At 54.8% G+C, this 114,261-nt stretch carries 104 protein-coding genes, 4 tRNA genes, 3 rRNA genes and 4 pseudogenes (1 of these 115 only partly in view); 72 read left to right on the plus strand and 43 right to left on the minus strand.

Going from position 1 to position 114,261, the window contains the following annotated elements:
* Positions 1-1,605: the 5' portion of a glycerol-3-phosphate 1-O-acyltransferase PlsB gene (gene plsB / locus BFV64_RS01370; protein WP_014882135.1), read on the minus strand. Its footprint begins 816 nt before the window's first position; only the first 1,605 of its 2,421 coding nucleotides appear in the window; it begins with the start codon at positions 1,603-1,605; its stop codon lies off the left edge, out of view.
* Between the two features lie 154 nt (positions 1,606-1,759).
* Between plsB and BFV64_RS01375 the strand changes: the two genes are divergently transcribed.
* From BFV64_RS01375 to BFV64_RS01390, 4 genes are all read left to right on the plus strand, one after another.
* On the plus strand, positions 1,760-2,128 hold the full coding sequence (locus BFV64_RS01375; RefSeq protein WP_014882136.1) for a diacylglycerol kinase: 369 nt from the start codon (positions 1,760-1,762) through the stop codon (positions 2,126-2,128).
* Positions 2,129-2,236: 108 nt separating this feature from the next.
* A complete protein-coding gene (gene lexA / locus BFV64_RS01380; RefSeq protein WP_014882137.1) occupies positions 2,237-2,845 on the plus strand; it encodes a transcriptional repressor LexA in 609 nt (202 codons plus the stop codon).
* Positions 2,846-2,908: 63 nt separating this feature from the next.
* The gene (gene dinF, locus BFV64_RS01385) at positions 2,909-4,246 is read left to right on the plus strand and encodes an MATE family efflux transporter DinF (protein WP_014882138.1); all 1,338 of its coding nucleotides are present in this window, start codon (positions 2,909-2,911) and stop codon (positions 4,244-4,246) included.
* A 120-nt stretch (positions 4,247-4,366) separates the two neighbouring features.
* Positions 4,367-4,576: a CsbD family protein gene (locus tag BFV64_RS01390; RefSeq protein WP_014882139.1), complete on the plus strand. Its 210-nt coding sequence runs from the start codon at positions 4,367-4,369 to the stop codon at positions 4,574-4,576.
* A gap of 48 nt (positions 4,577-4,624) precedes the next feature.
* Here the strand turns inward: BFV64_RS01390 and zur are convergent, their stop codons facing one another.
* The gene (zur, locus tag BFV64_RS01395) at positions 4,625-5,137 is read right to left on the minus strand and encodes a zinc uptake transcriptional repressor Zur (RefSeq protein ID WP_014882140.1); all 513 of its coding nucleotides are present in this window, start codon (positions 5,135-5,137) and stop codon (positions 4,625-4,627) included.
* Between the two features lie 115 nt (positions 5,138-5,252).
* Between zur and BFV64_RS01400 the strand changes: the two genes are divergently transcribed.
* From BFV64_RS01400 to pspG, 4 genes are all read left to right on the plus strand, one after another.
* Complete coding sequence (locus BFV64_RS01400) at positions 5,253-5,741, plus strand: cupin domain-containing protein (protein WP_059373128.1); 489 nt, start codon at positions 5,253-5,255, stop codon at positions 5,739-5,741.
* Positions 5,742-5,964: 223 nt separating this feature from the next.
* The gene (locus BFV64_RS01405; protein ID WP_176602214.1) at positions 5,965-7,224 is read left to right on the plus strand and encodes a conjugal transfer protein TraF; all 1,260 of its coding nucleotides are present in this window, start codon (positions 5,965-5,967) and stop codon (positions 7,222-7,224) included.
* Between the two features lie 82 nt (positions 7,225-7,306).
* Positions 7,307-8,302, plus strand: a complete 996-nt coding sequence (gene dusA / locus BFV64_RS01410; protein WP_014882143.1) for a tRNA dihydrouridine(20/20a) synthase DusA — start codon at positions 7,307-7,309, stop codon at positions 8,300-8,302.
* A 136-nt stretch (positions 8,303-8,438) separates the two neighbouring features.
* The gene (gene pspG, locus BFV64_RS01415) at positions 8,439-8,681 is read left to right on the plus strand and encodes an envelope stress response protein PspG (protein ID WP_014882144.1); all 243 of its coding nucleotides are present in this window, start codon (positions 8,439-8,441) and stop codon (positions 8,679-8,681) included.
* A gap of 184 nt (positions 8,682-8,865) precedes the next feature.
* On the opposite strand, the gene BFV64_RS01420 is transcribed toward pspG, so the two are convergent.
* Positions 8,866-9,849, minus strand: coding sequence for a quinone oxidoreductase (locus BFV64_RS01420; protein WP_014882145.1), 984 nt, complete (start codon positions 9,847-9,849; stop codon positions 8,866-8,868).
* Between the two features lie 66 nt (positions 9,850-9,915).
* On the opposite strand from BFV64_RS01420, the gene dnaB reads away from it, so the two are divergent.
* The 6 genes and pseudogenes from dnaB (at position 9,916) to BFV64_RS01450 (ending at position 15,644) form a co-directional block, all read left to right on the plus strand.
* Entirely contained in the window at positions 9,916-11,328 is a 1,413-nt protein-coding gene (gene dnaB, locus BFV64_RS01425; RefSeq protein ID WP_008503375.1) for a replicative DNA helicase, read from the plus strand.
* Positions 11,329-11,344: 16 nt separating this feature from the next.
* The gene (gene alr / locus BFV64_RS01430; RefSeq protein WP_014882146.1) at positions 11,345-12,424 is read left to right on the plus strand and encodes an alanine racemase; all 1,080 of its coding nucleotides are present in this window, start codon (positions 11,345-11,347) and stop codon (positions 12,422-12,424) included.
* A gap of 167 nt (positions 12,425-12,591) precedes the next feature.
* Positions 12,592-13,736: pseudogene (gene tyrB / locus BFV64_RS01435) on the plus strand (aromatic amino acid transaminase).
* Positions 13,737-14,044: 308 nt separating this feature from the next.
* Positions 14,045-14,758, plus strand: a complete 714-nt coding sequence (aphA, locus tag BFV64_RS01440; RefSeq protein ID WP_014882148.1) for an acid phosphatase AphA — start codon at positions 14,045-14,047, stop codon at positions 14,756-14,758.
* 113 nt (positions 14,759-14,871) lie between these two features.
* Entirely contained in the window at positions 14,872-15,288 is a 417-nt protein-coding gene (locus tag BFV64_RS01445; RefSeq protein WP_014882149.1) for a secondary thiamine-phosphate synthase enzyme YjbQ, read from the plus strand.
* Positions 15,289-15,290: 2 nt separating this feature from the next.
* Entirely contained in the window at positions 15,291-15,644 is a 354-nt protein-coding gene (locus BFV64_RS01450) for an MmcQ/YjbR family DNA-binding protein (protein WP_014882150.1), read from the plus strand.
* Positions 15,645-15,646: 2 nt separating this feature from the next.
* On the opposite strand, the gene uvrA is transcribed toward BFV64_RS01450, so the two are convergent.
* Positions 15,647-18,469 carry an excinuclease ABC subunit UvrA gene (uvrA, locus tag BFV64_RS01455; RefSeq protein ID WP_023331804.1) on the minus strand — a complete coding sequence of 941 codons (2,823 nt, stop codon included), beginning with the start codon at positions 18,467-18,469 and terminating at the stop codon, positions 15,647-15,649.
* A gap of 251 nt (positions 18,470-18,720) precedes the next feature.
* Here uvrA and ssb1 point away from each other — a divergent pair, with 251 nt between their 5' ends.
* On the plus strand, positions 18,721-19,248 hold the full coding sequence (gene ssb1 / locus BFV64_RS01460; RefSeq protein WP_014882152.1) for a single-stranded DNA-binding protein SSB1: 528 nt from the start codon (positions 18,721-18,723) through the stop codon (positions 19,246-19,248).
* A gap of 59 nt (positions 19,249-19,307) precedes the next feature.
* Here the strand turns inward: ssb1 and BFV64_RS01465 are convergent, their stop codons facing one another.
* Positions 19,308-19,589 (minus strand): YjcB family protein, encoded by a 282-nt coding sequence (locus tag BFV64_RS01465; RefSeq protein ID WP_014882153.1) that lies wholly within the window; start codon positions 19,587-19,589, stop codon positions 19,308-19,310.
* A 527-nt stretch (positions 19,590-20,116) separates the two neighbouring features.
* Between BFV64_RS01465 and BFV64_RS01470 the strand changes: the two are divergent.
* From BFV64_RS01470 to BFV64_RS01485, 4 genes and pseudogenes are all read left to right on the plus strand, one after another.
* A pseudogene (locus tag BFV64_RS01470) lies at positions 20,117-20,560 on the plus strand (CSS-motif domain-containing protein); the annotation flags it as partial.
* A 48-nt stretch (positions 20,561-20,608) separates the two neighbouring features.
* A protein-coding gene (locus BFV64_RS01475; RefSeq protein ID WP_095033700.1) for an IS1-like element IS1B family transposase occupies positions 20,609-21,306 on the plus strand; the annotation gives its coding sequence in 2 pieces (ribosomal slippage) (positions 20,609-20,858 and positions 20,858-21,306; 699 coding nt in all).
* 9 nt (positions 21,307-21,315) lie between these two features.
* Positions 21,316-23,586, plus strand: a complete 2,271-nt coding sequence (gene crfC / locus BFV64_RS01480; RefSeq protein WP_418251744.1) for a clamp-binding protein CrfC — start codon at positions 21,316-21,318, stop codon at positions 23,584-23,586.
* Positions 23,583-24,458, plus strand: coding sequence for a diguanylate cyclase regulator RdcB family protein (locus BFV64_RS01485; protein WP_032637716.1), 876 nt, complete (start codon positions 23,583-23,585; stop codon positions 24,456-24,458). The genes crfC and BFV64_RS01485 overlap by 4 nt, the downstream gene beginning before the upstream one ends.
* A gap of 62 nt (positions 24,459-24,520) precedes the next feature.
* Here BFV64_RS01485 and kdgT read toward each other — a convergent pair whose 3' ends face one another.
* Complete coding sequence (gene kdgT / locus BFV64_RS01490) at positions 24,521-25,513, minus strand: 2-keto-3-deoxygluconate transporter (protein WP_014882192.1); 993 nt, start codon at positions 25,511-25,513, stop codon at positions 24,521-24,523.
* Between the two features lie 650 nt (positions 25,514-26,163).
* Between kdgT and proP the strand changes: the two genes are divergently transcribed.
* The gene (gene proP, locus BFV64_RS01495; RefSeq protein WP_014882193.1) at positions 26,164-27,666 is read left to right on the plus strand and encodes a glycine betaine/L-proline transporter ProP; all 1,503 of its coding nucleotides are present in this window, start codon (positions 26,164-26,166) and stop codon (positions 27,664-27,666) included.
* 33 nt (positions 27,667-27,699) lie between these two features.
* On the opposite strand, the gene BFV64_RS01500 is transcribed toward proP, so the two are convergent.
* Positions 27,700-28,653, minus strand: coding sequence for a nickel/cobalt transporter (locus BFV64_RS01500; protein ID WP_023338934.1), 954 nt, complete (start codon positions 28,651-28,653; stop codon positions 27,700-27,702).
* A 496-nt stretch (positions 28,654-29,149) separates the two neighbouring features.
* Here BFV64_RS01500 and BFV64_RS01510 point away from each other — a divergent pair.
* From BFV64_RS01510 to rrf, 3 genes are all read left to right on the plus strand, one after another.
* Positions 29,150-30,689, plus strand: a 16S ribosomal RNA gene (locus BFV64_RS01510).
* A gap of 208 nt (positions 30,690-30,897) precedes the next feature.
* Positions 30,898-33,802: ribosomal RNA gene (locus BFV64_RS01515) — 23S ribosomal RNA — on the plus strand.
* A 63-nt stretch (positions 33,803-33,865) separates the two neighbouring features.
* Positions 33,866-33,981 (plus strand): 5S ribosomal RNA (rrf, locus tag BFV64_RS01520).
* The 16S, 23S and 5S rRNA genes sit together here, the layout of an rRNA operon.
* Before the next feature lie 216 nt (positions 33,982-34,197).
* Here rrf and BFV64_RS01525 read toward each other — a convergent pair.
* The 6 genes from BFV64_RS01525 to aspA all read right to left on the minus strand — a co-directional run bounded on the left by BFV64_RS01525 (position 34,198) and on the right by aspA (position 39,995).
* A tRNA-Phe gene (locus BFV64_RS01525) sits at positions 34,198-34,273 on the minus strand.
* A 127-nt stretch (positions 34,274-34,400) separates the two neighbouring features.
* Positions 34,401-34,976, minus strand: a complete 576-nt coding sequence (locus tag BFV64_RS01530) for a transcriptional regulator (RefSeq protein ID WP_014882195.1) — start codon at positions 34,974-34,976, stop codon at positions 34,401-34,403.
* A gap of 49 nt (positions 34,977-35,025) precedes the next feature.
* Entirely contained in the window at positions 35,026-36,729 is a 1,704-nt protein-coding gene (locus tag BFV64_RS01535) for a protein-disulfide reductase DsbD (protein WP_069601624.1), read from the minus strand.
* On the minus strand, positions 36,705-37,028 hold the full coding sequence (gene cutA, locus BFV64_RS01540; RefSeq protein WP_014882197.1) for a divalent cation tolerance protein CutA: 324 nt from the start codon (positions 37,026-37,028) through the stop codon (positions 36,705-36,707). Before cutA ends, BFV64_RS01535 begins: the two co-directional genes overlap by 25 nt.
* Positions 37,029-37,141: 113 nt before the next feature.
* Complete coding sequence (locus tag BFV64_RS01545; RefSeq protein ID WP_023331834.1) at positions 37,142-38,443, minus strand: anaerobic C4-dicarboxylate transporter; 1,302 nt, start codon at positions 38,441-38,443, stop codon at positions 37,142-37,144.
* A gap of 115 nt (positions 38,444-38,558) precedes the next feature.
* Complete coding sequence (aspA, locus tag BFV64_RS01550) at positions 38,559-39,995, minus strand: aspartate ammonia-lyase (RefSeq protein WP_003855923.1); 1,437 nt, start codon at positions 39,993-39,995, stop codon at positions 38,559-38,561.
* 335 nt (positions 39,996-40,330) lie between these two features.
* Here aspA and BFV64_RS01555 point away from each other — a divergent pair, with 335 nt between their 5' ends.
* Complete coding sequence (locus BFV64_RS01555; RefSeq protein WP_014882199.1) at positions 40,331-40,795, plus strand: FxsA family protein; 465 nt, start codon at positions 40,331-40,333, stop codon at positions 40,793-40,795.
* Between the two features lie 24 nt (positions 40,796-40,819).
* On the opposite strand, the gene yjeH is transcribed toward BFV64_RS01555, so the two are convergent.
* Entirely contained in the window at positions 40,820-42,067 is a 1,248-nt protein-coding gene (gene yjeH / locus BFV64_RS01560) for an L-methionine/branched-chain amino acid transporter (protein WP_023331835.1), read from the minus strand.
* A 179-nt stretch (positions 42,068-42,246) separates the two neighbouring features.
* On the opposite strand from yjeH, the gene BFV64_RS01565 reads away from it, so the two are divergent.
* The gene (locus BFV64_RS01565; protein WP_003855929.1) at positions 42,247-42,540 is read left to right on the plus strand and encodes a co-chaperone GroES; all 294 of its coding nucleotides are present in this window, start codon (positions 42,247-42,249) and stop codon (positions 42,538-42,540) included.
* A gap of 31 nt (positions 42,541-42,571) precedes the next feature.
* The gene (groL, locus tag BFV64_RS01570) at positions 42,572-44,215 is read left to right on the plus strand and encodes a chaperonin GroEL (protein WP_014882201.1); all 1,644 of its coding nucleotides are present in this window, start codon (positions 42,572-42,574) and stop codon (positions 44,213-44,215) included.
* A gap of 73 nt (positions 44,216-44,288) precedes the next feature.
* On the opposite strand, the gene iadA is transcribed toward groL, so the two are convergent.
* The 3 genes from iadA to BFV64_RS01585 are packed head-to-tail and all read right to left on the minus strand — an operon-like array spanning position 44,289 to position 46,570.
* Entirely contained in the window at positions 44,289-45,452 is a 1,164-nt protein-coding gene (gene iadA / locus BFV64_RS01575; RefSeq protein WP_045134436.1) for a beta-aspartyl-peptidase, read from the minus strand.
* A 10-nt stretch (positions 45,453-45,462) separates the two neighbouring features.
* Positions 45,463-45,924 carry a YjiG family protein gene (locus BFV64_RS01580; protein ID WP_014882203.1) on the minus strand — a complete coding sequence of 154 codons (462 nt, stop codon included), beginning with the start codon at positions 45,922-45,924 and terminating at the stop codon, positions 45,463-45,465.
* Positions 45,905-46,570: a nucleoside recognition domain-containing protein gene (locus BFV64_RS01585; protein WP_045134435.1), complete on the minus strand. Its 666-nt coding sequence runs from the start codon at positions 46,568-46,570 to the stop codon at positions 45,905-45,907. Before BFV64_RS01585 ends, BFV64_RS01580 begins: the two co-directional genes overlap by 20 nt.
* Positions 46,571-46,802: 232 nt before the next feature.
* Between BFV64_RS01585 and BFV64_RS01590 the strand changes: the two genes are divergently transcribed.
* Positions 46,803-47,156, plus strand: a complete 354-nt coding sequence (locus tag BFV64_RS01590) for a DUF4156 domain-containing protein (RefSeq protein ID WP_014882205.1) — start codon at positions 46,803-46,805, stop codon at positions 47,154-47,156.
* 65 nt (positions 47,157-47,221) lie between these two features.
* On the opposite strand, the gene epmB is transcribed toward BFV64_RS01590, so the two are convergent.
* Positions 47,222-48,250, minus strand: coding sequence for an EF-P beta-lysylation protein EpmB (epmB, locus tag BFV64_RS01595; protein ID WP_023338937.1), 1,029 nt, complete (start codon positions 48,248-48,250; stop codon positions 47,222-47,224).
* 40 nt (positions 48,251-48,290) lie between these two features.
* On the opposite strand from epmB, the gene efp reads away from it, so the two are divergent.
* The 3 genes from efp (at position 48,291) to ecnB (ending at position 49,292) form a co-directional block, all read left to right on the plus strand.
* Complete coding sequence (efp, locus tag BFV64_RS01600) at positions 48,291-48,857, plus strand: elongation factor P (RefSeq protein ID WP_014882207.1); 567 nt, start codon at positions 48,291-48,293, stop codon at positions 48,855-48,857.
* 48 nt (positions 48,858-48,905) lie between these two features.
* Positions 48,906-49,037 carry an entericidin A/B family lipoprotein gene (locus BFV64_RS01605; protein ID WP_013095266.1) on the plus strand — a complete coding sequence of 44 codons (132 nt, stop codon included), beginning with the start codon at positions 48,906-48,908 and terminating at the stop codon, positions 49,035-49,037.
* Positions 49,038-49,145: 108 nt separating this feature from the next.
* Positions 49,146-49,292 carry a lipoprotein toxin entericidin B gene (gene ecnB, locus BFV64_RS01610; protein ID WP_003025482.1) on the plus strand — a complete coding sequence of 49 codons (147 nt, stop codon included), beginning with the start codon at positions 49,146-49,148 and terminating at the stop codon, positions 49,290-49,292.
* Between the two features lie 37 nt (positions 49,293-49,329).
* Here ecnB and BFV64_RS01615 read toward each other — a convergent pair whose 3' ends face one another.
* Positions 49,330-49,929: a response regulator transcription factor gene (locus BFV64_RS01615; RefSeq protein WP_045134434.1), complete on the minus strand. Its 600-nt coding sequence runs from the start codon at positions 49,927-49,929 to the stop codon at positions 49,330-49,332.
* A 258-nt stretch (positions 49,930-50,187) separates the two neighbouring features.
* Here BFV64_RS01615 and sugE point away from each other — a divergent pair, with 258 nt between their 5' ends.
* Positions 50,188-50,505, plus strand: a complete 318-nt coding sequence (gene sugE / locus BFV64_RS01620) for a quaternary ammonium compound efflux SMR transporter SugE (protein WP_045269679.1) — start codon at positions 50,188-50,190, stop codon at positions 50,503-50,505.
* Here sugE and BFV64_RS01625 read toward each other — a convergent pair.
* Together BFV64_RS01625 and BFV64_RS01630 are read right to left on the minus strand one after the other, a co-directional pair.
* Complete coding sequence (locus BFV64_RS01625) at positions 50,502-51,032, minus strand: lipocalin family protein (protein ID WP_014882210.1); 531 nt, start codon at positions 51,030-51,032, stop codon at positions 50,502-50,504. The two genes, sugE and BFV64_RS01625, sit on opposite strands and share 4 nt — an antisense overlap.
* A gap of 98 nt (positions 51,033-51,130) precedes the next feature.
* The gene (locus BFV64_RS01630; protein WP_045282250.1) at positions 51,131-52,276 is read right to left on the minus strand and encodes a cephalosporin-hydrolyzing class C beta-lactamase ACT-143; all 1,146 of its coding nucleotides are present in this window, start codon (positions 52,274-52,276) and stop codon (positions 51,131-51,133) included.
* Positions 52,277-52,408: 132 nt separating this feature from the next.
* Between BFV64_RS01630 and ampR the strand changes: the two genes are divergently transcribed.
* The gene (gene ampR, locus BFV64_RS01635; protein ID WP_069601625.1) at positions 52,409-53,284 is read left to right on the plus strand and encodes a LysR family transcriptional regulator AmpR; all 876 of its coding nucleotides are present in this window, start codon (positions 52,409-52,411) and stop codon (positions 53,282-53,284) included.
* Between the two features lie 29 nt (positions 53,285-53,313).
* Here ampR and frdD read toward each other — a convergent pair whose 3' ends face one another.
* Genes frdD through frdA form a run of 4 tightly spaced genes read right to left on the minus strand, consistent with a single transcriptional unit; the run spans position 53,314 to position 56,607 of the window.
* Positions 53,314-53,673, minus strand: a complete 360-nt coding sequence (frdD, locus tag BFV64_RS01640; RefSeq protein WP_000609653.1) for a fumarate reductase subunit FrdD — start codon at positions 53,671-53,673, stop codon at positions 53,314-53,316.
* Positions 53,674-53,683: 10 nt separating this feature from the next.
* Positions 53,684-54,079, minus strand: coding sequence for a fumarate reductase subunit FrdC (gene frdC / locus BFV64_RS01645; RefSeq protein ID WP_069601626.1), 396 nt, complete (start codon positions 54,077-54,079; stop codon positions 53,684-53,686).
* Positions 54,080-54,089: 10 nt separating this feature from the next.
* Positions 54,090-54,824 carry a fumarate reductase iron-sulfur protein gene (gene frdB / locus BFV64_RS01650; RefSeq protein WP_014882214.1) on the minus strand — a complete coding sequence of 245 codons (735 nt, stop codon included), beginning with the start codon at positions 54,822-54,824 and terminating at the stop codon, positions 54,090-54,092.
* On the minus strand, positions 54,817-56,607 hold the full coding sequence (frdA, locus tag BFV64_RS01655) for a fumarate reductase (quinol) flavoprotein subunit (RefSeq protein WP_014882215.1): 1,791 nt from the start codon (positions 56,605-56,607) through the stop codon (positions 54,817-54,819). The genes frdB and frdA overlap by 8 nt, the downstream gene beginning before the upstream one ends.
* Before the next feature lie 310 nt (positions 56,608-56,917).
* Here frdA and epmA point away from each other — a divergent pair, with 310 nt between their 5' ends.
* Both epmA and yjeM read left to right on the plus strand, forming a co-directional pair.
* Complete coding sequence (gene epmA, locus BFV64_RS01660; protein WP_014882216.1) at positions 56,918-57,895, plus strand: elongation factor P--(R)-beta-lysine ligase; 978 nt, start codon at positions 56,918-56,920, stop codon at positions 57,893-57,895.
* 198 nt (positions 57,896-58,093) lie between these two features.
* Entirely contained in the window at positions 58,094-59,593 is a 1,500-nt protein-coding gene (gene yjeM / locus BFV64_RS01665; RefSeq protein WP_069601627.1) for a glutamate/gamma-aminobutyrate family transporter YjeM, read from the plus strand.
* Positions 59,594-59,629: 36 nt separating this feature from the next.
* Here the strand turns inward: yjeM and mscM are convergent, their stop codons facing one another.
* The 3 genes from mscM to rsgA form a co-directional block, all read right to left on the minus strand.
* Positions 59,630-62,953 carry a miniconductance mechanosensitive channel MscM gene (gene mscM / locus BFV64_RS01670; protein ID WP_045134428.1) on the minus strand — a complete coding sequence of 1,108 codons (3,324 nt, stop codon included), beginning with the start codon at positions 62,951-62,953 and terminating at the stop codon, positions 59,630-59,632.
* A 19-nt stretch (positions 62,954-62,972) separates the two neighbouring features.
* Positions 62,973-63,941 carry an archaetidylserine decarboxylase gene (gene asd, locus BFV64_RS01675; protein WP_023331845.1) on the minus strand — a complete coding sequence of 323 codons (969 nt, stop codon included), beginning with the start codon at positions 63,939-63,941 and terminating at the stop codon, positions 62,973-62,975.
* A 97-nt stretch (positions 63,942-64,038) separates the two neighbouring features.
* Positions 64,039-65,091 (minus strand): small ribosomal subunit biogenesis GTPase RsgA, encoded by a 1,053-nt coding sequence (rsgA, locus tag BFV64_RS01680; RefSeq protein ID WP_014882220.1) that lies wholly within the window; start codon positions 65,089-65,091, stop codon positions 64,039-64,041.
* A 107-nt stretch (positions 65,092-65,198) separates the two neighbouring features.
* On the opposite strand from rsgA, the gene orn reads away from it, so the two are divergent.
* The 4 genes from orn (at position 65,199) to BFV64_RS01700 (ending at position 66,241) form a co-directional block, all read left to right on the plus strand.
* A complete protein-coding gene (gene orn, locus BFV64_RS01685; protein ID WP_045282247.1) occupies positions 65,199-65,744 on the plus strand; it encodes an oligoribonuclease in 546 nt (181 codons plus the stop codon).
* 196 nt (positions 65,745-65,940) lie between these two features.
* Positions 65,941-66,016, plus strand: a tRNA-Gly gene (locus BFV64_RS01690).
* 37 nt (positions 66,017-66,053) lie between these two features.
* Positions 66,054-66,129 (plus strand) — tRNA-Gly (locus BFV64_RS01695).
* Positions 66,130-66,165: 36 nt separating this feature from the next.
* Positions 66,166-66,241, plus strand: a tRNA-Gly gene (locus BFV64_RS01700).
* A gap of 270 nt (positions 66,242-66,511) precedes the next feature.
* Here the strand turns inward: BFV64_RS01700 and queG are convergent.
* Positions 66,512-67,651, minus strand: a complete 1,140-nt coding sequence (queG, locus tag BFV64_RS01705; protein ID WP_014882222.1) for a tRNA epoxyqueuosine(34) reductase QueG — start codon at positions 67,649-67,651, stop codon at positions 66,512-66,514.
* Between queG and nnr the strand changes: the two genes are divergently transcribed.
* From nnr to BFV64_RS01780, 15 genes are all read left to right on the plus strand, one after another.
* On the plus strand, positions 67,650-69,173 hold the full coding sequence (gene nnr / locus BFV64_RS01710; RefSeq protein WP_045282334.1) for a bifunctional ADP-dependent NAD(P)H-hydrate dehydratase/NAD(P)H-hydrate epimerase: 1,524 nt from the start codon (positions 67,650-67,652) through the stop codon (positions 69,171-69,173). The genes queG and nnr overlap by 2 nt on opposite strands.
* Positions 69,166-69,627 (plus strand): tRNA (adenosine(37)-N6)-threonylcarbamoyltransferase complex ATPase subunit type 1 TsaE, encoded by a 462-nt coding sequence (tsaE, locus tag BFV64_RS01715; RefSeq protein ID WP_014882224.1) that lies wholly within the window; start codon positions 69,166-69,168, stop codon positions 69,625-69,627. The genes nnr and tsaE overlap by 8 nt, the downstream gene beginning before the upstream one ends.
* Before the next feature lie 16 nt (positions 69,628-69,643).
* Positions 69,644-70,981, plus strand: a complete 1,338-nt coding sequence (amiB, locus tag BFV64_RS01720; RefSeq protein WP_045282335.1) for an N-acetylmuramoyl-L-alanine amidase AmiB — start codon at positions 69,644-69,646, stop codon at positions 70,979-70,981.
* A 9-nt stretch (positions 70,982-70,990) separates the two neighbouring features.
* A complete protein-coding gene (mutL, locus tag BFV64_RS01725; protein ID WP_059372285.1) occupies positions 70,991-72,835 on the plus strand; it encodes a DNA mismatch repair endonuclease MutL in 1,845 nt (614 codons plus the stop codon).
* Positions 72,828-73,778 carry a tRNA (adenosine(37)-N6)-dimethylallyltransferase MiaA gene (gene miaA / locus BFV64_RS01730; RefSeq protein WP_032629682.1) on the plus strand — a complete coding sequence of 317 codons (951 nt, stop codon included), beginning with the start codon at positions 72,828-72,830 and terminating at the stop codon, positions 73,776-73,778. The genes mutL and miaA overlap by 8 nt, the downstream gene beginning before the upstream one ends.
* An 85-nt stretch (positions 73,779-73,863) precedes the next feature.
* Positions 73,864-74,175: an RNA chaperone Hfq gene (gene hfq / locus BFV64_RS01735; protein ID WP_008502919.1), complete on the plus strand. Its 312-nt coding sequence runs from the start codon at positions 73,864-73,866 to the stop codon at positions 74,173-74,175.
* Between the two features lie 73 nt (positions 74,176-74,248).
* A complete protein-coding gene (gene hflX / locus BFV64_RS01740) occupies positions 74,249-75,529 on the plus strand; it encodes a ribosome rescue GTPase HflX (RefSeq protein WP_023331851.1) in 1,281 nt (426 codons plus the stop codon).
* Between the two features lie 56 nt (positions 75,530-75,585).
* Positions 75,586-76,845, plus strand: coding sequence for an FtsH protease activity modulator HflK (hflK, locus tag BFV64_RS01745; RefSeq protein WP_045282337.1), 1,260 nt, complete (start codon positions 75,586-75,588; stop codon positions 76,843-76,845).
* 2 nt (positions 76,846-76,847) lie between these two features.
* Positions 76,848-77,852, plus strand: a complete 1,005-nt coding sequence (hflC, locus tag BFV64_RS01750) for a protease modulator HflC (RefSeq protein ID WP_013095290.1) — start codon at positions 76,848-76,850, stop codon at positions 77,850-77,852.
* A 71-nt stretch (positions 77,853-77,923) separates the two neighbouring features.
* Positions 77,924-78,121, plus strand: a complete 198-nt coding sequence (locus BFV64_RS01755; protein ID WP_045282338.1) for a DUF2065 domain-containing protein — start codon at positions 77,924-77,926, stop codon at positions 78,119-78,121.
* 104 nt (positions 78,122-78,225) lie between these two features.
* Entirely contained in the window at positions 78,226-79,524 is a 1,299-nt protein-coding gene (locus tag BFV64_RS01760; RefSeq protein ID WP_006178975.1) for an adenylosuccinate synthase, read from the plus strand.
* Positions 79,525-79,716: 192 nt separating this feature from the next.
* Complete coding sequence (gene nsrR / locus BFV64_RS01765; protein ID WP_014882230.1) at positions 79,717-80,142, plus strand: nitric oxide-sensing transcriptional repressor NsrR; 426 nt, start codon at positions 79,717-79,719, stop codon at positions 80,140-80,142.
* 38 nt (positions 80,143-80,180) lie between these two features.
* The gene (rnr, locus tag BFV64_RS01770) at positions 80,181-82,625 is read left to right on the plus strand and encodes a ribonuclease R (protein WP_014882231.1); all 2,445 of its coding nucleotides are present in this window, start codon (positions 80,181-80,183) and stop codon (positions 82,623-82,625) included.
* A 70-nt stretch (positions 82,626-82,695) separates the two neighbouring features.
* Positions 82,696-83,427, plus strand: coding sequence for a 23S rRNA (guanosine(2251)-2'-O)-methyltransferase RlmB (gene rlmB, locus BFV64_RS01775; RefSeq protein ID WP_023331853.1), 732 nt, complete (start codon positions 82,696-82,698; stop codon positions 83,425-83,427).
* Positions 83,428-83,529: 102 nt separating this feature from the next.
* The gene (locus BFV64_RS01780) at positions 83,530-84,687 is read left to right on the plus strand and encodes a DDE-type integrase/transposase/recombinase (RefSeq protein ID WP_045282386.1); all 1,158 of its coding nucleotides are present in this window, start codon (positions 83,530-83,532) and stop codon (positions 84,685-84,687) included.
* A 119-nt stretch (positions 84,688-84,806) separates the two neighbouring features.
* On the opposite strand, the gene BFV64_RS01785 is transcribed toward BFV64_RS01780, so the two are convergent.
* Positions 84,807-86,081: an MFS transporter gene (locus BFV64_RS01785; protein ID WP_045281964.1), complete on the minus strand. Its 1,275-nt coding sequence runs from the start codon at positions 86,079-86,081 to the stop codon at positions 84,807-84,809.
* 193 nt (positions 86,082-86,274) lie between these two features.
* Here BFV64_RS01785 and BFV64_RS01790 point away from each other — a divergent pair, with 193 nt between their 5' ends.
* Positions 86,275-87,897: an isovaleryl-CoA dehydrogenase gene (locus BFV64_RS01790; protein WP_045134422.1), complete on the plus strand. Its 1,623-nt coding sequence runs from the start codon at positions 86,275-86,277 to the stop codon at positions 87,895-87,897.
* Here BFV64_RS01790 and BFV64_RS01795 read toward each other — a convergent pair.
* The 3 genes from BFV64_RS01795 to bsmA form a co-directional block, all read right to left on the minus strand.
* Positions 87,894-89,825: a methyl-accepting chemotaxis protein gene (locus BFV64_RS01795; RefSeq protein WP_045281965.1), complete on the minus strand. Its 1,932-nt coding sequence runs from the start codon at positions 89,823-89,825 to the stop codon at positions 87,894-87,896. The two genes, BFV64_RS01790 and BFV64_RS01795, sit on opposite strands and share 4 nt — an antisense overlap.
* A 172-nt stretch (positions 89,826-89,997) precedes the next feature.
* Positions 89,998-90,285, minus strand: a complete 288-nt coding sequence (gene yjfN, locus BFV64_RS01800) for a DUF1471 family protease activator YjfN (RefSeq protein ID WP_023331857.1) — start codon at positions 90,283-90,285, stop codon at positions 89,998-90,000.
* A 136-nt stretch (positions 90,286-90,421) separates the two neighbouring features.
* The gene (gene bsmA / locus BFV64_RS01805; RefSeq protein ID WP_014882237.1) at positions 90,422-90,751 is read right to left on the minus strand and encodes a biofilm peroxide resistance protein BsmA; all 330 of its coding nucleotides are present in this window, start codon (positions 90,749-90,751) and stop codon (positions 90,422-90,424) included.
* 137 nt (positions 90,752-90,888) lie between these two features.
* On the opposite strand from bsmA, the gene yjfP reads away from it, so the two are divergent.
* Positions 90,889-91,611: an esterase gene (yjfP, locus tag BFV64_RS01810; RefSeq protein WP_014882238.1), complete on the plus strand. Its 723-nt coding sequence runs from the start codon at positions 90,889-90,891 to the stop codon at positions 91,609-91,611.
* On the opposite strand, the gene ulaR is transcribed toward yjfP, so the two are convergent.
* Positions 91,608-92,363 carry an HTH-type transcriptional regulator UlaR gene (gene ulaR, locus BFV64_RS01815; protein ID WP_014882239.1) on the minus strand — a complete coding sequence of 252 codons (756 nt, stop codon included), beginning with the start codon at positions 92,361-92,363 and terminating at the stop codon, positions 91,608-91,610. The genes yjfP and ulaR overlap by 4 nt on opposite strands.
* A gap of 110 nt (positions 92,364-92,473) precedes the next feature.
* Complete coding sequence (gene ulaG / locus BFV64_RS01820; RefSeq protein WP_069601628.1) at positions 92,474-93,538, minus strand: L-ascorbate 6-phosphate lactonase; 1,065 nt, start codon at positions 93,536-93,538, stop codon at positions 92,474-92,476.
* Positions 93,539-93,897: 359 nt separating this feature from the next.
* On the opposite strand from ulaG, the pseudogene BFV64_RS01825 reads away from it, so the two are divergent.
* The 8 genes and pseudogenes from BFV64_RS01825 to BFV64_RS01860 form a co-directional block, all read left to right on the plus strand.
* Positions 93,898-94,287 (plus strand): annotated as a pseudogene (locus BFV64_RS01825) (PTS transporter subunit IIC); the annotation flags it as partial.
* A 55-nt stretch (positions 94,288-94,342) separates the two neighbouring features.
* Positions 94,343-95,040, plus strand: a protein-coding gene (locus BFV64_RS01830) for an IS1-like element IS1B family transposase (protein ID WP_235611130.1) whose coding sequence is annotated in 2 segments (ribosomal slippage) — positions 94,343-94,592 and positions 94,592-95,040 — 699 coding nt in all. Because the reading frame shifts where the segments join, the coding sequence is not laid out codon by codon here.
* Positions 95,041-95,055: 15 nt separating this feature from the next.
* Positions 95,056-96,075: pseudogene (ulaA, locus tag BFV64_RS01835) on the plus strand (PTS ascorbate transporter subunit IIC); the annotation flags it as partial.
* 12 nt (positions 96,076-96,087) lie between these two features.
* Positions 96,088-96,393 carry a PTS ascorbate transporter subunit IIB gene (gene ulaB / locus BFV64_RS01840; RefSeq protein ID WP_003856022.1) on the plus strand — a complete coding sequence of 102 codons (306 nt, stop codon included), beginning with the start codon at positions 96,088-96,090 and terminating at the stop codon, positions 96,391-96,393.
* 9 nt (positions 96,394-96,402) lie between these two features.
* Positions 96,403-96,870, plus strand: coding sequence for a PTS ascorbate transporter subunit IIA (gene ulaC, locus BFV64_RS01845; protein WP_014882241.1), 468 nt, complete (start codon positions 96,403-96,405; stop codon positions 96,868-96,870).
* Positions 96,871-96,882: 12 nt separating this feature from the next.
* A complete protein-coding gene (ulaD, locus tag BFV64_RS01850; protein WP_014882242.1) occupies positions 96,883-97,533 on the plus strand; it encodes a 3-keto-L-gulonate-6-phosphate decarboxylase UlaD in 651 nt (216 codons plus the stop codon).
* A gap of 9 nt (positions 97,534-97,542) precedes the next feature.
* Positions 97,543-98,403: an L-ribulose-5-phosphate 3-epimerase gene (locus BFV64_RS01855; protein ID WP_023331860.1), complete on the plus strand. Its 861-nt coding sequence runs from the start codon at positions 97,543-97,545 to the stop codon at positions 98,401-98,403.
* Complete coding sequence (locus BFV64_RS01860) at positions 98,396-99,082, plus strand: L-ribulose-5-phosphate 4-epimerase (protein ID WP_023331861.1); 687 nt, start codon at positions 98,396-98,398, stop codon at positions 99,080-99,082. Before BFV64_RS01855 ends, BFV64_RS01860 begins: the two co-directional genes overlap by 8 nt.
* 142 nt (positions 99,083-99,224) lie before the next feature.
* Here the strand turns inward: BFV64_RS01860 and yjfY are convergent, their stop codons facing one another.
* Positions 99,225-99,500 carry a DUF1471 family protein YjfY gene (gene yjfY, locus BFV64_RS01865; RefSeq protein WP_023331862.1) on the minus strand — a complete coding sequence of 92 codons (276 nt, stop codon included), beginning with the start codon at positions 99,498-99,500 and terminating at the stop codon, positions 99,225-99,227.
* A gap of 341 nt (positions 99,501-99,841) precedes the next feature.
* On the opposite strand from yjfY, the gene rpsF reads away from it, so the two are divergent.
* The 4 genes from rpsF to rplI are packed head-to-tail and all read left to right on the plus strand — an operon-like array spanning position 99,842 to position 101,281.
* Complete coding sequence (rpsF, locus tag BFV64_RS01870) at positions 99,842-100,237, plus strand: 30S ribosomal protein S6 (protein ID WP_014068637.1); 396 nt, start codon at positions 99,842-99,844, stop codon at positions 100,235-100,237.
* Positions 100,238-100,243: 6 nt separating this feature from the next.
* Positions 100,244-100,558, plus strand: a complete 315-nt coding sequence (gene priB / locus BFV64_RS01875) for a primosomal replication protein N (RefSeq protein ID WP_008502895.1) — start codon at positions 100,244-100,246, stop codon at positions 100,556-100,558.
* Positions 100,559-100,562: 4 nt separating this feature from the next.
* Positions 100,563-100,790: a 30S ribosomal protein S18 gene (rpsR, locus tag BFV64_RS01880; RefSeq protein WP_000135199.1), complete on the plus strand. Its 228-nt coding sequence runs from the start codon at positions 100,563-100,565 to the stop codon at positions 100,788-100,790.
* Between the two features lie 41 nt (positions 100,791-100,831).
* A complete protein-coding gene (gene rplI / locus BFV64_RS01885) occupies positions 100,832-101,281 on the plus strand; it encodes a 50S ribosomal protein L9 (RefSeq protein ID WP_006810372.1) in 450 nt (149 codons plus the stop codon).
* Positions 101,282-101,349: 68 nt separating this feature from the next.
* Here the strand turns inward: rplI and BFV64_RS01890 are convergent, their stop codons facing one another.
* Positions 101,350-101,988 (minus strand): OapA family protein, encoded by a 639-nt coding sequence (locus BFV64_RS01890; protein ID WP_032637673.1) that lies wholly within the window; start codon positions 101,986-101,988, stop codon positions 101,350-101,352.
* Between the two features lie 233 nt (positions 101,989-102,221).
* On the opposite strand from BFV64_RS01890, the gene fklB reads away from it, so the two are divergent.
* Complete coding sequence (gene fklB / locus BFV64_RS01895) at positions 102,222-102,842, plus strand: BamJ family beta-barrel-assembly machinery protein (protein ID WP_008502892.1); 621 nt, start codon at positions 102,222-102,224, stop codon at positions 102,840-102,842.
* A 311-nt stretch (positions 102,843-103,153) separates the two neighbouring features.
* Positions 103,154-104,563 (plus strand): D-serine/D-alanine/glycine transporter, encoded by a 1,410-nt coding sequence (cycA, locus tag BFV64_RS01900; protein ID WP_014882247.1) that lies wholly within the window; start codon positions 103,154-103,156, stop codon positions 104,561-104,563.
* A gap of 84 nt (positions 104,564-104,647) precedes the next feature.
* On the opposite strand, the gene ytfE is transcribed toward cycA, so the two are convergent.
* Entirely contained in the window at positions 104,648-105,310 is a 663-nt protein-coding gene (gene ytfE, locus BFV64_RS01905) for an iron-sulfur cluster repair protein YtfE (RefSeq protein ID WP_045134413.1), read from the minus strand.
* 245 nt (positions 105,311-105,555) lie between these two features.
* On the opposite strand from ytfE, the gene BFV64_RS01910 reads away from it, so the two are divergent.
* On the plus strand, positions 105,556-107,205 hold the full coding sequence (locus BFV64_RS01910) for a methyl-accepting chemotaxis protein (RefSeq protein WP_045281967.1): 1,650 nt from the start codon (positions 105,556-105,558) through the stop codon (positions 107,203-107,205).
* An 87-nt stretch (positions 107,206-107,292) separates the two neighbouring features.
* On the opposite strand, the gene BFV64_RS01915 is transcribed toward BFV64_RS01910, so the two are convergent.
* The 3 genes from BFV64_RS01915 to BFV64_RS01925 form a co-directional block, all read right to left on the minus strand.
* Entirely contained in the window at positions 107,293-108,258 is a 966-nt protein-coding gene (locus BFV64_RS01915; protein WP_045281968.1) for a DMT family transporter, read from the minus strand.
* A 75-nt stretch (positions 108,259-108,333) separates the two neighbouring features.
* A complete protein-coding gene (locus BFV64_RS01920) occupies positions 108,334-109,158 on the minus strand; it encodes an AraC family transcriptional regulator (RefSeq protein WP_023331867.1) in 825 nt (274 codons plus the stop codon).
* 80 nt (positions 109,159-109,238) lie between these two features.
* On the minus strand, positions 109,239-110,087 hold the full coding sequence (locus tag BFV64_RS01925; protein ID WP_069601630.1) for an SDR family oxidoreductase: 849 nt from the start codon (positions 110,085-110,087) through the stop codon (positions 109,239-109,241).
* A gap of 84 nt (positions 110,088-110,171) precedes the next feature.
* Here BFV64_RS01925 and BFV64_RS01930 point away from each other — a divergent pair, with 84 nt between their 5' ends.
* A complete protein-coding gene (locus tag BFV64_RS01930; RefSeq protein WP_023331869.1) occupies positions 110,172-110,558 on the plus strand; it encodes a winged helix-turn-helix transcriptional regulator in 387 nt (128 codons plus the stop codon).
* Between the two features lie 77 nt (positions 110,559-110,635).
* On the opposite strand, the gene BFV64_RS01935 is transcribed toward BFV64_RS01930, so the two are convergent.
* On the minus strand, positions 110,636-112,585 hold the full coding sequence (locus BFV64_RS01935; RefSeq protein WP_069601631.1) for a bifunctional 2',3'-cyclic-nucleotide 2'-phosphodiesterase/3'-nucleotidase: 1,950 nt from the start codon (positions 112,583-112,585) through the stop codon (positions 110,636-110,638).
* 190 nt (positions 112,586-112,775) lie between these two features.
* Between BFV64_RS01935 and cysQ the strand changes: the two genes are divergently transcribed.
* The gene (cysQ, locus tag BFV64_RS01940; RefSeq protein WP_014882255.1) at positions 112,776-113,516 is read left to right on the plus strand and encodes a 3'(2'),5'-bisphosphate nucleotidase CysQ; all 741 of its coding nucleotides are present in this window, start codon (positions 112,776-112,778) and stop codon (positions 113,514-113,516) included.
* Here the strand turns inward: cysQ and BFV64_RS01945 are convergent.
* A complete protein-coding gene (locus BFV64_RS01945; protein ID WP_014882256.1) occupies positions 113,510-114,067 on the minus strand; it encodes a YtfJ family protein in 558 nt (185 codons plus the stop codon). The genes cysQ and BFV64_RS01945 overlap by 7 nt on opposite strands.
* Positions 114,068-114,261: the final 194 nt, after the last annotated feature.

Raw genomic sequence — 114,261 nt, forward strand, 5'->3', positions numbered from 1 at the left:
AGAAGCCAGTAGCGCGGTACAGCACAGGTTCATGGCGTTAGCCGCCCCCGCGTTGTTAATACGCACCATCAGCTCGGATGCAATGCCGTTAACCGTTGGTGTCAGCCAGGCAGGACGAACCGCTTCGATAGGATCGATGGATTCGCGCCACTCCGGAACGTGATGGTTCAGGTACGTCATCAGCGGCATTGGCTCGCCAAAGTTCACGTAGCCCTGACCCAGGTTGCGTAACTTGCTCAGGCCGCGCAACATCTGCGGCAGGCTCTCTTTCTCTTTGGTTGCGCCACGCAGTTCTTTGGCATACGTACCCACTTCCATGACGTGCTCATAACCAATGTAGATAGGCACCAGCGTGATCGGACGGGTTCCGCCGCGCAGCATCGCCTGAATGGTCATCGACAGCGTGCCGGTCTTCGGATCAAGCAGACGTCCGGTACGGGAGCGACCACCCTCTACGAAGTACTCCACGGAATAGCCGCGGCTGAACAGTTCGCCCAGATACTCGCGGAACACGGTGGAGTAGAGCTTATTGCCCTTGAAGGTACGACGGATAAAGAAGGCGCCCAGGCGGCGGAAGATCGGGCCCGCTGGCCAGAAATTCAGGTTAATACCGGCCGCGATGTGCGGTGGTACCAGCCCCTGGTGATAGAGCACGTAGGAGAGAAGCAGGTAGTCCATGTGGCTGCGGTGGCAGGGGACATAGACAATTTCATGGCCATCATGCGCCAGCTGGCGTACACGCTCGGCGTTATGAACGTTGATGCCCTGATACAGGCGGTTCCAGGTAAAGCCGAGAATACGATCGGAAAGGCGAATCATCTCGTAAGAGAAGTTCGCGGCAATCTCTTCCATCAGCGCAATGGCGTTCTGCTGGGCTTTCTCATGCGAAATCTTCTTGCTACGCGCTTCGTCTTCAACGGCGCGGGCGATCGCTTTGGAGGCCAACAGTTTGTTGAACAGGTCCTGACGCGCCGGGAGTCGTGGCCCGACGGCCGCGAGGCGCTGACGGGCGAAGTGCATACGTGCTACGCGCGCCAGCTTCTGCGCGATGATCTTGTCGGTACCGTGCTCATCTGCCATTCGGCGCAGTGAAACGGAAGGGGAGAAGCGCACAAAGCTGTCGCGTCCCAGCCAGGAGACCGCGAAGAACTTCTGGATGCCGTTAAGCATACGCAGCGGCGGATTCTCTTCGCCTTTTTCACGGCCCGGACGGCGGCCAAACATCACCGATACCGGCACCATCTGCACATCCAAATCGGGATTGCTGCGGTGCAGGTCGAGATAGTCGTGGAACAGCTTAATGGACTCTTCTTTTGGCGTGTAATAGGTAAATACACGCGGCCCGCCATGAATGAACACGTAGCGCGGCAGCAACGTGCCGTCGACTTCCAGCGGTTCAAGCGGGTCAGGTAAGTCATGCGCCAGACATTGGGCGCGAAGGGTCAGTAAGTCTGCCTTCGAGTTATAAGGCAAAACGTACATAATAGGACGCGACGTATCGAGCCCCAATTCCAGCGCGGGTTCTGCTGGGATAGACTTGCTTTTTACCAGGATGCTTAATGGTAAATTAAGTAATTTGTAGTAAATTCGTGGCCAGCCGGACATAAACGATGTAAAGCCTCTGGTTAATAATGCAATTGCGGCGCAAGGATAACAGAAAGCGCGCAAAATTTCTGTTGTTACCCGTCATACTTCAGGCTGTAGCGAAACGCGCTACAGTTCCTGTTACTGACGCTTTTTTTCATAAAAGGTTCTTTTAATGGCCAATAATACCACTGGGTTAACGCGTATCATCAAAGCCGCCGGCTATTCATGGAAAGGTTTCCGTGCCGCGTGGATCAACGAAGCCGCCTTTCGTCAGGAAGGTGTCGCCGCTATCATCGCGGTCATCATCGCCTGTTTCCTTGATGTCGATGCTATTACCCGCGTACTTCTCATCGGTTCCGTGCTTCTGGTGATGATAGTGGAAATTCTCAATAGCGCTATTGAGGCCGTTGTTGACCGTATTGGCTCAGAGTTCCACGAGCTCTCCGGTCGCGCGAAAGACATGGGTTCTGCCGCTGTGCTGCTGGCGATTATCACTGCAGTCATTACCTGGGTCACGCTGCTTTGGTCACATTTCCGATGAGCCTCGAGGAATAATTAAGTCCCTGGTTTTTTGTGCAGTTTTTGGTTCCAAAATCACCTTTGACTGTATATACTCACAGCATAACTGTATATACACCCAGGGGGCGGAATGAAAGCATTAACGACCAGGCAGCAAGAGGTGTTTGATCTCATTCGGGATCATATCGGCCAGACGGGTATGCCACCCACGCGTGCGGAAATCGCTCAGCGTCTGGGCTTCCGTTCTCCGAATGCTGCCGAAGAACACCTGAAAGCGCTGGCACGTAAGGGCGTGATTGAAATTGTTTCAGGCGCGTCACGCGGTATCCGCCTGCTGGTGGAAGAAGAGACGGGCATTCCGCTGATAGGCCGTGTTGCTGCGGGTGAGCCGCTACTGGCACAGCAGCATATCGAAGGCCACTACCAGGTTGATCCTGGTATGTTCAAGCCGAGCGCAGATTTTCTGCTGCGCGTAAGCGGCATGTCGATGAAAGATATCGGCATTCTCGACGGCGATCTGCTGGCGGTACACAAAACGCAGGATGTGCGGAACGGCCAGGTGGTGGTCGCGCGCATTGATGACGAAGTGACCGTTAAGCGTCTGAAAAAGCAGGGTAACACCGTTCAGTTGCTGCCCGAAAACAGCGAGTTCTCTCCCATTGTGGTCGATCTCCGCGAACAGAGCTTCTCTATCGAAGGTCTGGCGGTCGGTGTGATTCGCAACGGTGAATGGCTGTAATCTCTTCCTGACAGGCTACGGTTCCGCTGTAGCCTGCTTTATTGACCACTCCCGGTGTTTCTCATGTCACTGCTGACGGCATCCGATAAGGCATTGTGGCGTCTTGCACTGCCGATGATTTTCTCCAATATCACCGTGCCCTTGCTGGGTCTGGTCGACACGGCCGTTATTGGGCATCTCGATTCCCCTGTCTATCTTGGCGGCGTGGCGATTGGCGCGACGGCAACCAGCTTCCTCTTTATGCTGCTGCTCTTTTTGCGCATGAGCACCACCGGACTCACGGCACAGGCGTATGGTGCAAAAGATCCGTTACGTCTGGCGCGGGCGCTGGTGCAGCCGCTGATTCTTGCGCTGGGCGCGGGCGCGTTAATCGTTTTACTCCGCGATCCCCTGATTGACCTTGCGCTTCATATCGTTGGCGGCAGTGAGGCGGTACTGGAGCAGGCGCGACGTTTTCTCGAAATCCGCTGGCTCAGTGCGCCCGCTTCGCTGGCAAATCTGGTTCTGCTGGGTTGGTTACTGGGCGTTCAGTATGCTCGTGCGCCAGTGATTCTGCTGGTCGTGGGAAACCTGCTCAACATCGTGCTGGATCTCTGGCTGGTGATGGGCCTCCATATGAACGTGCGGGGCGCGGCACTGGCGACGGCGATTGCTGAATACGGGACCTTTGTGATGGGGCTGTGGATGGTCTGGCGCGTGCTGGCGATGCGCGGGATCTCCCTCGCGCTGCTGAAAACCGCATGGCGCGGCAATATCCGTAAGCTGCTGGCGCTTAACCGTGACATCATGCTGCGCTCGCTGCTTCTGCAACTCTGCTTCGGCGCGCTGACGGTCTTCGGTGCACGGCTGGGGCCTGAAATCGTCGCGGTCAACGCGGTATTGATGACGCTGCTGACGTTTACCGCCTATGCGCTGGACGGCTTTGCCTACGCGGTTGAAGCACATTCGGGGCAGGCGTATGGAGCGCGTGAAAGCGGGCAGCTTCATGATGTCTGGCGGGCAGCCTGCCGTCAGTCAGGACTGGTAGCGCTGGTGTTTGCCGTGGTCTATGCCTGCTTCGGCGAACAGATTGTTGCTTTACTGACCTCTCTCCCTGCGCTGCGCGAACTGGCGAGCCACTATCTCATCTGGCAAGTCATCTTACCGGTGGTGGGTGTCTGGTGTTATCTGCTGGACGGCATGTTTATTGGTGCGACGCGCGGGGCGGAAATGCGTAACAGTATGGCCGTTGCGGCGGCGGGATTTGGCCTGACGCTGCTGACGCTTCCCTGGCTGGGTAATCACGGTTTGTGGTTGGCGCTTGCGGTCTTTCTCTCTCTGCGTGGCCTGTCGCTGGCTTTTATATGGCGCCGCCACTGGCAAAACAATACCTGGTTTCCTTCGCGTCACGATATATCGTGATGGTTAAAGATTCCGAATATGAAATCAACCGCCGAATCCTTAACTACAATAATTATCACGTCCAGCAGAAAAGAACGTAACGGACGTTACGACCCGACGCTTAACTAAGAGGACACGATGATGAATAAAGACGAAATCGGCGGCAACTGGAAGCAGTTCAAAGGTAAAGCGAAAGAACAGTGGGGTAAGCTGACAGATGACGATATGACCGTCATTGAAGGTAAGCGCGATCAGCTTGTCGGTAAAATTCAGGAACGTTACGGCTACGCGAAAGATCAGGCGGAAAACGAAGTCAAAGACTGGGAAACCCGCAATGATTACCGCTGGTAACGCTGAATAACCTACTGGGGCGGCTTCAGGCCGCCTTTTCTTTTGCTGCTAACGCGGCTTTTTTTTCACCAGAATAGAGTGGTCATGCTGACACTCATCCTGATGTCGACACGCTTCCACCTCGACACACGCTGAACACAGCCCGTGTGCTTCAATCACATTATGACGCAGGGCAAACCCCATTCTTGCCGCCAGCGTATGCATAATGTCTTCCACGCCTTCCGCAGCTTCTTCTTTCACTACGCCACAACGGTCGCAGATAAACATGGCCGACGTGTGGGTGGGCTGATCGAAAAGATGGCACAGTACATAGCTGTTTGTGGATTCCACTTTATGAACAAATCCTTGTTCCAGCAGGAAATCCAGCGCGCGATACACTGTTGGCGGTTTAGCCTGCGGCTCGCTTTCGCGGAGCAGGTCGAGCAGGTCATAGGCGCTGATGGCACCCTGTTGCAGGCTCATCAGACGTAAGACTTCAAGGCGCTGCGGAGTCAGGCGCACATTGCGTTGCGCGCACAGCTTTTCGGCCTGCGCTAACAGCTCTTTTGTGGACTTATCCATTGAGCACCTCGGATGTTCTGGGACGTAAAACCCTCACTTTATCATGTTCTGGTAAAAACACCGATATCCGTCAGGCTGTGCTATACCTGACGCATCGCAAATCGGGAATTTCATCATGAAAAAACCAGACTGTATTAAGCACTGGCGCAACATAGAAGGGCCGGATGACGCCACCTACCCCGACAGTAATGAGCTCTTTTCTATCGGTGCACCGCTGGCCCGCAGCCTTGGCCTCCGACGTATCGGCATTCATCATGAGCGTTTATTGCCCGGGCGTCGGACATCCTATCCCCATGCAGAGAGTGACGAAGAAGAGTTTATCTACGTGCTTGAGGGCTATCCTGAAGCCTGGATTAATGGCTATTTGTGGAAACTTGAACCCGGCGACAGCGTGGGCTTTCCTGCCGGAACCGGCGTCTGCCATACCTTTATCAACAACACGGATGAAGAGGTTCGGTTACTGGTGGTGGGCGAGGCCAACAAGAAGCACAACCGCATCTACTATCCGCTCAATCCGGTCTATGCTGCCACGCGGGAGGATCGCTGGGTTGACCATCCTCCGCAGTTTTTTGGCCCGCATGATGGAAAACCTGTGAAAAAATAATTTCCTCTTCTATAAATATTGAAGGCCGTCACAAATTACAACAGGCCGTAAGGGAATTTCACTTAGGGAAAGAAATAGCGGGTCTTTTGCTTCTTATTCACAGCAATAGTTCGTTCCTGTTTGGGTGATAACAGACAGGAGTTATCTAATAACAAACTATTACGGGCATACTGTGAAAAAACATTTTAAATTTTCGGTGGTTAGCATTGCTGTTTCCCTGTTTATGGCAAATCAGGCGGGAGCAGCCAATACCTGGACAGAATCACGTAGCGACGCCATGGGCGGGACGGGCGTAGCCGCTGGCAGTTATGGCAGCGGAGCGTTAATCAACCCCGCGCTGCTGGCAAAGGCAAAACCGGACGATGATGTGACGGTCATTTTGCCATCCGTTGGGGTGCAGGTGACGGATGAAGACAATCTTCAGGATGAGATTGATACCATCAACGACAAAATCAATCACTATAAGGATGTGGTTGATAACCTTACGCCTATTGAAGTCATCACCAATCCGTTAGGTTCGATCAACCAGTTCCAGGGCGCGGCCAAAGATCTTGCCGATGAACTGGACTATCTCAAGGGTAAAACTGCACGTGCAACGGCAGGGGCAGGACTTGCCGTGAGTATCCCTAACGATGTGCTTTCCGTGGCCTTTATGGCCAAAGGTTATGCTCATGGTCGGGTTAGCTCATCTATCGACCAGCAAGATATTGATTATCTGCGCAGTATTCAACGAAGCGATGTGGTTGCTGCCGGTGTTGCCCTGGATGCAGCGCTGAATGGCACGGATCAGATTACCAAAAACCTCAACTCAACGGCGTCTGGTCGGGCGGCGATTGTGTCCGACTACGGTATTGCGGTTGCCCGTCAGTTCGATCTCGGGGGCATCCCGGTTTCCGTTGGCGTCACGCCAAAACTGCAAAAAACCTGGATCTATAACTACACCACTTCCATCTACGATTACGACAGTAATAAGTGGAACGATAGCCGCTACCGTACAGACGATACGGGCTTTAACGTTGATGCTGGTATTGCCGCTGATTTTGGCGAAAACTGGACGGTCGGCCTGAGCGGGCAAAACCTGATGTCACGCGATATCGACAGCAAGGATATCCGCATCCGCAACGGGCGTACGGGAGAAGTGGTGAGCTATAAAGACACCTACCAGATCCGTCCGCTGGTCACCGCGGGCGCCGCCTGGCACAACGATCTGGTCACGCTGACTGCTGATGGCGATCTGACCGAAACCAAAGGTTTCAAGAGCGAAGATACGTCGCAGTATGTTGGGGTAGGTGCTGAAGTGACCCCGCTGAGCTGGCTGGCGGTACGCGCAGGTTATCGCGCTGACGTGAAGGGTAACGACAGCAACGTCTTTACCGGTGGTGTCGGCTTCGCGCCGTTCAACACCGTGCATGTTGACCTGATGGGCCTCTACGGTGAAGACGAAACCTGGGGCGCAGGGGCACAGCTAAGCATGACGTTCTAAAGTGCACCGGAGGCGCTGCGCCTCCGGCTTTTCTTTGTGCTATAGTAGCGCCCCTTTTCCACCAGATGCTTAAAACTTCGCCATGTTGTCAGAATACCAGACCGCTTTCCCAGCACACCGTTTCTCCATTGCGCCAATGCTCGACTGGACGGACAGACACTGCCGCTTCTTCCTGCGTCAGCTCTCCCGCCATACGCTGCTGTACACCGAAATGGTGACCACCGGTGCAATCATTCACGGCAAGGGCGACTATCTGGCATACAGTGAAGAAGAGCATCCGGTTGCCTTGCAGCTGGGTGGCAGCGATCCGGCCGCGCTGGCGCAGTGTGCGAAGCTGGCGGAAGCGCGCGGCTATGACGAGATTAACCTCAACGTTGGCTGTCCTTCAGACCGTGTGCAAAACGGTATGTTCGGTGCGTGTCTGATGGGGAACGCGCAGCTGGTTGCCGACTGTATCAAGGCGATGCGTGATGTGGTCTCCATTCCCGTGACGGTCAAAACCCGTATCGGCATTGACGACCAGGACAGCTACGAATTCCTGTGCGATTTCATCAACACGGTGTCCGGCAAAGGCGAATGCGAGATGTTTATCATCCACGCCCGTAAAGCCTGGCTCTCCGGCCTGAGCCCGAAAGAGAACCGTGAGATCCCACCGCTGGACTATCCGCGCGTATATCAGCTTAAACGTGATTTCCCGCATCTGACGATGTCGATCAACGGCGGTATTAAGTCGCTTGAAGAAGCCAAAGCGCACCTTGAACATATGGACGGCGTGATGGTCGGACGCGAGGCGTATCAGAACCCGGGCATTCTGGCGACGGTCGACCGTGAAATCTTTGGCGTTGACGGCGCCGATACCGATCCGGTTGCCGTCGTGCGCGCCATGTATCCTTACATTGAGCGCGAGCTGAGCAACGGCACGTATCTCGGCCACATTACCCGCCATATGTTGGGCCTGTTCCAGGGCATACCGGGGGCGCGGCAGTGGCGTCGTTACCTCAGTGAGAACGCACATAAAGCCGGTGCGGATATCGAGGTGCTGGAACATGCGCTGCGACTGGTCGCAGATAAGCGATAATTTTCGCTAAAAGATCGTCAAATTCACCACGCCCTGCATATCATTGCGGGGCGTTTTTCTTTAAGAACAATGATTTAGTTTTGGCATGATTCTTGTAATACAAACTGTATTACTCGGGAACTCGTGGGAGAGCACCATGCTGGAACTACTTTTTGTCATTGGCTTTTTTGTCATGCTGTTAGCCACGGGCGTTTCGCTGCTTGGCATTCTCGCTGCGCTCGTCGTGGCGACGGTGGTGATGTTTATCGGCGGACTGTTTGCCCTGACCATCAAGCTGCTGCCGTGGTTATTACTGGCCATTGCGGTGGTGTGGGCGATACGGGCGATTAAATCACCAAAACTGCCGACTTATCAGCGCAATAACCGCTTCCGTTACTAAGGTATTGAGGGGTTCGTCACATACTTGTAACTTTCCCGGCAGCATTACTTAGAACAGAATAGGATTTACTTATCGAATCTGTCACTATGGCTGCCGCTACAGAATTCATCGAGCTGTACCCTACATACAGCCGAACTAAAAAAAGAAAGGGCTTCCCACGGGAAGCCCAATTTCTTTTTGGAGCTCAGGGAATGAGTAAACTTGAACCCTGTGTCGCCCGGCTTTCCAGCACCTCATGCGCACGCTGCGCATCGGTCAGCGGATATTTCTGCGCATCCGCCACGTCCACCTTAATCACGCCGCTGGCGATCAGCGAGAACAGCTCGTTGCTGGCTTCCTCCAGTTCTTCCCGGTTGGTGATATAGCCCTGCAGGGAAGGGCGGGTCACGTAGAGCGAGCCTTTCTGATTCAGGATGCCAAGATTGACGCCAGTGACAGCGCCTGACGCATTCCCAAAGCTCACCATCAGCCCGCGACGTTGCAGGCAGTCCAGCGACGCCTCCCAGGTGTCTTTGCCCACCGAGTCATACACCACGCGCACTTTTTTACCGCCAGTAATCTCTTTCAGGCGCTCGACGATGCTCTCTTCGCGATAGTTGATCACCTGCCACGCCCCCGCGTCCAGCGCACGCTGCGCTTTTTGGGCATTGCCCACGGTACCGATGAGTTTCGCGCCTAAGGCTTTCGCCCACTGGCAGGCAATCAGCCCCACGCCACCCGCTGCGGCATGAAAAAGAAACTGCTCGTCGGGTTTAATTTCATAGGTTTTGCGCAGCAGATAGTAAACCGTTAACCCCTTCAGGAACGAAGCTGCCGCCTGCTCGAAGGAGATAGCGCCAGGCAGCAGAGCGGCTTTATCCGCCGGAACGTTGTGGACGGAGCTGTAAGCGCCCAGCGCAGATTGCGCATACACCACGCGGTCGCCCTCTTTAATATGCTTAACCGCGCTGCCCACTTTAATGACGACACCGGCCGCCTCGGTGCCCAGACCACTCGGCATTGACGGAGGCGGGTAGAGACCGCCGCGAATATAGGTATCGATGTAGTTAATGCCGATAGCTTTGTTTTCAACCTGGATTTCGTTCTCGCCAGGCGCTGCGGGGGTAAACTCCACCGCTTTCAGTACGTCCGGACCGCCGTGTTTCTGGAACTCAATGCGCGTTGCCATGCTCCCTCCGTAAGAAAAATATGGTAATCTTTCGACCCACTCTTTATCTCGGTAACTCCATTCACTATGGCAGGAAACAAACCCTTCAACAAACAGACTGAACCTCGCGAGCGTGATTTCCAGGTCGCAGGGTTAAAAGTCCCGCCGCACTCGATTGAAGCGGAACAGTCGGTGTTGGGCGGTTTAATGCTGGATAACGAACGCTGGGACGACGTCGCTGAGCGCGTGGTGTCTGAGGATTTCTACACCCGTCCGCACCGTCATATCTTTACCGAAATGGCGCGCCTGCAGGAGTCGGGCAGCCCGATTGACCTGATTACGCTCGCGGAATCGCTTGAGCGTCAGGGTCAGCTGGACAGCGTCGGCGGGTTTGCCTACCTGGCAGAACTGTCAAAAAACACGCCAAGTGCGGCGAACATCAGCGCTTATGCTGATATCGTGCGGGAACGTGCCGTCGTCCGTGAGATGATATCGGTGGCGAACGAGATCGCCGAAGCCGGTTTTGATCCGCAGGGGCGCACCAGCGAAGACCTGCTCGACCTGGCGGAGTCCCGCGTCTTTAAAATCGCCGAAAGCCGTGCGAACAAAGACGAAGGGCCTAAAAACATTGCCGATGTGCTCGACGCGACCGTGGCGCGTATCGAGCAGTTGTTCCAGCAACCGCACGATGGTGTCACCGGGGTCAACACCGGTTATGACGACCTCAACAAAAAGACCGCCGGCCTGCAGCCGTCGGATCTGATTATCGTTGCGGCGCGTCCGTCGATGGGTAAAACGACATTTGCGATGAATCTCGTCGAAAACGCCGCAATGTTGCAGGATAAACCTGTTCTCATCTTCAGTCTTGAGATGCCCTCCGAGCAGATTATGATGCGTTCTCTGGCATCGCTGTCGCGCGTGGACCAGACCCGTATCCGTACCGGCCAGCTCGATGATGAAGACTGGGCGCGTATCTCCGGCACGATGGGCATTCTGCTGGAAAAACGTAACATCTATATCGATGACTCCTCCGGCCTGACGCCAACGGAAGTGCGCTCCCGCGCGCGCCGCATCGCCCGCGAACACGGCGGCATCGGCCTCATCATGATCGACTACCTCCAGCTGATGCGCGTGCCGTCGCTCTCCGACAACCGTACGCTGGAAATTGCAGAGATTTCCCGCTCGCTCAAGGCGTTAGCCAAAGAGCTGCACGTGCCGGTGGTGGCGCTGTCGCAGCTGAACCGCTCCCTGGAACAACGTGCCGATAAACGCCCGGTCAACTCCGACCTGCGTGAATCCGGCTCCATCGAGCAGGATGCCGACTTAATCATGTTCATCTACCGTGATGAGGTTTATCACGAGAACAGCGACCTGAAAGGGATCGCCGAAATTATTATTGGTAAACAACGTAACGGCCCGATCGGGACGGTGCGTCTGACCTTTAACGGACAGTGGTCGCGTTTCGACAACTACGCCGGTCCTCAATATGATGATGAGTAATTTCTAAGGAATTCAAATGCAAGCGGCAACTGTAGTCATTAACCGCCGCGCTCTGCGACACAACCTGCAACGTTTGCGTGAACTGGCGCCCGCCAGCAAGCTCGTTGCAGTCGTGAAAGCGAACGCTTACGGACACGGTCTTCTTGAGACCGCGCGAACGCTCCCCGATGCCGACGCCTTTGGCGTCGCCCGTCTTGAAGAAGCTCTCCGCCTGCGTGCGGGGGGGATCACGCAACCCATTTTGCTGCTGGAAGGCTTTTTCGAAGCCACAGACTTGCCTACGATTGCTGACCAGCATCTGCACACGGCGGTACATAACGAAGAACAGCTGTCCGCGCTGGAAAACGCCGAGCTGAGTGAACCCGTTACCGTCTGGATGAAGCTCGACACGGGCATGCACCGTCTAGGCGTTCGCCCGGAAAATGCGGAGGCGTTTTATCAGCGTTTGTGCCGGTGCAAAAATGTGCGCCAGCCCGTGAACATCGTCAGCCATTTTGCGCGTGCCGATGAGCCTGAATGTGGGGCAACCGAGCAGCAGCTCGATATCTTTAACACCTTCTGCGAAGGCAAGCCGGGAATGCGATCGATTGCGGCTTCCGGCGGGATCCTGCTGTGGCCGCAGTCGCACTTTGACTGGGCGCGCCCGGGCATTATTCTTTATGGCGTGTCGCCTCTGGAGAGCAAACCCTGGGGGCCGGACTTTGGCTTTAAGCCAGTGATGTCGCTGGTCTCGAATCTGATTGCCGTGCGTGAGCACAAAGCGGGCGAGCCGGTGGGCTATGGCGGAACCTGGATTAGCGAGCGCGACACGCGCCTTGGCGTGGTGGCGATGGGCTACGGAGATGGCTATCCGCGTGCTGCACCGACAGGTACACCGGTGCTGGTCAACGGTCGCGAGGTCAACATTGTCGGTCGCGTCGCGATGGACATGATTTGCGTGGACCTTGGACCCGACGCCCAGGATAAAGCAGGTGATGATGTGGTGATGTGGGGTGAGGGCCTGCCCGTTGAGCGCATTGCTGAAATCACGAAAGTGAGTGCTTACGAACTTATTACTCGCCTGACCTCCCGGGTGGCGATGAAATACCTTGACTGAACCGTCTGTGAAGTGAGGTTATTAACCTCACTTCAACTTTATTAACATCCTCTCGACCTTCTCACACTTCCGGTTTATTGTTGAAACTCCTGCCTCATCGAATTCCGGAGAACCATCGCGTGTTTCAGAACGTTGACGCCTATGCCGGCGACCCTATTCTCTCCTTAATGGAGCGTTTCAAAGAAGATCCTCGCAGCGATAAAGTGAACCTCAGCATCGGTTTGTATTACAACGAAGAGGGTATTATTCCTCAGTTACAAGCCGTTGCCGAAGCCGAAGCGCGTCTGAATGCGGTCCCGCATGGAGCGTCGCTCTATCTGCCGATGGAAGGGCTCAATGCGTACCGCAATACCATTGCACCGCTGCTGTTTGGGGCCGATCATCCGGTACTTGCGCAAAAACGTGTGGCGACCATCCAGACGCTGGGTGGATCGGGCGCGCTGAAAGTCGGTGCTGATTTCCTGAAAAAATACTTCCCGGATTCCGGCGTGTGGGTCAGTGACCCGACGTGGGAAAACCACGTCGCAATTTTTGAGGGCGCAGGCTTTAACGTCGAGACTTATCCGTGGTTTGACAGCGAAACCAACGGCGTGCGCGTTGAAGCCCTGCTGGAAAAACTGAAAACGTTGCCGGCGCGCAGCATTGTGCTGCTGCATCCGTGCTGCCACAACCCAACGGGTGCGGACCTCACCAATGACCAGTGGGATGCCGTCATTGAGGTGCTCAAGGCTCGCAACCTGATTCCATTCCTCGACATCGCCTATCAGGGCTTTGGCGCCGGGATGGAAGACGATGCCTATGCTATCCGCGCCGTTGCGAGTGCCGGCCTGCCTGTGCTGGTGAGCAACTCTTTCTCGAAAATCTTCTCCCTGTATGGCGAACGCGTCGGCGGGCTGTCCGTGGTCTGCGAAGATGCCGAAGCTGCCAGCCGCGTGCTGGGCCAGCTTAAAGCTACGGTGCGCCGTATCTACTCCAGCCCCCGAACTTTGGTGCGCAGGTTGTGGCGACGGTACTCGGCGACGAACAGCTGAAAGCTAGCTGGCTTGCCGAAGTGGAATCCATGCGTAAGCGCATTCTGTCGATGCGTCAGGAGCTGGTCAACGTGCTGAAAGAGGCGGTACCGGGGCATAACTTTGATTATCTGATCAGGCAGCGCGGGATGTTCAGCTACACCGGTTTGAGCGCCGCGCAGGTCGACCGTCTGCGCGACGAGTTCGGCGTCTACCTGATTGCCAGCGGCCGCATGTGCGTCGCGGGTCTCAATGCCAGCAACGTTCATCGCGTGGCACAGGCATTTGCTGCGGTAATGTAAGTACTCACTACTGTATTCTCCCTCTCCCTGTGGGAGAGGACATCAGGCCGCCGTGCAGTCTTATCGCCCGGTGGCGCTCCGCTTACCGGGCCTACGGGCTGGGTGTTCTCCCTCTCCCTGTGGGAGAGGGCCGGGGTGAGGGCATCAGGCTACTCAGGTCGATGTCTCGCTTTGTGATCGTCTTCTTTTTATTCAGAGTGATAATCAAAAACTCCTTTTCTTCACCTGCCGCTGGGGTTATGGTCGGATAGTTTTTTGACCATTCACTCAAAATAAAACGATAACGAACTGAATATTCAGGGGAAAATATGCGCAAGATCACCCTGGCGCTCAGCGCCGCCTGCTTATTGTTCTCACTTAATAGTGCCGTCGTCGCGCGCGCTTCTGCGCCAACGCCGCTTTACACCGGCACTACCGCTGCCATTCTTGCCGAACAGGCTCCTATTCACTGGGTATCCGTGGCCCAAATCGAAAACAGTCTGATGGGCCGCCCGCCCATGGCCGTTGGCTTTGATATTGACGACACCGTTCTGTTCTCCAGCCCGGGATTCTGGCGCGGCAAAAAAATGTATTCGCCGGACAGCGAAGCGTATCTGAAGAACCCGGCGTTCTGGGAAAAAATGAATAACGGCTGGGACGATTACAGTATCCCGAAAGAGGTCGCCCGGGCGGTCATTGCCATGCATGTGAAGCGCGGCGACAGCATTTACTTTGTCACCGGTCGTAGTCAGACCAAAACAGAAACCGTCTCCAGAACCCTGCAGGATGATTTCCAGATCCCGGCTGCCAACATGAACCCCGTCATTTTTGCGGGTGACAAAGAAGGGCAAAACACCAAAACCCAGTGGCTGGAGAAGAAAAACATCAAAGTGTTCTATGGTGATTCGGATAACGACATTACCGCGGCGCAGGATACAGGAGCCAGAGCGATCAGGGTGTTACGCGCCTCTAACTCGACCTATCGACCGCTGCCGATGGCCGGAAAATTTGGCGAAGAGGTGATTGTTAACTCGGAGTATTAAGCGTCTGGCCGCGAGTTTGATTCTTTTTTAATCAAATCTCGCTGCGGCGGGTTTTACCTTTCGACTTCTTGCTGCACACTTAGAAAGATTCATCTTTCTAAACGGAGCAGCACATGTGGTATCAACAGACCCTGACCTTAAGCGCTAAACCCCGCGGATTTCACCTGGTGACGGAGGAAGTCATCGGGCAAATCCGCGATTTGTCGCGCGTCAGAACGGGTTTACTGCATCTGCTGCTTCAACACACGTCAGCCTCCCTCACGCTTAATGAAAATTGCGATCCCACTGTCCGGTCTGATATGGAAAACCATTTTCTGAAGAGTGTCCCGGACAACGCCCCCTATGAGCACGATTATGAGGGCGCAGATGACATGCCTTCGCATATCAAATCTTCTCTGCTCGGGGTATCGCTGATGCTGCCGGTACACAACGGGCGGCTACTGCTGGGAACGTGGCAAGGGATCTGGCTGGGAGAACATCGCATTCACGGTGGTTCGCGTAAAATTATCGCAACGCTACAAGGGGAATAATGATGACAATTTCGGAGCTACTTCAGTACTGCATGAGTAAACCTGGCGCGGAGCAGAGCGTGCATAGCGACTGGAAAGCCACGCAGATAAAAGTGGGAGATGTGCTGTTTGCGATGGTGAAAGAGGTCGAAGGCCGCCCGGCCGCGTCGCTGAAAACCAGCCCGGAGCTGGCGGATTTGCTACGTCAGCAGCATGATGATGTGAGGCCGAGCAAACACCTGAATAAGGCGCACTGGAGCACGGTTTATCTGGATGGCTCCCTGCCCGGCTCGCAAATTTACTATCTGGTGGATGCGTCTTATAAACAGGCAGTAGAGCTGCTGCCGGAAGCGACCCGACAACAACTCTCCGTCTGACATTACAGCAACGGTTTAAGGAAGCGCGCGGTGTGCGAGGCTTCGCACTCTGCAACGGTCTCTGGCGTACCGGAGACGAGGATTTCACCGCCGCCGCTGCCGCCTTCCGGGCCGAGATCGACAATCCAGTCCGCGGTTTTAATCACGTCCAGATTATGTTCGATGACCACAATCGTGTTGCCCTGATCGCGCAGCTGATGCAGCACGTCGAGCAACTGCTGGATATCCGCAAAGTGCAGACCGGTAGTCGGCTCATCCAGAATATACAGCGTCTGACCGGTGCCGCGTTTGGAGAGCTCACGCGCCAGCTTCACGCGCTGGGCTTCACCGCCCGACAGCGTAGTGGCGGACTGCCCCAGACGAATGTAGGTCAGACCGACGTCCATCAGGGTCTGCAGCTTACGCGCCAGCGCAGGGACGGCGTCAAAGAACTCGCGCGCCTCTTCGATGGTCATGTCCAGCACTTCGTGGATGGTCTTGCCTTTGTACTTAATTTCCAGCGTTTCGCGGTTATAGCGTTTACCTTTGCACTGGTCGCACGGGACGTAGATATCCGGCAGGAAGTGCATCTCAACTTTAATGACGCCATCGCCCTGGCATGCTTCACAGCGGCCGCCGCGCACGTTAAAGCTGAACCGTCCCGGCGTGTACCCGCGTGAACGCGCTTCCGGCACGCCGGCGAACAGTTCACGTACGGGCGTGAAGACGCCGGTATAGGTCGCCGGGTTCGAGCGAGGGGTTCGGCCAATCGGGCTCTGGTCAATGTCGATAACCTTATCGAAATGTTCCAGCCCCTGAATGTCTCGATACGGCGCGGGCTCGGCCAGCGTCGCACCGTTCAGGGCCGTCTGCGCAATCGGGAACAGGGTATCGTTAATCAGCGTCGATTTACCGGAACCGGACACGCCAGTGATGCAGGTAAACAGGCCAACCGGTAGCGTCAGCGTCACATCTTTCAGGTTGTTGCCGCGCGCGCCGGTCAGCTTCAGCACTTTTTCCGGATCTGCCGCTACGCGCTGTTTTGGCACCTCAATCTTACGCTTGCCGCTCATGTACTGGCCGGTCAGCGACTCGGGTACCGCCATAATGTCTTTCAGCGTCCCTTCCGCGACCACCTGACCGCCGTGTACGCCCGCGCCAGGACCAATGTCGATCACGTGATCCGCAGCGCGAATCGCGTCTTCGTCGTGCTCCACCACAATCACCGTGTTACCGAGGTTGCGCAGGTGGACCAACGTGCCGAGCAGACGTTCGTTGTCGCGCTGGTGCAGGCCGATTGACGGCTCATCCAGCACGTACATCACGCCCACCAGGCCTGCGCCAATCTGGCTGGCCAGGCGGATACGCTGGGCCTCACCGCCGGACAGCGTTTCTGCCGAGCGGGAAAGCGTCAGGTAGTTCAGACCCACGTTCACCAGGAACTTGAGACGATCGCCAATCTCCTTCAGCACTTTTTCAGCGATTTTCGCGCGCTGACCGGAGAGCTTCAGGTTGTTGAAGAAGTCCATCGCGTGGCCGATGCTCATGTCTGAGATGGTCGGCAGCGCCGTGTTTTCGACAAAGACATGACGCGCTTCGCGACGCAGACGCGTGCCTTCACAGGTGGCACAGGAGCGGTTGCTGATGAACTTAGCCAGCTCCTCGCGTACCGCGCTGGATTCGGTCTCTTTGTAGCGGCGCTCCATATTGTGCAGCACCCCTTCGAACGGGTGGCGACGCACGGAGGTATCACCGCGATCGTTCATGTATTTGAACTCAATGTTCTCTTTACCGGAACCGAACAGGATCACTTTGTGCACGTTCGGGCTCAGGCTGGCCCACGGCGCTTCCACGTCGAACTTATAGTGCTCCGCCAGCGATTTCAGCATCTGGAAGTAGTAAAAGTTACGCTTATCCCAGCCGCGAATGGCGCCGCCTGCCAGCGACAGCTCAGGGTTCTGGATCACGCGGTCCGGGTCGAAATACTGCTGTACGCCCAGACCGTCACAGGTTGGGCATGCGCCTGCCGGGTTGTTGAACGAGAACAGACGCGGTTCCAGCTCGCGCATGCTGTAGCCGCAAATCGGGCAGGCAAAGTTGGCGGAGAAGAGCAGCTCTTCCGCTTTCGGGTCGTCCATATCGGAAACAACGGCGGTACCACCGGAGAGTTCCAGCGCCGTTTCGAACGATTCCGCAAGACGCGTCGCGAGGTCTTCACGCACCTTAAAGCGATCGATCACCACCTCAATGGTGTGCTTTTTCTGCAGCTCCAGTTTTGGCGGATCCGACAGGTCGCACACTTCGCCGTCAATACGGGCGCGGATATAGCCCTGGCTTGCCAGGTTCTCCAGCGTTTTGGTGTGTTCGCCTTTACGCTCTTTAATAATTGGCGCCAGCAGCATCAGGCGTTTGCCTTCCGGCTGCGACAGCACGTTATCCACCATCTGGCTCACGGTCTGCGCCGCCAGCGGGACGTCGTGGTCCGGGCAGCGCGGCTCACCCACGCGCGCATACAGCAGACGCAGGTAGTCGTGAATTTCAGTAATGGTACCGACCGTTGAACGCGGGTTATGCGAAGTCGACTTCTGCTCGATGGAGATCGCAGGCGATAACCCTTCAATATGATCGACATCCGGTTTTTCCATCAGCGACAGGAACTGACGCGCGTACGCGGAGAGAGATTCAACGTAACGACGCTGTCCTTCGGCATACAAGGTGTCGAAAGCCAGTGAGGATTTGCCAGACCCCGAAAGCCCGGTCACGACGATGAGTTTGTCGCGAGGGATTATGAGGTTGATATTTTTGAGATTGTGGGTGCGGGCGCCCCGAACTTCGATCTTATCCATTCACCTTTCCCGGTTGAAACACGGATTGCCTGGTTTGTTTGAAGGACAAACGGCTGTCAGAAACGGCTAATTATGACACAATTTAACCTGTTTGAATATACAGTATTGGAATGCATTTTCTGATTCGCTGTGTAACAATGTTCAGTTCGCGCGCGAACTCTGGAAGATACTACGCAACTATCAAAGTGGCGTCTGGAAATGGTACACTCGCGCGTTTACACTATTAAGAAACGTATTCAGGAGACACGAACATGGCCAGCAGAGGCGTAAACAAGGTGATTCTCGTCGGTAATCTGGGCCAGGACCCGGAAGTACGCTACATGCCGAGTGGTGGCGCAGTTGCCAACATTACGCTGGCTACTTCCGAATCCTGGCGTGATAAAGCGACCGGTGAGATGAAAGAGCAGACTGAATGGCACCGCGTGGTGCTGTTTGGCAAACTGGCAGAAGTTGCCGGTGAGTATCTGCGTAAAGGTTCTCAGGTCTATATCGAAGGCCAGTTGCGTACCCGCAAATGGACCGATCAGTCCGGCGCTGAGAAGTACACCACCGAAGTTGTGGTAAACGTTGGCGGTACCATGCAGATGCTGGGCGGCCGTCAGGGCGGTGGCGCGCCAGCAGGTGGCGGTCAGCAGCAGCAGGGCGGTTGGGGTCAGCCTCAGCAGCCACAGGGCGGCAACCAGTTCAGCGGCGGCGCGCAGTCTCGTCCGCAGCAGCAGTCTGCTCCGGCACCGTCTAACGAGCCACCAATGGACTTCGACGACGACATCCCGTTCTGATCAACGGATGCTCAAACAAAAAACCCAGACATCGTCTGGGTTTTTTGTTTATACAGGAATCAGGTAATCACCATTGGCCAGTCTGGTGGCTGGTGGCTCATTGCCTCTACCATCACGACTTTAATATTTTCCCAGACAGCGGCAATATCCAGCAGGGTGATGCCCAACAGGCCCGTTGCGAACCAGCAAGCCGCGCCAAGTCCCAGCAGAGTGCTGATGACCGCAAGACCCGCGTAGTCAGATTTACGAAACTGAATGTTCAGCGTGCTGGCTAAAAACATCAGTACCGCGCTCAACAAAGGCCAGCGCAGGAGAACCATGCTGGTAGTAATGGTTGCCATAGAACCCATCCTCTACAAAACAGACGAACTGAATGAAACGGTGTTTCTCGTTACAGAATATGTGTGAACTATATCACATTTGTTGATTTATTCGCCAGCGTCTGAGCGTTCAAAATGGGGATTTTATTACGCAAAAAAGGCGATGGTGCCGGGTACCTGGGTCCCGATACCTGGCTGAGCGGACACACGATGGGCCAGCCACGTTGTTTTTATAAGTGGCACGTTATTTTTTGCTCATCCTGAAAATAATGTGGTAATAGCCGGGCATTTATAAAACATCGATTCTCTGTTGTGTTATCTTCAAACCCCACATGTGCGCTGGATAATTATTTCCCTTAATTGAAACGGAACGAATACTTACAGTTTAGCTTACGGGAAAATATTATCGTCATAACGAAATTTAAGATTTTTAATACTAAAAGTCAGTTGCTAACTTCGCATGATTCATGCAACGTAATCACCTGTTTAACAAAGCATCCGGCCTTCATTACTACAGGCGTACAACATGCAGGGATATAGGGCGGGAAATGAATCGTAGCGCGCGGCGCAAAATGCTCAGGGTAGTAGGGATCATCATGGTAGTTATGCTGCCGGTGATGCTTGCCCTATGGTTTGCCCAGCTAAGAGCCGTGTCGGAAACAAGCGCTCAGCTCCGTACATTTGCTGAACTGGCTTTAGACAAAACAGAACTGGTTATTCAACAAGTTGATCTGGCCCGGGACGAGGCCGAAAAATATCAGGGTAAACTTTGTACACCGGAACATCGCCAATATATGTTGAACGTTGTGCGTGGCCGCCTGTTTGTCGCTGATTTAATTTATGCAGAAGGTCAGAATTTTCTTTGTTCAACCGTTTTTACACCGGACCAACCTTACGCGATCCCGATTGCCAATTACACCCGTAAACCTGACATCGCTATCTATTATTTTCGCGACACGCCATTTTATACTGGCTATAAAATGACGGTGATGCTGCCAACTTACTGATTTAGTGTATGATGGTGTTTTTGAGGTGCTCCAGTGGCTTCTGTTTCTATCAGCTGTCCCTCCTGTTCAGCTACTGACGGGGTGGTGCGTAACGGCAAAAGCACTGCCGGACATCAGCGCTATCTCTGCTCTCACTGCCGTAAAACATGGCAACTGCAGTTCACTTACACCGCTTCTCAACCCGGTACGCACCAGAAAATCATTGATATGGCCATGAATGGCGTTGGATGCCGGGCAACCGCCCGCATTATGGGCGTTGGCCTCAACACGATTTTCCGCCATTTAAAAAACTCAGGCCGCAGTCGGTAACCTCGCGCATACAGCCGGGCAGTGACGTCATCGTCTGCGCGGAAATGGACGAACAGTGGGGATACGTCGGGGCTAAATCGCGCCAGCGCTGGCTGTTTTACGCGTATGACAGGCTCCGGAAGACGGTTGTTGCGCACGTATTCGGTGAACGCACTATGGCGACGCTGGGGCGTCTTATGAGCCTGCTGTCACCCTTTGACGTGGTGATATGGATGACGGATGGCTGGCCGCTGTATGAATCCCGCCTGAAGGGAAAGCTGCACGTAATCAGCAAGCGATATACGCAGCGAATTGAGCGGCATAACCTGAATCTGAGGCAGCACCTGGCACGGCTGGGACGGAAGTCGCTGTCGTTCTCAAAATCGGTGGAGCTGCATGACAAAGTCATCGGGCATTATCTGAACATAAAACACTATCAATAAGTTGGAGTCATTACCCCGACAGCGATGCTGGAGAACACGACGGCCGCTATTACGGGTGAAAAGAACAACGTTCTGCCTTTGCATTTTAGTGCGCGGGGTGTCGAAGCGCAGCAGGCAATGCTGAATAATGAATTACGCAAAATAACACGTCTGGAAATGGTTCTGGCTATCGTTGGTACCATGAAAGCGGGGAAATCGACCACAATTAATGCCATTGTGGGGACCGAAGTGTTGCCTAATCGCAACCGCCCAATGACGGCGCTTCCTACCCTGATTCGTCATACGCCAGGCCAGAAAGAGCCGGTACTCCATTTCTCACATGTCTCGCCTATTGATGATTTGATCCAGCTGCTGCAGAAACAACTCTGCGATTACGATCGCGGGAAGCTGGCTCAGCATCTGGAAATTGATAAAGACATGAATACGCTGCTGGAACGCATTGAAAAAGGTGAAGCCTTTGAAAAGCATCATCTTGGAGCGCAGCCAATATTTCATTGCCTGAAAAGCCTCAATGACCTGGTAAGACTCTCTCAGGCGCTGGGCGTGGCGTTTCCGTTTTCAGAATACGCGGCCATTGAACACATTCCGGTCATTGAAGTGGAGTTCGTGCATCTTGCGGGTCTGGATGCCCACCTCGGGCAACTGACGCTGCTCGATACCCCTGGGCCTAATGAGGCCGGACAGCCGCATCTGCAAAAAATGCTGAGTGAGCAGTTAGCCCGCGCATCGGCGGTGCTGGCGGTAATGGATTATACCCAGCTTAAATCTATATCTGATGAAGAGGTCCGTCAGGCTATTTCGGTGGCGGGGAAATCCGTGCCTCTGTATGCCCTGGTGAATAAATTCGACCAGAAAGATCGCAATAGCGATGATGAAGAGCAGGTCCGGGCGATGATCTCCGGTACCTTAATGAAAGGCAATATTTCGCCTGGCCAGATCTACCCTGTCTCCTCCATGTGGGCGTATCTGGCGAACCGCGCTCGCTACGAGATGAATACCCACGGACAACTGCCGGATCATCAGGAGCAACCCTGGGTGCAGGATTTTGCCGAAGCCGCCCTCGGTCGCCGCTGGCGTACGGCGGACCTGGATGATATTGGCCATATCCGTCACGCCGCCGATTTGCTCTGGGAAGATTCGCTGTTTGAACAACCGATACGCAAACTGATTTACGCCGCCTATGCTAATGCCTCGTTATTTGCGTTGCGCTCGGCGTCCCATAAGCTGCTCAACTACGCACAAAATGCCCGGGAATATCTCGACTTCCGCTATCAGGGGCTGACGGTCGCCTTTGACGCGCTGGAACTGAATATTACGCGTCTTGAAGAGGACATGGCGATGATGCAGACGCGCCAGCGGGTGGTGAGCGATGAGGTGAAACATGAAGTTGAGCAGGCGCTGAATGCCACTGCGGACTTTATGGGGGCCCAAAAAACAGCGCTTCACCAGGCGATTGGTCACGTGTTCAGCGATCGCAATATCCTTGATTTAGCCGGTAACGATCGGTTGAATCCTCGCGGTGACGAGCCGCAAGAACTACAGCAGCTGGTTCTGGATGACGAGGGGCAGGCACAGATTGCCCTGAGTAAAATCCGCTCCTCCTGCGAGCTTATCATGCTGGATGCGCAGACAAAGATCTGCCGGGAGCTGGCGTTACGCTTCGATCAGCTGGAGTCTACGCTGGCGCGTTCCCTGAATGACGCCATGCGTCCCATTGAAACGCGTATTAAAGAGCATCTGAGCCATGCCGGCTTTCGGGCGCGGATTAGCTTCCCGGCTTTTCAGGCTAACCAGCTTAACGTCAATACGCAGGCGCTGTTTAACGATGCCATAGCGCAGGACAACCGCCCTGCAGGACAGCCATCGGGCGCGGGCAGCATGCGTGAGACCGTCTCTCGCTGGCTGAATAATCCGGGCTGGGGCTGGGATGAATATGTGGCGACCCGCACGCGCTATGTTATCGACATTGCGCAGCTACATGACAAATTTAAGCAACATATTGATCAGTTTTGTGAACATATACGTAAAGCTTTGTCCGCCCAGGTCGATGTCTCTGTTACGGCAGGAATGGCGACGTTCTTTGCAGAATTTTCGTTATACCTGACCGGGTTACAGGAAAGCTTGCGTGATAGCCTCGCAGTGCGTCAACAAAATGAGCATTCGACCCGAGCGCTCAGCCAGCTGTTGAAGCAAAGTATCACTACTGCGACGTGGATACAGGAAGATACCCGACTGTTACGCGATGATATTCAAACTCTATTCGCGGCAGAGCAACCATGACAACACAGCTACTGGACGGTCCCGGGCGGACGCTGGAGTGTATTCATCCTAAATTTATGGTCGATCTTGTGCAGGGCGTGGACGTTGCACGTCATCCTCATTTGGGGCCGCAGCAGCTGCAGTTTCGTGAGCGCTTGACTCAGGAGATCATGACGCACACCCGGTTACGACCCTGGGCGATGGCCGGAATGCTGAATGAGAATGCTGCCCTGCGCCTCGGTCTGGCTGAAAAACTCGCCGGGATGCTTGACCCTGGCCATCTTGCGCTGACGCTGATGGCGGATAAATTGAATACACTTCGTCAGCAGGCTCACTTAAGGGCTCAGCCCTCTCCGGGCCTGCTTGAACAGTACGCTGAGCTCTCATCGCATTTTACCCAACGTGCCGTTTATAAAGAAAAGGCGCTAACTCAGCGTGGACTGACCGTCCAGGCGGGTGAGCACAGCGAGCAAATTTTCACTCGCTGGCGAGCCGGTCATTATGATGGCTGGTCGCTGGCCGGGCGTTGTTTCATTGTCCTGGAAGAGTTGCGCTGGGGGGCCTTCGGCGATGCTTGCCGTCTGGCGAAGGACGATGTATCGGCCATGCTCAAGGATAATTTACGCAGTATGGCTGCCAATTATCTTGCTCAGGGTATCAATGCGTCTCCTGCAACGCGCCATTTCTATCATCAGTGGCTGACCACACCCGCTTCGGCGGGTTTAATCGATCATAAAGACATGCTGGGGTGGCTGGGTGACTGGTGTCAGGCGGATAAACACCCGGTGAGCTGGTCAGTTACGCAAAACTGGCAGACCGTTGCGCTGGGTATGCCGAGGCTGTGTTCGGCAAAACGTCTGGTGGAGGCGATGGTGGAGGAGATTTTTGGTTGAACCCCTCACCCTCACTCTGGCCCTCTCCCCAGAGGGGAGAGGGGATGGTTTGGTGCGGTTTGTTAATGTTGAAGCTCTGCTGCCTTCCTTTCTACATCTTTCTCTTGCACGTTTCCGTAGCGTTTCGCGTACAGTGCCGTGATGATCGGCACCAGAATCGCGGTAACAATCACGCTGGCAGCCACCAGTGCCGTTGCAGAAGCGGCTACCGGTTCGAAGGCCGGGTTAATCTGAGCAATAATCACCGGGTTTGCGACCGCAGCACCTGCGGCTGAAGAGGCGGCGACACCCGCCGTGCCGTTTCCGCCGCCAATCACGCGGTCGGCAATAATCAACGGAATACCGGTGATGATGATGACCGCAACCCCCAGCACAATACCCAGCAGGCCCGTATCAAGGATCACGTTCAGGTTGATGGTGTTGCCCAGCGCAAAACCAAAGAACGGGATGAGTACGGGTGTGGCTTTGCTGAAGAAATCGCGCAGATCGTGATCCAGATTCCCGAGGGCGAAACCGATCAGGAAGGGCAGGATCGCGCCAACAAAGTGGTGAGGCTCAAAAGAGGCCAGGCCAGCAGAACCCAGGATCAGCATCGTCATGAGCGGGCCGGACTCCAGAGACATCAGAACAAATGCCCCGGATTCTTCTTTCGTTCCGTACTGGTTCATCAGGCTGGCATACAACCCGCCGTTAGTCATATCCATCGCCGAGACAATTGCCAGGACCGATAAACCCGCGAAGAAACCGGTCTGAATTCCATTCTCTGGAATAAACATCGCGCATATCATGGCGACAACCCAGGCCACCGCTATTTTGGTTATGACCAGCGTGCCGGATTTGCGTAATACGGTGCCTGTTGCACGTAAATTAATGGATGCACCGATACAAAAGAACCAGACTGCCAGGATGGGGACGGTACCTGTAATCATCCCTTTTGTGAAACCGCCAAAATAAGCCCCGGTTTCAGGCGCTAAGGTATTCAGAATAGCACCGAGTACCAGGGGGACCAGCATCATACCACCAGGAATACGTTCTATCGTGGCTTTAATCTTCATATACAACCCTCACAATGTTACCCCTCGTAGCGAGCGGCGGGCGCGAATAAAAAATCAATAAATTCAAAATGATGAAGGGTTTTCTTGATGGCTTGTATTGGATAACCCCGCAACAAAATTCAGTAAGCGCTCTGGTTTTCTCTTGTCAGAAAACACTCATCGCTATGTTTCGGGAATTATCATGCGATCAATGGAATAATGATTCAATGAAAATAAAACAGTGTTTTAGTTATCTGCGTCACATATTGATTGTAAACTTTACGCCGCGTTCTGGCTGGATGGGGTTTATGTAAATCTCTTGTAAAAAAGCGGCTTTTTATGGCGTGATAAAAAGAAAAGGGGACAACATGAAAATGTTTCTCTGGGATGGGTTGAGAAAGTGCTTATTTGCGGAAATTGACAAAGACTGTCTTCACTTTACGCAGCATAAATATATGTGTGAAGTTGATCACAAATATAAACGCTGGTAGGGTAAAAAGGTCATTAACTGCCCTGGCAGGCGTCAACAGGTTCGGTTGTATCGACGATAAACGTCAATGTAAGTAAACCTGCTACGCTTGAATAAGGCGATTCGCATGGAGCGGATCCCAAGGTTCACAGCACCCACACTGGATTGTGAAACAGACAGGGCCGAGTCAACGAGGATAGCTATGCTGAGAAGGAAAAAGATTAAACCCATCACGCTTCGCGACGTCACTATTATTGACGACGCAAAATTGCGTAAGGCCATCACCGCAGCCTCGCTCGGTAATGCGATGGAATGGTTCGATTTTGGTGTCTATGGCTTTGTGGCCTACGCGTTAGGTAAAGTGTTTTTCCCAGGGGCTGATCCCAGCCTGCAGATGATTGCCGCACTGGGGACGTTCTCCGTTCCTTTCCTTATTCGCCCGCTGGGTGGTCTGTTCTTCGGTATGCTCGGTGATAAATACGGTCGCCAGAAGATCCTTGCCATCACTATTGTCATCATGTCGATAAGTACCTTCTGTATCGGCCTGATTCCGTCCTATGCCACGATCGGCATCTGGGCACCGATTCTGCTGCTGCTCTGTAAGATGGCGCAGGGTTTCTCCGTCGGTGGGGAATATACCGGTGCCTCGATCTTCGTCGCGGAGTATTCCCCGGACCGTAAGCGCGGTTTTATGGGGAGCTGGCTGGACTTCGGCTCGATTGCCGGGTTCGTGATGGGGGCGGGTGTCGTGGTGCTGATTTCAACCGTCGTCGGTGAAGAGAACTTCCTCGACTGGGGCTGGCGTATCCCATTCTTCCTCGCGCTGCCGCTGGGAATCATCGGTCTGTATTTGCGTCATGCGCTGGAAGAGACACCGGCGTTCCAGCAGCACGTTGAGAAACTGGAGCAGGGTGACCGCGAAGGGCTGCAGGATGGTCCGAAGGTGTCGTTCAAAGAGATTGCCACTAAGCACTGGCGCAGCCTGCTGACCTGTATTGGTCTGGTGATTTCGACCAACGTGACCTACTACATGCTGCTGACCTACATGCCGAGTTATCTGTCGCATAACCTGCATTACTCGGAAGATCACGGTGTGCTGATTATTATTGCCATCATGGTGGGTATGCTGTTCGTGCAGCCGATTATGGGTCTGCTGAGTGACCGCTTTGGCCGTCGACCATTCATTATTCTGGGAAGCGTGGCGCTGTTTGCCCTGGCAATCCCGGCCTTTATTCTGATCAACAGTAACGTGCTGGGGCTGATTTTTGCGGGTCTGCTGATGCTGGCGGTGATCCTGAACTGCTTCATCGGGGTGATGGCCTCAACGTTGCCTGCGATGTTCCCGACGCATATTCGTTACAGTGCGCTGGCGGCAGCCTTTAACATCTCGGTACTGATTGCCGGTCTGACCCCGACGCTTGCCGCCTCGCTGGTGGAAAGCACGCAGAATCTGATGATGCCTGCTTATTACCTGATGGTGATCGCGGTGATTGGCTTGATTACCGGTATTACGATGAAGGAGACGGCGAACCGTCCACTGAAAGGGGCGACGCCTGCGGCATCGGATATTCAGGAAGCGAAAGAGATCCTGCGTGAGCACTACGATAATGTAGAGCAGAAGATTGAAGACATTGACGCAGAGATTGAAGAACTGCAGAAAAAACGCTCCCGACTGGTGGATCAGCATCCACGCATCAACGAGTAATAAAGAAACCCGCCAACGGCGGGTTTTCTTTTATTAGCATCCGGCAGCGATGTAGTCGCCATTGGCGCTGATGGGGATGACCGTCAGGAAGAGAACGGTCGCGAACAGGATCAGAACTATCCCGCCGGCTATTTTGACGGCTGGCACCAGCCATCTTAACGTGCTATTTCCCCCGAAGCAGGCCACCGTGCGTTCACGGGCATAACGTACCGCCAGCGAGAGCCCCATAATCGAGAGTGCTGTTCCCAGTGACATTGTCATGACGGCAGCCATCCCCCAGGTGACAATGCCCAGCGCATTTGAAAACATCAGAATCATGATTGCCCCACTGCACGGGCGTGCGCCAATCGCCAGAATCACCCCCAGGCGAGTTTTCCAGTCTCCCTGCGTCAGGTCGGCACCCACGCCGTGATGGCCGCAGCCACAGTGTTCATTGTGCTGATGGAGGGGACTGATGGCTGAGATCGTCATTCTGCGCGGACGCAGGCTCTTTAATGCCTGATAAATGACGAACGCGCCGAATACACCAATCAGCACTGCGCTTATCTTCTCTACATACCAGCGGCTGGTACTGATATCCCCTGAGGCGAGGTTAAACCCCACCGCCAGAATAAAGACAAACAGAATGGCGCTCACGCCCTGCATCAGGCTGCCAAGGAAAGGAACGACCCGGGCAGCCCGCTCGCTTTCCTTATTAGTGGTCAGATAGGTCGTCACAATGAATTTCCCGTGCCCCGGCCCGATGGCGTGCAGCACGCCATAAAGGAAGGCGCCTGTTAAGAGCCATAGTCCGCCGCTGTACTGGTGGTTATTCAGCTGCAGCAGATACATCACCAGATAACGGTGCAGGGTAATTTGAGTGGCAAGACACCACTGGATAAAGGCGCTCCAGTGCGTATGCAGGGTAAAACTGGCAAACAGAATAGCCAGCAGCATCACCCCTGCGGTAGGGAGACGCCAGTCGCGGGCGAGGCGTTGTGTGTTCATGAGGGAGTGCTCTGCTAGGAAGAATATTTGCCGCTAGTATAGTTGATCTTCTTGTTCAGTTCGCAGGATCGCATCGGGATCCTGATGATGTTGTGGATAAGTCTGTGTGTAAAAGGGTATAAGGCGGGGTTTTGCTGTGGAATGCAGCAGTCAGTCATTTTTCTGTCATTTAGCGGTTGCGGCCTGCGGAGAACTCCCTATAATGCGCCTCCATCGACACGGCAGATGTGAATCACTTCACAGACAACCCGGTCGGTTGAAGAGAAAAAATCCTGAAATAACGGGTTGACTCTGAAAGAGGAAAGCGTAATATACGCCACCTCGCAACGGTGAGCGAAAGCCGCGTTGCAACTGCTCTTTAACAATTTATCAGACAATCTGTGTGGGCACTCAAAGTGACATGGATTCTTAACGTCGCAAGACGAAAAATGAATACCAAGTCTCTGAGTGAACATACGTAATTCATTACGAAGTTTAATTCACGAGCATCAAACTTAAATTGAAGAGTTTGATCATGGCTCAGATTGAACGCTGGCGGCAGGCCTAACACATGCAAGTCGAACGGTAGCACAGAGAGCTTGCTCTCGGGTGACGAGTGGCGGACGGGTGAGTAATGTCTGGGAAACTGCCTGATGGAGGGGGATAACTACTGGAAACGGTAGCTAATACCGCATAACGTCGCAAGACCAAAGAGGGGGACCTTCGGGCCTCTTGCCATCAGATGTGCCCAGATGGGATTAGCTAGTAGGTGGGGTAACGGCTCACCTAGGCGACGATCCCTAGCTGGTCTGAGAGGATGACCAGCCACACTGGAACTGAGACACGGTCCAGACTCCTACGGGAGGCAGCAGTGGGGAATATTGCACAATGGGCGCAAGCCTGATGCAGCCATGCCGCGTGTATGAAGAAGGCCTTCGGGTTGTAAAGTACTTTCAGCGGGGAGGAAGGTGTTGTGGTTAATAACCGCAGCAATTGACGTTACCCGCAGAAGAAGCACCGGCTAACTCCGTGCCAGCAGCCGCGGTAATACGGAGGGTGCAAGCGTTAATCGGAATTACTGGGCGTAAAGCGCACGCAGGCGGTCTGTCAAGTCGGATGTGAAATCCCCGGGCTCAACCTGGGAACTGCATTCGAAACTGGCAGGCTAGAGTCTTGTAGAGGGGGGTAGAATTCCAGGTGTAGCGGTGAAATGCGTAGAGATCTGGAGGAATACCGGTGGCGAAGGCGGCCCCCTGGACAAAGACTGACGCTCAGGTGCGAAAGCGTGGGGAGCAAACAGGATTAGATACCCTGGTAGTCCACGCCGTAAACGATGTCGACTTGGAGGTTGTGCCCTTGAGGCGTGGCTTCCGGAGCTAACGCGTTAAGTCGACCGCCTGGGGAGTACGGCCGCAAGGTTAAAACTCAAATGAATTGACGGGGGCCCGCACAAGCGGTGGAGCATGTGGTTTAATTCGATGCAACGCGAAGAACCTTACCTACTCTTGACATCCAGAGAACTTTCCAGAGATGGATTGGTGCCTTCGGGAACTCTGAGACAGGTGCTGCATGGCTGTCGTCAGCTCGTGTTGTGAAATGTTGGGTTAAGTCCCGCAACGAGCGCAACCCTTATCCTTTGTTGCCAGCGGTTAGGCCGGGAACTCAAAGGAGACTGCCAGTGATAAACTGGAGGAAGGTGGGGATGACGTCAAGTCATCATGGCCCTTACGAGTAGGGCTACACACGTGCTACAATGGCGCATACAAAGAGAAGCGACCTCGCGAGAGCAAGCGGACCTCATAAAGTGCGTCGTAGTCCGGATTGGAGTCTGCAACTCGACTCCATGAAGTCGGAATCGCTAGTAATCGTAGATCAGAATGCTACGGTGAATACGTTCCCGGGCCTTGTACACACCGCCCGTCACACCATGGGAGTGGGTTGCAAAAGAAGTAGGTAGCTTAACCTTCGGGAGGGCGCTTACCACTTTGTGATTCATGACTGGGGTGAAGTCGTAACAAGGTAACCGTAGGGGAACCTGCGGTTGGATCACCTCCTTACCTTAAAGAACCTGCCTTTGCAGTGCTCACACAGATTGTCTGATGAATGATGAACTTCTGAATGTACTTTTGAGTGCATTAAGAAGTTTTGCTCTTTAAAAATCTGGATCAAGCTGAAAATTGAAACGACACACATGTTATGTGTGTTCGAGTCTCTCAAATTTTCGCAAACCGATGATGAATCGAAAGAAACATCTTCGGGTTGTGAGGTTAAGCGACTAAGCGTACACGGTGGATGCCCTGGCAGTCAGAGGCGATGAAGGACGTGCTAATCTGCGAAAAGCGCCGGCGAGGTGATATGAACCTTTGACCCGGCGATGTCCGAATGGGGAAACCCAGTGTGATTCGTCACACTATCGTTAACTGAATACATAGGTTAACGAGGCGAACCGGGGGAACTGAAACATCTAAGTACCCCGAGGAAAAGAAATCAACCGAGATTCCCCCAGTAGCGGCGAGCGAACGGGGAGCAGCCCGGAGTCTGAATCAGCTTGTGTGTTAGTGGAACGGTCTGGAAAGTCCGACGGTACAGGGTGATAGTCCCGTACACGAAAATGCACAGGTTGTGAACTCGAAGAGTAGGGCGGGACACGTGGTATCCTGTCTGAATATGGGGGGACCATCCTCCAAGGCTAAATACTCCTGACTGACCGATAGTGAACCAGTACCGTGAGGGAAAGGCGAAAAGAACCCCGGCGAGGGGAGTGAAAAAGAACCTGAAACCGTGTACGTACAAGCAGTGGGAGCCTACTTGTTAGGTGACTGCGTACCTTTTGTATAATGGGTCAGCGACTTATATTCTGTAGCAAGGTTAACCGAATAGGGGAGCCGAAGGGAAACCGAGTCTTAACTGGGCGTTAAGTTGCAGGGTATAGACCCGAAACCCGGTGATCTAGCCATGGGCAGGTTGAAGGTTGGGTAACACTAACTGGAGGACCGAACCGACTAATGTTGAAAAATTAGCGGATGACCTGTGGCTGGGGGTGAAAGGCCAATCAAACCGGGAGATAGCTGGTTCTCCCCGAAAGCTATTTAGGTAGCGCCTCGTGAACTCATCTTCGGGGGTAGAGCACTGTTTCGGCTAGGGGGCCATCCCGGCTTACCAACCCGATGCAAACTACGAATACCGAAGAATGTTATCACGGGAGACACACGGCGGGTGCTAACGTCCGTCGTGAAGAGGGAAACAACCCAGACCGCCAGCTAAGGTCCCAAAGTCATGGTTAAGTGGGAAACGATGTGGGAAGGCACAGACAGCCAGGATGTTGGCTTAGAAGCAGCCATCATTTAAAGAAAGCGTAATAGCTCACTGGTCGAGTCGGCCTGCGCGGAAGATGTAACGGGGCTAAACCATGCACCGAAGCTGCGGCAGCGACGCTTATGCGTTGTTGGGTAGGGGAGCGTTCTGTAAGCCGTTGAAGGTGGCCTGTGAGGGTTGCTGGAGGTATCAGAAGTGCGAATGCTGACATAAGTAACGATAAAGCGGGTGAAAAGCCCGCTCGCCGGAAGACCAAGGGTTCCTGTCCAACGTTAATCGGGGCAGGGTGAGTCGACCCCTAAGGCGAGGCCGAAAGGCGTAGTCGATGGGAAACAGGTTAATATTCCTGTACTTGGTGTTACTGCGAAGGGGGGACGGAGAAGGCTATGTTAGCCGGGCGACGGTTGTCCCGGTTTAAGCATGTAGGCGGAGGTTCCAGGTAAATCCGGTACCTTTTAACGCTGAGGTGTGATGACGAGGCACTACGGTGCTGAAGTAACAAATGCCCTGCTTCCAGGAAAAGCCTCTAAGCATCAGGTAACACGAAATCGTACCCCAAACCGACACAGGTGGTCAGGTAGAGAATACCAAGGCGCTTGAGAGAACTCGGGTGAAGGAACTAGGCAAAATGGTGCCGTAACTTCGGGAGAAGGCACGCTGATATGTAGGTGAAGCCCCTGCGGGTGGAGCTGAAATCAGTCGAAGATACCAGCTGGCTGCAACTGTTTATTAAAAACACAGCACTGTGCAAACACGAAAGTGGACGTATACGGTGTGACGCCTGCCCGGTGCCGGAAGGTTAATTGATGGGGTTAGCGGTAACGCGAAGCTCTTGATCGAAGCCCCGGTAAACGGCGGCCGTAACTATAACGGTCCTAAGGTAGCGAAATTCCTTGTCGGGTAAGTTCCGACCTGCACGAATGGCGTAATGATGGCCAGGCTGTCTCCACCCGAGACTCAGTGAAATTGAACTCGCTGTGAAGATGCAGTGTACCCGCGGCAAGACGGAAAGACCCCGTGAACCTTTACTATAGCTTGACACTGAACACTGGTCCTTGATGTGTAGGATAGGTGGGAGGCTTTGAAGCGTGGACGCCAGTCTGCGTGGAGCCGACCTTGAAATACCACCCTTTAATGGCTGGTGTTCTAACGTAGACCCGTAATCCGGGTTGCGGACAGTGTCTGGTGGGTAGTTTGACTGGGGCGGTCTCCTCCCAAAGAGTAACGGAGGAGCACGAAGGTTAGCTAATCCTGGTCGGACATCAGGAGGTTAGTGCAATGGCATAAGCTAGCTTGACTGCGAGAGTGACGGCTCGAGCAGGTGCGAAAGCAGGTCATAGTGATCCGGTGGTTCTGAATGGAAGGGCCATCGCTCAACGGATAAAAGGTACTCCGGGGATAACAGGCTGATACCGCCCAAGAGTTCATATCGACGGCGGTGTTTGGCACCTCGATGTCGGCTCATCACATCCTGGGGCTGAAGTAGGTCCCAAGGGTATGGCTGTTCGCCATTTAAAGTGGTACGCGAGCTGGGTTTAGAACGTCGTGAGACAGTTCGGTCCCTATCTGCCGTGGGCGCTGGAGAATTGAGGGGGGCTGCTCCTAGTACGAGAGGACCGGAGTGGACGCATCACTGGTGTTCGGGTTGTCATGCCAATGGCACTGCCCGGTAGCTAAATGCGGAAGAGATAAGTGCTGAAAGCATCTAAGCACGAAACTTGCCCCGAGATGAGTTCTCCCTGAGACTATAAGTCTCCTGAAGGAACGTTGAAGACGACGACGTTGATAGGTCGGGTGTGTAAGCGCAGCGATGCGTTGAGCTAACCGATACTAATGAACCGTGAGGCTTAACCTTACAACGCCGAAGCTGTTTTGGCGGTGAGAGACGATTTTCAGCTGATACAGATTACAGAATTTGCCTGGCGGCTTTAGCGCGGTGGTCCCACCTGACCCCATGCCGAACTCAGAAGTGAAACGCCGTAGCGCCGATGGTAGTGTGGGGTCTCCCCATGTGAGAGTAGGGAACTGCCAGGCATCAAATAGAAGAACCCCGTACCGTAAGGTGCGGGGTTTTTTGCTTTGGGTTTTATTCCTCTCCTTGAAATTTTCCCGTAGGACGGATAAGGCAAAGCCGCCATCCGGCAAAGCAGATTGCACGATCTCACCGGAAAGAGAAGCAAGAATATAAAAGAAGGGATTTATAAACGCAGAAAAGCAAAAACCCAGCCATAGGCTGGGTTCTTTAAATAGTGGTGCCCGGACTCGGAATCGAACCAAGGACACGGGGATTTTCAATCCCCTGCTCTACCGACTGAGCTATCCGGGCAACGGAGCGCATTAAACCGCAATCGCGCCTTATCGTCAACATTATTTCGGGGAAAGCTGTTCAATTGCTTAACTTTACGGCAATCTGGCGGTTTACGCGCCGAAAAGACCAAATTTCGCTGATTCGCTTACGTCAACGCCCCGCCCATACGACACTGAGCAAAGCGAAGAATATCTTCCGCCAGGCGGTGCGCCGTATCCACATCGGCCTGGCTACGATTCACCAGCATGCGGCTCAGACAACCCTCCAGTACCAGCTCCATTTGCTTAGCGACCATTGCCGGGTCATCCACTTCAAGCGTTGTCAGTAGCTCGTGAGTGAAGTCATGCGCCGCACGCTTTTGCTGATCCGCCAGCTGATGTATTGGATGCCCGGGATCGGGATAAAATGTACAGGCGGCAATAAACAGGCAGCCCGGATAACGATTGTTACTGACACATTCAGTCAGGGCGGTGTAGCGAGCCAACAGCTTTTGCTCAGCCGTCAGTTCTTCATTAAGCATCAGCTGTCTGCGCCAGATATCCACCTGCTGGCTAAGGTAGCGCAGCGCATCATAAAGCAGGGCCTCTTTATCCGGCCAGAAGCGCGTTAACTCATCCAGAGGGTAATCGATACGGTCGGCTACCATCTCAAGCGTGGTGCTGGCGATCCCTTGAATCTCAAGTAATTGCAGGGCTTGTCCCAGTACGTCTTCACGTTGCACGGTTATCTCCTCCGCTATTCCCAACGGTATGTCCCGTCTAAAGTGTTGTTTACGGTTGGCGATTGCGCAAATGCGCGCTGAATGCCGTTGAATCCATAAACCCGGTTACACGCTGTTCTGGCTGCTCTTCCCCTTGTTCATTGAAGAATAAAATGGTTGGCAGCCCGAGTACGTTAAGGTGCTTAAGCAGAGTCTTATCCTGCTCATTGTTGGCCGTGACGTTTGCCTGAAGCAACACCGTCTCTTTCAGGGCGCTTTGTACCTGAGGATCGCTAAAGGTGTATTTTTCAAACTCTTTGCAGGCAACACACCAGTCAGCATAGAGATCGAGCATCACCGGTTTACCTTTTGCCTGAGCCAGGGCGCTATTGAGCTCATCGACATTGTTAATGCGGGTGAAGTCCAGATGCGCCTGCGTCTGACCCACCGGCGTGCCAAATGCCCAGTCCTGCAGCGGACGCACGCTGACCAGTGCAGCCGCCAGCAGCAGGATTTGCACAAGGCGCATCCATGGCTTTTTCGCCCCCAGGCTGACGATAAATGCCCAGGAGAAGAATGCGACGCCAAGCATCGCCCACAGACGCCTTCCCCACTCGTCTCCGATGATGCGCTCCAGCAGGAACACCGGTAGCGCCAGAATGACAAAACCAAACGCGGTTTTCACCGTCTCCATCCACGGTCCGCTTTTCGGCAGCAGACGATTACCAAAGACCATCACAAGAATGAGCGGCAGACCCATCCCCAGCGCATAAAGATACAGCGTTCCGCCACCGAGCCACATATTGCCGCTCTGGGCGATGTACAGCAGGATGGCGCTGAGCGGCGCAGTGGTGCAGGGTGAACAGATTAGCCCGGCAATTGCACCCATTGCGAACACGCCGCCTGCAGCTCCTCCCTGCTGACGATTACTCATCAGCGTTAAGCGGGTTTGCAGCGAAGAGGGCAGTTGCAGAGTGAACAGGCCAAACATCGACAGCGCCAAAAGAATAAAGACAACTGACAGACCAATAAGCACGTAAGGATGCTGAAGCGCTGCCTGGAATTGCAATCCAGCGGCGGCGACCACGAGGCCGAGCGCCGTGTAGGTTAATGCCATGCCCTGGACATAAATAAAAGCCAGCAGCAGCGCCCGGGCGGTGGAAAGCCGTTGCTTACCGCCTAGCACAATCCCGGAGATCAGCGGGTACATGGGCAGTACACACGGCGTAAAGGCAATGCCAATACCAATCAGTAGCGCCCAAAACGCTGAGAAGGGAAGATCTGAAGTGGCTTCGCCTTCTCCCTTCACCCTGGCCCTCTCCCCCGAGGGGAGAGGGGAGGCAGCGGCTTTAACTTCAGTAAGCGGAACGACCTTCGTTTCAGGAGGATAGCAGAAGCCCGCGTCGGCACAGCCCTGATACGTCACGGTCAGCGTGGCGCCTTTATCCGCCTGATTCACCGTGACGGGTACGTTTAAGCGCTGACGATAGATTTCACTCTTACCGTAGAACTCGTCCTCGTGCCACTCGCCCGCGGGCATCCGCAATGCGCCGACGTTAGCCTTTGCGGACGTGATGCTGACCTGTTTGCGGTAAAGGTAGTAACCCTCTTTCACCTGCCAGGTCAGATTGAGATCGTGCTGGTTCTGCTGAAAATCGAAAACAAACGCCTGGTCGGCAGGAATAAAGTTTGAACGGCCGGGTGCGTCAAACAACCCGGCAAATACTGATGTGCTGCACAGCAGCAGGATCAGCGTAAGGAAGCGTTGAGCCATGTGAGATAGTCGTTATCGCCATGGAGCACTGGCAGCACCAGCAGCTCTGGAGTTTGGTAAGGATGATGAGACTTGAGGCAGTCGAGGAGCGCCTGCTGGTTCGCCCGGTTGGTTTTAAGCAACATCTGGACTTCGTACTCCTGCTCCAGCTTGCCTTCCCAGTAATAAAGGGAGGTTGCGCCGGGGAGAAGCGTTACGCAGGCTGCCCATTTTTCGGCCAGCACTTTGGCGGCGAGATCCTGGGCAGAGGCTTCATCAGGGGCGGTACACAGTACGACAACGGCATCAGGCGTGTTCACAAGTCGACCTCCTCATCACGAAAGTCTTCACTATATCACGCAAGACGATTGGTCATTAATGAATCGGGCCGCAGTGCGGCCCGATTTTAACTATTTTTACAACGGCTAAAGGTTTACAGCACAATGCCACCGATGATAAAGCCGAGGATGACGCAAAGCGTAATTGCTACCACGCCCGGGATCAGAAACGCGTGGTTAAACACGTATTTACCGATACGGGTAGAGCCAGTGTCATCCATTTCAACCGCTGCCAGCAGGGTTGGGTAGGTTGGCAGAACGAACAGTGCGGAAACGGCTGCGAAAGAGGCAATCGCCGTCAGCGGCGTTACGCCTAACATGAGTGCCGCAGGCATCAGCGCTTTGGTGGTTGCTGCCTGGGAGTAAAGCAGGGTCGCAGCAAAGAACAGCACGACCGCCAGCAGCCACGGGTAGTTGTGCAGCAGGTCGCCGGCTACGGTCTGGATATCGCTGATATGCGCCTTCACGAAAGTATCGCCGAGCCATGCCACACCCAGTACACACACGCAGGCACTCATACCGGATTTAAAGGTACTGGCGTTCAGCACTTCGCTGGTGTCGATTTTACAGGTGATGCTAATCAGCGTCGCGATAGTCAGCATGAACACCACAATCGCTTCGTTACGCGGCAGAACCGGGTTCTGAATCAGCCCCACGGTGTCACTGATGGCGGTTGCGTAGAACATCACTGCGACGATACCAATCAGGAACAGCAGTACGGAGCGCTTTGCGTGCGGCTTCAGTTCGAAGACCTGGCTACCGCGCAGTCTCACTTCACCTTTTGCCAGACGCTCCTGGTAAACCGGATCGTCTTTCAGTTCGGCACCGAGGAAGTTACACAGCACGGCAGTAATCATGACCGCAATCAGCGTCACCGGAATACAGATCGCCAGCAGCGTCAGGTAGCTCACGCCCATCGGCTCCAGGATACCGGCGAAGAAGACCACGGCGGCAGAGATCGGCGAGGCGGTGATGGCAATCTGAGACGCAACGACGGCAATAGAGAGGGGACGAGACGGGCGAATCCCCTGTTCTTTTGCCACTTCGGTAATCACCGGCAGCGTGGAGAACGCCGTGTGGCCAGTTCCCGCGAGAATGGTCATAAACCAGGTGACCAGCGGGGCAAGGAAGGTAATGTATTTAGGATGGCGGCGCAGCATACGCTCCGCCAGACTCACCAGGTAGTCCATACCGCCTGCCACCTGCATAGCGGCGATAGCGGCAATAACTGCCATGATGATTTCGATAACGTCAAAGGGGATTGCGCCGGGTTTAATCTGAAAGATAAGGGTAAGAACGAGCACCCCGAGACCGCCGGCAAAACCGATGCCGATACCCCCGAGTCTTGCTCCCAAATAAATCGCCAACAAGACGATGACGAGTTCTGCTCCAAACATAAGGACCTGCCTTGCTTATTAACAAGTTGATATTGAATTGTTGTATTTTGGTAACGCCTAAAAAGAAAAAAGGCACGTCACAAGTGACGTGCCTTTAAAAGCCTAGCCTGAACGGTTACTGTTCGCTTTCATCGGTATATCGTTTCGCTTTATATGCCGGGTGCATCAGGTTCTGGGCGGAGAAGATATCGTCCAGCTCAGCCTCGGTCAACAGTCCGCGCTCCAGCACCACTTCACGCACGCTCTTACCGGTTTCGGCACAAATCTTACCGACGATGTCACCGTTATGGTGACCGATGAACGGGTTGAGGTAGGTGACGATCCCGATAGAGTTGTAAACGTAGCCTTCACACACTTCTTTATTTGCGGTAATGCCGTTAATGCATTTTTCCAGCAGGTTGTAGCAGGCGTTAGTCAGGATGTGGATAGATTCGAACATCGCCTGGCCAATCACAGGCTCCATTACGTTCAGCTGCAGCTGACCGGCCTCGGAGGCCATCGTCACGGTAGTGTCGTTACCGATGACTTTGAAGCAAACCTGGTTCACCACTTCTGGCACGACCGGGTTCACCTTAGCTGGCATGATGGACGAACCCGCCTGCAGTTCTGGCAGGTTGATTTCGTTGAGGCCAGCGCGCGGGCCGGAAGAGAGCAGGCGCAGGTCATTACAGATTTTGGACAGTTTCACCGCCAGACGTTTTAGTGCGCTGTGTACCATCACGTACGCGCCGCAGTCGGAGGTGGCTTCAATCAGGTCTTCCGCAGGCACGACTGGCAGGTTGGACACTTCAGCCAGCTTCTGAACCGCCAGCTGCTGATAGCCATCCGGGGTGTTCAGACGCGTACCGATGGCGGTTGCGCCCAGGTTCACTTCCAGCAGCAGCTCAGAGGTGCGCAGCAGGTTTTTGGTCTCTTCATTCAGCAGCACGTTAAATGCGTGGAATTCCTGGCCCAGCGTCATTGGCACTGCGTCCTGTAACTGGGTACGACCCATTTTCAGGATATCCTGGAACTCAACCGCTTTACGCTGGAAGCCATCGCCCAGTTGGTTGATGGCGTCCACCAGTTTCACCACGGAGGCATACACCGCGATACGGAAGCCGGTTGGGTAGGCGTCGTTGGTGGACTGGCATTTGTTAACGTGGTCGTTCGGGTTCAGGTACTGGTATTCACCTTTCTGATGACCCATCAGCTCCAGGCCGATGTTTGCCAGTACTTCGTTGGTATTCATGTTGACGGAGGTACCCGCGCCGCCCTGATAGACGTCAACCGGGAACTGGTCCATGCATTTGCCGTTGTTCAGCACTTCATCGCAGGCAGCGATAATCGCATTTGCCGCGCTTTTAGGAATGGTTTGCAGCTCTTTGTTAGCCAGCGCTGCGGCTTTCTTCACCATCACCATGCCACGGACAAACTCAGGGATGTCGCTGATTTTGCTGTTGCTGATGTAGAAGTTTTCAATCGCTCTCAGAGTGTGAACACCATAGTAGGCATCCGCTGGAACTTCCCTGGTACCCAACAAGTCTTCTTCGATACGAATGTTGTTTAACATGTGAACCTTCTTTTCAAGCTGCCGATGGATTGTACTAAACACACAGTATATATGTGGTTTTGAATATTTTCTGACCGACGATTATTCCCTCAATCAGCCAGATGCTCGAGATCATATGCTGATGATAGCGAATTGCCGTAAGCTGGATCACTTATTATCGAGCCGATTCCATGATAATTATTAATCTGTGAAATGTGTCACCGCTTTAATATTTCCAGAAAAAATATCCGTGCAAACCGATTGAATTTTCGCTAACTGCCACCATTTCATACAAACGCGCGTCGCGAACACATTCAGACAGGGGCCTGACGGCACCTGCCCTACAGGAGATGCCAGTGCGCTGGATACCATTTATTGCTTTCTTTCTCTATGTTTACATTGAGATTTCCATTTTTATCCAGGTTGCCCATGTACTGGGCGTCCTGCTGACGCTGGTTCTGGTGATTTTCACCTCCGTCATCGGCATGTCGCTGGTGCGTAACCAGGGTTTCAAAAATTTCCTGATAATGCAGCAGAAGATGGCTGCAGGCGAAAGCCCGGCAGAAGAGATGATCAAAAGCGTGTCGCTGATTATCGCGGGTCTGCTGCTTATTCTGCCTGGCTTCTTTACCGACTTCCTCGGCCTTTTGCTGCTTCTGCCGCCAGTGCAAAAACACCTGACCATGAAGCTGCTGCCGCATCTGCGTTTTAGCCGTATGCCGGGTGGTGGCTTCAGTACGGGCCCGGGCGATACGTTTGAAGGGGAGTATCAGCGTAAGGATGAACAGCACGACCGTTTAGACCACAAAGACGATCGGTGATTTTTATGCCCGGTGGCGCATCGCTCACCGGGCCTGAGGATTTTGCCGCTTCGGTAAAAACAGCCACAGCCCTGCCAGCATGACGATGGCATACACACTCTTCCATCCCACCATTGCCAGCAACAGCAGGCAAAGCACACCCCCGACGACCGCCAGTGCTTTATAACGGCCTTCCAGCAGACGACAGCCCGCCAGCATGCACAGCAGATAGATCATAATGAAAATGCCGTTGGCGTAGACGATCAGGGCATCCAGATTGATTTTCAGTACGTAAATACCCAGCGTACTCAACACGCAGCAGCCCAGCACGGTATTCAGTGCATTCACCGGAAGTTGACGTTTGGACAACTGCGCAAGACGGCTTTCAGGATTATAAAGCGCCTGCGACCACACCAGACGGGCAAAGCTCTGGATATAAATATTCAGGCTGGCAAAACAGGCGAGATAGCCAATCATACATGCGACCCACAGCGCTTTTACGCCAAACAGGTGTACCACTATGCCCGGCAGTGACGCGGCAGCCGCTTTATCCGCACCGAATGCGTTGAAGTGCAATACCAGCACGGTGCAGGCCCAGTAAACTGTTCCTGCCAGCAGCAGGCCAATCATCAGCGCGCGCGGAAAATCGCGCTCAGGCTGCTTAAATTCAGAGGCCAGATGGGCGAACGCTTCGAGACCCACAAAACACCAGAACATAACGGCAAGGGCTGCGAAAAGCTGTGAATGGTCAATGTTTGTCGCTGCCGGGAAGGGAATGTCCTTAATTGTGATATTGCCCGCCCACCAGACAGCCGCAACGAGCGCAACAATCAGTACCGCAACCAGCGTCTGCAGGTTTGCACTTGAGCTGGCGCCGCGTGAGCCCACCCACCAGACGATGGCCAGCGTACCCAGTTCAGCCAGCAGGAGCTGCTCGTTATGCCAGCCAAACAGCGCCTGTCCAAAGCCGGTTGCAATATGCAATGCCGCAGGAAGACCCACCGGGATCACCGAGAGAAACAGCCAGCCGGTAACACGCTTCAGTCGCGGGCCAAACGCCAGCCCGACAAAGTGCGCCACACCGCCTGCGTCAGGGAAGTGCCGCCCGAGGATGGCAAACACAATGGCTATCGGAAACACCAGCACAATCAGCACCGGCCACGCCCACAGGCTGTTATTGCCTGCTACCAGCGCCGCCAGTGCGGGTACGGCAAATACGCCCGTACCTAACAAGGAGGTTGAGAGCAGGCCAACGCCCTGCGCCAGTCCCAACTCCTGTTTAAGTCCACTCATTGACATCGTCCTGCCAATACCAAAAGAGAGGGGATGGTAACACTTTCGCAAAATTTTTTTTCAACTCCCCCTTGAAGGGGGAAAAAGCTATCCCCATCTCTCAGGGCACTAGTCGGAAAACCGCATGCGGGCCGGCGTCATCCATAACTGATAATGACTTTCTCAAAGGAGAGCTATCAATGAGTATTCGTCCGTTACATGATCGTGTGATCGTCAAACGTAAAGAAGTTGAAACCAAGTCTGCTGGCGGCATCGTTCTGACCGGTTCTGCTGCAGCCAAATCAACGCGTGGCGAAATCATCGCTGTCGGTAAGGGCCGCATCCTAGAAAACGGAACTGTGCAGCCGCTGGACGTTAAAGTTGGTGACATCGTAATTTTCAACGATGGCTACGGCGTGAAATCCGAGAAGATCGACAATGAAGAAGTGTTGATCATGTCCGAGAGCGACATTCTGGCAATTGTTGAAGCGTAATTTACGCACGAGAATTTGAGGAAATAAGAACATGGCAGCTAAAGACGTAAAATTCGGTAACGACGCTCGTGTAAAAATGCTCCGCGGCGTAAACGTACTGGCCGATGCAGTTAAAGTGACCCTGGGCCCGAAAGGCCGTAACGTAGTGCTGGATAAATCCTTCGGCGCGCCAACCATCACCAAAGATGGTGTTTCTGTAGCACGTGAAATCGAACTGGAAGACAAGTTCGAAAACATGGGTGCTCAGATGGTGAAAGAAGTTGCCTCTAAAGCGAACGATGCTGCAGGTGACGGTACCACCACCGCGACCGTACTGGCGCAGGCTATCATCACTGAAGGTCTGAAAGCCGTTGCTGCGGGCATGAACCCAATGGATCTGAAACGTGGTATCGACAAAGCTGTCGCTTCCGCTGTTGAAGAGCTGAAAGCGCTGTCCGTACCGTGCTCTGACTCCAAAGCCATTGCTCAGGTAGGTACCATCTCCGCTAACTCCGACGAAACCGTAGGTAAACTGATCGCTGAAGCGATGGACAAAGTCGGTAAAGAAGGCGTTATCACCGTTGAAGACGGTACCGGTCTGGAAGACGAACTGGACGTGGTTGAAGGTATGCAGTTCGACCGCGGCTACCTGTCCCCATACTTCATCAACAAGCCAGAGACTGGCGCTGTTGAGCTGGAAAGCCCGTTCATCCTGCTGGCTGACAAGAAAATCTCCAACATCCGCGAAATGCTGCCAGTGCTGGAAGCCGTTGCGAAAGCAGGCAAACCGCTGGTTATCATCGCTGAAGACGTTGAAGGCGAAGCGCTGGCGACCCTGGTGGTTAACACCATGCGTGGCATCGTGAAAGTGGCTGCGGTTAAAGCACCTGGCTTCGGCGATCGTCGTAAAGCGATGCTGCAGGATATCGCTACCCTGACTGGCGGTACCGTTATCTCTGAAGAGATCGGTATGGAGCTGGAAAAAGCGACCCTGGAAGACCTGGGCCAGGCAAAACGCGTTGTGATCAACAAAGACACCACCACCATCATCGACGGTGTGGGTGAAGAAGCCGCTATTCAGGGCCGTGTTGGTCAGATCCGTAAGCAGATCGAAGAAGCAACCTCTGATTACGACCGTGAAAAACTGCAGGAGCGCGTAGCGAAACTGGCAGGCGGTGTCGCCGTTATCAAAGTCGGTGCTGCGACCGAAGTTGAAATGAAAGAGAAAAAAGCGCGCGTTGACGATGCCCTGCACGCGACCCGTGCTGCGGTAGAAGAAGGCGTGGTTGCTGGTGGTGGCGTTGCGCTGGTGCGTGTTGCCGCTAAACTGGCTGGCCTGACTGCACAGAACGAAGACCAGAACGTGGGTATCAAAGTTGCGCTGCGCGCAATGGAAGCGCCTCTGCGTCAGATCGTTTCTAACGCCGGTGAAGAGCCATCTGTGGTTGCGAACAACGTGAAAGCGGGCGAAGGTAACTACGGTTACAACGCGGCAACTGAAGAATACGGCAACATGATCGACTTCGGTATTCTGGACCCAACTAAAGTTACCCGTTCTGCTCTGCAGTATGCGGCATCTGTAGCTGGCCTGATGATCACTACCGAGTGCATGGTTACTGATATGCCTAAAGGCGACGCGCCTGACTTAGGTGCTGCTGGTATGGGCGGCATGGGTGGTATGGGCGGCATGATGTAATCATGTTGTTCTGAACCTCTCAGAACGAACCCCGGGCAGCGATGCCCGGGGTTTTTTATTGCCTGTCCAGCTGCTACTCAAAGGTGCCTTTCACGCACACAACACCTTCGCGCACCATCTGGCGGCCTTTCGCCCAGACCTCGTGGATTTTTAGATCGTCCGTCAACACCAGGAAATCGGCATCGCATCCGGGCGCGATCCGTCCTTTATGCTCCAGCCCGAGAAACTCCGCCACATTACGCGTAAATGGCAGAAGCGCCTCCTCCAGCGGCAGGTGATAGCGGCTGACCAACTGCTGTAGGGTTTCCGGAAGGGATTCGAATCCTGCCACGCCAATGCCTACCAGGTTGCCATTTGCGTCAAAATTCGGCTGGCTACCGTTACCGTCCGAGCTGAGCGTGAGACGGTTAAACGGCACCTGCGCTTCGCGGGCTGTCGCAATGGCGGTGGCGGCATCAATGGGTTCGCTGATGCTGGTGGTGATATCGATATAACCCCCTTCGCGAGCATAGTTTAGCGCGGCGAGGAAAAGCGCCTCGCCGCGGTTAACGTGGGTTGGCAGCAGCTTCGTGCGGGGAACGTCGGCGTTATTCAGAATGTTAAGGAGCGGCTCCAGCAGCTTCGGGCTGTTGCCGAGGTGAAAAACGGAGATACCCGCTTTGGCACCCAATAGCCCGCCGACGCGTGACTGGGCGGCCATGCTGGCGAGCCGATCGTCCGCTGGCGCGGAAGAGCGATGATCGGAAATCGCGCATTTCACACCAATGATTTTGTCGATCAGCGCCACATCTTTTTCAATACTGCCGGTAATCGTCGGAGAAGGCAGTCCGTACGCGCCCGTCAGCATCCACGCGCTGATCCCTTCATGCTCAAGCGCTCGTGTTTTTGCCAGCAGTGATTCAGGGTGTCGGGTGACGCCGTCGGTGCCCAGCAGGCCAACCACGGAGGTGATACCTGCTGCTACCAGCGCAGACAGCCGCACCTCCGGCGTGCGGGTGTGGGGCCCCGCTTCACCGCCGCCACCGATGAGATGCACGTGCTGATCGATAAATCCCGGGCAAATCACCGCTCCGGCGAGATCGGTTTCAGGACACGCCATCCGCGTTGTTGCATGCCCCGCTTTTTCGCACGCAACAATTTTTCCCCCAGCGATCAGCAGATCGCAATGTCCCCGATCCTCCGGGGCGTAGAGATGTGCGTTGCGGAAAAGATGGGGTTCCAGCACTGAAAAATCCATTTTTATCTCCTCAGAAGAGTAGCTGCATCACCCACATTGAGAGCAGAGCGTTAATGACGCAAACCGTAATAATGTGCGGGTAATATTTCGGATTCACGCCTGCGGTACCCAGGCAGCGGCCAGTATTTTGCACCGGATTGCCCATCAAATAGATGGCGGGCAGCAGGATGGTGGCATCGTGACCGTTGAGTGAGCCGGCGGCGACCAGACTGGCGCAGACCCCCACGCCGCCGCCCATACTCATCACCGAGGCCAGAAGGACCGTTGCCGCCGCGCCCGGAAGCCCCCAGAGCGCCATGACGGGCTCGCAAACATTGCCCACGATATCCAGCAGGCCCGTCACCTTCAGTGCCTGAATAATGACAAATGCCATGACCACGTTTGGCAGCAGGCTGGTGGTCGCGATGGTAAAGCCGCGACGGGCACCATCAATAAACATGTCCATGATATTTTTACGCGGCTGGGCGATCATTATTTTCCTCCTGAATACGATGATCTTCCATACGGGCGATCCACAGTCGCAGGAAGTTAGCGCCAACAAATTTGAATACCAGAATGACGGCCAGCGGCGCGATCACCGGGACGGTAATAAACGTGAAAAGCGCGGCGCCGGAAGAAAAATAGTTGGTAATAATGGCGCTTCCGCTGGTCTGGAAGGTAGCGAAAATGGCGCGTTCATGGTCGGTAATTGCTCCGTCGTCGGTCAGCTCTTTGGTCATACCTGCCGCCGCATCGGTGTTTTGCAGGTTGGCGATAAGGGCCAGAGAGCAGATCCCCGGCACGCCAAGCAGCGGACGCAAAATAGGCGTCATCAGCTGTTGTGCGGCACGCAGTCCGCCCAGGCCTTCGGTGACGGCAATGATCCCGAGCGATAAAATGACCGAGGGCGCCAGTTCAAGGGCAAATAAAAAACCGTCTTTCGCCCCCGTTCCGCCCGTGCCGCGAAACGTCAGGGCGCCGTTGACCGGTCCAAAGCTACCGTTTAAGACGGTAAAGTCCAGCACGCGCCACCATTCAGTACTTTTGGCGAAAAAACCGGAGAAAAATACGATGGTGAGTACAAACGCCAGATAGCCTACCCATGTCACTTTTTCCTCTCCTGAGGATGATGCACTCATGAAACCCCCTTTTTCATTGCGTACAAAAGTTGTACGTCGCACCACTACATACGATCGAGGGCTAAAACACGATATCCCAAAGGCTATTATCAGAATTCATTTAAGATGTCGGAGGAGTGCCTGGCGGAATCTGGCTCGCAGAAATGCTCGGCATTTTTCTTTTGGTCATCTTTTAGGTATAAGATTTAGACACGGACAACTACTGTCCAGCTTATTGAAAACGAGGAATAACATGCGCGTAAAAGTCTGTGCAGGGATTGTAGGGGCAGCATTGCTGCTGGCGGGTTGTAGCTCCAGCAATGAGCTGTCGGCGGCGGGCCAGGGTGTTCGCTTTGTGGAAGATAAGCCGGGTAGCGAATGCCAGCTGTTAGGCACGGCCACGGGCGAGCAAAGCAACTGGATGTCGGGACAGCATGGTGAAGAGGGCGGCTCTATGCGCGGTGCGGCGAATGCCCTGCGTAACCAGGCTGCGGCGATGGGCGGCAATGTGATTTACGGCGTGAGTAGCCCAACGCAGGGAATGCTCTCCAGCTTCGTGCCAACCGCCAGCCAGATGAGCGGCCAGGTCTACAAGTGCCCGAACTGAGTTAACGCGGTGATGGCGCTGCGCCCGGACCCTGTAGGGCAGGTAAGCGTAGCGCCACCTGCCTTTTAGTGCTGCCGCAGCTGCAAATCCAGCGGCGTCTTACTTGGCTCTCCGCCAATTTCGCGCGCCAGCTTGGGTACCATATAACCTGAAACCAGCGTTAACAGCTCGCGCATAATCTGTCGGGCTTCTTCATCGGTCACCATGAAGTGCGCCGCACCCTGCACGCGGTCCAGCACATGCAGGTAATAGGGCAAGACACCCGCATCAAACAGGGCGTTGCTGAGGTCGGCCAGCACGCGGGCGCTATCATTTACCCCACGCAGCAGCACGCTCTGGTTTAGTAGCGTGACCCCCACTTTACGCAGGCGCGCCATCGCCGCGCGAAATGCATCGTCAATTTCATTCGCGTGGTTAATATGGTTCACCAGCAGCACCTGCAAGCGGGATTGCGCCAGGCGCGACACCAGTCCGTCAGTAATGCGTGCCGGAATGACAATCGGTAAACGGCTGTGAATACGCAGACGTTTGATGTGCGGGATGGCCTCAAGCTGGGTTAATAGCCAGTCCAGCTCATGATCTTTTGCCATCAGCGGGTCACCGCCGGAAAAAATAATCTCATCCAGCTCTGAATGGGCAGCGATATAGTCCAGCGCGACCTGCCAGTTGCGCTTATTTCCCTGGTTTTCGGCGTAAGGGAAGTGCCGACGGAAGCAATAACGGCAATTTACCGCGCAGCCGCCTTTGACCAGCAGCAGGGCGCGGTTGAGATACTTATGCAGTAAACCCGGTACCACACTGTTCTGCTCTTCCAGGGGATCGGTGCTGTACCCCGGTGCAGTAATGAACTCATCCTGCAAGGTAATGGTTTGTTTTAAAAGCGGATCGTCAGGATTGCCTTTCTCCATGCGCGCAACAAACGCGCGTGGAACGCGCAGGGCGAAAAGGCGCTTTGCCTCGCGGCCCGCAAGCAACTCTGGGTGCTGATCGAGGTCTAAAAGACGCAGCAATTCATCAGGACTGGTGATTACATCGGCAAGTTGCGATAACCAATCTTCTCTGGACGGGGTGTTTAGGGTTACAATATGCGCCATTTTGTGGCTTAGCTACCAGTTAACAAATTTAGAGGGCCTTATGGCAACGTACTATAGCAACGATTTTCGTGCTGGTCTTAAAATCATGATGGACGGCGAACCGTACGCGGTTGAAGCCAGCGAATTCGTTAAACCGGGTAAAGGCCAGGCATTCGCACGCGTTAAGCTGCGCCGCCTGCTGACCGGTACCCGCGTTGAGAAAACTTTCAAGTCTACCGACTCCGCTGAAGGCGCAGATGTTGTGGATATGAACCTGACTTACCTGTACAACGACGGTGAGTTCTGGCACTTCATGAACAACGAAACCTTCGAGCAGCTGTCTGCTGACGCAAAAGCAATTGGCGATAGCGAAAAATGGCTGCTGGATCAGGCTGAGTGCATCGTGACCCTGTGGAACGGTCAGCCTATCGCTGTTACTCCACCAAACTTTGTTGAGCTGGAAATCGTTGAAACCGATCCAGGTCTGAAAGGTGACACTGCCGGTACTGGCGGTAAACCAGCGACGCTGTCTACCGGTGCTGTGGTTAAAGTGCCACTGTTCGTACAGACTGGCGAAGTGATCAAAGTGGATACCCGCTCCGGCGAATACGTATCACGCGTGAAGTAATAGTCAGGGCGCAGCGCCCGCTGCGCCTGATTTTTGCAGGCAGGGATGATGAAACGTACCGTTAAAATTCTGCTTCTGTTAGCGCTCTCCAGTGCATTGCTTTCCGGCTGTAACACCACGCGCGGCATGGGGGAAGATATCCAGGATCTTGGGCATATCATTTCTCACGCGGCCAGCTAAGCTCGTCTAATTTTCCGAAAAATGCTTCCTTGTCCGTCAATCGGCGGGATCTTGTCTATTCTTAAGTTGCTATACACAAAACAACTTTGGCTATAAAAGGAAGATATTATGGTTAAGAAGACAATTGCAGCGATCTTTTCAGTCCTGGTACTTTCTTCAGTATTAACTGCCTGTAATACCACGCGTGGCGTTGGTCAGGATATTTCTGAAGGTGGTAGTGCAATCTCTGGTGCGGCAACAAAAGCACAGCAGTAATTAATTAACGGTACGGAACCAGAAGGGTTTCGTACCGTCAGTTTTCTGTACCCTGCGGAGATAAAAACGGGGAAAAGCGCGTGTCCATATGCAGCTTCATGCGGATATTTCGCTTGTAGGTATATACCGTTTTCCCATTGATACTCAGGTGAGCGGCAATTTTTTGATTGCTTGCGCCGTCCATCCACATTGTCAGCACTTTCTCCTCCTGGCGGGTCAGCAACGGCGTGGCCACTGTTGGTCTGTGCGTGTCTGAGCCCGAAATTAACGCGTCATTAATAACCGTGGCGAGTTCCTCAAGACGGGCATTTTTCATGAGTGAAGACCAGACCGGGAAGTTCTCCAGCCAGGCCGTCATGTCTCTGTCCTCTCCCGATTGCAACATAATAAAGGGGAGTTTTTCGCTGGCATTCAGTAAGGAAGAGAATTGCTGAAAATGGGGAGTATCCTGCCTGAAACCATGCAGGTCAGCGATAACCAGTGAGGGTTTCCATTGCAGAATATGCTCTCTGGCGAGGAAAAGATTGTTCAGCCCGGTCACAACGTAATGTCCCGGGAATAAACCGGAATGATTGAGCCATGCTTCAAACCCCGCGCGGGTAAAGTGACAACGGTCAATCAAAAGTATTTTGAACATATTTTATTCGCAGTCGGCTAGTGGTTTGGCTTCCTGCCATCAGAAAGCACATCATCATAGAGAAGTCCGATGAGTAATAAATGCCTGAACTGCGCGCCTTACTGCGGCTATTTCTGGCCTTAAGGGGGTCAGCAGAAAATGATTGAAAAAAAATCGCACGTTAACCAAAATATGAGGCGTTATCTGCCTTGCGGGACGACCCGTAAGCGCTTTCTTCATCGGGGACGGCCCCAACTTATTTAAGTTAAGGAGCCTGAGATGTCCTGGATTATTCTTTTTATTGCCGGCCTGCTCGAAGTGGTATGGGCGATTGGTCTTAAGTACACCCACGGTTTTACCCGCCTGACGCCCAGCGTCATTACCGTTTCTGCGATGATTGTGAGTATTGTTCTGCTCTCATGGGCGATGCGTTCCCTGCCCGTGGGAACAGCCTATGCTGTCTGGACGGGGATTGGTGCCGTGGGGGCTGCAATTACCGGCATTCTGTTGCTGGGTGAGTCAGCGAGCCTGGCGCGTATCGTCAGCCTCGCCCTGATTGTGGCCGGTATCATTGGACTGAAGCTCAGCACCCATTAGTGGGGCTGTTTAACCCAGATGAGTTTCGACACATCAAACCCTTGCCGGGTCGCGACATCCAGCATCTGCTGTTTCATCTCCGACGAAATGGTTGGCGTGCGGGAAAGAATCCACAGATAGTTGCGATCCGGCCCGCAGACCAGTGCGTGACGGTACTCTCTGTCGAGCGCTATCACGTTATAGCCGCCATAGAAGGGGCCAATGAAAGAGACTTTGAGCGCGGCCCGTCGCGGGTCGCCGGTGAAGTATGCTTTCCCGACAGACTGCTGCCACATCTGCCGATCGGGGTTATAGCCCCGGTTGATAACCTGAATACCCCCATCCTCCATCGTGCTGTAATGTGCAGTCACCTTCTCTAAACCCTGTTCAAACCGATGGTCGAGGCGGGCGATTTCATACCATGTTCCGAGAAAGCGTTGTGCGTCAAAAGGCGTGACGACAGTGACACCAGGAGGTGGGGTAGGGGAACTGCAGGCAACCACTAAAAACGCGGCTGTCACCGCGGCGATAACAGGCAGAATGCGCATAGGAGTTTCCTTACTGTTTTTTGTTAAGTGTAGATGACAGCAGGGAAAATGCGGGAATTTTGCAGGCCGGGTGGGCGTTAGCACCACCCGGCAAGGTTTTACTGCAGAGCGCTCAGAATACGGTATGCCGCTTCCACGCGCGCCGGGTTCGGGTAGCTCTTGTTCGCCAGCATAACAATGCCGAGTTCCTTTTCAGGAATAAATGCGACATAGCTGCCGAATCCACCCGTCGAGCCTGTTTTATGTACCCATGATGCTTTTACTGGCGGAGCTGGAGGGTTCACTTCTGCCACCAGTAACGGTGCAAGAGCCACCTTGTTATCGCTGCCCTCCACGACGGTTTTGGCTTCTACCGGCCAGTTGAGCATCTCCCAGCCCAGACCCTGATACATGGCACCCACGCGCCAGTAGCGAGACTGTGCCAGGGCAATACCCTGTTTCAACGTTGAATCCGAAAGGGCGTCAGGGTTCATGTTGGCCTTCAGCCAGCTCGCCATATCCTGGATGTTGGTTTTGACACCATACGCTTCGGCATCCAGCATTCCCGGTGAAACGTGGATTGCTTTACCATCACGGTATCCCCAGGCGTAATGCGCCTCTTCTTCTTTCGGAACGTTAATCCATGTATGGTCCAGTTTGAGTGGCTTGAAGACCCGCTTCGTCATGGCCTGTTCAAAGTTCATACCGGAGGGTTTAACCGCGAGGGCGCCAAAAAGCCCGATGCTGGCGTTCGCATAAAGACGCGTTGTGCCTGGTTTCCACTGCGGTTGCCAGTGTTGATAGAAACGCAGCAGGGAGGTGTTATCCGTGACCTCATCCGGCACCTGTAGCGGCAGGCCACCCGCGGTGTAGGTCGCCAGATCCAACATGCGAATACCCTGCCACTGCTTGCCTGTTAGCTCGGGCCAGTACTTTGTCACGGGGTCGCCCAGCGATATTTCTCCGCGCGCAATCGCATCGCCACCTAATACGCCGGTGAAGGTTTTACTTATAGAGCCCAGCTCAAACAGGGTTTGCGGGGTGACAGGTTTGTTCGCCGTAACATCGGCCTTTCCGAAGGTAAAGTAGTGCGGCTGACCCTGATAAATCACCGCCACCGCCATGCCCGGAATGGCTTGCGCTTTCATCAGGGGGGTAACGGTACGTTCCACCACGTCAGACAGCTGTTTCTCTGACATCGGCGCGGCGAGAACAGAGCAGGAGGTGCTGAGCAGCAGGGCACAGCAAAGGGATTTTGTCTTCATCAGTTATCTTCCGTAATAGCGGTTCAAGGGAGTGTCCGGGCCCGTCAGACCTCAGTAGTCTGTTGGATTTGACTGTGGCTGACAAACGGTTAAATTTAGCATTAGCTGTTAATTTTTCTAACGGATGTAATGATGACCCGCAGCTATCTCCCGCTTAATTCGCTTCGCGCTTTCGAAGCTGCCGCCAGACACCTCAGTTTTACGCATGCTGCGATAGAGCTGAACGTGACCCACTCTGCTATCAGCCAGCACGTTAAAGCGCTGGAGCAGCATCTGAATTGTCAGCTGTTTGTCCGCGTTTCGCGCGGGCTGATGCTGACCACGGAAGGTGAAAACTTGCTGCCGGTGTTGAATGATTCATTCGATCGGATCGCCGGAATGCTGGATCGCTTTGCCTGTCATCGCGCCCAGGAGAAGCTAAAAGTGGGTGTGGTCGGCACCTTTGCTACCGGTGTTTTATTCTCGCAGCTCGCGGACTTTCGTCGCTGCTATCCGCATATCGATCTTCATCTTTCGACCCATAACAACCGCGTCGATCCCGCGGCGGAAGGGCTGGATTATACGATTCGCTACGGTGGCGGGGCGTGGCACGGCACTGAAGCGCAGTTCCTGTGTTCTGCACCGCTGTCCCCGCTTTGCTCACCCGATATTGCTCTCGGGCTCCAGTCTCCGGCCGACATTCTGAAGTTTACCCTGCTGCGCTCCTACCGACGCGACGAATGGTCGGCGTGGATGCAGGCGGCAGGTGAACATCCCCCGTCACCCACGCATCGGGTGATGGTCTTTGATTCGTCCGTGACCATGCTGGAAGCCGCGCAGGCAGGTGTGGGCATCGCCATAGCACCTGTGGATATGTTTACCCATCTGCTCAATAGCGAGCGTATCGTGCAGCCGTTTGCCACCCGGATTGACCTGGGGAGTTACTGGCTCACGCGATTACAGTCGAGGGCTGAAACCCCCGCAATGCATGAGTTTGCTCAATGGCTGGTGGGAAAAATGCAGAAATAAAAGGCCCGCCGGAGGGCGGGCCAGATGTATCAGATAGTGACCACGGCAATCAGCGTCACCACGGTCAGGATGGTCGCCAGACCATAGAATACCCATTTACCGCTTGGTACATGGATTTTCAGGTCATGCATCGCATGGTGAATACGGTGCAGGCCACACCACAGCGGCAGGACGATCATCAGGAAGATGAATACCCGACCAATAAAGCTGCTCGCAAACGCCAGCACGCGTTCGTAGCTCAGCGCATCGCCTGGGAATAACCCCAGCGGCAGCATAATCCCGACCAGCAGAATGATCACCGGCGCGATGATGGCGCTCCACATGCCGCCTGCGCCAAACAGGCCCCAGAAGACCGGCTCGTCTGAACGTTTTGGATTTGGATTAATCACAGTCGTCTCCTTACCAGAACAGTGCGACAAACAGAATGACCACAGTGACCAGGATCGTCACTCCCCATAGCCCTTTAATCACCGGCTCTGGCCCCATTTTCTCGCCTTTTACGATGATGTTTGCCGCTTTTGGCGCCAGTTCAAACCAGGTTTTGGTATGAAGCAGCGCTGCCGCGAGCACGATCAGGTTCAGAATTACGATGATGGGGTTTTGCAGGAAACCGACAAAGTTCGCCCAGGTTTCCGGCCCGTGCTTGAGGGCAAAAACGCCATACATCAGCTCAAGGCTGAACCAGACCGCCGGTACCGCCGTGCCTTCACGCAGCATGTAGAAGCGATAAAACGGCAGGTTATTCCACCAGGTGGACGGCACTGGCCGTACATAGGCTTTGCGTTTAGTCGTCATCATGCACTCCTTAGCGTGGTTTCAGGGTAGCGATAAGAAAGTCTTTCGAGCTTTCCACTTTACCCTGCTGAATTGCGGCGGCCGGGTCGACATGCTTCGGACAAACTTCGGAGCAATAACCCACAAAGGTACAGGTCCAGACGCCGTTCTGGCTGTTAAGCTGCGCCATGCGTTCTTTTTTACCGTGGTCGCGGCTGTCTTCGTTATAGCGGTGCGCCAGGGTAATGGCGGCCGGGCCGATGAACTCAGGGTTCAGGCCAAACTGGGGACAAGCGGCATAGCACAGGCCGCAGTTGATGCAGCCGGAGAACTGATGGTATTTCGCCATCTGCGCTGGTGTCTGGGTATTGGGTCCCTGATCCGGGGTACGCGGGTTGCCAATGATGTACGGCTTAATCGCTTCCAGACTTTCGATAAAGTGCGTCATATCGACCACCAGATCGCGCTCGATTGGGAAATTACCCAATGCTTCAACCTTGATGCCTTTGGTGTAATCGCGCAGGAAGGTTTTGCATGCCAGCTTCGGCACTTTGTTGACCATCATGCCGCAGGAGCCGCAGATTGCCATGCGGCAGGACCAGCGGTAGCTCAGGTCCGGTGCCAGGTTATCTTTGATATAGCCGAGCGCATCCAGCAGGGAGGTTTGCTCGTCATAAGGCACTTCATAGAAAGCGCTGTGGGGGGCGGTATCCACTTCCGGATTGTAGCGCACCACTTCAACTTTCAGTTTTTGCATCTCAGCCATTCGCCTTCTCCTTCTTCTCGGCGGCTTCTGCTTCTGCGCCGTACACGCGTTTAGCCGGCGGCAGCGTGGTGATTTTCACGTCGCTGTAGTCCAGGCGCGTTGTGCCATCCGCATCGCGCCAGGCGAGAGTGTGTTTCAGGAAATTGACGTCGTCACGTTCGGTGCAGCCTTCGTCCAGACGCTGGTGCGCCCCACGCGACTCTTTACGCGCCAGCGCAGAGTGCGCCATACATTCCGCGACGTTCAGGCCGTGGCCCAGCTCAATGGTATAGAGCAGGTCGGTATTGAAGACGCTGGAGGTGTCGGTGATGCGCACGCGCTTGAAGCGCTCCTGCAGCTCCGCCAGCTTGTCGACGGTTTTCTGCATCAGCTCAGGGGTACGGTAGATACCGCAGCCTTCTTCCATCGACAGACCCATTTCATCGCGGATCTTCGACCAGTTCTCGTTACCTTCCTGGTTCACCAGGTCTTTCAGGCGTTTTTCAACGTCTGCGACCTGCGCATCCAGCGCGGCACCGTTAGCTTCGCCTGCGGTTGCGGCACGCTCCATTGCGCGTTCGCCCGCCATGCGGCCAAAGACCACCAGCTCTGCCAGCGAGTTAGATCCCAGACGGTTGGCGCCGTGCAGACCCACAGAGGAACATTCGCCCACCGCAAACAGGCCCTGAATACGGGTTTCGCACTGCTGATCGGTTTCGATACCGCCCATGGTGTAGTGTGCAGTTGGGCGAACCGGAATCGGCTCTTTCACCGGGTCGACGCCCACATAGGCTTTCGCCAGCTCACAGATAAACGGCAGACGTTCCAGCAGTTTCTTCTCGCCCAGGTGACGCAGGTCAAGGTAAACCACGTCGCCGCGCGGCGTTGAGATGGTGTTGCCTTTGCGCCACTCGTGCCAGAAGGCCTGAGAAACTTTGTCGCGCGGGCCGAGTTCCATGTATTTGTTCTTCGGCTCGCCAAGCGGCGTTTCCGGACCCATACCGTAATCCTGCAGATAGCGGTAGCCGTTTTTGTTGACCAGAATACCGCCTTCACCGCGGCAGCCTTCCGTCATCAAAATGCCGGACCCTGGCAGACCGGTTGGGTGATACTGCACAAACTCCATATCACGCAGCGGCACGCCGTGGCTGAGCGCCATGCCCATGCCGTCACCGGTAACGATGCCGCCGTTGGTGTTATAGCGGTACACGCGTCCCGCGCCGCCCGTTGCCATCACCACCGCGTTAGCGCGGATCTGAACGAGCGTGCCTTCCATCATGTTCATTGCCACCAGGCCGCGCGCATGCCCGTCATCAACCAGGATATCGAGGACGAAATGTTCATCAAAGCGCTGAATTTGTGGGAACTGAAGGGAGGTCTGGAACAGGGTATGCAACATGTGGAAGCCGGTCTTATCGGCGGCGAACCAGGTGCGTTCAATCTTCATTCCGCCGAAGCGGCGGACGTTGACGCTGCCGTCCGGACGGCGGCTCCACGGACATCCCCACTGCTCAAGCTGGGTCATCTCCGTTGGACAATGATGGACAAAGTAGTCAACGACATCCTGTTCGCAAAGCCAGTCGCCCCCTGCAACCGTGTCGTGGAAATGGTATTCAAAGCTGTCATGATCCTGCGCAACGGCGGCGGACCCTCCTTCTGCGGCAACAGTGTGGCTGCGCATCGGATAGACTTTTGAAATCAGTGCGATTTTAGCGTTTGGATTAGCCTGCGCTGCAGCAATCGCAGCACGTAATCCAGCCCCGCCAGCGCCAATTACGGCAAGATCGGCTTGAAAAGTTTGCACGACATTCCTCCAGATTTTTGTTATTTCGCAACGCGACAAACTAAAGGTAGTTCACCCGTCCAAAGGGACGATTGCGAAAGCGTTTCCACTGCTCCTTTATGGGTAAAAGAGTATAACCGTGTAGATGTCAGGGAAATTTGACGTGTTCGATTTTTTTGCTGTTCTGTGCGGTGATTTATCATGGTGATTGATGAATTACGTCACGAAATAATCAACCTAAATGAAATGCGCTTTTTTACTGCGCAAAATTTGTCTCTGTCCCTGCTAACGAGTAGACTTCGTGCCCTTGTCTGAAATCGGAGAAAAACTCATGAGCGAAACGGCCACCTGGCAGCCGAGCGCATCCATCCCAAATCTGTTAAAACGCGCTGCAATTATGACGGAGATCCGCCGTTTCTTTGCCGACCGCGGTGTCCTGGAGGTGGAAACCCCGTGCATGAGTCAGGCAACGGTGACGGATATTCATCTGGTCCCGTTTGAAACCCGTTTTGTTGGTCCTGGCCACTCTCAGGGCATGAATCTGTATCTGATGACCAGCCCGGAATACCACATGAAACGCCTGCTGGCGGCGGGGTGTGGTCCGGTGTATCAGCTGTGCCGCAGTTTCCGAAATGAAGAAATGGGTCGTCACCATAACCCGGAATTCACCATGCTGGAGTGGTACCGCCCGCATTATGATATGTACCGCCTGATGAATGAGGTGGACGATCTGCTGCAGCAGGTACTGGAGTGTTCAGAAGCAGAAACGCTCTCTTATCAGCAGGCTTTCCAGCGCCATCTGGAAATCGATCCGCTGTCGGCGGACAAGGCCCAGCTGCGCGAAGTGGCGGCAAAACTGGATCTGAGCAACGTGGCGGATACCGAAGAGGATCGCGACACGTTGCTGCAACTGCTGTTCACTTTTGGCGTTGAACCGCTGATTGGCAAAGATCGCCCGACCTTCGTTTACCATTTCCCGGCAAGCCAGGCGTCACTGGCGCAGATCAGCACCGAAGATCACCGCGTGGCGGAGCGTTTTGAGGTCTATTACAAAGGCATTGAGCTGGCGAACGGTTTCCACGAACTGACCGACGCGCGTGAACAGCAGCAGCGTTTTGAGCAGGATAACCGCAAGCGCGGCGCGCGTGGTCTGCCGCAGCAGCCAATTGATAACAACCTGCTGGAAGCGTTAAAAGCCGGTCTGCCGGACTGCTCAGGCGTAGCGCTGGGTGTTGACCGTCTGGTAATGCTGGCCCTTGGCGCAGAGCAACTGGGCGATGTGATTGCCTTTACGGTCGATCGCGCGTAAAGAATTGCCGGGTGGCGCTATCGCTTACCCGGCCTACGCTTCTGGTGGCAATTATCCTTTCCATTTCGTCATGGCAACATTAAAAACTGCCATTTTCTGTGTACACGGGTCTTTTTCTTAAATTGCCTCGTATAGCCACAATATTTGTCTGGTCATCTGCTACCATCCGCGCAGTTTAATTCCTCTTCGGATGGTTATATGTCCCACTCACTCAAAAAAATGACCCTTACCGGGCTCATACTGATGATTTTTACGTCAGTTTTTGGCTTTGCTAACAGCCCGTCGGCTTTCTATCTGATGGGCTATAGCGCGACGCCGTTTTATATCGTTTCTGCTCTGTTCTTCTTTATCCCGTTTGCGCTGATGATGGCGGAGATGGGCTCGGCTTACCGAAAAGAAGAGGGCGGTATCTATTCGTGGATGAACAACAGTATCGGCCCGCGTTACGCGTTTATCGGGATGTTTATGTGGTTTTCATCCTACGTCGTGTGGATGGTCAGCACGGCGGCCAAAGTCTGGGTGCCGTTCTCCACGTTTCTTTTTGGTACGGATAAAACGCAGGTCTGGTCTCTGGCAGGGCTGAGCTCCACGCAGGTCGTCGGTATTCTGGCGGTCTTCTGGATGGTGATGGTCACGCTGGTGGCGTCGAAAGGTATCAACAAAATTGCCCGTATCACCGCGGTTGGTGGTATTTCAGTGATGTGTCTGAACCTGGTGCTGCTGCTGGTGAGTATCGCTATTCTGTGCCTGAACGGCGGGCATTTTGCGCAGGAGGTCAATTTTGTTTCATCCCCTAATCCGGGTTATCAGTCCGGGCTGGCTATGCTCTCCTTTGTGGTGTTTGCCATCTTCGCTTACGGTGGTATTGAAGCGGTAGGCGGGCTGGTCGACAAGACCGAGAACCCGGAAAAGAACTTCGCCAAAGGGATTATTTTTGCCGCTATCGTGATTTCCATCGGCTATTCACTGGCCATTTTCCTCTGGGGCGTCAGCACCAACTGGCAACAGGTGTTGAGCAATAACACCACTAACCTCGGTAACATTACCTATGTGCTAATGAAAAGCCTGGGGATGACCCTGGGGCAGGCGATGAACCTGAGCCCCGAGGCGGCATCGGTAATGGGAGTCTGGTTTGCGCGTATCACCGGCCTGTCGATGTTCCTCGCCTATACCGGCGCATTCTTCACGCTAATCTACTCGCCGCTGAAAGCGATCATTCAGGGTACGCCTAAAGCGCTGTGGCCAGCACGCATGACGCAGTTGAACACCGCAGGAATGCCAGCTAACGCTATGTGGATGCAGTGTCTGCTGGTCTGCATGTTCATCCTGCTGGTGTCTTTTGGTGGCGATACGGCGTCTGCGTTTTACAACAAGCTGACCCTGATGGCGAACGTGTCGATGACGCTGCCCTACCTGTTCCTGACCCTGGCGTTCCCGTTCTTCAAAGCGAAGCAGGATCTTGAGCGTCCGTTTGTGATCTTCAAAACCCGCGCGGCAACGCTGCTGGCGACCACGGTAGTGGTGCTGGTCGTGGCGTTTGCCAACATCTTTACCGTTATACAGCCCGTGGTTGAGGCGAATGACTGGAACAGCGCGTTGTGGATGGTTGGTGGACCGATCTTCTTCTCGCTGCTGGCGATGGGGATTTACGAGAATTACCGTCGACGCTCGCAGGCGTTCGTCACGGAAGTGGCATAGCGCTAAAATACCCCTCCCGAAAGGGAGGGGAGACAGTTACAAACTTCCTGCCGGGCGGGTTCTTGCCGCCGAGGTTAGGGTTTTACCCATCTTTCGTCCGTCCATACTTTCCAGACGCATCTGGAACGGTGGGAACGGCATATCAATTCCGTGCTCGCGGAAGCCCGCCAGAATCAGCTGGTGGATCTCGTGGCGAAGCGGCATTCGGTGCCCCATTTCGGCGGCGTAGATACGCAGCTCGAAAATCTGGATCCCCTGTTGTAAATCGACTAGGAACACTTCCGGTGCAGGGTTATCGAGCACCAGCGTGCAGCGTTCGGCAGCGGTATAGAGGATCTGCGTGACTTCTTCACTGTTAGCATCCGACGGTGCCGGCACTGTCAACACCACACGCGTGACGGAGTCTGACAACGACCAGTTGATAAACTGCTCGGTGATAAACGCCTTGTTAGGCACGATGATCTCTTTACGGTCCCAGTCACTGATTGTGGTGGCGCGAGTGTTGATCTTCGTTACGCTACCGGTGAGATCGCGAATCGTCACCGTATCGCCTATACGAATCGGTTTTTCAAACAGGATGATCAGGCCGGACACAAAGTTGGCGAAAATCTCCTGCATGCCAAAACCCAGGCCAAACGTCAGCGCGGCGACCAGCCACTGCAGTTTAGACCACTCGATACCAATCATTGAGAAACCGACCATCCCACCAAAAAGCAATATCAGGTATTTGGTGATGGTGGTAATCGCATATCCCGTGCCGGGGGTTAAATCCAGATGCTGCAAGAGCGCCAGCTCGAGCAGTGCCGGGAAGTTACGCACCAGTTGGGTGGTGATGATCAGCACCAGAATGGCAATCAGCACCGCGCCCAGGGTAATTGGCTCCAGGCTTTCCACGCCCTGCACCGTGGACGTCACATCCCACAGAGAGATATTCTCCAGGAAGCCAAATGCGGAATGAATTTCCGACCACAGGAAGATTACCGACAGGAGGGCTACCAGCATCAGGATGGAACGCACCAGCCGCAGGGACTGGGTACTGATGGCATCCAGATCCAGTTCGACCTCGTCCGCGTCTATCGTGCCTTCAGTGCTATTAACATGGTTTGACTCTTCCTCACCTCGCGCACGTTGAGCGAGGATCTCCGCCCGGCGATGCTTGGCGCGGTCGAAGGCCAGACGACGGCGCTGGATCAGCATTCCGCGGCGTATAACGTGATACACCACCAGAAGCAGGAACCAGATCGCCACCGAGGTTTCCAGCCGCGCCAGTAGCGCCTTCGAGGTAGCCAGATATCCCACTGCTGCGGCCAGCATTGCAATCAGAGGGGCACTGAGCAGCAGGTTCCAGAGCAGTCGGTTAAACATGTTGTCGCCGCTACCGGATTTATCCAGATAGAGCGGTATCCCTGCACGTTTCAGGCTGAGCGTGACAATGGCTAGCGCACCGCATATCAGCATAAAGCAGAGGCGGCCCAGCGAGCCTGAGAACTCGCGGTCATCGAGATTATCAAACATGATCAGCGCCATAATCAGCGGCACAATCAGCCCGATGCTCATCAGGTAGTAGCGCATGGCGCGCGCAACGCGGTTACGTGGCCAGCCAAAGTGGGCAATGAAAAGGCCATTTGGCCGCGCGAGGGTGGCGCAGATCATCACGACCCACAGCAGCGGTACCGTGGCGGTCACGCCATCGCCAATGGCAACGGCGAGTGGATAGGGCCAGGCTTCCCGTAGCCCGTACCCGAGCGTCATCCACAGCACCGGCAGCGGAGAGGCGACAAGTATCGACCAAAACACGGTGCGCAGCGTCAGCCAGAAATGGTCCTGAGTGACTTTCCCCACCCGTGCGCTGGAACGCTCCAGGAAACGGGTAAAATGCCTGCGTGAGTAAATGCTGAATCCCACCAGAATCAACGCGCCCAGCAGCGGGAAGATGGTCTCTTTGCTGGTCAGCATCATCACGCTGGCCTGTCCCAGTTGGCTGACGGTGTCCAGCGAAATCAGACGGCGCAAATCCTGCACGATCTCGATCGGCCATGAGAAGGTCATTGGACGCACGTCGGATGTCCAGAAAAGATAACGGTGCGTTGCCTCGTTGACCTCTTTCAGCGCATCTTCCAGCTGGCTGTTGGAAACCTTGAGCTTAGTCAGCTCCAGAATCAGCGTATCGCCGCCCTGCAGCAGGGAGTTCAGCAGTTCACGCTGGGTACGCAGCTGAGCTTCCAGAATCCGGTTTTGCTCGCTGGTCAGGGGCTGGCCATCCGCCTGACGGATTTGGCGAATTTGCGGCTGCTTATTGAGGAGATCCTCAAAATGCAGTCGCTGAACGCGTAGCTGGGCCATCTCGGTATCCAGCTGCTGCGGCTTCGGCATTTCCGGCAGACGCGCAACCTGGGCACGCAGCGCCTCGCCCAGCAGGTTTGATGACCCAAGCCACTGGGACTGTTCGCGCAGGGTGTTGAGCGCCTGACGCACCTGCAGGGTTTGATTGGTCGCCTGACGTTGCTGTGAGGCAACCAGATCCATACGCTGCGCCTGCTGATTCAGTGCGGCAGAAAGCTCACGGTTGACCTTAAACTGATCGACGATGTCCGCTGGCAGGTTGGCACTGTTTTCCGCCAGCAGTTCGGTGCTTTCGAGAGCACGTTCGGCCTCGCGCTGGCGCTGGCTATTAAGCTGATTACGCAGGGCCTGAAGATACGCATCCAGCTGCTCGCTCTGCTTTTGTGCGAGTTCCGAGCGCATCCGCGACAACTCCTGGCGGTTATTGGCGGACAGCTGCGCCAGTTCCAGTTCATCTACCAGGGCTTTCAGACGCGCCGATTCCGCCTGCAGGCCAAGATTTTGTGCCTGCGCCTGCGGCGTGTTGCCAGTTTGCGTACCCACGCGGCGCTCAACTTCATTAAGCTGGCGACGGGCGTCGGTTTGCTGCTGCGGGAGCTGGCTGAGGGAGTCGGCAATTTCACGTGCACGCTCTTGCTCCTGCTGAGCCAGACGGCTCTTCTCCAGAAGCTGGCTGCTGACCTGCAGGATTTCCTGATTCAGGGCGTCCGTGGTCATGTTGGCTGGCACATCGCGCGGCTCATCACGCAGATTCGCCAGCTGCGCGCGCAATGTTTGCGAGAGTTTGGGGAAGTTGTCGATAACTTGCTGATATTGCTGAGCGCGCTCAAGAGAGCCTTTCCGCTCTTCAAGCGCGTTCAGTGCGGACTGAAGCGACTCGACGGTCTCTGGCTGAGCGGGTTTGGCCGCTTTTGCCTGCTCCAGTTCCTGACTTATCTGTTTGGCGTCGGGGGCTGTCGCTGCGTACGCCCCCATGCTGAGGCACCAGGCCATCAGTAGAACGATAATCGGGCGCACGTCAGCGATCCTTCTGTTGTTAGCCTTCGTCTTTTTTGTCGTCAACCAGCGGGCTGGCGTCATGCTCGGCGTTGATCTCTTCTTGTGACAGCGGAGCAGGTTCTGCATCGGGTGTCACAAAAGTTTCGGTGGAGACTGCCAGCGGCTGGCCAAGTTTGGTCACCGACAGGCTTTCAAGCTGTTCAGCTAGCTTCACTTTGCCCGGCGCAAACAGGTTGATAACGGTAGAGCCCAGCTTGAAGCGCCCCATCTCCTGACCTTTCAGCAGGGCGACAGAGCCTTCCGCTTCACCAGCAGGCCACGTCCAGCGTTTGATGATACCTTCACGCGGAGGCGTGATGGTGCCAGCCCAGACGGTTTCAATACTGCCGACAATGGTCGCGCCCACCAGAATTTGCGCCATCGGGCCAAATTCAGTATCGAACAGGCAGATGACGCGTTCGTTACGGGCAAACAGGTTCGGTACGTTCTGCGCGGTCAGGTGGTTCACGGAGAAGAGATCGCCCGGAACGTAGATCATCTCACGCAGGATACCGTTACACGGCATGTGTACGCGGTGATAGTCGCGCGGCGACAGGTAGGTGGTCGCAAACGTACCGTTACGGAACAGGTCCGCCATCAGGTAGTTACCCGCCAGCAGCGCTTCCAGGCTGTAGTTATGGCCTTTCGCCTGCAGGATTTTGTCGTCTTCGATATTACCCAGCTGGCTGATCACGCCGTCAGCGGGCATCACCAGTACGTTAGGGTCGGTGTTCAGCGGACGCACTTCATCGCGTAGCGGGCGTACAAAAAACTCGTTGAAGGTACGGTAGCTGGCGGTGTCTGGCTTCTGTGCCTCTTTCATGTCGACCTTGTAATACTTCACAAAAAGGTCGATGACCAGTTTGGTCAGCCAGCCCGCGCGTTTGCTTGCGCCCCAGCCCGCCAGGCGAGTGAGCCACAGTTTTGGCAGAATGTATTGAAGCGAAAGTTTAAATGCGTTTAACAAGGTAGCCTCCAGGCCATTGTTTTGTCGTTCCTGATCCGGCGGTAAGCCGCCGGAACCTGAAAAAAGGGGACGATTTTAGCGATGCTTAGCTTAGTTGTCAGTTGTCAGAATCAGAAAAGTTTTTACGCGTTTTTACCTGATCCATGCTCTCAAGAATGCGGTGGTAATTCTCGAAGCGGGTCTCCGCAATCTCACCTTTTTCGACCGCTTCACGGATAGCGCAACCTGGGTCGTTATCGTGTTTACAGTCGCGGTACTTGCAAGCGCCTAAATAATCATGGAATTCGACAAATCCGTTGAAGATTTGTTCCGGTTCAAGATGCCACAAACCGAACTCGCGCACGCCCGGGGAGTCGATGACATCGCCCCCGTGCGGGAAGTGATACAGGCGTGATGCGGTGGTGGTGTGCTGGCCAAGACCCGAGACATCAGACACATCATTGGTAAGGATCGCCTGCTGGAGGCCAAGCAAATTGTTCAGCAGACTCGATTTGCCCACGCCGGACTGGCCCGCAAAGATGCTGATGCGATCGGTGAGCGCCTCTTCCAGCGGTTTCAGACCATCTTTGGTATGGCTGGAGACCATCAGGACGCGATAGCCAATATTGCGATAGATATCCATCTGCTCATTGACGAAGGCCATCCCGTCGTCGTCCAGCAGATCGATTTTGTTTAATACAATGATCGGCTCAACCTGCAGCGTTTCGCAGGCGACAAGGTAACGGTCGATAATATTGAGCGAAAGCTCAGGTAAAATAGCCGAAACAATCACGATCTGGTTAATGTTGGCGGCAATCGGCTTCACGCCATCGTAGAAATCCGGGCGGGTGAGCACCGACGTGCGTTCATGCACGGCTTCAACGATACCTTTAACCGTGACCCCTTCAGCCGCCTCTTTACCCGGACGCCAGACCACGCGATCGCCGGTAACCAGTGAACGGATGGTGCGACGGATATTGCAGCGGTGAATATCCCCGTCGGCGGATTCCACATCGGCATGCATACCGAAACGGCTGATGACGACGCCTTCTGTCGCTTCACCAAACAGGTTATCGTCATAATCCGGCTTCTCCGAAGTGGTTTTAAGACGGCGCTGGTGGTTGGCGTTTACGCGGCGCTGCTGCCCTTTGGAGAGTTTATTTTTACTCAATCGCGCTGGCTCCTGGTCGCCCGTAAGGGGCAAAACCTCTATGATACACTCTAATTAATACTAGTTAACCTGCTACTGCCGGTTATGCGAGAAGGGTGGAAAATAACATGAGCGCGGATGAAAACAACCTGATTTGGATCGATCTCGAAATGACCGGGCTGGATCCCGAGCGCGATCGCATTATTGAGATTGCAACTCTGGTGACGGACGCCAACCTGAATATTCTGGCCGAAGGGCCGACGATTGCCGTGCATCAGTCCGACGATCAGCTGGCTTTGATGGATGAATGGAACGTGCGCACCCACACCGGCAGCGGCCTGGTGGATCGCGTGAAGGCCAGCACGTTGGGCGATCGCGAGGCAGAACTGGCGACGCTTGAGTTCCTGAAACAATGGGTTCCGGCAGGTAAATCGCCTATCTGTGGGAATAGCATTGGCCAGGATCGCCGCTTCCTGTTTAAGTACATGCCGGAGCTGGAGTCTTACTTCCACTACCGCTATCTGGATGTCAGTACCCTGAAAGAGCTGGCGCGCCGCTGGAAACCTGAAATCCTTGATGGCTTTAAAAAGCAGGGGACGCACCAGGCGATGGACGATATTCGTGAGTCTGTGGCAGAGCTTGCGTACTACCGCGAAAACTTTATTATGCTGTGATTTTGAGAACCGGCGCCTTGCGTGGCCGGGTTTTTGTCGTTAAATTGTTCAGCTTGCCGATTTAATAAGCATTTGAACTGAATTTCGAAAAAATCGCTTTAAGGGGGGTTGCAGCTAAAAGGATTTCTCGTATAATGCGCCTCCCGTAACGACAGAGAATTACACGTTACGACAGCAACAAAAGCAGTACAGATTTGCGGGAATAGCTCAGTTGGTAGAGCACGACCTTGCCAAGGTCGGGGTCGCGAGTTCGAGTCTCGTTTCCCGCTCCAAAATTTGAAAAGTGCTTTCACAGCACAGACTGCCCAAGCGGGAATAGCTCAGTTGGTAGAGCACGACCTTGCCAAGGTCGGGGTCGCGAGTTCGAGTCTCGTTTCCCGCTCCAAAATTTGAAAGTGCTTTCAGAGCACGGACCACCCAAGCGGGAATAGCTCAGTTGGTAGAGCACGACCTTGCCAAGGTCGGGGTCGCGAGTTCGAGTCTCGTTTCCCGCTCCAAATTCTTCTTCATATCTAAATTATCCACAGCGAAAAGAGTCGTTGGGGACGTTTTCTATTTCTTCTGAAATACTCTTGTGAACAGAGTTATCCACAGATTTCGTCTTTAATCCTGACTGTGCAGAAAGTTAGCAGGGTGAATAATATCCTTTCAAGTGATTGTATAAATTGAAGAAAATTTGATTTCAAAATGTTATTGAGATCACTTGACCTCTTCTCAAGCCCAGATGGCGCTTGAGTTTTTATTTTTATACACAGGCTGTGAATAGTTCACGCATCCCGCGTAAGTCCTTTTTCGATGACCCTGACCAGCCGCTGTTTTTTCGGAAGCTGCACCTCAACCACACAGGCATTACGCTTCTCAATCTGCTGCGCAATCGCCCATTCTATGTGTTCATCAAGAAGTGGGTGCTCACCTCTACGGCTTTCAAGAGCCTGAATGTTCGCTTCATCCCACGGGGCATTACCCAGCGCGACGGCGACATTACGCAGCCAGCGCAGATGACCGATACGACGAATGGCCGAGCCTTCCGTCACTTTCAGGAACCAGGCTTCGCTCCAGGCGAACAGTTCGATGAGTTGTGGCGCATGCAGCGCCTTACGCGGGCTGAAATCCTCTTCATCCGTAAGCTGCGAATAACGGTTCCACGGGCAGATCAGCTGGCAGTCATCGCAGCCGTAGATGCGGTTGCCGATAAGTGGTCGAAACTCCTCCGGAATGGCCCCTTCCAGTTCGATAGTGAGATAGGAGATGCAGCGACGGGCATCAACGGTATAAGGCTCAACGATAGCCCCCGTCGGGCAGATGGTCATGCAGGCCACGCAGCGGCCACAGCCTTCCTCCACCGGGCCGTCTATCGGTAACGGTAAATCAATCAGCAATTCGCCAAGGAAGAAGAACGATCCGGCGTCACGGCTAAGGATAAGTGAGTGCTTACCTGTCCAGCCAAGCCCGGCTTTTTCAGCGATCGGGCGCTCAAGAATAGGCGCGGAATCAACAAAGGGTCTAAAATTCAGCGAAACACAGTGCTGCTGAATAGTTTCCCCGAGTTTTTTTAAACGGTTACGCAGAAGCTTATGGTAATCACGCCCCAGGGCGTACCGGCTAACGTAACCCAGAGAGGGATTTTTTAGCGTGCGCGCAAAAGCTGCGTTGGCAGGCAGATAGTTCATGCGTACGCTGATGACGCGCAAGGTACCTGGTAAAAGCTCGTGTGGGCGGGCACGCATCATGCCGTGACGCGCCATCCACTCCATTTCGCCGTGGTATTGTTTGTCCAGCCAGGCCTGCAGTTTTGGCTCGCTGGCGGAGAGGTCGGTGTCGGTAATACCCACCTTCTGGAAGCCAAGCTCAGCACCCCACTGTTTTATTTTTTGCGCTAACTCATTGAGATCGAGGGGCTGTGACATGACGGACCATACAGTGAAGAAAAACCCCGCAAGTATACCACATTCCATCTGGCATGCGGATGACCTCCGGCGCGCCGAAAAAGAGGCTGCAGACAGCCTCGGGATCACCCTTTATGAACTGATGCAGCGTGCGGGAGAAGCAGCATTTACCGTTGCCCGCAGCGCCTGGCCGCAATCCACCCACTGGCTGATTTTGTGCGGACACGGCAATAACGGCGGGGACGGCTACGTCATTGCCCGTCTTGCGGTAGCTGCCGGTATTCGCGTTACGCTGCTGGCGCTGGAAAGTGATAAGCCCCTGCCAGAAGAGGCCAGCGCAGCGCGGGAGGCATGGCTGAATGCCGGCGGTGTGATTCATGCGCCTGATATCGTCTGGCCGGAGGATGTCGATCTGATTATTGATGGTCTGCTGGGTACCGGGCTGCGCAGTGCTCCCCGCGAGAATATTGCCGCGCTGATTGAACACGCCAACAGACATTGCGCCCCGGTAGTGGCGCTGGATATCCCTTCAGGCCTGAACGCGCAAACCGGCGCGACGCCTGGCGCCGTCATCCAGGCTGCGCACACCGTGACCTTCATTGCTTTGAAGCCGGGTCTGTTAACCGGTAAAGCACGGGATGTGGTCGGCGTATTACACCATAACGCGCTCGGGCTGGAGGGCTGGCTAGCCGGGCAGGAAATGCGCATCGCCCGTTTTGATGCATCGCTGCTGACTGAGTGGTTTCCGCCGCGCCGTCCGACATCCCATAAGGGCGACCACGGCAGGCTGGTGATTATTGGTGGCGATCGCGGTACGGCAGGGGCGATTCGCATGACCGGCGAGGCAGCATTACGCAGCGGTGCTGGTTTAGTGCGAATTCTCACTCGTATTGAGAACATTGCACCGCTAATCACAGCCCGACCGGAGCTGATGGTGCATGAGCTTACGCCCCAGACGCTTGAGGAAAGCCTCGAATGGGCGGATGTCGTGGTCATTGGCCCAGGGCTTGGGCAACAGGAATGGGGTAAACAGGCCCTGCAAAAAGTCGAGAATTTTCGTAAACCGATGCTGTGGGATGCCGACGCGCTTAACCTTCTGGCAATAAACCCGGATAAGCGTCACAATCGCATCCTGACGCCACACCCCGGCGAAGCCGCGCGCCTGCTTAACTGCAGCGTCGCAGAAATTGAAAGCGATCGCTTACTTTCTGCTCAGCGTCTGGTAAAACGTTACGGAGGTGTTGCCGTTTTGAAAGGGGCAGGAACCGTCGTTGCCAGTGACGAGGCGCTGGGCATTATTGATGCCGGAAATGCGGGCATGGCGAGCGGCGGTATGGGCGACGTGCTTTCCGGTATCATCGGCGCATTGCTTGGACAGAAACTTCCCCTTTATGATGCAGCCTGTGCGGGCTGCGTGGCCCACGGTGTCGCGGCAGATAAACTGGCGGCGCGATATGGAACACGCGGTATGCTGGCCACCGATCTTTTTTGCACGCTACGGCGTGTTGTTAACCCGGATGTGATTGACGTAGAAAATGACTAATCGAGCGATTCCTTTACCTGATGAACAAGCCACTTTAGATCTCGGCAAGCGCGTGGCGCAGGCCTGTCAGGGGGCAACCGTCATTTATCTGTATGGTGATTTAGGGGCGGGTAAAACCACTTTCAGCCGGGGTTTTTTGCAGGCGTTAGGGCATAACGGGAATGTGAAAAGCCCAACCTACACGCTCGTCGAGCCGTACACCCTCGACAATCTCATGGTGTACCACTTTGATTTATATCGCCTTGCGGATCCTGAGGAGCTGGAATTTATGGGGATCCGTGATTATTTTGCCAATGATGCCATCTGCCTGGTGGAGTGGCCGCAACAAGGTGCGGGTGTGTTACCTGACCCGGATGTCGAAATTCACATAGATTACCAGGCACAAGGGCGTGAGGCTCGCATCAGTGCGGTTTCCTCATCAGGGTGTTCCTTACTGGCGCGTCTCGCCGGTTAAGCGTAGGGATGACGGGATGAAAAATCGCGTTAAAGGTTGGCTGTTAGCTGCTTCGGTGCTGCTGTGCGCGCAGGCCGGGGCGGCAAGCCTTTCGGATATTCAGGTGTCGAACGGCGAAAGCCAGGCCCGGATCACGTTTAGCTTTATGGGTGACCCTGAATACGCTTTTTCACAACCAGACAGCCACAGCGTGGCGCTGGATATCAAACAGACCGGGGTGATTCAGGGGCTCCCGCTTCGGTTCAGCGGTAACAACCTGGTGAAAAGTATCCGCTCGGGTAACCCGCAGGACAGCCAGTCATTGCGCCTGGTGGTGGATCTCACCGAAAAGGGCAAAACGAAAGCGGTTAAGCAGCAAAACGGCGCGAACTATACGGTAGTTTTTACCATCAATGCCGACGTTCCGCCGCCGCCTCCGCCGCCACCGGTTGTCGCGAAACGCGTGGAGGAGCCTGTGTATACTCCGCGTCCATCGGAACCCGCGCGTAATCCGTTTAAATCGCAGAACGATCGCATTACCGCAGCAACCAGCAGCAATACGGTAACGCGTCCGGCGGCCAGTGCGCGCCGCGCGATCAGCGGTGATAAAGTGATTATCGCCATTGATGCCGGACACGGTGGTCAGGATCCTGGTGCGATTGGCCCGGGAGGCACGCGGGAGAAAAACGTCACAATTGCCATTGCCCGCAAGCTGCGCGCGCTGCTGAATGACGATCCTATGTTTAAAGGCGTGTTGACCCGCGACGGCGACTATTTTATTTCCGTTATGGGTCGCTCGGACGTGGCGCGTAAGCAAAATGCCAATTTCCTGGTCTCTATTCATGCGGATGCTGCGCCAAACCGCAGTGCCACGGGTGCGTCTGTGTGGGTGCTGTCAAACCGCCGGGCAAACAGCGAGATGGCAAACTGGCTGGAAGAGCATGAGAAACAGTCAGAACTGCTGGGCGGTGCGGGTGATGTGCTGGCAAACAGTCAGTCAGACCCGTACCTCAGCCAGGCGGTACTGGATTTACAGTTCGGTCATTCCCAGCGCGTCGGGTATGATGTCGCCACTAACGTGTTGAATCAGCTGCAGGGCATCGGGGCATTGCACAAGCGCCGCCCGGAACATGCGAGCCTGGGCGTGCTGCGTTCGCCGGATATTCCGTCAATTCTGGTGGAGACCGGCTTTATCAGCAACAACGCCGAAGAGCGCCTGCTGGGAAGCGACAGCTATCAGCAGCAAATTGCCAAAGCGATTTATAACGGTCTGCGTAAATACTTTGACGCGCACCCGCTGCAGTCCGCGCCGTCGGGCGGAGCAGGCCAGGTGGCCAACGCTTCACTGCCGGGTGGGATGACCGCGACCAACTAAGGAGACATCATGCCGATTCAGGTTCTACCGCCGCAGCTTGCGAACCAAATCGCCGCCGGTGAGGTGGTGGAACGTCCTGCATCGGTGGTGAAGGAACTGGTGGAAAACAGCCTCGATGCGGGAGCTACCCGCATTGATATTGATATCGAACGCGGCGGGGCGAAACTTATCCGCATTCGCGATAACGGCTGTGGGATAAAAAAAGACGAGCTGGCGCTGGCGCTGGCGCGTCATGCAACCAGTAAAATTGCCTCTCTGGACGATCTTGAAGCAATAATCAGCCTCGGCTTTCGCGGCGAGGCGCTCGCCAGTATTAGTTCGGTTTCCCGCCTGACGTTGACCTCTCGTACCGCTGAACAGCAGGAAGCCTGGCAGGCATACGCCGAAGGACGCGACATGGATGTGACGGTTAAACCCGCGGCGCATCCTGTCGGTACCACGCTGGAAGTGCTGGATCTATTCTACAACACCCCCGCCCGACGCAAGTTTATGCGTACCGAAAAAACCGAATTCGGCCATATCGACGAGATCATTCGTCGTATCGCGCTGGCGCGTTTTGACGTCACCATTAATCTCAGCCATAACGGCAAGGTGATGCGCCAGTATCGCGCGGTGGCGGAAGGCGGGCAGAAAGAGCGCCGTTTAGGGGCTATCTGCGGAACGCCATTTCTGGAACAGGCGCTGGCGATAGAGTGGCAGCATGGCGATCTCGCTTTACGTGGCTGGGTGGCCGACCCGAACGCCAGCAGTGCGGCTTTCTCTGAAATTCAGTATTGCTACGTGAATGGCCGCATGATGCGCGACCGCCTCATTAACCACGCCATTCGTCAGGCCTGTGAAGACAAGCTTGGGGCCGATCAGCAACCGGCTTTTGTGCTTTATCTGGAGATCGACCCGCATCAGGTCGATGTTAACGTCCACCCCGCCAAGCATGAGGTGCGCTTCCATCAGTCGCGTCTGGTGCATGATTTTATCTATCAGGGCGTGCTGAGCGTATTGCAAGAGCAGGTTGAGCCTGCATTGCCGCTGGAAAAAGACGATTCCTCACCGCGTCCCATCCCGGAAAACCGTGTCGCTGCGGGCCGCAACCATTTTGCGCAGCCCGCTGTCGCGCGAGAGCCGGAAACGCCTCGATTCTCAACCGGTGCAAGCACGACGCGTCCGACGGGAGCAAACTATCCGAACGCTCAACCCGGCTATCAAAAGCAGCAGGGGGCGTTGTACCGTAAGTTGCTGGAAACGCCTGCTGTTGAGCGCAAAGATCACGTTGCAGTGGCGACACCGTCCCTTGAAGGGCACGGCCAGAGTTTCGGGCGAGTGCTGACGATTATCGCACCGGATATGGCATTGCTAGAACGCGACGGCAAATTGCAGCTTCTGGCGTTACCGGTTGCCGAACGCTGGCTCAAACAGGCGCAACTGACGCCAGGGGAAAATGCGGCCTGTGCGCAGCCGTTATTGATCCCGGTTCGTCTGAAAATATCCGCTGAAGAAACGCGGGTATTGCAGCGTACAGAGGCCCTACTGGCGCAAATGGGCATTGAAATGGTGCTCGAACCACAACATGTGACAATTCGCGCAGTGCCTTTACCCTTACGCCAACAAAATTTACAAAACTTGATTCCTGAACTGATAGGCTACCTGGCGCAGCAAACATCGTTTGAGGCCGCCAACACCGCGCAGTGGATCGCTCGCCATCTGGCCAGCGAACATACACCGTGGAGTATGGCGCAGGCGATTACCGTGCTGGCGGAGGTCGAACGCCTCTGCCCACAGCTGGTGAAAGCGCCGCCGGGTGGGTTATTACAACCTGTTGATTTGAAAACGGCGATGACCGCCCTGAAACATGACTGACGTAAGTAAGGCAAGCCTGCCAAAGGCAATTTTTTTAATGGGCCCAACGGCCTCCGGCAAAACGGCGTTAGCCATTGAGTTACGCAAAGTTTTGCCTGTAGAGTTGATTAGCGTTGATTCCGCCCTCATCTATCGGGGGATGGACATCGGTACGGCGAAGCCTGGCGCAGAAGAACTGCGTGCGGCACCGCACCGTTTGCTGGATATTCTCGACCCGGCAGAGGCTTACTCCGCAGCGGATTTCCGCCGGGATGCCTTAGCCGAGATGGCCGAGATTACGGCGGCGGGACGTATACCGCTGTTGGTTGGCGGCACCATGCTCTACTTTAAGGCGCTGCTGGAAGGATTATCACCTTTACCTTCCGCAGATCCTGACGTGAGAGCAAAGATTGAGCAACAGGCGGCAGAGCAGGGATGGGACGTGTTGCATAAGCAACTAGCAGAGATTGACCCGGTTGCGGCAGCGCGAATCCATCCAAATGATCCGCAAAGGCTTTCCCGGGCACTGGAAGTTTTTTTCATTTCGGGTAAAACTTTAACGGAACTGACGCAAACGTCAGGAGACGCTCTGCCGTATCAGGTGCATCAGTTCGCCATCGCCCCGGCGAGCCGTGAACTGCTCCATCAACGAATTGAGCAGCGTTTTCATCAGATGTTAGCTTCAGATTTTGAAGCAGAAGTGCGGGCGCTATTTGCCCGTGGAGATTTGCATACGGATATGCCTTCCGTTCGTTGTGTGGGATACCGCCAGATGTGGTCGTATCTTGAAGGTGAGATTTCATACGATGAAATGGTTTATCGAGGTGTTTGCGCCACGAGACAGTTAGCGAAGCGCCAGATCACCTGGTTGCGCGGTTGGGAGGGAGTTCACTGGTTAGACAGTGAAAAACCGCAACAGGCGTTAAACGAGGTGATTGAGGTTGTTGGTGATATCGCCCACTGAATGTGTACAATTGAGACGTATCGTGCGCAATTTTTCAGAATCGCAAGGTTCTAAGTACAAAACAAGCATATAAGGAAAAGATAGAATGGCTAAGGGGCAATCTTTACAAGATCCGTTCCTGAACGCATTGCGTCGGGAACGTGTTCCAGTTTCTATTTATTTGGTGAATGGTATTAAGCTGCAAGGTCAGATTGAGTCTTTCGATCAGTTTGTGATCCTGTTGAAAAACACGGTCAGTCAGATGGTCTACAAGCACGCTATCTCTACTGTTGTTCCGTCCCGTCCAGTCTCTCATCACAGCAATAACGCTGGCGGCGGCACTGGCAGTAACTACCATCATGGCAGCAACGCGCAGGGTTCTTCAACGCCAGCGCAGGACAGCGACGAAACCGAATAAGGTTTCAGCTGTTATCCACACGGGGAGCCAGGGATCCTGCGTTCCCCGCTGATCTTTTTAGAGAGGTTTACGCTTGTTTGACCGTTATGATGCCGGTGAGCAGGCGGTGCTGGTACACATCTATTTTTCGCAAGACAAAGATATGGAAGATCTCCAGGAGTTTGAATCTCTGGTCTCTTCCGCCGGTGTCGAAGCAATGCAGGTGATTACCGGTAGCCGTAAAGCGCCGCACCCAAAGTATTTTGTTGGTGAAGGTAAAGCAGTAGAAATTGCGGATGCCGTAAAAGCAACCGGCGCGTCAGTCGTGTTGTTTGATCATGCGCTGTCTCCAGCCCAGGAGCGCAACCTGGAAGCTCTCTGCGAATGCCGTGTGATCGACCGCACGGGATTGATTTTAGACATTTTTGCTCAGCGTGCACGTACCCATGAAGGGAAATTGCAGGTTGAGCTTGCACAGCTGCGCCATCTGGCGACGCGTCTGGTGCGTGGCTGGACCCACCTTGAAAGACAAAAAGGCGGGATCGGTTTGCGCGGTCCGGGTGAAACCCAGCTCGAAACCGACCGTCGTTTACTGCGTGGCCGTATTACCCAGATCCTCTCGCGTCTGGAACGTGTAGAGAAACAGCGTGAACAGGGGCGTCGGGCGCGAACTAAAGCTGACATCCCGACCGTGTCGCTGGTGGGTTATACCAACGCCGGTAAATCCACCCTGTTTAACCAGATAACCGAGGCCCAGGTTTATGCCGCAGACCAGCTGTTTGCGACCCTGGACCCTACGCTGCGTCGTATTGACGTAGCAGACGTGGGTGAAACGGTGCTGGCGGATACCGTAGGGTTTATCCGCCATTTGCCACACGATCTGGTGGCGGCGTTTAAAGCGACGTTGCAGGAGACGCGACAGGCGACCCTGCTGCTGCACGTGATTGATGCGGCTGACGTACGCGTGCAGGAGAACATCGACGCGGTGAACGTGGTGCTGGAAGAGATTGATGCCCACGAAATTCCCACGCTGTTGGTGATGAACAAGATCGATATGCTGGAGGATTTCGAACCGCGTATCGACCGAGATGAAGAGAACAAACCGATTCGGGTCTGGCTTTCTGCTCAGGCCGGTATTGGTGTGCCACTGCTTTTCCAGGCTTTGACAGAACGTCTTTCCGGTGAGGTAGCGCAGCACACGCTGCGCCTGCCGCCACAGGAAGGCAGGCTGCGCAGCCGGTTTTATCAGCTTCAGGCGATAGAAAAAGAGTGGATGGAGGATGACGGCAGCGTGGGGATGCAGGTGCGTATGCCGATCGTTGACTGGCGTCGCCTCTGTAAACAAGAACCTGCGCTGGCGGACTATATCGTCTGATCAGAAAGGGGAAGCCTGAAAAATTCGCCCTTGCATAACAAATATGGAGCATATACATGGCGTGGAATCAGCCCGGTAATAACGGACAAGACCGCGACCCGTGGGGAAGCAGCAATAATCAAGGCGGCAACTCTGGGGGAAATGGCAATAAAGGTGGTCGCGAGCAGGGGCCGCCGGATCTGGATGATATCTTCCGCAAGCTGAGCAAAAAGCTTGGTGGCCTGGGCGGAGGAAAAGGTTCTGGCTCAGGGGGTAATTCCACTCAGAGTCCGCGCCCGCCAATGGGTGGCCGCGTAGTGGGCATTGTGGCCGCTGCGGTGGTAATCATCTGGGCAGCCAGCGGGTTCTACACCATTAAAGAAGCAGAACGCGGCGTGGTCACCCGTTTCGGTAAGTTTAGCCATCTGGTTGAGCCGGGCCTGAACTGGAAGCCGACCTTCATTGACGACGTGACAGCGGTAAACGTGGAGTCCGTCCGTGAACTGGCCGCCTCTGGCGTGATGCTGACGTCTGATGAGAACGTGGTGCGCGTTGAGATGAACGTCCAGTACCGCGTGACCGATCCTGAACGTTATCTGTTTAGCGTAACCAGCGCCGATGACAGCCTGCGTCAGGCGACTGACAGCGCCCTGCGTGGTGTGATTGGTAAATACACCATGGACCGCATTCTCACCGAAGGTCGTACCGTTATTCGTAGCGATACCCAGCGCGAGCTGGAGGAGACCATTCGTCCGTACAACATGGGTATCACCCTACTGGACGTTAACTTCCAGGCTGCTCGTCCGCCGGAAGAGGTGAAGGCCGCATTTGATGATGCGATTGCTGCCCGTGAAAACGAACAGCAGTACATCCGTGAAGCGGAAGCGTACACCAACGAAGTTCAGCCACGTGCTAACGGTCAGGCGCAGCGTATTCTGGAAGAAGCACGCGCGTATAAGACGCAGACCATCCTGGAAGCACAGGGTGAAGTGGCTCGCTTCGCGAAGATTCTGCCGGAATATAAAGCAGCGCCAGAAATTACCCGTGAGCGTCTCTATATCGAGACCATGGAAAAAGTGCTGAGCCATACCCGCAAAGTGTTGGTTAACGACAGCAAAGGTGGAAACCTGATGGTGCTGCCGCTGGATCAGATGCTGAAAGGCGGTTCTGCACCGGCCGCGAAAAACACCAGCGGAGCAAACAACCTGCTGCGTCTGCCGCCAGCGTCATCGGGCAGCGCCAGCACGAACACAACGCCTTCTTCGAACGATGGTGACATTATGGACCAACGCCGTGCTAACGCGCAGCGTAACGACTACCAGCGTCAGGGGGAATAAGGATGCGTAAGTCAGTTATTGCGATCATCGTCATCGTACTGGTCGTGCTGTATACCTCGATCTTTGTGGTGAAAGAGGGCGAGCGTGGGATCAAGTTCCAGTTCAGCAGCGTCGTGCGTGACAGTGACAAACGTCCGGTGATTTATGAACCGGGCCTGCACTTCAAGGTGCCGTTCATTCAGTCAGTGAAAACGCTGGATGCGCGTATCCAGACTATGGATAACCAGGCTGACCGTTTCGTGACCAAAGAGAAGAAAGACCTGATCGTTGATTCCTACATCAAATGGCGCATCAGCGATTTCAGCCGTTACTTCCTGGCAACCGGGGGTGGCGACGTTTCTCAGGCGGAAGTGCTGCTAAAACGTAAGTTCTCTGACCGTCTGCGTTCTGAAATTGGTCGTCTGGATGTGAAAGACATCGTGACCGACTCCCGCGGTCGTCTGACCCTGGAAGTGCGCGATGCGCTGAATTCCGGTACCGCGGGCACGGAAGACGAAGTGGAAACGCCAGCAGCGGATGACGCGATTGCGAAAGCAGCTGAACGCGTTCAGGCTGAAACCAACGGTAAAGTGCCGGTGATCAACCCGAACAGTATGGCTGCGCTGGGTATCGAAGTGGTTGACGTGCGTATCAAGCAGATCAACCTGCCAGCTGAAGTGTCCGAAGCGATCTATAACCGTATGCGCGCCGAGCGTGAAGCGGTAGCCCGTCGCCACCGTTCACAAGGCCAGGAAGAGGCTGAGAAGCTGCGTGCGGCAGCGGACTACGAAGTTACCAAGACGCTGGCGGAATCTGAACGTCAGGGCCGTATTCTGCGCGGTGAAGGTGATGCGGAAGCGGCGAAGCTGTTCGCAGATGCCTTCAGCCAGGATCCCGACTTCTACGCCTTTATCCGTAGCCTGCGTGCTTACGAGAATAGCTTCCAGAGCAACCAGGATGTGATGGTGCTCAGCCCGGACAGCGATTTCTTCCGTTATATGAAGACGCCGACTAACGCAACACGATAAACTCTGGCACGTTTGAGTATTCAAACCACCGCTCCCTCCGGAGCGGTGGTTTTCTTTTATAAGGAATAAAAATGAATTCAACGATTTGGCTGGCGCTGGCCCTGGTGTTAGTGCTGGAAGGCCTGGGACCGATGCTTTATCCGCGTGCCTGGCGCCGCATGATCGAGACCATGAGCCAACTTCCGGATAATATTTTGCGCCGTTTCGGCGGTGGACTTGTGGTTGCTGGCATCGTGATCTACTACATGTTGAGGAAAACGATTGGCTGATCAAAAAGTGGTCGGATTTGGCGTATTTTGAGGTCAAAAAGTGCTGTATATCTGAAAAAGCGATGGTAGAATCCATTTTTAAGCAAACGGTGATTTTGAAAAAAATGGGTAACAACGTCGTCGTACTGGGCACCCAATGGGGTGACGAAGGTAAAGGGAAGATTGTTGATCTTCTGACTGAACGGGCTAAATATGTTGTACGCTACCAGGGCGGTCACAACGCAGGCCATACTCTCGTAATCAACGGTGAAAAAACCGTCCTCCATCTTATTCCATCAGGCATTCTTCGCGAAAACGTCACCAGCATCATCGGTAACGGCGTTGTGCTGTCTCCCGCTGCGCTGATGAAAGAGATGAAGGGTCTGGAAGACCGTGGTATCCCTGTTCGTGAGCGTCTGCTGCTCTCCGAAGCCTGCCCGCTGATCCTGGATTATCACGTGGCTTTGGACGTCGCGCGTGAGAAAGCACGTGGTGCGAAAGCGATCGGTACGACCGGTCGTGGTATCGGCCCGGCTTATGAAGATAAAGTGGCACGTCGCGGTCTGCGCGTGGGCGATCTCTTCGACAAAGCCACCTTCGCTGAAAAACTGAAAGAAGTGATGGAATATCACAACTTCCAGCTGGTGAACTTCTACAAAGCTGACGCTGTTGACTACCAGAAAGTGCTGGATGACGTCATGGCGATTGCAGACATTCTGACCGGTATGGTTGTTGATGTGTCCGATCTGCTGGACCAGGCGCGCAAGCGTGGCGATTTCGTTATGTTCGAAGGTGCGCAGGGTACGCTGCTGGACATCGACCACGGTACCTATCCGTACGTAACCTCTTCTAACACCACCGCAGGTGGCGTGGCGACCGGCTCTGGCCTGGGTCCACGTTATGTGGATTACGTTCTGGGCATCATCAAAGCTTACTCCACGCGTGTGGGGGCAGGTCCATTCCCGACCGAGCTGTTCGATGAAACCGGCGAGTTCCTCTGCAAGCAGGGTAACGAGTTTGGCGCGACCACCGGTCGTCGTCGTCGTACCGGCTGGCTGGACGCGGTTGCTGTGCGTCGTGCCGTGCAGATCAACTCCCTGTCTGGCTTCTGCCTGACCAAGCTGGACGTGCTGGACGGCCTGAAAGAAGTGAAAATCTGCGTCGGCTACCGTATGCCTGACGGTCGTGAAGTGACCACGACTCCGCTGGCCGCTGATGACTGGGAAGGCATTGAGCCAATTTACGAAACCATGCCGGGCTGGTCTGAGACCACTTTCGGTGTGAAAGAGCGTAGTGGCCTGCCACAGGCGGCGCTGGATTACATCAAGCGTATTGAAGAACTGACCGAAGTGCCGATCGATATTATTTCTACCGGCCCGGATCGTACTGAAACGATGATCCTGCGCGACCCGTTCGACGCATAATCTTCGTGAATGCTGGCCTGCGGGGAAACTCGTAGGCCGGATAAGCGTAGCGCCATCCGGCGACCGCTCCTGGATCTCCGCTTTTTCGCCCCGTCTGTCAAATAAATTAGCCGCTATCTATCTGGCTGGTTTATCATCATTAATGAATATCTCTGCGGTTTGACCGCGTTTTCCCTTTTTCCTGAGGTTGATGTGCAGTTAACAAGTTTCACCGATTACGGCTTACGTGCGCTGATTTACATGGCGTCGTTACCCGATGGGAAGATGACCAGTATCTCTGAAGTGACGGAGGTATACGGCGTATCTCGTAATCATATGGTCAAAATAATCAATCAACTTAGTCGTGCCGGATACGTTGCTGCCGTCCGTGGGAAGAATGGGGGGATCCGTCTCGGTAAACCGGCGCAGAGTATTCGCATCGGGGATGTGGTACGCGAACTGGAGCCCTTGTCTCTGGTGAACTGTAGCAGTGAGTTTTGCCACATTACACCCGCTTGCCGCCTGAAACAGGCGCTTTCTAAGGCTGTGCAAAGTTTTCTCAAGGAACTGGATAACTACACGCTGGCCGATTTGGTTGAAGAGAATCAACCGCTTTATAAATTATTGCTGGTGGAATGAAGAAAATTTCCACCGGAGCTGACAACGGAGGAACCGACATGTCACAAGATCCTTTCCAGGAACGCGAAGCCGAAAAATACGCGAATCCTATCCCCAGCCGCGAGTTCATCATTGAACACTTAACAAAACGCGAAAAACCCGCCAATCGTGAAGAACTTGCCGTTGAATTAAATATTGAAGGTGAAGAGCAAATTGAAGCCCTTCGCCGTCGCCTGCGTGCCATGGAGCGCGACGGGCAACTGGTCTTTACCCGCCGCCAGTGCTACGCGCTGCCTGAACGCCTCGACTTGCTGAAAGGCACCGTGATTGGGCACCGTGATGGCTTTGGCTTCCTGCGCGTGGAAGGCCGCAAAGATGACCTGTATCTGTCATCTGAACAAATGAAAATGTGTATCCACGGCGACCAGATCCTGGCGCAGCCGCTGGGTGCTGACCGTAAAGGTCGCCGGGAAGCGCGCGTGGTGCGCGTACTGGTGCCAAAAACCAGCCAGATTGTTGGCCGTTACTTCACTGATGCGGGTGTGGGCTTTGTGGTGCCGGACGACAGCCGTCTGAGCTTTGACATCCTGATCCCGCCTGAAGAGGTGATGGGCGCACGCATGGGCTTTGTGGTTGTGGTAGAACTCACTCAGCGCCCAACGCGTCGCACCAAAGCGGTTGGTAAAATCGTGGAAGTCCTGGGCGATAACATGGGCACTGGCATGGCCGTTGATATGGCATTGCGCACCCATGAGATCCCCTACATCTGGCCGAAAGCGGTTGAAGATCAGATCGAAAGTCTGCGTGAAGAAGTGCCGGAAGAGTCCAAAGTGGGCCGCGTGGATCTGCGCTCCCTGCCGCTGGTCACCATTGATGGCGAAGATGCCCGCGACTTCGATGATGCCGTTTACTGTGAGAAAAAACGCGGTGGCGGATGGCGTCTGTGGGTGGCGATTGCGGACGTGAGCTACTATGTGCGTCCGCACACCCCGCTGGATAACGAAGCGCGCAGCCGTGGTACCTCGGTGTATTTCCCCTCTCAGGTAATACCGATGCTGCCGGAAGTGCTCTCTAACGGCCTGTGCTCCCTGAACCCGCAGGTTGATCGCCTCTGTATGGTGTGTGAGATGACTATCTCCACCAAAGGGCGCTTAACCGGCTACAAGTTCTATGAAGCGGTCATGAGTTCCCATGCGCGTCTGACCTATACCAAGGTCTGGCATATGCTGCAGGGCGACCAGGATCTGCGCGAACAATACGCGCCGCTGGTCAAACATATTGAAGAACTGCATAACCTCTACAAAACGCTGGATCAGGCACGCGAAGAGCGCGGCGGGATCTCGTTCGAGAGCGAAGAAGCGAAGTTTATCTTCAACGCAGAGCGTCGCATTGAGCGTATCGAGCAGACCCAGCGTAATGATGCGCACAAGCTGATCGAAGAGTGTATGATCCTGGCGAACATCTCGGCAGCGCGTTTCGTTGAGAAAGCCAAAGAGCCAGCGCTGTTCCGTATTCACGATAAGCCGTCAACGGAAGCCATCACCGCGTTCCGTTCAGTACTGGCGGAACTGGGTCTGGAGCTGCCTGGCGGCAACAAGCCTGAACCGCGCGATTACGCCGAGCTGCTGGAGTCCATTGGCGACCGTCCTGACGCAGAAATGCTGCAGACGATGCTGTTGCGTTCGATGAAGCAGGCGATTTACGATCCGGAAAACCGGGGACACTTCGGCCTGGCGTTGCAGTCTTACGCGCATTTCACCTCGCCGATCCGTCGCTATCCTGACCTCTCTCTGCACCGCGCGATCAAGTATCTGCTGGCGCAGGAGCAGGGCCATAAAGGGAACACTACCGAAACCGGCGGTTACCACTATTCGATGGAAGAGATGCTGCAGCTCGGTCAGCACTGTTCCATGACCGAGCGTCGTGCTGATGAAGCCACGCGCGACGTAGCGGACTGGCTGAAGTGTGACTTTATGCTGGACCAGGTGGGCAACGTCTTTAAAGGCGTGATTGCCAGCGTGACCGGCTTTGGTTTCTTCGTGCGTCTGGACGAGCTATTTATCGACGGTCTGGTGCACGTCTCCAGCCTGGATAACGACTACTACCGCTTCGACCAGGTTGGTCAGCGCCTGATTGGCGAATCGGGCGGTCAGACCTACCGTCTGGGCGACCGTGTGGAAGTGAAAGTTGAAGCCGTGAATATGGACGACCGTAAAATCGACTTCAGCCTCATCTCCAGCGAGCGTGCGCCGCGTAACGTCGGTAAAACCGAGCGTGAACGGGCGAAAAAAGGCGGAAACGGTAAACCGGGCGGCGGTAAACGTCGCCAGGCGGGTAAGAAGGTAAACTTCGAGCCAGACAGCGCGTTCCGCGGCGAGAAGAAGCAAAAGCCGAAGGCGGCAAAGAAAGACGCTCGCTCAGCGAAAAAACCTTCTGCGAAGACGCAGAAAATCGCTGCTGCCACCAAAGCAAAACGTGCAGCGAAGAAAAAACAGGCGGAGTAAGTTCCGCCCCTCACCCTGACCCTCTCCCCAGGGGGGAGAGGGGAAAGAACAGTCATAATGAGAACCATCAATGAGTGAAATGATTTACGGCATCCACGCGGTGCAGGCCCTTCTCGAGCGCGCACCGGAGCGTTTTCAGGAAGTGTTTATTCTGAAAGGGCGTGAAGACAAACGTCTGATGCCGCTGATCCACGCGCTGGAAGCGCAGGGCGTGGTGATCCAGCTGGCGAACCGTCAGTACCTGGATGAGAAAAGTGAAGGCGCGGTTCACCAGGGCATTATTGCCCGCGTGAAGCCGGGCCGTCAGTATCAGGAAAACGATCTGCCGGATCTTATTGCCGCACTGGATAACCCGTTCTTCCTGATCCTTGATGGCGTAACCGATCCGCACAATCTCGGCGCATGCCTGCGTAGCGCGGATGCGGCAGGTGTGCATGCTGTGATTGTACCGAAAGATCGCTCCGCGCAGCTGAACGCGACGGCGAAGAAAGTGGCCTGCGGCGCAGCGGAAAACGTTCCGCTGATCCGCGTAACCAACCTGGCGCGTACCATGCGTCTGCTGCAGGAAGAGAATATCTGGATCGTCGGTACCGCGGGTGAGGCAGATCATACCCTGTACCAGAGCAAAATGACCGGACGTCTGGCTCTGGTGATGGGTGCGGAAGGTGAAGGTATGCGCCGTCTGACGCGCGAGCACTGCGACGAGCTGATCAGCATCCCGATGGCGGGCAGCGTGTCGTCCCTGAACGTGTCTGTGGCGACGGGCATCTGCCTGTTTGAAGCGGTACGTCAGCGTAGCTGATTTTCGCCCGATGGCGCTTCGGTATGAACCGGAAACATGGGTAACACTTTAGACCGGATACATGGGTAACAGTTATAACTGGCATAGAAGAGGAGACTCGCTATGCCCTGGACTGAGACCCGACCTATGCAACGCCTTGATTTTATCCGTGCCTGCCATGCAGGTACGGACTCCTTCTCCGCGCTTTGCCGTCTTTTTGGCATCAGCCGTAAAACCGGCTATAAATGGCTTCAGCGTTTTGACCCTTCTGACCTGTCATCTCTCTCGGACCGGTCGCGTGCGCCACGCTCCCACTCCCGGACGGTTCCTGATGATATCGCCGGACACCTGACTGCCCTGCGTCAAAAACACCCTGACTGGGGGCCAAAAAAACTGCGGATGTGGTTGCTCAATCATCACGTCGATTTTACCGTACCTGCCGCCAGCACTATCGGCGATATCCTCAAGCGCGAAGGCCTGGTTCCGGATAAAAAACGAAAACGCAGAACACCAGGCAATCGCCAGCCCCTGACCATCATCAGTGAGAACAATCAGGTCTGGAGCGCTGATTTTAAAGGCAAGTTCAGGCTGCTCAGCAGAGAGTACTGCCATCCTTTCACCCTGACCGATAATCACAGCCGGTATCTGCTCAGCTGCCGGGGAACACACCGTGAGAGTGAACCCTTTGTCAGAGAGTGCCTGACGGATGCGTTCCTGGAATATGGTCTGCCGGAAGTGCTTAGAACCGATAACGGCCAGCCCTTCGCGGGAACAGGAATAGCCGGATTAAGTCGTCTTGCCGTCTGGCTAATCAAGCTGGGCATCAGGCCGGAGCGTATCAGAAAGGGGCATCCGGAAGAAAATGGCCGCCATGAGCGAATGCACCGCTCCCTGAAAAGTGCGGTGAAACAGGGCAACACCTTCATGACGATGGAAGAACAACAGCGGTGGTTCAGTGACTACCGGAAAGAATTTAACTACGAAAGGCCGCATGAAGCACTGGCGGGAGCAACGCCCGGAACGGTATGGCAACCCTCAAACCGACACTGGGATGGCCGTGTTCCTGAATATGCTTATCCGGAAGGAGGTACAGTCTACAGGGTGAAATCGAGGGGGACCCTCTATATGGGAAAAAAGGGTACGGTGTTCCTGAGTGAAGCACTGACTGGGGAGTACATCATGCTGGAAGAACAAGATGATGGCCTTGAGGCCATCATCTTTAATGGGATAACGCTTGCGTACTACGACCGAAAAACCCAGAGTGTGCTCCGGATAGACTAAAAGTGTTACCTATGTTCCCGGTCTGATCTGTCACCTATGTATCCGGTCATACACTTCGCTTACCGGGCCTACGTTTTTGCAGGCCGGGTAAGGTGAAGCCGCCACCCGGCAAAACAACCTCATTCCTCTAACGACCGCAAATGGTCATCCTTTCGCAGCGTCATCAGCGCGAAAATACTCACCACCGCCGTTGCCATCACGTAATATGCCGGAATATTCAGGTTGCCCGTCTCTTTAATTAATCCGGTAATAATCAGTCCCGCACAGCCCGAGAAGATCGCGTTTGACAGGGAATACGCCAGCCCCAGGCCGGTATAACGCACGCGCGTCGGGAACATTTCAGACAGCATTGCCGGCCCCGGTCCTGCCAGCATCCCCACCAGACCGCCCGCAATTAGCACCACCATCGCTTTAACGGCCAGCGTGGCGGACTCAGCCTGCAACATTTTCAGCAGCGGCAGGGCGAGCAGCAGCAGCAGGGCGGTAGCAATCATCATCACCGTGCGGCGGCCAATCTTGTCGCTCAGGATACCCGAGGGAATGATGGTCAGCGCAAAGCCGATATTCGAAATCACCGCTATCAGCAGTGCCTGATTAAACCCGGTGTGTAGCGCCGACTGGAGATAGGTTGGCATAATCACCAGGTAGGTATACCCTGCCGCCGACCAGACCATGACCCGGCAAATGCCCATCAGAATCGTTTTGAGCGTGGCGGAGGTGCTGGCCTGAGCCACAACCGGTTTTTCCTTCTGCTGCACAAAGCTCGGCGTCTCTTCCATACTCACACGCAGCCATAGCGCGACAGCCCCCATCGGCAGCGCAAGGAAGAATGGAATACGCCAGCCCCAGTCATGTAATGCCTCAGGCGTGAGAAGGCCGGAGAGCAGTGCCACAATCCCCGCACCCGCTAGCAGCCCGAGCGCCACGGTAAAGGACTGCCACGCGCCATACAGACCGCGCTTGCCGCGTGGAGCGAACTCTGTCATCAACGAAACTGCACCACCATACTCTCCACCTGCAAACAATCCCTGCAAAATGCGCAGCAGCGTAACGATCAGCGGTGCGGCAATGCCTATGCTGGCGTAGACGGGCACAAGACCAATGGCTGTGGTGGCGAGCGTCATCAGTACCAGCACAATGATCAGCGTCGGTTTCCGGCCAATCCTGTCGCCGATGCGGCCAAATACCACCGCACCCAGGGGACGGAAGAAGAACGCGATAGCAAACGAGGCCCAGGTGAGGATCAGGCTGGTCAGTCCCGCTTCTCCCTCGAGCTGGAAGAAGTTCCTGGCAATCACGGTCGCCATAAAACCGTAGACCGCAAACTCATACCACTCGATGAAGTTACCAATGGAGCCTGCAATTAATGCTCGCTTGTGCGCATCCGGTTGCATAACGATCCTCACTGAAAGGGGTAAGAATAAATTATTCAACAAAAGCGAAGTGATGAAATAGTTTATTCTTATGTTCTGTGAGCTATTTCACGAATGATATCAGCGGGATCGCCAGCTTGTGACCCCCCTCCCATGCAGCGTGCACGCGGCCTGTCCATACTTATCCTCATTGCCACTGAAGGAGGGAGACAGCATGCACTGGCAGACCCATACCGTTTTCAATCAACCGGCACCGCTTTCAAACAGCAACCTTTTCCTCTCCGACTGCGCCCTGCGTGACGCGGTTTCCCGCGAGGGGGCCGAGTGGGATAGCGAGCTGCTCGCCAGTATCGGGCAGCAGTTAGGGACCGCAGAGTCGCTGGAGCTGGGCAGGCTGGCCAACGTCAACCCACCGGAGCTGTTACGCTACGACGCCACCGGAGAGCGGCTGGACGATATTCGCTTTCATCCCGCCTGGCACCTGCTGATGCAGGGGCTCTGTGCCAACCGGGTACATAACCTGGCGTGGGAAGAGGAGGCGCGAAGAGGTTCCTTTGTGGCCAGAGCGGCCCGGTTTGTTTTGCATGCGCAGGTTGAAGCCGGCACGCTTTGCCCCGTCACCATGACCTTCGCCGCCACGCCGCTGTTGCAACAGTCGCTACCTAAACCGTTTCATGCATGGTTAACGCCGCTGATGAGCGATCGCTACGATCCCCATCTCGTGCCGGGTGGGCAAAAACGCGGGTTGCTGATCGGCATGGGGATGACGGAAAAGCAGGGGGGATCCGATGTCCTGAGCAACACCACCAAAGCGGAAAAATGCAGCGACGGTAGCTACCGTCTGGTAGGCCATAAATGGTTTTTCTCCGTCCCGCAGAGTGATGCGCATCTGGTGCTGGCTCAGGCAAAAGGTGGCTTATCCTGCTTTTTTGTCCCGCGCTTTTTACCTGACGGACAACGTAACGCCGTACGGCTGGAGCGCCTGAAGGACAAGCTCGGGAACCGCTCCAACGCGAGCAGCGAGGCGGAGTTTCTTGATGCCTCCGGCTGGCTGCTGGGGGAAGAAGGGGAAGGGGTACGGCAGATCCTCAAAATGGGCGGTCTGACGCGCTTCGACTGCGCGCTGGGCAGCCATGGTTTAATGCGCCGGGCACTGTCTGTGGCGTTGTACCACGCTCATCAGCGGCAAACCTTCGGTAAAAATCTCATCGATCAGCCGTTAATGCGTGAGGTCTTAAGCCGCATGGCGCTGATGCTGGAGGGGCAAACGGCACTGCTGTTCCGTCTCGCCCGCGCGTGGGATAAACGTGTGGATCCGCAAGAGGCGGCCTGGGCACGGCTGTTTACGCCGGCCGCGAAATTTAGCGTCTGCAAAGCGGGTATCCCGTTCGTGGCAGAGGCAATGGAGGTGTTGGGCGGCGTAGGGTACTGCGAGGAGAGTGAGCTTCCCCGCCTGTATCGCGAAATGCCGGTGAACAGTATCTGGGAAGGCTCAGGCAATATCATGTGCCTGGACGTGCTGCGCGTGCTGACGAAGCAGCCGGGGATCCACGACCTGCTGGCCGATGAGTTTGCGCAGGTCAAAGGGCAGGACAGACACTTTGACCGCAGCTGGCGCCAGCTTCAGCAAAAGCTGCGTAAACCACAGGAGGCGCAGGGGCGGGAGATCGCGCAGCAGCTTTTCTTGCTGGGGGCCGGGAGCCAGATGCTGCGGCACGCATCGCCGCCCGTGGCGCAGGCGTGGTGCCGCATGATGCTGGATACCCGTGGCGGTACGCTGATGAGCGAGCAGGTGCAAAGCGATTTGCTGCTGCGCGCCACGGGCAGGGTTGGCTAGCGTTTAAGCTGGAACAGACTGACCAGTTGGGTAAGATGTAAACCTTTCTCGCGCAGCGTGTGTGCGGTTTGTTCGCTGCGCGAGACGCGATCGGCGTTGATGTGTGACGCTTCACCAATGTGGGTCATGGCGAGATTCACCTGGCCAATCCCCGCGGATTGCTCGCGCGATGCGTGGTTAATTTCGGTGACCAGCTGGCTGATGTTATCGATATGAACGATGATGGAATCCATAGCCAGACGCGTCTGTTCAGACAGCGCGTGACCTTCGCTCACTTTTCTCAGCGTATCGCCAATCAGCTGTTCTATCTCTTTCACCGCGTTGGCGCTCCGGCCCGCCAGCGCGCGAACTTCCTGGGCAACCACCGCAAAACCTTTTCCGTGCTCGCCTGCACGTGCCGCTTCTACCGCCGCATTCAGCGCCAGAATATTGGTCTGAAACGCGATGGACTCAATCACGCGGGTAATATCTTCGATACGTTTTGACGCTTCGCGAATGTCATCCATCGTGGCAACCGCATGGGTTACCGTTTCACCCCCCTCGTGAACCGCGCGTGAGGTTTCTCCCACCAGCTGCTGCGTTTGCTCCATGTTGGCGGCATTTTGCTGTACGGTCGCGGCCAGTTGCTCCATGCTGGCTGAGGTCTCCTCCACGCTGCTGGCCTGCTTGTTGATCTGCTCTGAGATCTCGCCGGTATCGGAGGCCAGCGCGTTAGTCCCCGTCTGGATCTCACCTGCTGCCTCGCGAACCTGCAGAACAATTTTTTGCAGCCCGCCGCCAATGCCGTTAATGGCGTCAATCAGCTGTCCGACCTCGTCCCGGCGCGTCACGGGCAGGCTGGAGCGAAGATCGCCATCGGCATACTGCCGTGCAAGCTGAATCACGTTGCGCAGCGGTTGCGTCAGCATACGGCGAATAAGGACCACGAACAGGCCTGCAAAGAGGACTGACAAGACCACACCGGCCAGCAGGAAGCGATCGCGCATGGCGGTGACGCTTGAAAGCAGCACTGACTTATCCACTTCGCCCACGATAGTCCAGTTCCAGCCGGGTAGCGGGGTATAGGCCATTTTCAGCGTCCGTCCGTCGTCACTTACGCGCTCCAGGGTGCCGGGTTTATCATCCAGAAGCTGCTGTTGTGTCGCGCTGTCCCACTTCGGCAGTTGTCCCTCTTCCGTGGTGTGGAACAGGTATTGCCCGCGTGTTTTGCCGTTGCTGCGATCCAGCACGAAGAAGTGACCGCTCTCGCCCAGGCGGCGGTTGAGGATTTTCTCGCGCATGACGTTCCAGGAGTGGCTAATGTCCACCCCGACAAAGACGATCGCAATGACATGACCTTCGGCGTTTTTCACCGGCTGGTACTGGGTGATATAGCGTTTGCCAAACAGCAGCGCCAGGCCACGGTAGACATCACCTTTATTGGCGGCGGCAAAGGCCGGGCTGGAGGTATCCAGAACGGTCCCCATTGCGCGCTCGCCATTCTCTTTACGCAGGGAGGTGGCGACGCGAATAAAGTCGTTACCGCTGCGAACAAATAGCGTGGAGATGGCCCCCGTTCGGTTCAGGAAGTCGTCAGAAAAAGTGGTATTTTCATGGAGTTCCGTTTCCCCGCCTTTCAGCAGAGGAACATTGAGCCCGTTAATTGTCCGGGTCTGAAGCGTATCGACGCTAAATGGCTGGGGCAAAAATGTCGTAAACAGTCTGGTATAGCTTTCGACTTCTTCACTCAGGCTGGTGTTGAACATTTGCACCATATCGACCATACCGGTGGACTGGTTATGCAGGTCTTCTACCGCGAGGGCTTCAAGCTGCTGGCTGGCTTTTTGGCTGAGCAGGAAAGTGAAAAGCAGAAACAGCACGGCAACACTGACGCCCGTCAGCAGCGATAGCTTTGTCCCGAGGCCCGCACGGCGGAAAAAATTGATCATAAATTGCTCATCATTGAAAAGGTATGGTTCTTCAACGGCAGAGCGGGGATTACGTTTACTGAATTAGTGTAACAAAATGTTATTGAGTTGTTTTTATATGGTTTTGTAAAAGATAAAAAATTTGCAAAAACGAAAAGCCACTAAAAATAAGTGGCTTTTATCAGGAAGGTGCTTAGACGTAGAGAATGGCCTGTACCCGCCAGTGGTCGACATGGTTATCTTCCTGCATCTGGATGATGCGATACCATGAGGCACCCTGTTCATCGGCTTTTAATGCCACGATACGTTCAACATCTTGCGGGCTCCCCGAAATGTTATTGACGGAGATGTGGCCTATTTCATTCAGACCTGTTACGCAATCCGCGCTGGCAAATTCTGCTGACTGCGCGGTGGTGCTCACCAGGCCTGCTGAGAGCAACAGAGAGGTCAAAGCAAGAGTTCGTTTCATCGTCAGCTCCATTTCACATATCTCCGGTATCCGCCGGGCAATCCTTCGCGAATAAACTCCTTTCCATTGACGCGGGCATGGAGTTTATTGTGGACAGGAAAATGTCTATGGACGCAAAGCAGTGTAAATGTCGTTCAAAGGAAAACCATTACTGACGGTATAAAATGGCCTGTGAATACCACTGCCCCGTAATGATGGTTTCATCGACCATGATAATGACGTAATAATCTGCTTTGGCGGCGACGGCTTGTGCCTTTATTGCCTCTTCTGCGTCATCCGGAGAACCGCGAACCAGCGCGGAGACGGTGCCCATTCGTTGTAATCCTTCTGTCTGATTACGACGAATCTCCTGCGGGTGATCGGCAACCGGGGGAGCGGGTTGCGGCGTTCCCTGCAGTGCGCTACAGCCACTGAGAAGAAGCACCAGCAATAAAGCTGCAAACCTGTGCATAACCATATCTCTTTTCCTGATAGCCATAGTGTAGTTGTCTGCGAATTTCGTTTTGGGGGAATGTTCCCGAAGTGTTATCTGGGGCGTAATTTTCGAATGAAAATAGCCTGAAACCGTAACCCAGTTCTCAACATTATGAATCATTCATTCGTACAGGGTCGACAATGATTGAAATTGAAATACGCCGTCTCGGCGACCATGAAATTTTACACGCCATGCCGACGGGGAAACGTGATAAACCGCTGCCAGTTGTGGTTTTTTATCATGGATTTACCTCGTCAAAGCTGGTTTACAGTTATTTTGCGGTGGCGCTGGCGCAGGCCGGTTTTCGTGTCGTCATGCCGGATGCCCCCGATCACGGTGCGCGCTTTACGGGGGATGAACAGGCGCGGCTTGGTCAGTTTTGGCCCATTCTGCACGGCAGTCTGACCGAGTTTTCCGGGATGCGCGATGCGCTTTATGACGCAGGGCTGGTGGCCGATAACCGGCTGGCGGTTGCCGGGGCCTCGATGGGCGGCATGACGGCGCTGGGGATTATGACGCATCATCCTGAAGTGAGATCCGTCGCCTGTCTGATGGGCTCCGGCTACTTTACGTCACTGGCGAAGACGCTTTTTCCCCCGCAAGATTTGACGGAAATGACGGCGAGGCTGGCTGACTGGGAAGTGACTCGCGCACTGCCGCGCGTGGCCGATCGTCCGCTTCTGCTGTGGCACGGTGACGCAGATGACGTGGTACCGCCTGACGGCACATTTCGCCTGCAGCAGGCGCTAAAGCGTGAAGGACTGGACGGCAATCTGACCTGTTTGTGGGAATCGGGCGTCCGCCACCGCATTACGCCAGCGGCGCTGGAGGCCACGGTGGCGTTTTTCCGCCAGCACCTTTAAACCCGCAGGATTTTAACGCCCTGATCTTCCAGTTTCTGGAGGATCTCGGGGTTAGCCCCTTTGCCGGTGATCACCATGTCGATCTGTTCTGCGCGGCTAAACAGCATGCCTGCGCGTTCACCGACTTTACTGCTGTCGACCAGCACGACGAGTTTGCCCACAACGTTCAGCATGTTTTGTTCGGCCATCGCAGTCAGCATATCGGTTTTATATAAACCGTCTGCAGTCAGGCCTTTGCCGCTGGTAAACATCCAGTGCCCGGCGTAAAGACTGTTTTCACTGTCCTGGGGGCTAAGGGTGATGGACTGGCTCTTATTGTACTGGCCGCCCATGATCACCACGCTGTCATGCTCCTGGTCGATAAGATAGTTGGCGAGCGGTAGGTAGTTGGTGATGATCTGCACCGGCTTGCCGCACATCTCGCGGCCCAGCAAAAATGCCGTAGACCCGCAGTTGATGACGACGCTCTCACCCGGGTTCACCAGCTGTGAGGCGGCTCTGGCGATCCGCACCTTTTCATCGTGATTCTGCGCCTGATGGATATTCATCGGCGACCAGCGTGGACGCTGCTGGCTGATGGCTTCTGCGCCGTTGCGGACTTTTTTCAGTTTGCCGCTCTCATCCAGCTTGTTAATGTCCCGCCGCGCGGTGGCGGGGGAGATGCCTAAACGTTCGATCACTTTCTCGACGGTGATAAACCCTGTTTGCGCCAGGAGTTCCAGTAAAATTTGATGCCGTTGCGCTTCCGTCATGAGCTATTCCGATAAGAATTGATTTGAAAAGATGATATTTGAAATAGTGTGAAATTACTAAAATAAATATGAAATCGCCAGACTCAGGGTCTGGCGATGTGGCCGGATAATCAGAGGAAGGACTTAAACGGCAGGTCTGGCTCAATAGTAAAGCAATTATCGAAACCGCGTGGGTAGTGGTACTCAAGATTGTCTTTATCCAGCGGCCAGGTGAACTTGCCGCCTACCTGCCAGATAAATGGCTTGAAGCCGTACTTCAGGCGGTCTTTTTTCATCTCCCACAGCACGCGAATTTCCTGCGGATCGGCCTGGAAGTTTGACCAGATGTCGTGGTGGAACGGAATCACGACCTTGGTGTTCAGCGCCTCCGCCATACGCAGCATATCGGCGCTGGTCATCTTGTCGGTAATGCCACGTGGATTCTCGCCGTAGGAGCCCAGCGCCACGTCAATCTGATGCTCATTACCGTGCTTCGCGTAGTAGTTGGAGTAGTGTGAGTCGCCGCTGTGGTACAGGGAACCGCCAGGCGTTTTGAACAGGTAGTTGACGGCGCGCTCGTCCATGCCGTCCGGCAGAACGCCTGCGGCTTTCTGGTCAGCCGGCAGCGTAATCAGTGCGGTACGGTCAAAGGCATCCAGGGCGTGAATTTCAATGTCTTTGATTTTCACCACGTCGCCCGGTTTCATCACGATGCAGCGCTCTTTTGGCACGCCCCAGCCAATCCAGAGATCCACGCAGGTCTGCGGCCCGATAAACGGCACGTCGTCCGCGCAGTTTTGCATTACTGCCGCCGCCACGTTCACGTCAATATGATCGTTGTGATCGTGGGTGGAGAGCACGGCATCGATTTGGCGAATGGCAAAAGGATCGAGCACAAACGGCGTGGTACGCAGGTTCGGTTGCAGTTTTTCCACGCCGGCCATGCGCTGCATCTGGTGGCCTTTTTTCATCAACGGATTGCCGTGACTCTGTTTGCCTGTGCCGCACCAGAAATCGACGCAAATATTGGCGCCACCCTCGGATTTCAGCCAGATACCGGTGCAGCCCAGCCACCACATGGCAAAAGTACCAGGAGCAACCTGTTCCTGTTCGATCTCTTCGTTCAGCCAGCTACCCCACTCCGGGAAGGTGCTCAGAATCCATGATTCACGGGTGATGGTGTTCACTTTACTCATCGTTTTGACTCCTGGTTTTAATCAAAAGTAATCATATTGTGATTTGTTGTGATTAACTCTGGCACCATTTGACGTGCTTTGCAATGACAAAAGTGCGTAATTTTAACTGTGCGATATCACAGATACTTCGCTTTATCCTTGTTAGACTATCCGCTGTTAATGATTAATTGCATGAATTATAAAGAATAATTCATTTTGTTTGTGCGGTAGTGAAAATCATTACTAACACCATGGAAATAATTTGCGTGATGCGTCACAAATAATCAAATTCAATCTTGTGATGATTATTTGTGATTACTAGAGTGATGACACCAACCACACAGGGATTGCCCCTCGTGTTCTCATTTCTGGAGAGAGTTATGGAGATCCTCTACAACGTCTTTACCGTTTTCTTCAATCAGGTAATGACCAACGCCCCGCTGCTGCTGGGTATCGTGACGTGCCTGGGTTACATCCTGCTGCGTAAAAGCGTCAGCGTGATCATCAAAGGCACGATTAAGACCATTATCGGTTTTATGCTGTTGCAGGCGGGGTCAGGCATCCTGACCAGCACGTTTAAGCCAGTCGTCGCCAAAATGGCGGAGGTCTACGGTATAAACGGTGCAATTTCCGATACTTATGCCTCAATGATGGCCACGATTGACCGCATGGGTGACGCCTACAGCTGGGTGGGTTACGCGGTTCTGCTCGCGCTGGCGCTGAACATTATCTACGTGTTGCTGCGTCGCATTACCGGTATTCGCACCATCGGTGATGCTGCCAACTTACTGATTTAGTGTATGATGGTGTTTTTGAGGTGCTCCAGTGGCTTCTGTTTCTATCAGCTGTCCCTCCTGTTCAGCTACTGACGGGGTGGTGCGTAACGGCAAAAGCACTGCCGGACATCAGCGCTATCTCTGCTCTCACTGCCGTAAAACATGGCAACTGCAGTTCACTTACACCGCTTCTCAACCCGGTACGCACCAGAAAATCATTGATATGGCCATGAATGGCGTTGGATGCCGGGCAACCGCCCGCATTATGGGCGTTGGCCTCAACACGATTTTCCGCCATTTAAAAAACTCAGGCCGCAGTCGGTAACCTCGCGCATACAGCCGGGCAGTGACGTCATCGTCTGCGCGGAAATGGACGAACAGTGGGGATACGTCGGGGATAAATCGCGCCAGCGCTGGCTGTTTTACGCGTATGACAGGCTCCGGAAGACGGTTGTTGCGCACGTATTCGGTGAACGCACTATGGCGACGCTGGGGCGTCTTATGAGCCTGCTGTCACCCTTTGACGTGGTGATATGGATGACGGATGGCTGGCCGCTGTATGAATCCCGCCTGAAGGGAAAGCTGCACGTAATCAGCAAGCGATATACGCAGCGAATTGAGCGGCATAACCTGAATCTGAGGCAGCACCTGGCACGGCTGGGACGGAAGTCGCTGTCGTTCTCAAAATCGGTGGAGCTGCATGACAAAGTCATCGGGCATTATCTGAACATAAAACACTATCAATAAGTTGGAGTCATTACCCGCACCATCATGCTTACCGGTCACATCATGTTCCAGCAGGCGGGTCTGATCGCGGTTTCTCTCTATATCTTCGGTTACCCAATGTGGACCACGATTATCTGCACCGCGGTGCTGGTCTCGCTCTATTGGGGCATCACTTCCAACATGATGTACAAGCCGACCCAGGAAGTGACCGACGGCTGTGGCTTCTCCATCGGCCATCAGCAGCAGTTTGCGGCCTGGGTTGCCTATAAAGTTGCGCCATACCTGGGGAAAAAAGAGGAGAGCGTTGAAGACCTCAAGATGCCCGGTTGGCTGAATATCTTCCATGACAACATCGTCTCGACGGCGATTGTGATGACCCTTTTCTTCGGCGCCATTCTGCTCTCCTTTGGCATTGACGTTGTGCAGGCGATGGCGGGCAAAACGCACTGGACGATTTATATCCTGCAGACCGGTTTCTCCTTCGCGGTGGCCATTTTCATCATCACCCAGGGCGTGCGTATGTTCGTCGCCGAGCTCTCTGAAGCCTTCAACGGCATCTCTCAGCGCCTGATCCCGGGAGCCGTTCTGGCAATTGACTGTGCGGCCATCTATAGCTTCGCGCCAAACGCCGTCGTCTGGGGCTTTATGTGGGGCACCATCGGCCAGCTGATTGCGGTGGGTATCCTGGTGGCCTGCGGCTCCTCAATCCTGATTATTCCTGGCTTTATCCCGATGTTCTTCTCCAACGCCACCATCGGCGTTTTTGCTAACCACTTCGGCGGCTGGCGTGCAGCGCTCAAGATCTGCCTGGTGATGGGGATGGTGGAAATCTTCGGTTGCGTGTGGGCGGTCAAGCTCACCGGTATGAGCGCCTGGATGGGCATGGCGGACTGGTCAATCCTGGCGCCGCCGATGATGCAGGGCTTTGCGTCCGTCGGGCTGGTCTTTATGGCCGTCATCATCCTGATTGCACTGGCTTATATGTTCTTCGCTGGCCGTTCGCTGCGAGCAGAAGAAGATGCAGAAAAACAAACAGCAGAAGTTTCTGCTCACTAAGGAGTTTCGATTATGACCGTACGTATCCTGGCTGTGTGTGGCAATGGGCAAGGCAGCTCCATGATCATGAAGATGAAAGTGGACCAGTTTTTAACCCAGTCAAACATCGACCACACGGTAAACAGCTGCGCAGTGGGTGAATACAAAAGTGAGCTGAACGGCGCAGACATCATTATCGCGTCAACTCACATTGCCGGCGAGATTAGCGTGTCGGGCAACAAATATGTGGTGGGCGTGCGCAACATGCTGTCGCCTGCGGATTTCGGACCAAAACTGCTGGAAGTGATCAAAGAACACTTCCCACAAGACGTGAAGTAAGGACCCGACATGAAACTACGAGATTCGCTGGCAGAGAATGACTCCATCCTTTTGCAGGCTGACGCCAGCACCTGGCAGGAAGCGGTGAAGCTGAGCGTGGATCTGCTGGTTAAGGCGGACGTTGTCGAGCCGCGTTATTACCAGGCCATTCTGGATGGCGTGGCGCAGCACGGCCCCTATTTTGTGATTGCCCCGGGGCTGGCTATGCCGCACGGCCGCCCGGAAGAGGGCGTGAAGAAAACCGGCTTTGCGCTGGTCACGCTGAAAACGCCCCTGGTCTTCAACCATGAAGATAACGACCCGGTCGATATTCTGATCACCATGGCGGCCGTCGATGCCAATACCCACCAGGAGGTGGGCATCATGCAGATCGTCAATCTGTTTGATGATGAAGCCAATTTTGACCGTTTACGCGCCTGCCGTACCGCGCAGGAAGTGCTGGATTTAATTGATAACGCCACTGCGGCGGCCGTTTAAGAGGAATTGAACATGTCATTACCAATGTTGCAGGTTGCGCTGGATAACCAGACGCTGTCCGATGCTTATGAAACCACCCGCCTGATCGCCGAAGAGGTAGACATCATTGAAGTGGGTACCATTCTGTGCGTGGGCGAAGGCGTTCGCGCCGTTCGTGACCTGAAGGCGCTCTACCCGCACAAAATCGTACTGGCTGATGCCAAAATCGCTGACGCGGGCAAAATCCTCTCCCGCATGTGTTTTGAAGCCAACGCCGACTGGGTCACCGTGATCTGCTGCGCGGATATCAATACCGCCAAAGGCGCGCTGGACGTGGCAAAAGAGTTTAACGGCGACGTGCAGATTGAACTGACCGGTTTCTGGACCTGGGAGCAGGCACAGGCGTGGCGCGATGCGGGGATCCAGCAGGTGGTATACCACCGCAGCCGTGATGCGCAGGCTGCTGGCGTGGCGTGGGGCGAGGCGGACATCAGCGCGATTAAACGTCTGGCCGAAATGGGCTTCAAAGTGACCGTGACCGGTGGCCTGGCGCTGGAAGATCTGCCGCTGTTCAAGGGTATCCCGATTCACGTCTTTATTGCGGGTCGTAGCATCCGTGACGCGGCGTCTCCGGTGGAAGCAGCGCGTCAGTTCAAACGCTCAATCGCTCAGCTTTGGGGCTAAGGAGCGGGTATGTTGTCAAAACAGGTTCCGCTTGGCATCTATGAAAAGGCACTCCCTGCGGGGGAGTGCTGGCTGGCGCGGTTACAGCTGGCGAAGCAGCTGGGTTTCGATTTTGTCGAAATGTCAGTGGATGAGACGGATGAACGCCTCTCTCGCCTCGACTGGAGCCGCGAGCAGCGTCTGGCGCTGGTGAGCGCCATCGCTGAAACGGGCGTGCGCGTGCCGTCCATGTGCCTGAGCGCTCACCGTCGTTTTCCCCTCGGCAGCGAAGATGATGCCGTGCGGGCGCAGGGGCTGGAGATCATGCGCAAAGCCATTCGCTTTGCTCAGGATGTCGGTATCCGTGTGATCCAGCTGGCGGGTTATGACGTTTACTATCAGGAAGCCAACGATGAAACGCGCCGTCGTTTCCGTGACGGTCTGAAAGAGAGCGTTGAAATGGCAAGCCGCGCGCAGGTGACGCTGGCGATGGAGATCATGGACTACCCGTTAATGAACTCCATCAGCAAGGCACTGGGCTACGCGCACTATCTGAATAACCCGTGGTTCCAACTCTATCCGGATATCGGCAACCTGTCGGCATGGGATAACGACGTGCAGATGGAGCTGCAGGCGGGCATCGGGCATATCGTGGCGGTGCACGTCAAAGATACCCGTCCTGGCGTGTTTAAAAACGTACCGTTCGGCTCCGGGGTGGTGGAGTTCGAACGATGCTTCGAGACGCTCAAGCAGACAGGGTATTGCGGGCCTTACCTGATTGAGATGTGGAGCGAGACGTCTGACGACCCGGCAGCGGAAGTGGCAAACGCGCGGGACTGGGTGCGCGAGCGTATGGCGCGAGCAGGTTTGCTGGAGGTGGAACATGCTTAAGCTTAAACAGCAGGTCTTTGAAGCCAATATGGATTTGCCGCGCTATGGCCTGGTAACGTTCACCTGGGGTAACGTCAGCGCGATTGACCGAGAGCGCGGCCTCATCGTCATTAAACCCAGCGGAGTGGCGTATGAGACCATGAAGGTCGACGATATGGTTGTCGTGGACCTTGAAGGAAACGTCGTAGAGGGACAGTGGCGTCCTTCTTCGGATACCGCTACCCATCTGGCGCTTTATAGACGTTATCCCTCCCTCGGCGGGGTAGTGCATACCCACTCAACCCATGCCACCGCCTGGGCACAGGCTGGGCTTGCCATCCCGGCGCTGGGCACGACGCACGCGGATTACTTCTTCGGGGATATTCCCTGCACGCGCGCGTTAACGCAGGCCGAGGTGGAAGGCGAGTACGAGCTCAACACCGGCAAGGTGATTATCGAAACGCTGGGTGAGGCAGAACCGCTGCATACGCCGGGAATTGTGGTGTACCAGCACGGTCCGTTCTCCTGGGGTAAAGATGCTCACGACGCGGTGCATAATGCTGTGGTGATGGAAGAGGTGGCCAAAATGGCGTGGATTGCCCGCGACATTAATCCACAGCTTCAGGGGATTGATGATTACCTGATGAACAAGCATTTCATGCGCAAGCACGGCCCGAATGCCTATTACGGGCAGAAGTAAATAAGTGCTCTGGAATACCGAAAAACAGTTGTAACCGGTGGTATTTCAGAGCCATTTACAAAAAAAAAGCCCCCGGGCAGGGGGCAACGTAAACTATGGCTATGTTCTCGTTGTTGGCTTTCCTGGTGCTAGCGTTAAAGCGTTATCGGTAAATGTCTGCACTGGCGTGCATATTGCCGTTGCTGCCGGGCTCACGGATTAACATCACGTGGTAATAGGTTGCGCCCTGGGCATCGGTCTCTTCATTTAGTGCCTGATCTGCTTCGCTTTCAGTGGCGAAATTATGATTGATATAGATTACGCCTAAGCTTTGCACATCATCCATGTTCCTGGCCTGCCGGCCGTCTATTTTGATGGCTGACATCGCGTTTGCACTGAGCAAAAGCGCAGCCATAATGGCTAATGCGATTTTTTTCATGATATGCGCTCCACGACTGCGTGCTGTGAGAGAGGGGATACTCCTTCTTTAATTCAGGTGTTCTCTGATTAAAGTGTAATCATTCATACGGCGGGGATGCGTGACCATTTCTGATGCTGTTGTTCAAAAAAACAACGCTTCCTGGTGTGTTCAATTTTAAATCACCCACTTAGACCCGCTTTACGCTTTGTGCGAATTATTTGTGCAATCAGCTTGAGTTTCCAGGGGCGCGCAAGTATTATGACGCGTCAATTTTTCAGCCGACCTTTAACACGTTCCTTGCCTCCCCGGGCCTCGGCTGACCCAGACAGGAGGCTGAATAATCCGTAAGGAGCAATTCGATGCGTCATTACGAAATCGTTTTTATGGTCCATCCTGACCAGAGCGAACAGGTTCCGGGTATGATCGAGCGTTATTCTGCTGCCATCACTGGTGCAGAAGGTACGATCCACCGTCTGGAAGACTGGGGCCGCCGTCAGCTGGCTTACCCGATCAACAAACTGCACAAAGCACACTACGTTCTGATGAACGTTGAAGCGCCGCAGGAAGTGATCGATGAGCTGGAAACTACCTTCCGCTTCAACGATGCCGTTATCCGCAGCATGGTTATGCGTACCAAAAACGCAGTTACCGAAGCATCTCCGATGGTTAAAGCGAAAGACGAGCGCCGTGAGCGTCGCGATGATTTCGCAAACGAAACCGCAGATGATTCTGATGCTGGGGATTCTGAAGAGTAATTTCTGATGACCAACCGTCTGGCGTTGTCCGGCATCGTATGCAGGGCTCCCCTTCGAAAGGTCAGTCCATCAGGAATTCCGCATTGCCAGTTCGTGCTTGAGCATCGTTCTGTGCAAGAGGAAGCCGGGTTTCACCGGCAGGCGTGGTGCCAAATGCCCGTTATTATTAGCGGACACGAAAACCAGGCCATTACTCACAGTTTAACGGTCGGTAGCGCAGTAATCGTTCAGGGGTTCATCTCTTGCCACAAGGCAAAGAACGGCCTGAGCAAAATGGTTCTGCATGCCGAGCAGATTGATTTGATAGATTCTGGAGACTAGCCATATGGCACGTTATTTCCGTCGTCGCAAGTTCTGCCGTTTCACCGCGGAAGGCGTTCAAGAGATCGACTATAAAGATATCGCAACGCTGAAAAACTACATCACCGAAAGCGGTAAGATTGTCCCAAGCCGTATCACCGGTACTCGTGCAAAATATCAGCGTCAGCTGGCTCGCGCTATCAAACGCGCTCGCTACCTGTCCCTGCTGCCGTACACTGATCGTCATCAGTAATCGGGCACGGTCCATTAATACGACTTTAAGAGGATAAGGTAATGCAAGTTATTCTGCTTGATAAAGTAGCAAACCTGGGCAGCCTGGGTGATCAGGTAAACGTTAAAGCGGGTTACGCTCGTAACTTCCTGGTTCCACAGGGTAAAGCTGTTCCAGCTACTAAGAAAAACGTAGAGTTTTTCGAAGCACGTCGTGCTGAACTGGAAGCCAAACTGGCTGACGTTCTGGCGGCTGCTAACGCTCGCGCTGAAGCAATCAACGCACTGGGCACCGTTACCATCGCGTCTAAAGCTGGCGACGAAGGTAAACTGTTCGGTTCCATCGGTACCCGCGATATCGCTGATGCAGTGACTGCAGCAGGCGTTAAAGTGGCTAAGAGCGAAGTTCGCATGCCGAACGGCGTTCTGCGTACCACTGGTGAGCACGAAGTTGACTTCCAGGTTCACAGCGAAGTGTTCGCTAAACTGGTTGTTAACGTTGTAGCTGAGTAATTTTTTACTCTGCTCACGTTGAAACGCCGGCCTTGTGCCGGCGTTTTGCTTTTTAAAGAACCGGGTCTTTAACGCGCCCGGACAAAACTGCCGTCCGGCTGGCGGGTAAACAGCACCTGCTGACCATTTCCTGTATCAATCGTTAAGCCTGTCACCACACCGCTGGCATTCTGGCGAATCTGTACCATCTGACCATTCTGCAGGTTACTGAGCGGCTTACCCGCACCTTCCACTTTCGCCATGGCATACACGTCAGTCGGCGGCAGGTTGTGATCGCGGAAAAGCTGCGCCAGGGTTTTACCCGGCTCGACGCGATAGGAGCGCCACTGCTGCTCAATGCCCGTAGGCTGCTGAGCCTGCTGCTCTACCGGGGCGGAGGTTTGAGCCTGATCTTCCTGGACGGGTTCCGGTTCAACCGGCGCGACCTGACCCGGATCGTTCGAAGGGGTCACCAGCTGCGTTTGCATCGGCTGTGCATCAGGCTGCGGCCGCGTTTGCGACTGAATATCCAGCTGTGCATTGCGGGTGACAGGGGCGGTATCGACATCATCACCGCCGGAAGGAAGCAGGAAGCCCACGATCACCATCAGCGCACCAATGATAATCCCTCTGCGATGCAGGGGAGGCAGCGGGTCCATAATGCGAAAATTGTCCGGCGCCTGCCAGATTTTCGCCAGGGTAGGTTTCAGTTCAAATCGCCCGGGCATGGCTCTCCTCCTGCTCCGCGTCTTTTTTATCCTGTGCATCGAAGTATAGTTTGCTAACTGCCTGAACGGCGTAGCAAACCCGACATCCGTGACATCAGTTCGGGATTAATCCTGGTTGTCTCTATTGTTTCTGTTTCGTCGCGGTTTGTCACCTTAACTTCAGACAAAGTTTTACCCATAAGGGCATGGCTGCTATGCTGCCCGCTACTTTAAATGTGATGGAAGGAAAACCCATGACCACCCCGACTTTTGACACTATCGAAGCGCAGGCAAGTTACGGTATCGGCTTGCAGGTAGGACAGCAGCTGAGCGAATCCGGCCTGGAAGGTCTGTTACCAGAAGCGCTGGTGGCGGGTATCGCTGACGCGCTGGAAGGTAAACAGCCCGCTGTTCCGGTTGACGTTGTTCACCGCGCTCTGCGTGAAATTCATGAACGTGCTGACGCTGTGCGTCGCGCGCGTTTCGAAGAGATGGCGGCCGAAGGCGTGAAATATCTGGAAGAGAACCGTGAGCGTGAAGGCGTGAACAGCACCGAGTCTGGCCTGCAGTTCCGCGTGATCAACCAGGGCGACGGCGCAATCCCGGCACGTACCGACCACGTTCGCGTACATTATACCGGTAAACTGATCGACGGCACCGTGTTCGACAGCTCCGTGGCGCGTGGCGAACCGGCAGAATTCCCGGTCAACGGCGTGATCGCAGGCTGGATTGAAGCGCTGACCCTGATGCCAGTTGGCTCCAAATGGGAACTGACTATTCCTCACAACCTGGCTTACGGCGAGCGTGGTGCTGGCGCATCCATCCCGCCATTCAGCACCCTGGTATTTGAAGTCGAGCTGCTGGAAATCCTGTAATCGACTTTTCTTATTTCCTCTCTCCGTTCGGGGAGAGGAAAATAGTGATAAAACCTATAGTTACGACGTTATCAATATTTTATCTTGCAAACGAAACTTTTGCGTGTATTTTTGTGAGCTGTTTCGCGCTGTATGAGTGATATGACACTCACTTTCAACATATTATTAACATAATATCTAAATCATAGTATTCATCCCGCCGATTCTTACCTAATATCGATAAGCCCTTACAAGGGGAACGTCATCTTTTGACGTATTTAAAGGCCAGAAGAGCCTTAACAACACAGACAGGCATAAACAGGAAAAATTACATGGTAGATCAGGTCAAAGTCGCCGCTGCAGAAGAGGCGACGTCTGAACAGTCGCTACGGCGCAATCTCACAAACCGTCATATTCAGCTTATCGCCATAGGTGGGGCCATCGGGACCGGGCTGTTTATGGGGTCAGGCAAAACCATCAGTCTTGCCGGGCCGTCGATCATCTTCGTTTATATGATCATTGGTTTCATGCTGTTCTTCGTGATGCGGGCAATGGGTGAATTGCTGCTCTCGAACCTCGAATACAAATCCTTCAGCGACTTCGCGTCTGACCTGCTCGGTCCATGGGCAGGCTATTTCACCGGCTGGACCTACTGGTTCTGCTGGGTTGTTACCGGTATGGCGGACGTCGTGGCGATTACCGCCTACGCACAGTTCTGGTTCCCGGGACTGTCAGACTGGGTGGCCTCGCTGGCGGTTATTGCTTTGCTGCTGAGCCTCAACCTCGCCACCGTAAAAATGTTCGGTGAGATGGAGTTCTGGTTCGCGATGATCAAGATTGTCGCTATCGTGGGGCTGATTGTTGTGGGCCTGGTGATGGTACTGACGCACTTCCAGTCGCCAACCGGCGTACAGGCGTCATTTACCCATCTGTGGAATGACGGTGGCTGGTTCCCGAAAGGCATCAGCGGCTTCTTTGCCGGCTTCCAGATTGCGGTGTTCGCGTTTGTGGGCATTGAGCTGGTGGGAACCACGGCGGCCGAAACTAAAGATCCCGAGAAGTCTCTCCCGCGCGCCATTAACTCGATTCCGGTTCGTATCATCATGTTCTACGTCTTCGCGCTGATCATCATTATGTCCGTGACGCCGTGGAGCTCCGTGGTGCCGAGCAAGAGCCCGTTCGTTGAACTGTTTGTGCTGGTAGGGCTGCCCGCTGCGGCAAGCCTGATTAACTTCGTCGTGCTGACCTCTGCGGCGTCGTCCGCGAACAGCGGCGTGTTCTCAACCAGCCGTATGCTGTTTGGTCTGGCGCAGGAGGGCGTGGCGCCGAGCGCCTTTGCGAAACTGTCTAAGCGTGCGGTACCGGCGAAAGGGCTGACTTTCTCCTGCATGTGCCTGCTGGGCGGCGTGGTCATGCTCTACGTGAACCCAAGCGTGATTGGCGCGTTCACCATGATCACCACGGTCTCTGCAATCCTGTTTATGTTCGTGTGGACCATTATCCTCTGCTCGTACCTGGTGTACCGCAAACAGCGTCCACACCTGCATGAGAAGTCGATCTACAAGATGCCGCTGGGCAAGCTGATGTGCTGGGTGTGCATGGCGTTCTTCGTGTTCGTGCTGGTGCTGCTGACGCTGGAAGATGATACCCGTCAGGCGCTGATTGTTACGCCGCTGTGGTTTATCGCGCTGGGGCTGGGCTGGGTGTTTATCGGTAAGAAACGTATGGCAGGCGTAAGATAAAAGCAAAACGGCAACTTCAGTTGCCGTTTTTAGTTTTTGCACCCTCTCCCTGTGGGAGAGGGCATCAGGCCGCAGCGGCTTTTTTTATTCCCCAGCTAATGCCCGCGGGAACAACACGTTGTTCTCAAGACTGATGTGTTCCATCAGGTCATCGATCATCTCGTTAATGCCGTTGTACATCGCTTTCCAGGTGGTGCACGCCTCTGGCGGCGGTGTGACGTTGTGGGTGGTGTGTTTGATCACTTCCAGCAGTTCGCCCGCATCATCATGCTCGCTTTCCATCACGCTAATCGGACCCATTGCCTGGCTGCCCATTCCCTGTTTAATCATCGGGAAGAGGATCTGTTCTTCTTTCATCATGTGGCTGGAAAGCTCTTCGTGCAGCATGGTCAGATATTTCGCCAGACCGCGGGGTACGGAAGGTTTGTCAGCATGTACGCGCTCGACTTTGGTCGCCTGCAGGATCAGCTCCGGCAGTTGCTCCCGGTGGCGATCGTGGTAACGCACAATGATGTGGTCGATGATTTCTGCGAGCGGGGCGGTACGCCAGTCTTTATCAACAGGCTGTTCGGCCAGTTGCGCCAGCTCTGCTTCAATCACCTCCACATCCAGCTCCTTACGTGAGGCCGCTCGCGCGAGGGTTTGCTTACCGCCGCAGCAGTAATCCATATCGTATTTACGGAACAGCGCAGAAGCGCGAGGGATGGAGAGCGCCAGCTCGCCGAGGGGTTGGTCGCGAAAGGCCATAGCAGTTACCTCGTCATCAAGAATATAAGATGCATTTTAAATGCATCTTTATGGCGGCACTATAACCCTTTAGAGGGAAGGGTAAAAGTGAGACGTAAGTCACAAAAAAATTATCCGGGTTAACGCCCTGAATGGACTCAGGAAAGTGGTTTAGAAAGTTTTTAAAGGTGGAGAAACAGTAAACAACCCGCCTTGCCTGCCGATATATCCACGTCAGACAAACCTGCATATAACAAAGGCAACGTATGTTTAAACGTATAAAAGTTATTACTCTTCTTATTTCGGTGCTGCTTGTGCTCGGCATCATGCAAGTGATTTCCGCGGGGATCTTTATCAACGCGCTGAACAACGATAAAGACAATTTCACCGTGTCGCAGCTCTCCAGCAAGAATGTGGCGGAGTTTACCGATGCGTGGATCAGCCTGAACCAGGCGCGCGTGACGCTGAACCGTGGGATGCTGCGTCTGCAAAGCAGCATGGCTTCGCAGATTAATGGTGGTCAGCTCAATGAGCTGGTCAACACGGCAAAAAATCTGCTGGCTGATGCGCAGGTCCATTACGATAAATACTATGCCCTGCCGAATACGCCGGGCCTGGACGAGAATCTGGCGAAGCGACTGGAGGAGCAATACCGTATTTACTCCTCAACGCTGACGCAAATGAACGTGCTGCTGAGCCAGGGCAATCTGGAAGACATGTTCAAGCAGAACGCTGAGCAAAAACAGACTGCGATGCAGGCGGTTTATCGCGAGTGGCGCGAAGCTCAGGCAACGCTTACCGATAAAGGCATCCAGGACAATGAAAGCGACTACAAACGCATTCTATGGATCCTCTCTGCGGTAATGCTGCTGGTCATTGTGGTGATTATTTCCAGCTGGATCGCCATGCGTCGCGTGCTGCTGCTGCCTCTGGAAGAGGTGCTCAACCATATTCGCGCCATTGCGGCAGGGGACTTAACCCAGCCGATTCAGGCTGACGGTAAGAACGAAATGGCGATCCTGGCGCGCAACGTGCAGGAGATGCAGACCTCGCTGGCGAACACCGTGGGCGTGGTGCGTGAAGGTGCCGATACCATCTACACCGGAGCCGGTGAAATTTCTGCCGGGAGTAACGACCTTTCTTCCCGTACTGAGCAACAGGCGGCTTCCCTGGAAGAAACGGCAGCCAGCATGGAACAGCTGACGGCCACCGTGAAGCAGAATGCCGATAACGCCCGTCAGGCTTCCCGTCTGGCACTGGATGCCTCCTCAACGGCGAAGAAGGGCGGGAACGTGGTGGAAGGTGTCGTGCGCACGATGGACGAAATCGCCACCAGTTCCAGTAAAATTGCGCAAATTACCAACGTAATCGACGGTATTGCTTTCCAGACCAACATTCTGGCGTTGAACGCGGCGGTAGAGGCTGCGCGTGCAGGTGAACAGGGCCGTGGCTTTGCGGTGGTCGCAGGGGAAGTACGTACCCTCGCCCAGCGCAGTGCTCAGGCGGCGAAAGAGATCAAAGCGCTGATCGACGATTCCGGCGAGCGCGTGAACGCCGGCTCGCAGCTGGTTAACGAAGCCGGGGCGACGATGGCGGAGATCGTCAATGCGGTCACCCGCGTGACGGACATTATGGGCGAGATCGCCTCAGCCTCTGACGAGCAGAGCCGCGGTATCGACCAGGTAGGTCAGGCGGTGGCTGAAATGGATCGCGTGACCCAGCAGAACGCCTCGCTGGTCGAGGAATCTGCGGCCGCGGCGGCCGCGCTGGAAGATCAGGCTGCACGCCTGAATGACGCGGTGGCGGTGTTTAAAATTACCCGGAATCAGGCGGTCAAAGCCGCACCGGTGAAATCCTACGTGCCGAAAGCGCAGCCCGCAGCGAGCGTGCCTGAAGCGAACTGGGAAACGTTTTAACCTGGTGCCGGGTGGCGCTGACGCTTACCCGGCCTACAAAATCGCTCCGTGTAGGCCGGGTAAGGCGTAGCCGCCACCCGGCAAAAATCACACTTCTGATGCTGACACAACCCTCGGTTTTTCCGGCTTCGCTCTCACCGCCATCACCACCCCAACGACCAGCAACACAATCCCACAGGCCGTTAATACAGGCGGTACGCTCTGGCGCATCAGGAAGGTATAAAGCAGCCCGGCCAGGGTTTCGAAAACAATCAGCGGCCCCAGGATCACCGTTGGCAGTTTCTGGCTGGCAATGTTCCAGCACAGCGCGCCCACCCAGGAACACAGCACCGCAATCGCCACCATCAGGGCAACAAATACCCACGGTCTGGGTCCGAAGGGCTGGGCGAAATCGGGCTGTTGATGGCCTAACCAGAGGCACGCCCCAACATATCCCAGCAGTGAAACGGGCAACGTAACCAGGGCCTGAGCCGTCGCCCACATCATCGGATGCTTGTCCGGGTTCTCACGCAGCCAGCGTGCATTGCGCAGGGCATACCATGCCCAACACGCCACGGAAACGAACGCCAGCAGAATGCCGGAGCCGTAACGCCACAGATCAAAGTCCTTCAGCCCATGACGCAGCTCGGCAATATTGACGCATATCAGCCCTACGGCGGTACACAACAGCGCAGGCACCATTTTTGGCCACGCCAGTTTGCCATCGCGGTGGCTATAGAGCAGGTTAGCAAAGATGGGGATGACAACCGGCAGCGTGCCGATAATCATGGTCGAGACCGGGGCCCCGGTGCGTTGAATGGCACTCGCCAGGCAAACGTAATAGATGAGGTTGCCCATCATGGTCAGCGCCAGCGCGGTGCGCCAGTCCTGACGGCTAAGCTGACGCAGGCGCGCGCGTCCCAGCCACGCCAGGGGCAGAGCAATCAGCCCGAGCGCCAGATAACGTCCGGTCGACTGCAGTATTGCCGGGTATTCGGGCACGATCAGCGGGCCAACAAAAATCAGCCCCCACATCATCCCGGCCAGCAGGGCATACAACACGCCACTAATCATTTTTCCATCCCTATTGCTTCACGTTGCGCTCAGTGTAGGAGGGGCAAATGCGCGCGTATTGTATGAGATTGCGCATTAGCGCCGGGTGACCTGCTTCTGGTAGCGCACGGGCGTAATGCCGTAGCGGCGGGTAAATGCCCGGGTCAAATGTGACTGGTCGGTCAGCCCGGTCGCCGCAGCGACCTCAGCTGCGGGCATGCCGTGGGTGAGGAACGCTTTGGCGCGCCACAGGCGGATAGCCATCAGCATCTGGTGCGGCGTAACGTGGAAATGGGCTTTGAACTGGCGCTGAAAATGATACGGACTGAGCGAAACGACGTTGGCCAGCTCATCCAGCGTCAGGGAGTGCATATAGTTGTCATGCAGATACTCGCGCACACGTTCGAAGCGGTGCGCACCTTCCTGAACCACCGGTGCGTGATGGGCCAGGGGCTGAAAGGTCTCAATCAGATCCAGCAATAATCCTTTTTGCGCCAGCGGATCGTCCGTATGCCACAGGCCGTAGATGAGCCTGCCGATTTGCTGCGAGCGCTGGGGGTCAAAACGGGTCACCTCGCTGAACCACCAGTGCCGGAGGCCGGTTACCTCTTCCAGCAGGTCAGGTTCGATGTAAACCATCCGGTAGCGCCAGCCGCCTTCGGTGGCGGATTCCCCGGTGTGGATCTCGTCCGGGTTCATGGTAACGACGGATTTCTCCGGCGCGAGATGCTGGGTACCGCGATAGCGAAAGCGTTCGGCACCGGTTTCAATCGTGCCGATCCCGAAGGCTTCATGGGTGTGAGGCTCAAAGGCGTAGCGGGATATATGCGCGTGATAGAGTTCGATGCCCGGCACCTGCGCCAGATGGCGAAAGCGCGCGCTGTCTCTCTCATCAATGAACTGTTCCGGTACGCCTTGCACGTTGAGCCTCCTCGTGGTCATCGCTTCATTATCAGAGATGACCCGAGGGGATGCCACAAAAAATAACCAATCTGTAACAATTACAGAATGGCTTTAATGCTCTCCGCCAGCGGTGTGGTCGGGCGGCCGATCAGTGTGCTCAGGGTATGGCTGTCGTCAAACAGGCCGCCTTTGGATGCACCCACGTCGGAGTCCGCGAGCATATCCGCCAGCCCCGCAGGCAGACCCACCCCCTTCAGCGCGGCGGCAAAATCGGCTTCGCTGAGATTCTGATAGGTCACCGGCTTCCCGCTCTGTTTGCTGAGTTCAGCCGCCAGCTCGCTCAGCGTCCAGCCGTGGTCGCCAGCCAGTTCATATACCTTGCCAGCATGACCCTCTTCAGCGATCACTTTGGCGGCGGCGGCGGCGTAGTCTGCACGGGTTGCAGAGGCAATTTTGCCTTCGCCTGCCGCACCTATAAACACGCCATGCTCAATCGCCGGTGGCGCGCTTGCCAGATAGTTTTCGGTATACCAGCCATTGCGCAGCAGGGTATAAGGAATGCCGGACGCCGCCAGCGCTTTCTCCGTCTCGACGTGTTCAACGTGCAGGCCCAGCGGGGAGCGATCCGCATGCAGCAGGCTGGTGTAGGCGATGAATTTCACGCCAGCGGCTTTGGCGGCGTTGATGACGTTCTGATGTTGGGTTGCACGCTGGCCGACTTCGCTGGAGGAGATCAGCAGCAGCTTATCCACGCCGCTCAGCGCGGCGGTGAAGGCGGCTTCGCTCGTGTAATCCGCCTGACGAACCACAATTCCCTGCTGGCTTAAGGCGTCGGCTTTCGCCGGGTTACGGACAATGGCGACAATCTTGTTTGCAGGAACCGTTTTCAGCAGTTCTTCAATAACGTATTGGCCAAGCTGGCCGGTAGCGCCGGTAATCGCAATCATGATGAATCTCCTTCGTGTTTGTCTGGTGTTATGGCACACTAGCACCATAGCTAACTTTTAGTAAGTACGTACAAAAAGGTAAGTATGAAAACAACGATACCGACACTCAGCGAACAAATGCGCGATGGCAACCTCTTTGCGGAACAGTGTCCTTCCCGGGAGGTGCTCAAACACGTTACCAGCCGCTGGGGCGTGCTGATTCTGCTGGCCCTGCGTCAGGGAACGCATCGCTTCAGCGATCTGCGCCGCAAAATGGGCGGGGTAAGCGAAAAGATGCTGTCCCAGTCGCTTCAGGCGCTGGAGCAGGACGGGTTTGTCGATCGCGTGTCATATCCGGTTGTGCCGCCGCACGTAGAGTATAGCCTGACGCCGATGGGGATTGAGGTCAGTGAGAAAGTGGCTGCGCTGGCGGACTGGATTGAGGTGAATACGCCGAAGGTGATGGCAAACCGGGACGATCGGGCGGCGTGACATGCCGGGTGGCGGCTTCGCCTTACCCGGCCTACCCGATCTCGTAGGTCGGGTAAGCGAAGCGCCACCCGACACAATCACCGCGACTTGCTTAGGTCTACCTGATAAATCGCGAAGCCAATATCATCGGTCGCCACCTTCTTCATCGGATACTGCGCCTTATCCTTAATGAACGCGGCGGCCTTATCGGACGGTGACGTTTCAAAGCGGATATCCAGTTTCGTATCGCTGTGGATCGGTGCCAGGCGCCAGTTGTTATCCACGGCCGGGTGAATTTCGCCCGCCTTCTTCGACTCAGCACTGATCCACGCTGCCAGTACCGAGCGGTTTTCGTCCGGTGAAGCAAAGGCGATGTGGTTATCTCCCGTACCGGCAAACTTACCGCCATAGGCGCGGTAGTTATTGGTTACCACCAGGAAGGTGGCATTCGGATCGATCGTCTTACCGTTGAAGGTCAGGTTTTTGATGCGCTCGGCCTGCGGGTTAATGGCCTGGCACTCGCCGTCATATTTTGCGGGTTGGGTAACGTCAATCTGATAATTCACGCCATCGATCACGTCAAAGTTATAGGTTCGGAAGCCATCCCAGTTAATCAGCGACTGCGGTTTACTGCTCTTCGGATCGATCTGGTTAAACTGTCCGGCAGAGCACTCCAGCCATTCCTTCACTTCTTTACCCGTCGCTTTCACCACCACCAGCGTGTTCGGATAGAGATAGAGATCGGCGGCGTTACGGAACGTCAGCTGGCCTTTCTCAACTTCGACATAGCTTGCCGGGTCGTTCTTACGCCCGCCAACTTTGAATGGCGCAGCGGCAGACAGCACCGGCAGTTTTGCCAGATCCGGATCGCCCTGAACAAAGTGTTCGGCATAGGCCTTCTGCGCCATGTTGACGACCTGAACGGTTGGGTCATCCTGCACCAGCGCCAGGAAGCTATACATATTATCGGCGGATTGGCCGATCGGCTTGCTGACGAATTCGCGGGTGGCGTCGTGATCGTGCTTCAGCACGTCGACCAGTTTTTTATCTTCAGCGGCCAGTGATTTTTTAGCCGCAGCGTCGTAAATCGGACGCGCCTCTGCTTTTGACTGAGTGACCTTCCAGCTGCCGCCGTCGTTATTGAGTACCAGATCCACCACCCCAAGGTGGTCGCCCCACATGCCCGGCATCACCGACGGCACGCCATTGAGCGTCCCTTTCTCGATGTCTGCGCCCTTAATGCTGGCAAAGTCCTTACCCGGGAAGACCGCGTGGGCGTGGCCGAACAGGATCGCATCGACGCCCGGGACTTCACTCAGATAATAAACGGAGTTTTCCGCCATGGCCTGATACGGGTCGGCGGAGAGTCCCGAGTGCGCAACCACCACCACCAGATCGGCCCCTTTTTCGCGCATTTCCGGCACGTATTTGCGCGCAGTTTCGGTAATATCGTTAACGGTCACTTTACCGTCGAGGTTGGCTTTATCCCAGGTCATGATTTGCGGCGGCACGAAGCCGATATAGCCGATTTTAAGCGTCTGTTTTTTACCGTCCTGATCGACAACCTCGGTCTCTTTAATCAGATAGGGGGTAAAGAGCGGCTTCTGCGTCTTAACGTCGATGATGTTGGCGTTAACGTAGGGGAATTTTGCGCCAGCCAGCGCATCGTGCAGGTACTTCAGGCCGTAGTTAAATTCGTGGTTGCCCAGGTTGCCGACGGCATAATCCAGCGTATTCATCGCCTTATAAACGGGATGGATCTCGCCTTTCTTTAGACCCTTCGCGGCCATGTAATCCCCGAGTGGACTACCCTGAATAAGATCGCCGTTGTCCACCAGCACGCTATTTTTCACTTCACCCCGCGCGGCATCGATCAAACTTGCCGTGCGGACCAGACCGAATTTTTCGGTAGGGGTATCTTTGTAGTAATCGAAGTCCATTATGTTGCTGTGCAGATCGGTCGTTTCCAGAATACGCAGATCTACCGTCGCCGCCTGCACGCTCGCTGCAATCAGCGTCGCCAGAAGCGTTGCACTAAACTTAATCATCAGAGGAGTCCTTTTTTCGATCCATGCCACAAAAGAGTATGTATCTATAGCGTGTTGCTTACAGAAATGTGAATCCTGACAGAAAAAAGCGTACTGAAACCGGAATTGCTTCACAGATAGCGGAATTGTTCACATTACGATATAACTAAAACAATGAGTTAACCTCACTGCGTTAACAAAGAGGTGGAGAATGCTAGATAAAATTTGTCAACTCGCACGGGATGCGGGGGATGCCATCATGCAAGTGTATGACGGTGCAAAACCGATGGAGGTCGTCAGTAAAGCGGACGACTCCCCGGTCACGGCGGCGGATATCGCTGCGCATAAGGTCATTATGAACGGTTTACAGGCGCTGACGCCGGACATCCCCGTTCTGTCTGAAGAAGCGCCGCAGAGCTGGGATGAACGCCAGCACTGGCAGCGCTACTGGCTGGTCGATCCGCTGGACGGTACCAAAGAGTTCATCAAGCGCAACGGGGAGTTCACCGTTAATATCGCCCTGATTGAAAAGGGAAAGGCGGTGCTCGGCGTGGTTTACGCCCCGGTGATGAAGGTGATGTACAGCGCGGCGGAAGGTAAAGCCTGGAAGGAGGAGTGCGGCGTTCGTAAGCAGATCCAGGTGCGCGATGCGCGCCCACCGCTGGTGGTGATTAGCCGCTCGCACAGCGACAGTGAACTGCAGGAGTACCTGCAGCAGCTGGGGGAACACCAGACGACGTCGATTGGTTCATCGCTGAAATTCTGCCTGGTGGCGGAAGGACAGGCGCAGCTTTATCCGCGCTTTGGGCCGACTAACGTCTGGGATACGGCGGCAGGGCACGCGGTTGCTGCGGCCGCCGGGGCGCATGTTCATGACTGGCAGGGCAAGCCGCTGGACTATACCCCGCGTGAATCCTTCCTCAACCCCGGCTTCCGCGTCTCGATTTATTGAGCCAACAGCTTGTGCAGCAGGGCGACGACCTGCTGCACCTCTTCCTGGGTCAACGCGCCGTCTTTCACCCACTGGACGCGACCTTCCTTATCCAGCACGATAATCGCGGAACTCTCTTCCTCCAGCTGCCAGGCCTTACGGGTGACTCCGTTGCTGTCGACGATAAACTGCGACCACGGATAGAGCTTCTTATTACTCTCAAGGCTTGAACGCACAAACATCCCGGAGCCGGGAATCGCGTCATCGGTGTTCACAATCGTGGTGGTCTGGTAGCGATCGTGCGGGAATTTTGCGGCCTTGATCGCTTCCACCAGGTTGGCATTTTTCTCTTTTGCAGATGTACGACCGGCAATATGTTGTACAACTCTCACTTTGCCTGCGAGCTGCGCGCTATTCCAGGCTTTATAGCTAAACTTATCATTGTCGAGAATCAATTCTCCCCGGTCAGCAATGCCGACTGGCGGGACACGTTGTCCTTTTTCAATGTTGTGAGCGCAAGCCCACAGGGGCAGCAGCAGACAAGCTGCTGCAAGGATGTTACGTAGGGTCATGGCGTTTCCTTATTGTTTGCAGGTGATCCGACCACTTGGTCTTACGCTTTTAATCATAAGTGCGATCAATGTGGTTTTCCCGCAATCCCAATGCCAGTTTGCGGGTGAACGCACATATCCATGAAAAAACGACGGCTTATACTGCTCTCAGTCACGCTTTGCAAAGATTATTCTGAATAATTGTAATCAAACGG

Origin of the sequence: Enterobacter kobei (genome assembly GCF_001729765.1) — a bacterium.
In the GTDB taxonomy this organism is placed as follows: Bacteria; Pseudomonadota; Gammaproteobacteria; order Enterobacterales; family Enterobacteriaceae; genus Enterobacter; species Enterobacter kobei.

Bases quoted from the DNA above. Each gene is read 5' to 3' on its own strand.
- BFV64_RS01780 (WP_045282386.1), top strand. From the start codon at position 83,530: ATGCCCTGGACTGAGACCCGACCTATGCAACGCCTTGATTTTATCCGT.
- BFV64_RS01625 (WP_014882210.1), bottom strand. From the start codon at position 51,032: ATGCGCATTCTGCCTGTTATCGCCGCGGTGACAGCCGCGTTTTTAGTG.
- pspG (WP_014882144.1), top strand. From the start codon at position 8,439: ATGCTGGAACTACTTTTTGTCATTGGCTTTTTTGTCATGCTGTTAGCC.
- BFV64_RS01935 (WP_069601631.1), bottom strand. From the start codon at position 112,585: ATGATTAAGTTTAGTGCAACGCTTCTGGCGACGCTGATTGCAGCGAGC.
- cysQ (WP_014882255.1), top strand. From the start codon at position 112,776: ATGCTAGATAAAATTTGTCAACTCGCACGGGATGCGGGGGATGCCATC.
- BFV64_RS01565 (WP_003855929.1), top strand. From the start codon at position 42,247: ATGAGTATTCGTCCGTTACATGATCGTGTGATCGTCAAACGTAAAGAA.
- BFV64_RS01535 (WP_069601624.1), bottom strand. From the start codon at position 36,729: ATGGCTCAACGCTTCCTTACGCTGATCCTGCTGCTGTGCAGCACATCA.
- amiB (WP_045282335.1), top strand. From the start codon at position 69,644: ATGAAAAATCGCGTTAAAGGTTGGCTGTTAGCTGCTTCGGTGCTGCTG.
- ecnB (WP_003025482.1), top strand. From the start codon at position 49,146: ATGGTTAAGAAGACAATTGCAGCGATCTTTTCAGTCCTGGTACTTTCT.
- uvrA (WP_023331804.1), bottom strand. From the start codon at position 18,469: ATGGATAAGATCGAAGTTCGGGGCGCCCGCACCCACAATCTCAAAAAT.
- frdC (WP_069601626.1), bottom strand. From the start codon at position 54,079: ATGACGACTAAACGCAAAGCCTATGTACGGCCAGTGCCGTCCACCTGG.
- iadA (WP_045134436.1), bottom strand. From the start codon at position 45,452: ATGGATTTTTCAGTGCTGGAACCCCATCTTTTCCGCAACGCACATCTC.
- cycA (WP_014882247.1), top strand. From the start codon at position 103,154: ATGGTAGATCAGGTCAAAGTCGCCGCTGCAGAAGAGGCGACGTCTGAA.
- epmB (WP_023338937.1), bottom strand. From the start codon at position 48,250: ATGGCGCATATTGTAACCCTAAACACCCCGTCCAGAGAAGATTGGTTA.
- alr (WP_014882146.1), top strand. From the start codon at position 11,345: ATGCAAGCGGCAACTGTAGTCATTAACCGCCGCGCTCTGCGACACAAC.
- BFV64_RS01785 (WP_045281964.1), bottom strand. From the start codon at position 86,081: ATGCAACCGGATGCGCACAAGCGAGCATTAATTGCAGGCTCCATTGGT.
- efp (WP_014882207.1), top strand. From the start codon at position 48,291: ATGGCAACGTACTATAGCAACGATTTTCGTGCTGGTCTTAAAATCATG.
- miaA (WP_032629682.1), top strand. From the start codon at position 72,828: ATGACTGACGTAAGTAAGGCAAGCCTGCCAAAGGCAATTTTTTTAATG.
- rlmB (WP_023331853.1), top strand. From the start codon at position 82,696: ATGAGTGAAATGATTTACGGCATCCACGCGGTGCAGGCCCTTCTCGAG.
- yjfN (WP_023331857.1), bottom strand. From the start codon at position 90,285: ATGGAGCTGACGATGAAACGAACTCTTGCTTTGACCTCTCTGTTGCTC.
- nnr (WP_045282334.1), top strand. From the start codon at position 67,650: ATGACGGACCATACAGTGAAGAAAAACCCCGCAAGTATACCACATTCC.
- ulaR (WP_014882239.1), bottom strand. From the start codon at position 92,363: ATGACGGAAGCGCAACGGCATCAAATTTTACTGGAACTCCTGGCGCAA.
- aspA (WP_003855923.1), bottom strand. From the start codon at position 39,995: ATGTTAAACAACATTCGTATCGAAGAAGACTTGTTGGGTACCAGGGAA.
- ulaG (WP_069601628.1), bottom strand. From the start codon at position 93,538: ATGAGTAAAGTGAACACCATCACCCGTGAATCATGGATTCTGAGCACC.
- ulaD (WP_014882242.1), top strand. From the start codon at position 96,883: ATGTCATTACCAATGTTGCAGGTTGCGCTGGATAACCAGACGCTGTCC.
- BFV64_RS01890 (WP_032637673.1), bottom strand. From the start codon at position 101,988: ATGCCCGGGCGATTTGAACTGAAACCTACCCTGGCGAAAATCTGGCAG.
- BFV64_RS01615 (WP_045134434.1), bottom strand. From the start codon at position 49,929: ATGTTCAAAATACTTTTGATTGACCGTTGTCACTTTACCCGCGCGGGG.
- BFV64_RS01605 (WP_013095266.1), top strand. From the start codon at position 48,906: ATGAAACGTACCGTTAAAATTCTGCTTCTGTTAGCGCTCTCCAGTGCA.
- dinF (WP_014882138.1), top strand. From the start codon at position 2,909: ATGTCACTGCTGACGGCATCCGATAAGGCATTGTGGCGTCTTGCACTG.
- sugE (WP_045269679.1), top strand. From the start codon at position 50,188: ATGTCCTGGATTATTCTTTTTATTGCCGGCCTGCTCGAAGTGGTATGG.
- ampR (WP_069601625.1), top strand. From the start codon at position 52,409: ATGACCCGCAGCTATCTCCCGCTTAATTCGCTTCGCGCTTTCGAAGCT.
- mutL (WP_059372285.1), top strand. From the start codon at position 70,991: ATGCCGATTCAGGTTCTACCGCCGCAGCTTGCGAACCAAATCGCCGCC.
- ytfE (WP_045134413.1), bottom strand. From the start codon at position 105,310: ATGGCCTTTCGCGACCAACCCCTCGGCGAGCTGGCGCTCTCCATCCCT.
- queG (WP_014882222.1), bottom strand. From the start codon at position 67,651: ATGTCACAGCCCCTCGATCTCAATGAGTTAGCGCAAAAAATAAAACAG.
- BFV64_RS01445 (WP_014882149.1), top strand. From the start codon at position 14,872: ATGTGGTATCAACAGACCCTGACCTTAAGCGCTAAACCCCGCGGATTT.
- BFV64_RS01945 (WP_014882256.1), bottom strand. From the start codon at position 114,067: ATGACCCTACGTAACATCCTTGCAGCAGCTTGTCTGCTGCTGCCCCTG.
- ssb1 (WP_014882152.1), top strand. From the start codon at position 18,721: ATGGCCAGCAGAGGCGTAAACAAGGTGATTCTCGTCGGTAATCTGGGC.
- ulaB (WP_003856022.1), top strand. From the start codon at position 96,088: ATGACCGTACGTATCCTGGCTGTGTGTGGCAATGGGCAAGGCAGCTCC.
- BFV64_RS01450 (WP_014882150.1), top strand. From the start codon at position 15,291: ATGACAATTTCGGAGCTACTTCAGTACTGCATGAGTAAACCTGGCGCG.
- yjfP (WP_014882238.1), top strand. From the start codon at position 90,889: ATGATTGAAATTGAAATACGCCGTCTCGGCGACCATGAAATTTTACAC.
- BFV64_RS01860 (WP_023331861.1), top strand. From the start codon at position 98,396: ATGCTTAAGCTTAAACAGCAGGTCTTTGAAGCCAATATGGATTTGCCG.
- BFV64_RS01420 (WP_014882145.1), bottom strand. From the start codon at position 9,849: ATGGCAACGCGCATTGAGTTCCAGAAACACGGCGGTCCGGACGTACTG.
- tsaE (WP_014882224.1), top strand. From the start codon at position 69,166: ATGACTAATCGAGCGATTCCTTTACCTGATGAACAAGCCACTTTAGAT.
- BFV64_RS01390 (WP_014882139.1), top strand. From the start codon at position 4,367: ATGAATAAAGACGAAATCGGCGGCAACTGGAAGCAGTTCAAAGGTAAA.
- BFV64_RS01545 (WP_023331834.1), bottom strand. From the start codon at position 38,443: ATGTTTGGAGCAGAACTCGTCATCGTCTTGTTGGCGATTTATTTGGGA.
- BFV64_RS01465 (WP_014882153.1), bottom strand. From the start codon at position 19,589: ATGGCAACCATTACTACCAGCATGGTTCTCCTGCGCTGGCCTTTGTTG.
- BFV64_RS01630 (WP_045282250.1), bottom strand. From the start codon at position 52,276: ATGAAGACAAAATCCCTTTGCTGTGCCCTGCTGCTCAGCACCTCCTGC.
- BFV64_RS01485 (WP_032637716.1), top strand. From the start codon at position 23,583: ATGACAACACAGCTACTGGACGGTCCCGGGCGGACGCTGGAGTGTATT.
- proP (WP_014882193.1), top strand. From the start codon at position 26,164: ATGCTGAGAAGGAAAAAGATTAAACCCATCACGCTTCGCGACGTCACT.
- yjeH (WP_023331835.1), bottom strand. From the start codon at position 42,067: ATGAGTGGACTTAAACAGGAGTTGGGACTGGCGCAGGGCGTTGGCCTG.
- BFV64_RS01500 (WP_023338934.1), bottom strand. From the start codon at position 28,653: ATGAACACACAACGCCTCGCCCGCGACTGGCGTCTCCCTACCGCAGGG.
- aphA (WP_014882148.1), top strand. From the start codon at position 14,045: ATGCGCAAGATCACCCTGGCGCTCAGCGCCGCCTGCTTATTGTTCTCA.
- BFV64_RS01855 (WP_023331860.1), top strand. From the start codon at position 97,543: ATGTTGTCAAAACAGGTTCCGCTTGGCATCTATGAAAAGGCACTCCCT.
- BFV64_RS01755 (WP_045282338.1), top strand. From the start codon at position 77,924: ATGAATTCAACGATTTGGCTGGCGCTGGCCCTGGTGTTAGTGCTGGAA.
- BFV64_RS01910 (WP_045281967.1), top strand. From the start codon at position 105,556: ATGTTTAAACGTATAAAAGTTATTACTCTTCTTATTTCGGTGCTGCTT.
- BFV64_RS01790 (WP_045134422.1), top strand. From the start codon at position 86,275: ATGCACTGGCAGACCCATACCGTTTTCAATCAACCGGCACCGCTTTCA.
- lexA (WP_014882137.1), top strand. From the start codon at position 2,237: ATGAAAGCATTAACGACCAGGCAGCAAGAGGTGTTTGATCTCATTCGG.
- hfq (WP_008502919.1), top strand. From the start codon at position 73,864: ATGGCTAAGGGGCAATCTTTACAAGATCCGTTCCTGAACGCATTGCGT.
- BFV64_RS01400 (WP_059373128.1), top strand. From the start codon at position 5,253: ATGAAAAAACCAGACTGTATTAAGCACTGGCGCAACATAGAAGGGCCG.
- rpsF (WP_014068637.1), top strand. From the start codon at position 99,842: ATGCGTCATTACGAAATCGTTTTTATGGTCCATCCTGACCAGAGCGAA.
- yjeM (WP_069601627.1), top strand. From the start codon at position 58,094: ATGTCCCACTCACTCAAAAAAATGACCCTTACCGGGCTCATACTGATG.
- BFV64_RS01915 (WP_045281968.1), bottom strand. From the start codon at position 108,258: ATGATTAGTGGCGTGTTGTATGCCCTGCTGGCCGGGATGATGTGGGGG.
- BFV64_RS01585 (WP_045134435.1), bottom strand. From the start codon at position 46,570: ATGAGTGCATCATCCTCAGGAGAGGAAAAAGTGACATGGGTAGGCTAT.
- dnaB (WP_008503375.1), top strand. From the start codon at position 9,916: ATGGCAGGAAACAAACCCTTCAACAAACAGACTGAACCTCGCGAGCGT.
- BFV64_RS01795 (WP_045281965.1), bottom strand. From the start codon at position 89,825: ATGATCAATTTTTTCCGCCGTGCGGGCCTCGGGACAAAGCTATCGCTG.
- hflK (WP_045282337.1), top strand. From the start codon at position 75,586: ATGGCGTGGAATCAGCCCGGTAATAACGGACAAGACCGCGACCCGTGG.
- BFV64_RS01375 (WP_014882136.1), top strand. From the start codon at position 1,760: ATGGCCAATAATACCACTGGGTTAACGCGTATCATCAAAGCCGCCGGC.
- rplI (WP_006810372.1), top strand. From the start codon at position 100,832: ATGCAAGTTATTCTGCTTGATAAAGTAGCAAACCTGGGCAGCCTGGGT.
- fklB (WP_008502892.1), top strand. From the start codon at position 102,222: ATGACCACCCCGACTTTTGACACTATCGAAGCGCAGGCAAGTTACGGT.
- kdgT (WP_014882192.1), bottom strand. From the start codon at position 25,513: ATGAAGATTAAAGCCACGATAGAACGTATTCCTGGTGGTATGATGCTG.
- priB (WP_008502895.1), top strand. From the start codon at position 100,244: ATGACCAACCGTCTGGCGTTGTCCGGCATCGTATGCAGGGCTCCCCTT.
- orn (WP_045282247.1), top strand. From the start codon at position 65,199: ATGAGCGCGGATGAAAACAACCTGATTTGGATCGATCTCGAAATGACC.
- dusA (WP_014882143.1), top strand. From the start codon at position 7,307: ATGTTGTCAGAATACCAGACCGCTTTCCCAGCACACCGTTTCTCCATT.
- rpsR (WP_000135199.1), top strand. From the start codon at position 100,563: ATGGCACGTTATTTCCGTCGTCGCAAGTTCTGCCGTTTCACCGCGGAA.
- BFV64_RS01590 (WP_014882205.1), top strand. From the start codon at position 46,803: ATGCGCGTAAAAGTCTGTGCAGGGATTGTAGGGGCAGCATTGCTGCTG.
- frdB (WP_014882214.1), bottom strand. From the start codon at position 54,824: ATGGCTGAGATGCAAAAACTGAAAGTTGAAGTGGTGCGCTACAATCCG.
- epmA (WP_014882216.1), top strand. From the start codon at position 56,918: ATGAGCGAAACGGCCACCTGGCAGCCGAGCGCATCCATCCCAAATCTG.
- zur (WP_014882140.1), bottom strand. From the start codon at position 5,137: ATGGATAAGTCCACAAAAGAGCTGTTAGCGCAGGCCGAAAAGCTGTGC.
- BFV64_RS01925 (WP_069601630.1), bottom strand. From the start codon at position 110,087: ATGATTGCGATTACCGGCGCTACCGGCCAGCTTGGCCAATACGTTATT.
- bsmA (WP_014882237.1), bottom strand. From the start codon at position 90,751: ATGGCTATCAGGAAAAGAGATATGGTTATGCACAGGTTTGCAGCTTTA.
- rnr (WP_014882231.1), top strand. From the start codon at position 80,181: ATGTCACAAGATCCTTTCCAGGAACGCGAAGCCGAAAAATACGCGAAT.
- ulaC (WP_014882241.1), top strand. From the start codon at position 96,403: ATGAAACTACGAGATTCGCTGGCAGAGAATGACTCCATCCTTTTGCAG.
- BFV64_RS01580 (WP_014882203.1), bottom strand. From the start codon at position 45,924: ATGATCGCCCAGCCGCGTAAAAATATCATGGACATGTTTATTGATGGT.
- BFV64_RS01760 (WP_006178975.1), top strand. From the start codon at position 78,226: ATGGGTAACAACGTCGTCGTACTGGGCACCCAATGGGGTGACGAAGGT.
- groL (WP_014882201.1), top strand. From the start codon at position 42,572: ATGGCAGCTAAAGACGTAAAATTCGGTAACGACGCTCGTGTAAAAATG.
- yjfY (WP_023331862.1), bottom strand. From the start codon at position 99,500: ATGAAAAAAATCGCATTAGCCATTATGGCTGCGCTTTTGCTCAGTGCA.
- BFV64_RS01405 (WP_176602214.1), top strand. From the start codon at position 5,965: ATGGCAAATCAGGCGGGAGCAGCCAATACCTGGACAGAATCACGTAGC.
- hflC (WP_013095290.1), top strand. From the start codon at position 76,848: ATGCGTAAGTCAGTTATTGCGATCATCGTCATCGTACTGGTCGTGCTG.
- BFV64_RS01930 (WP_023331869.1), top strand. From the start codon at position 110,172: ATGAAAACAACGATACCGACACTCAGCGAACAAATGCGCGATGGCAAC.